The organism is Rathayibacter sp. AY1C6, from assembly GCF_002931535.1.
Classification (GTDB): Bacteria; Actinomycetota; Actinomycetes; order Actinomycetales; family Microbacteriaceae; genus Rathayibacter.
Genome location: NZ_PSWC01000011.1, coordinates 1 through 103,371, shown reverse-complemented (window position 1 = coordinate 103,371; position 103,371 = coordinate 1). Strand labels below are relative to the sequence as shown.

The window sequence follows — 103,371 nt, the reverse complement described above, 5'->3', positions numbered from 1 at the left end:
CGGCGAGAGGGTGGCGGATCGGAGTGCGAGCCTGCGGCCGCCGCGCGGCTACTCGACCACCCGGAGGACACCGGCGGCCGCAGGCTCGCACTCCGATCCGCCACCCTCTCGCCGCACCCTCCGAGGAAAACCGGCGATCCGCGTGTCAGCGGATCGTCGTAGCCGTACGCAGGACGCCCTTGAGAACCCGGCCACCCTCCCCAGCCGACCGCGCCGAGCCGGTCGGGGACCGGCTCGCCACAGACACCGCGAACCGGCGATCCGCGTGTCAGCGGATCGTCGTAGCCGGACGCACGACGCTCTCACCGACCCGGCCACCCTCCCCAGCCGACCGCGCCGAGCCGGTCGGGGACCGGCTCGGAATTCAATACAGACAGTTCGGCCCCAGCAGGCTCTTCAGCTCGCCGAAGAGGTCCGGGGTGATGCGCACGGGGAACGGGACCTCGAACACGCGGGCCGTGTCGCCCTTGATGAGCTTCAGCCGCACCTCGGTCTGGCCGGAGTGGCGGATGAGCACGTCGCTGAGCTGCGAGACCGTGTCGGTGGTCGCGCGCGACTCGGGCATCGAGACGGTGAGCGGTCCCGAGTCGCCGTCCTGGCTCATCTCGGGGGCGAACAGGCTGAACGCGTGCAGGTTCATCCCGTCGTCGCGCATGCTGACGCGGCCTCTGACGACGACGATGGAGTCGTTCGTGAGCGCCGGGGCGAACTCCTGGTACGCCTTCCCCATGAACATGCAGGTGATCTCGCCGCCGAAGTCCTCGACCTGGATCATCCCGTACTGGTTGCCGGAGGCCTTGGCCATGCGGTGCTGGACGCTCGTCACCAGGCCCGCGACGACCACGGTCTCGCCGTCGGCGATCGTCTCCGAGATCAGCAGGTCGGCGATCGTGGTGCTGTAGTGCTTGGCGAGCTCGGTCTCGAGTCCGGCGAGCGGATGGTCGGACACGTAGAGCCCGAGCATGTCGCGCTCGAAGGCGAGCTTGTCGCGCTTGGCCCATTCGGGCCGCTCGGGCACCTGGATCGCGGCCTGCGGCTCGTCCCAGAGGCTGTCGAAGTCGAAGCCGACCTGGCCGTTCGCCTCGTTGCGCTTCTCCCCTACCGCCGCCTCGACGGCGTCCTCGTGCACCTCGACCAGGGCGCGGCGGGTCGAGCCGAGCGAGTCGAAGGCGCCGGCCTTGATGAGCGACTCGATGGTGCGCTTGTTGGTCACCTGCAGCGGCACCTTGCGGAGGAAGTCGTGGAACGTCTCGAAGCGCCCCTTCTCCTCGCGGGCGGCCCGGATGCCCTCGACGACGTTCATGCCGACGTTGCGGACGGCGCCGAGGCCGAAGCGGATGTCGGTGCCGACGGCGGTGAAGAAGCCGATCGACTCGTTGACGTCCGGCGGGAGCACCTTGATCCCCATCCGCCGGCACTCGTTGAGGTAGGCGGCCATCTTGTCCTTGGAGTCGCCGACGCTGGTGAGCAGCGCGGCCATGTACTCCGCGGGGTAGTGCGCCTTGAGGTACGCCGTCCAGTAGGAGACGACGCCGTACGCCGCCGAGTGCGCCTTGTTGAAGGCGTAGTCGGAGAAGGGCAGCAGGATGTCCCAGAGGGTCTTGACGGCCTCCATCGAGTAGCCGTTGGCGATCATGCCGCCCGAGAAGCCCTCGAACTGCTTGTCCAGCTCGGACTTCTTCTTCTTGCCCATCGCGCGCCGCAGCAGGTCGGCCTGCGCGAGCGTGAAGCCCGCGAGCTTCTGCGCGATCGACATGACCTGCTCCTGGTACACGATCAGGCCGTAGGTCCCTCCGAGCACCTCCGAGAGCGGCTCCTCGAGCTCCGGATGGATCGGGGTGATCTCCTGCACGCCGTTCTTCCGCAGCGCGTAGTTGGTGTGGGAGTCGGCGCCCATCGGGCCCGGCCGGTAGAGCGCGAGGACTGCGGAGATGTCCTCGAAGTTGTCGGGCTTCATCAGCCGGAGAAGCCCGCGCATCGGGCCGCCGTCGAGCTGGAAGACGCCGAGCGTGTCGCCACGCGCGAGGAGGTCGTAGGCGGCCTGGTCGTCGAGCTCGAGGTCCTCGAGCACGAGGTCCTGTCCGCGGTTGGCGCGGATGTTGTCGAGGGCGTCGTCGATGATAGTGAGGTTCCGCAGCCCCAGGAAGTCCATCTTGATCAGCCCGAGCGACTCGCACGCGGGGTAGTCGAACTGCGTGACGATCTGGCCGTCCTGCTCCCGCTTCATGATCGGGATGATGTCGAGCAGCGGATCGCTGGACATGATGACGCCGGCCGCGTGCACGCCCCACTGGCGCTTGAGGTTCTCGAGTCCGAGCGCGGTGTCGAAGACCAGCTTGGCCTGCGGGTCCTCGGCGATGACGTTGCGCACGTCGAGCGCTTCCTTGTAGCGCGCGTGGGCGGGGTCGTTGATGCCGCTGAGCGGGATGTCCTTGCCCATGATCGCGGGCGGCATGGCCTTCGTCAGCTTCTCGCCCATCCCGAACGGGAAGCCGAGGACGCGCGAGGCGTCCTTGAGAGCCTGCTTCGCCTTGATGGTGCCGTAGGTGACGATCTGCGCGACGCGCTCGTCGCCGTACTTCTCGGTGACGTAGCGGATGACCTCGCCGCGGCGACGGTCGTCGAAGTCGACGTCGAAGTCGGGCATGGAGACGCGGTCGGGGTTGAGGAAGCGCTCGAAGATCAGGCCGTGCCGCAGCGGATCGAGGTCGGTGATCTTCATCGCGTAGGCCGCCATCGAGCCGGCACCGGAGCCGCGGCCGGGACCGACGCGGATCCCGTTGCGCTTGGACCAGTTGATGAAGTCGGCGACGACGAGGAAGTAGCCGGGGAAGCCCATCTGCAGGATGACGCGGGTCTCGTAGTCCGCCCGGTCGCGCACCTCCTGGGAGATGCCGTCCGGGTAGCGCTCGCGCAGTCCGGCCTCGACCTCCTTCACGAACCAGGTGTCCTCCGTCTCGCCCTCCGGCACCGGGAAGCGGGGCATGTAGTTCGCCGAGGTGTCGAACTGGACGTCGCAGCGCTCCGCGATGAGGAGCGTGTTGTCGCAGGCCTCGGGGTGGTCGCGGAAGACCTGGCGCATCTCGCGCGGCGACTTGAGGTAGAACTCGTCCGCGTCGAACTTGAAGCGCTTGGGGTCGTCGAGGGTGGTTCCGGACTGCACGCAGAGCAGCGCCGCGTGCGAGGTCGCGTCGTGCGCATGCGTGTAGTGCAGGTCGTTGGTGGCGACCAACGGGAGGTCGAGGTCCTTCGCGAGCCGGATGACGTCGCCGATCACCCGCCGCTCGATGTCGAGGCCGTGATCCATGATCTCGGCGAAGAAGTTCTCCTTGCCGAAGATGTCGCGGTAGTCGGCGGCCGCCTGGCGGGCCTCCTCGTACTGGCCGAGGCGCAGGCGCGTCTGGACCTCGCCGCTCGGGCAGCCCGTGGTGCCGATCAGGCCCTCGGAGTACTGCGAGAGGATCTCGCGGTCCATGCGCGGCTTGAAGTAGTAGCCCTCGATCGACGCGCGCGAGGAGAGGCGGAAGAGGTTGTGCATGCCCGTCGTGGTCGAGCTGAGCAGCGTCATGTGGGTGTACGCGCCGGAGCCGGACACGTCGTCCCCTCCGCCGTCGCCCCAGCGGATGCGGGTCTTGTCGGAGCGGTGCGTCCCCGGGGTGAGGTAGGCCTCGGTGCCGATGATCGGCTTGATCCCCGCCGCCGTCGCGGTGCGCCAGAAGTCGAAGGCGCCGAACACGTTCCCGTGGTCGGTCACGGCGATGGCCGGCATGCCCTCCTCGACCGCCGCGTCGATCAGCGGCTTCACCCGCGCTGCACCGTCGAGCATCGAGTACTCGCTGTGCACGTGGAGGTGGACGAAGGAATCGTTACTCGGCAAGGATGCGCCTCCGGCGGACTGCGGGCAGGGGAGGGATGGCCGGCGACCCGGGAGGGCCCGTGGACACGGCGGGAAGAAGTCTAACCGCGCCGGACGCGGGTCCGGCCGGGAGAGCGCGGATCACTCCCCGCGCAGCACCTCGAGGGCGTGCACCAGGTCGTCGGGGTACGACGCCTCGAACTGCACCCACTCCCCCGAGCCCGGGTGGGTGAAGCCGAGCCGGACCGCGTCGAGCCACTGGCGGGTGAGGCCGAGCCGCTTCGAGAGGGTCGGATCGGCGCCGTACATCGCGTCGCCGACGCACGGGTGGCGCTGGGCGGCCATGTGCACGCGGATCTGGTGGGTGCGGCCGGTCTCGAGGTGGATCTCGAGGAGGGAGGCGAACGGGAAGGCCTCGATCGTCTCGTAGTGGGTCACCGAGGGCTTGCCGTCGGCGCGGACCGCGAACTTCCAGTCCGAGGACGGGTGGCGGCCGAGCGGGGCGTCGATCGTCCCGGCGAGCGGGTCGGGGTGGCCCTGCACGACCGCGTGGTAGACCTTCTCGACCGTGCGGTCGTGGAACGCGCGCTTGAGGTGCGTGTAGGCGCGCTCGGACTTCGCGACGACCATGAGGCCGCTCGTGCCGGCGTCGAGCCGGTGCACGATGCCCGCGCGCTCGGCCGCACCGGAGGTCGACACGGTGAAGCCCGCGGCGGCGAGGGCGCCGAGCACCGTCGGTCCCTCCCAGCCCACGGCGGGGTGCGCGGCCACTCCGACGGGCTTGTCGATCACCACGATGTCGTCGTCGTCGTGCACGATGCCGAGGCCGGGGACCGCCATCGGCACGATCCGCGGCTCCTCGCGCGGACTCCACTCGACGCTCAGCCAGGTGCCTGCGTGCACGCGGTCGCTCTTGTCGAGGACCCGTCCGTCGGCGCTCACTCCGCCCGCCTCGGCGACCTCGGCCGCGAAGGTGCGCGAGAAGCCGAGCAGCTTCGCGACGGCCGCGTCCACGCGGAGGCCGTCGAGCCCGTCCGGGACCGGCAGCTCTCGGGACTGCGCCATCAGCGTCCGCCGGGGCGGTCGGCGTCGCGGGCCGCCTCCTCGACGGAGGAGGCCGCTGCGGGGGCGCCCGCTCCGGGGGCGGCGGGAGCGCCGTTCTCGGACACGACCTGGTCCTGCTCGTCGCGGCCCGCGCGCTCACGGGTGCCGTCGAGGCCTACGCCCCGCACGCTCAGGAGGACGAACAGCGCCATCGCCGTGCAGATCGCGATGTCGGCGACGTTGTAGATCGCCGGGAGCAGCCACGGCGTGAAGAGGAAGTCGACGACGTGTCCGAGCCCGAAGGAGGGCTCTCGGAACAGCCGGTCGAAGAGGTTGCCGAGGGTGCCGCCGAGCAGCAGGCCGAAGAAGACGCCCCACGCGGTGGAGCGGATCCGGCGCGAGAACCAGATCACGGCGACGACGACGCACGCCGCGATGATCGAGAAGATCCAGGTCGACCCGCTCGCGAGGGAGAAGGCGGCACCCGGGTTCTTCACGTAGTGCAGGATCAGGACGTCGCCGAGGACATGGACGTCCTCGCCCAGGGTCAGGTTCGTCGTGACCAGGAGCTTCGCGGTCTGATCGATCGCGAAGACCGCGAGCGCGACGAGGCCGAGGGTGACGAGCACCCTCGGCCTGACGTCCGCTGCGGCGGGACTACGCCCCAAAGCCCGACAGCGAGGACTCCGTCGACGCCGGCTGGGTGTCGAGGTCGCGGAGCTGGCCCTCGATGTAGCTCTTCAGCTTCTGGCGGTACTCGCGCTCGAAGGTGCGGAGCTCGTCGATGCGGTGCTCGACCGTCGCGCGCTCCTCCTCGAGCTTCGCGACCTGCTGGCGCTGCTTGGCCTCGGCCTCGGCGACGATGCGGGCGGCCGTGGCACGGCCCTCGGCGACGAGAGCGTCGCGCTTCTCGGCACCCTCGCGCACGTGCTCCTCGTGGAGGCGGCGGGCGAGCTGCAGGAGTCCGCTGGAGCTCTCGGCCTCGTCGACCGGAGCCGACTGCGAGGAGCTGACGGGAGCGACGACCGGTGCGGGAGCCGGGGTGGGCTCGGGCTCGGGCTCGGGCTGCGGCTCCGGCTCCGGTGCCTCGTCGACCACCGGGGCGGGAGCAGGAGTGCTCTCGCGCGGGGCGTCGGGGACTCGGGCGTCCGAGGGGCGGCTGTCGCCGGAGGAGAGGCGCTGACGAAGCTCCTCGTTCTCCTGGTTCAGGCGGCGGAGCTCCACGACGACCTCGTCGAGGAAGTCGTCGACCTCGTCCTGGTCGTATCCCTCACGGAACTTGGTCGGCTGGAACCGCTTGTTGACAACGTCTTCGGGAGTGAGCGCCATGGCTTTCCACCTTCGATTTCAAGTAGGTACACGTTTAACAACGCGCGACTAAAGCTAGCAACTTCAGGCGCACGGCGCAGTGCTGACACCGCGGGGAACGTCCGGACGTGCCAACGATACAGGGACGGTCAGGCGCGCTGGAGCCACGTGGCGATGTACATGCCCACGATGACGCAGAGCATGGTGAGGCTCCAGCCGAAATCGAGCGCGATCGGACCGATCGAGACCGGCTTGATCAGGCGTCGGAAGAAGCCGATCGGCGGGTCCGTGACGGTGTAGACGCCCTCCGCGGCGACGAGGCCGGCACCGCGGGGGCGCCAGTCGCGTCGGATCACGCGGACGAGGTCGAGCACGAACCGCGCCCACATCGCGAAGAAGTAGAGCAGCAGCACGAAGTACAGGACGCTCCCGAGGAGCGAGACGACGGAGGTCACCGGGGGCCAGGGCTCCCCGGGATCAGGACTTCGCGAAGAACGACGCGTCGGCGTCGCTCTCGGCGGAGGCGGAGTCGCCGGCGACGGTGATGTGCGACGGCGAGAGCAGGAAGACCTTGCTCGTCACGCGCTCGATGCGGCCGTAGAGGCCCTGCGAGAGTCCGCTCGCGAAGTCGATGAGGCGGCGGGCGTCCGCATCGCTCATCTGCGAGAGGTTGATGATCACGGGGATGCCGTCGCGGAAGTTCTCCGCGATGACCTGCGCGTCGCGGTACTGCTTCGGGTGGACGGTGAGGATCTCGTTCATCTCGGCGGGTGCCGTCGCCTTCGGGGTCTGGGGGGTGGGCTTGCGGAGCGGGGTGACCGTCGCGCGGGGCTGCTGCACCGGCTCGACGGGAGGGACGGGCTGCACCGGGGAGACCGGTGCGCGGTGGACCGTCGCCGGGGCCGCCTCGACGGGCTCTGCGCGCTCGTACTCGACCTCTTCGTCGGCGAGTCCGAGGTAGACCATCGTCTTCTTCAGCGGGTTGGCCATGGGGTGTCCTCCGTGTCGTGTGTGCTCCCACAGGTGGGTCACCACGAGGTTAGGTGCGGGCGGGGCGTTCTCCGGTGATTGCCGATCCGATTCGCAGGTGTGTCGCACCCTCCGCGATCGCCTCGGCGAAGTCGTTCGACATGCCCGCCGAGATCGCCGTGGCGGAGGGCTCGACGGCGCGCACGCGGTCGGAGATCGACCGGAGCCGGGCGAAAGCCGGACGGGGCTCCTCGTCCAGCGGAGCGACCGCCATCACGCCGCGCAGCGTGAGGCCGGGCGCCCCGGCGAGAGCCTCGGCGAGGGGCTCGACGTCGGCGGGCGACGCTCCCCCGCGGTCGGGATCCTCGGTGAGGTTGACCTGCAGGAACACGTCGAGCGGCTCCTCCCCCGCCTCCAGCAGCGGGACGAGCGCGAGCCGGTCGACGGAGTGGACCGCGTCGGCGTAGCGGCGCACCTGGCGCGCCTTCTTGCTCTGGAGCTGCCCGATGAAGTGCCAGCGCGCAGCGGTCCCCGCCAGCTCGGCCGACTTCTCCTGCGCCTCCTGGTGCCGGTTCTCGCCGAAGTCGACGACGCCCAGCTCGAGGAGGTCGCGGAGCAGCGACACGGGGTGGAACTTGGTCACCACGATGGTCGTGACCGAGGACGCCTCGCGACCGGCCGAGCGGGTCGCGTCGGCGACCCGCTCGGAGACCTCGGCCCAGCGCGCGGCCAGCTCCGGATCCGGCACGACTACTTGAGGAAGTCGGGGATGTCCAGGTCGCTGTCGTCGTCGTCGAAGGACGGGTCGGCGACAGGGGCCGGGGCGGCGACGGGGGTGCTCGACCAGATCGAGCCGGCCGCAGGCGCCGCGGCGGGAGCCGGGACGGGCTCAACGGCCGACTCGCTCGCCGAGCTCTGCTGCTGGCGCGGCTGGGCGATCGCGGCCTGAGCGGTCCCGCCCGGCTCTCCGCCGTCGAAGCCCGCGGCGATGACGGTGACGCGCACCTCGTCGCCGAGCGTGTCGTCGATCACGGCACCGAAGATGATGTTCGCCTCGGCGTGCACCGCCTCCTGGACGAGGCGCGCCGCGTCGTTGATCTCGAAGATGCCGAGGTTCGAGCCGCCCTGGATCGAGAGGAGCACGCCGTGCGCGCCGTCGATGCTGGCCTCGAGCAGCGGTGAGGCGACGGCCAGCTCGGCCGCCTTGATCGCGCGATCGGCGCCGCGCGACGAGCCGATGCCCATCAGCGCCGAGCCCGCGCCCTGCATGACCGACTTCACGTCGGCGAAGTCGAGGTTGATCAGGCCGGGCGTGGTGATCAGGTCGGTGATGCCCTGGACGCCGGCGAGGAGCACCTGGTCGGCGGTCGCGAAGGCCTCGAGCATCGAGATGCCGCGGTCGCTGATCTCGAGCAGGCGGTCGTTCGGAACGACGATGAGCGTGTCGACCTCGTTCTTCAGCGTCGCGACGCCGGCCTCGGCCTGCGTCTGCCGACGGCGTCCCTCGAACCCGAAGGGCTTGGTCACGACGCCGATGGTGAGGGCGCCGATCGACTTGGCGATCCGCGCCACGACGGGCGCGCCGCCGGTGCCGGTGCCGCCGCCCTCGCCCGCGGTGACGAAGACCATGTCGGCCCCCGCGAGGACCTCCTCGATCTCCTCGGCGTGGTCCTCGGCGGCGCGGCGGCCGACCTCGGGGTCGGCGCCGGCGCCGAGTCCGCGGGTCAGCTCGCGGCCCACGTCGAGCTTGACGTCGGCGTCGCTGAGCAGGAGCGCCTGGGCGTCCGTGTTGATCGCGATGAATTCGACACCGCGCAGGCCGAGCTCGATCATGCGGTTGACGGCGTTGACGCCGCCTCCGCCGATGCCGACGACCTTGATCACGGCGAGGTAGTTCTGGTTTGAAGTCACGTCTCCGGCCTCCGGGCTGAACCTTAAACCTGTAGTTGAGGCTTAAAGTTATGCTGAGTATGCATTTGGGGTTCGGCTCCGACGGTAGGCGGAGTCCGGTCGCGCTCCCAGCAGACACGCCCGCAACGCTCGAAAGAACGCGCGGATCCGCCGCCGGTCAAGGCCGGGGCGCCACGACGGCGGCCTGGGGCGAGGACACGTCGTAGGTGCCGACGACGGCGGGGTCGGTCGCGGCCATCAGCTTCTCGAGCACGACGGCCTTGAGCGCCGACTCGTCCGACCCGCCCCAGACGACTTCCGTGCCGTTCTGCAGGGTGAGCGAGACGTCGTCGCCGGTCGTGGCCGTGGCAGCCGTCACCTGCGGAGCGAGCGACGCGGGCAGGGAGCGCAGCACCCGCGCGGTCGCGCGGAAGCCGGCTCCCGAGGCGTCGCCGGACGCGGTGGTGAGGACCGGGTAGCCGGGCTGCGCCGAGTCCGCCGTCTCGATGACGACTCCGGCCGCGTCCACGAGCTCGAAGCGGCCCCCCGCCGCGATCACGCCGAGGGGCGTGCGCTCGACGATCGACACCACGAGGGTGCTCGGCGGCCGGGTCTGCACCGAGTAGCTCTGGATGAGCGGGGACGCGCCCAGCACGCGGCCGACCTCGTCCCGGTCCACCAGGGTGAGCGGGACGCCGAGCTGGTCGTCGAGCTCGCTCTGCAGGGCGGCGGCGTCGACGCGCTGGGTGCCCGAGATCTCGATCGTGCGCACGGCCATGAGCGGCGAGAAGGCCGCGACTCCGACGATGAGGGCGAGGGCGACGAGCGACCCGGCCACGACCAGGGCGATCAGGCGGCGCCGACGCGCGCGCTTCGTGAAGCGGCGGACCTCCCCCCGCTCGTAGCGCCTCCGCTCGCGGGCGGCCCGGGAGACGGCCCGGTTCTCGGCTCCGGGCAGGCGCAGGCCCGAGAGGGTGCGGCGGACCGCGCCCGCGCGCGACGGAGTGCGCTCGGCCGGCTCCGGGTCCACGCGGATCGCGGAGACGATCCGGATCGGCTCGGTGTCCGGCTCCGGCTCGCCGCCGCGCGTGGGGACGCTCCGACCGGGCGCCGGAGGGCGTCCGCCGTCGGGCCGCTTCACGGCCGCTCCCCCGCTTCGGGCGCGAGGACCGCGGTCATCGTGCGACCGGCGCGGCCTCGCTCGCGCCGAGCGACTCGAGCACCTGCGGGATGATCCGGTAGACGTCGCCGCAGCCGAGGGTGATGACGAAGTCGCCCTCGCGCGCGATGCCGGCCGTGAGGCGGGCCGCCTCCGCCCAGTCCGGGACGAACGAGACGTGCGACGGGTCGGCGAACTTCTCGCTGACCAGCGCTCCGGTCACTCCGGGCTCCGGATCCTCGCGCGCCCCGTAGACGTCGAGGACGATCGTCTCGTCGGCGTAGCGCTCGAGCGTCTCGGCGAACTCGCGGGCGAAGAGGCGGGTGCGGCTGTAGAGGTGCGGCTGGTGCACGGCGATGATGCGGCCCTCGCCGACCACGGTGCGCGCGGCGGAAAGGGCGGCGGCCACCTCGGTGGGGTGGTGGGCGTAGTCGTCGTAGACGCTGACTCCGCGGACCGCTCCGTGCAGCTCGAAACGGCGCTCCGTGCCTCCGAACGCCGACACGGCCTCGAGCGAGGCGGCCGGATCGAAGCCCAGGCCCACCAGCACTGCGAACGCGCCGGCCGCGTTGATCGCGTTGTGACGGCCGGGGATGCGGAGGCGGGCCGAGTAGCGCCTGCCCTCGTACTCGACCGAGAAGCCGACGGGGCCGACGAGGTCGAGGTCGACGACGCGGACGTCCGCCCCCTCGGCCTCGCCGAAGGTCAGCACCCGTCCGCCGACCAGCCACTCGGTGACGCGGACGGCGCCGGGGTCGTCGGAGGAGATGACGACGAGCTCGCTCGCGGAGGAGGCGAAGGTGACGAAGGCCTCCTCGAACGCCTCCAGCGATCCGTAGTGGTCGAGGTGGTCCGGGTCGACGTTCGTGATGAGGGCGACCGCGGTGTCGTAGAGGAGGAAGCTGCCGTCCGACTCGTCGGCCTCGACGACGAAGACCTCGCCGGAGCCGGCGGCGGAGGAGGTGCCGAGGCTCTCGATGATGCCGCCGTTGACGAAGCTGGGGTCGGCGTCGACGCCGAGCAGACCGGTGACGATCATGCCGGTCGACGTGGTCTTGCCGTGCGCTCCGGCCACCGCGACCAGGCGCTTGCCGCGCACCAGCCAGGCGAGGGCCTGCGAGCGGTGCAGCACGGGCAGGCCGCGCTCCTTCGCGAGCAGGTACTCCGGATTGTCGGGCCACAGGGCGGAGGTGACGACGACCGCCTCGGCGTCCCCGAGGTTCGCCGCGTCATGGCCGATGGCGACCGGGACGCCGAGCTCCCGCAGCTGCTCGATGGGGTGGGACTCGCGGACGTCCGACCCGGTGACCCGGTGCCCGGCGTGGTGGAACAGCCGGGCGATCCCGCTCATCCCGGAGCCGCCGATGCCGATGAAGTGGACCGAGCCGAGCTCGTCGGGGACGGTGATGCCGAGGTCGGGCTTGATCACGGGGCTCTCGCTTTCGGGTGGGTCGCGGCGGGCGGGAGGGGCCTCCCGCGGTGCGCCGGATCAGTGTAGACGGTGGGCGGGAGTGCTCTCCCGAGCCGCGCGGAGCGGGCTCAGCGCGGCTCGGAGAGGGTCGACTCGATCAGGTCGACGAGCCGCCCGGAGCCGTCGCGGACTCCCACGCGGGCGGCCCGGCGCGCCATCTCGTCGCGACGGGCGGTGTCGCCCAGGAGCGGTACGAGCTCCCGCTGGACCCAGCCGGGGAGGAAGGCGGCGTCCTCGACGAGGACCGCTCCCCCGGCGTCGACGACGCCGCGCGCGTTGTAGCGCTGCTCGCCGTTGCCGACCGGGTACGGGACGTAGACCGCGGGCAGGCCGAGGGCTGTCAGCTCGCTGACCGTCGCTGCCCCCGCGCGGGAGACGGCCACGTCCGCGGCGGACAGCGCGAGGTCCATCCGGTCGCAGTAGGCGAGGAGGTGGTAGCCGGCCACCCCCGGGTCCGTGATCTCGGCGCGGTCGCCCGTGATGTGGAGGACCTGGAAGCCGGTGGCGACGAGATCCCGGGCGGCGGCGTGCACCGTCGCGTTGATCCGTCGAGCGCCGAGGGAGCCGCCGGTCACCAGGAGGGTCTGCCGGGACGGGTCGAGGCCCAGCGCCGCCATCGCGTCGTCGCGGCGCGCGGCCCGGTCGAGCTCGGCGATCTCGCGGCGCAGCGGCATGCCGACGACCCGCGCGTGCGGCAGGGGCGTGCCCTCGAAGGCCACGCCGACCGAGCGGGTCGCGCGCGCGCCGAGGCGGTTGGCGAGCCCGGGGCGCGCGTTGGCCTCGTGGACGGTGAAGGGGACGCCGGCGCGGCGCGCCGCCAGGTAGGCGGGTGCTGCCGCGTACCCGCCGAAGCCGACCACCGCGTCGATCCGCCGGTCGCGGATCGTCCGGACGATGCCGGCGATGGTCGCACGGAAGGCTCCGGGGAACCGCAGCGCCGCCGCGTTCGGACGGCGCGGGAACGGCAGCCGCGGGATCACCGAGAGCTCGTAGCCGCGGAGGGGGACGAGGCGGGCCTCGAGCCCCTCGGCGGTGCCGAGCACGAGCACCTCGTCGTCCGGGTTCCGCCTGCGGATCTCATCGGCCGTCGCGAGCAGCGGAGTGACGTGGCCGGCGGTGCCGCCGCCGGCGAGGAGGTAGCGGGTCACTCCGCCGCCGCCTTCCTGCGGCGCAGCACGCCCGCGCCGGGCAGGGGCGCGGTCTGGGTGCGGGCGAAGGAGAGGACGACGCCGATGGCGAGGAGCGAGCTGAGCAGGGCGGTGCCTCCGGAGGAGATCAGCGGCAGCGGGACTCCCAGCACCGGGAGCACCCCCAGGACCACGCCGATGTTGACGAACGCCTGGCCGATCAGCCAGACCATGATCGCGCCGGTGCTGATCCGCACGAACGGATCGGAGGACGCGTGGATGACGCGGAAGAAGGCGACCGCGAGGACCACGAACAGCGCCAGGACGACGATCGCTCCGATCAGCCCGAGCTCCTCGCCGATGATGGCGAAGATGTAGTCGTTGTCCGCGGCGGGCAGCCAGGACCACTTGGCCTTGGAGTTGCCGAGGCCCACGCCGAAGATCCCGCCGGAGGCCATCGCCCAGGTGCCGTGCACCGGCTGCCAGCACGAGTTCTGGTACTCCTCGACGTTGGAGCAGTCGCCGAGGAAGGACATGATCCGGGTGAGGCGGTTGTCGCTGGAGACGGCGAACAGCACCGCTCCGATCGCACCGACCACCACGATCGGCACGAGGACCTTCATCTGGACGTTCGCGTAGAAGAGTGCGGCGAGGACGATGCCCGCCATGATCACGACCGTGCCCAGGTCGCCTCCGATGAGGACCAGTCCGATCGCCGCGCCGCCGACGATCAGGACGGGGATGAGCGCGTCCTTCCAGTCCTTCGGCGACCGGTAGCGGCGGGCGAGCAGGAGCCCCAGCCAGAGGGCGAGCGCGAGCTTGATGATCTCGGAGGGCTGCATGCTGAAGGCGCCGAGGCGGATCCAGTTGCGGTTCCCGCCGACGGAGTCGCCGAGCGGTGTGAAGAGCACGAGGCACTGGAGGACGCAGCCGGCGATGAGCAGGATCGGCGTCACGCGCTTCCACACGCCGAGGGGCAGCCGCGAGACCACCAGCATCATCGGGATCCCGAGGAGGGCGAACCCGCCCTGGCGCAGGAAGCCCCCGAAGGAGTCGTCGCTCGACACGTAGGAGGTGACCGACGAGGAGGAGAGCACCATCGTCAGTCCGAACAGCACCAGGAAGAGCGTGGTCCCGAAGAGGAGGTAGAAGTTCGGCGAGTGGGAGGCGAAGACCTTCGACAGGACGATCCGCGCGGAGCGGGCCCCGCTCCGGTCCTTCCCGCGCTGCTCAGTGCGCGAGCGGCCCGCGGGGCGGCTCGTCGTCGGAGCGGTCATCGGCTCCCCCTCCCAGGTGTGTCGCCACGGCGGCCGCGAAGGAGCGGCCCCGAGCCGCGTAGTCGAGGAACTGGTCCATCGAGGCCGCGGCGGGTGCGAGCAGGACGACGTCCCCCGAGCGGGCGAGCGTCGCGGCCGCCTCGACGGCCGCCTGCATCACCGCACCAGTGTCGTCCGGCACCGCCTCGCTCACGGGGAGGGCGGGCGCGTGTCGTCGGAATGCCGCGAGCAGCGCCGAGCGGTCGGCGCCGATCACCACGGCGCCCCGCAGGCGGCCGACGTGCGCGGCCACGAGGGCGTCCACGTCGACGCCCTTGAGCAGGCCGCCGACGACCCAGACGACCGACGGGTACGCGCGCAGCGAGGCGTCGGCGGCGTGCGGGTTCGTGGCCTTGGAGTCGTTCACCCAGGTCACCCCGTCGTGCTCGGCGACGACCTGGATGCGGTGGGCGTCGAGCTCGAAGGACGCCAGCGCGGTGCGGACGGCCGTGACCTCGATCCCGCACGCTCGGGAGAGCGCTGCCGCGGCGAGCACGTTCTGGACGATGTGCGGAGCGGCGAGGTTCCGAGCGGCGAGCTCGTCCACGGTGGTGATCTCGAGGGCACTGGTGCGGCGGTCCTCGAGGAAGGCGCGGTCGCAGAGGATGCCGTCGACGATCCCGAAGTCGCTCGGGCCGGGCACGCCGAGGCCGAACCCGATCGCCCGGGCGCCCTCCACCACCTCGGCGTCGAGCACCATCTGCTCGGTCGCCGCGTCGGCGCGGTTGTACACGCAGGCGACGCGGGTGCCGGCGTAGACCTTGCCCTTGGCCGCACGGTAGGCGTCGAACGAGCCGTGCCAGTCGAGGTGGTCGTCGGCGATGTTGAGGCATGCGCTCGCGATCGGCTCGATCGCGCCCAGGTAGTGCAGCTGGTAGCTCGAGAGCTCCACGACGAGGACGTCGAAGCCCTGCGGGTCGCGGACCGCGTCGAGCACGGGCACGCCGATGTTGCCGCAGGGGGCGGCGCGGAGGCCGCCGGCCACGAGCATCGTCGCCGTGAGCTGGACGGTCGTGGTCTTGCCGTTGGTGCCGGTGACGGCCACCCAGTCCGCCGGAGTGCCGTCGGCGCGCACGACCTTGTCGCGGACACGCCAGGCGAGCTCGACGTCGCCCCACACGGGGATCCCGGACTCCGCCGCCCACACGAGGATCGGGTGCGTCGGCCGGAAGCCGGGCGACACCACGACCAGCTCCGGTGCGAACGCGTGCAGCTCCTCCGGAGCGGAGTCGAGGCGGTCGGCCCGGTGCAGGCGGGCGCCGATCACCTCGAGCAGGCGCTCGCGCTCCTCATCGGCGCGGTCGGCGAGGACCAGCACCTCGGAGCCGAGCTCGGTCAGGGTGTCGGCCACCGAGAACCCGGTGACGCCCAGGCCCAGCACGGCGACGCGCAGGCCGCGCCAGTCCGAGTGCCAGCTGCGGAGGGAGTCGGGACGGGCGGGATCGGTCATGCCAGCGACAGCCATTCCAGGTAGAAGAGCCCGACTCCGGCGGCGACGAAGATGCCGGCGATGATCCAGAACCGGACCACGACGGTGATCTCGGCCCAGCCCTTGAGCTCGAAGTGGTGGTGGAGCGGGCTCATCAGGAAGATGCGCTTGCCCCGGGTCAGCTTGAAGTAGATCCGCTGGAGGATGACCGAGCCGGTCACGATGACGAACAGGCCGCCGATGAGGATGACCAGCAGCTCGGTGCGGGTGAGGATCGCCAGGGCCGCGAGCGCGCCGCCGAGGCCGAGCGAGCCGGTGTCGCCCATGAAGATCTGCGCCGGCGAGGTGTTCCACCAGAGGAAGCCCACCAGGGCACCGGAGACGGCCGCCGCGATGATGGCCAGGTCGAACGGGTCGCTCACCTGGTAGCACTTGTCGACGACCTCGGGGTTGAGGTGCTGGTCGAAGCACCACTGGTTCGACTGCCAGAACCCGATGATGACGTAGGAGCCGATCGCGAGGATCGAGGACCCGGTGGCGAGTCCGTCGAGCCCGTCGGCGACGTTCACGCCGTTCGACGTGCTGGTGACGATGATGCAGATCCACAGCACGAACAGGCCGATGCCGATCCAGCCGAGGGAGGCGAAGTCGAACGGCAGGTCGCGGATGAACGAGATCGAGGTGGACGCGGGGGTGAGCCCGTTGGAGTCGCGGACCATGATCGCGATCACCGCGAAGGCCGCGGCGACGATGACCTGGCCGGCGATCTTCGCCCAGCCGCCGAGGCCGAGGCTGCGCTGGTTGCGGGTCTTCAGGAAGTCGTCGACGAAGCCGACGAGTCCGAGCCCGACCATCATGAAGAGCACCAGCAGGGCCGACGGCGCGATCGCCCGGTTGCCGAACAGCATCCCGAGGAAGTAGCCGACCACGGTGCCGATGATGATGACGATGCCGCCCATCGTCGCCGTGCCGTGCTTGACGTGGTGCGACTTCGGTCCGTCCTCGCGGATGAACTGGCCCCACTGCAGGCGGTGGAAGAGGCGGATGAACAGGGGCGTCATCAGGAGCGTGAAGGCTCCGGAGAACGCGCCGGACAGGAGGAGTGCCCTCATCGGTGACGCTCCCCGAGACGGTCGGCGAGGAAGCGCAGCCCCGCGGAGTTGGACGACTTGACCAGCACGGTGTCGCCGGGTCGCAGGTAGTCCTCGAGGAGGTCGAACGCCTCGTCGGAGGTCTCCGCGAAGACGGACTCGCCGCTCCACGATCCCTCGCGCTCGGCCGCGACGTGGATCCGGCGGGCGCCTCGGCCCACCACCACGATCTGGGAGATGTTGAGGCGGACGGCCAGCAGGCCCACGCGCTCGTGCTCCTCGTCGGCCCACTCGCCGAGCTCGCTCATCTCTCCCAGGACGGCGACGGTGCGCCCCCCGGGCTTCGCGATCTGGGCGAGGGTGCGCAGGGCGGCCGCGGTGGAGTCGGGACTCGCGTTGTACGCGTCGTTGATGACGCGGACGTCCTCGCCGCCCAGGACCTCCATGCGGCCGCGCTCGGCGAGGGTGACGGTCGCGAGAGCCTCGACGATCGCGGGCAGCGCCACTCCGACAGAGAGCGCGGCGGCGGTCGCCGCGAGGGCGTTCATCACGTGGTGCTCGCCGAGGACGCGCAGCAGGAGCTCGGCGCGAGCGGCCTCGCGGCCCTCCCCCGCCGAGACCTCGATGGCGAAGCGGGTGCCGTCGGCGGTCGCGTCGATGTCGACGGCGCGGACGTCCGCGCTCTCGCCGCGGCCGAACCAGAGGACCCGGGCGGCGGTGCGGCCCGCCATCGAGGCGACCCGGCCGTCGTCGGCGTTCAGCACGGCGACGTCGTCGGCGGTGAGGTCGGCGACCATCTCGGTCTTGGCCTCGAGCGTGCGCTCGATCCCGCCGAACTCGCCGGCGTGCGCGAGGCCCACGGCGAGGACGACGCCGACGTCGGGCCTGGCCATCCGGACGAGGCGGCGGATCTCGCCGACCGCGCTCGCGCCCATCTCGGCGACGAGGAAGCGCGTCGACTCGGACACCTGGAGCATCGTGATCGGCGCGCCGACCTCGTTGTTGAAGGATCCGCGCGGAGCGACCGTCTCGCCGACCCGCTCGAGGACGGTGCGGAGGAGGTTCTTGGTCGTCGTCTTGCCGTTCGAGCCGGTGACGCCGATGACGGTGAGCCCGCCCTTCGCGCGGACGCGCCGGACGACCTCGGTCGCCAGCGCTCCGAGCGCCTCGACGGAGTCGTCGACGAGGACCTGCGGCACGTCGAGGTCGAGCGGGCGCTCCACGATGAGGAGCGCGGCACCGCGCTCGAGAGCGGCGGGAGCGAAGAGGTGGCCGTCGGTGTGCTCGCCGCGCTTGGCGACGAAGATCCCGCCGGGCGCGATCTCGCGGGAGTCGGTCTCGGTCGCTCCGTCGATCACGGTGGCGGCCGTGGCGGACGAGCCGGCCAGGTGGAGGCGTCCGGAGACGGCCTCGGCGATCTCGGTGAGGGTGAGGGCGATCATCTACAGCCAGCCCGCCTCGCGCAGCGCGTGACGGACGTCGTCTCTGGCCGAATACGGCATGTGCACTCCTGCGATCTCCTGGTGGTCTTCGTGGCCGGGCCCGGCGTAGAGGATCGAGTCCCCTTCGCGCGCGAGGGCGACGGCGGCGCGCACGGCGGCGCGCGGGTCGGCGATCTCGTGGATCTCCCGGTCGGGCACGGCGGCCCGGGCGCCCTGGAGGAGCGCGGCGCGGATGGCGGCCGGATCCTCCCAGCGCGGGTGGAAGTCGGTGACGACCACGACGTCGGCGAGGCGGGCGGCGATGGCGCCCATGTCGCTCCGCTTGGTCGTGTCGCGGTCCCCGTCCGCCCCGAACACCATGAACAGGCGGCCGGGCGTGATGGTCCGCAGCGCCTCGAGCGCGTTCTGGAACGCGTCGGGGGTGTGGCCGTAGTCGACGTAGACGCGCGGTCCGCGCTCCCCCGAGACGAGCTCGGCGCGGCCCGGGATGTAGACGTCGAGACGGCTGTCCTCGAGCGCGTGCGCGACGGCGTCCAGGTCGAAGCCCGACTCCACCAGCATCACGATCGCCAGCGCGGCGTTGGAGGCCATGTACCAGCCGATCAGCGAGACGGTGACGACGACGGAGCGGTTCTCGGGCCCCTCCAGGCGGAAGGTGGTGCTGTCGGGCGTCGCGTCCAGCACCGTCATCGACCAGTCGGCGGGCGTCGTCGGGGCGACTCCGACGACCGGCGAGCCGGCGAGCGTCGCGACGGGGATGCGGCTGCGCTCGGCGAGCTCGCGCCCCCAGGCGCTGTCGACCGTGACGACGCCGCGGCGTGCGCGCTCCGGCTCGAAGAGGTCGGCCTTGGCCTCGAAGTACTCGCGCAGATCGGAGTAGTCGTCGAGGTGGTCGTGGCTGAGGTTCGTGAAGCCGACGACGTCGAAGACGAGGCCGTCGATCCGGTGCCGCGTGAGCGCCTGCGCCGACACCTCGATGGAGACCGCGCGGACGGCGGACTCGCGCATCCGCGCGAGCAGGCCGTGCAGCTCGCTCGCCTCGGGAGTGGTCAGCGAGCTCACCACGGCGACGTCGCCGATCCGGCGCTCGGCGGTGGAGCTGAGGCCGGAGACGACTCCGAGCCGGCGCAGCAGCGCGTCGAGGATGTAGACGACGCTCGTCTTGCCGTTGGTCCCCGTCACGCCGAAGAGCGTCGGGACGTCCTCGCGGGTGCGGTGGATCCACGCGGCGACGTCGCCGAGGGCGGCCCGCGGGTCGGGGGTCACCAGCACGGGCAGGCCGCTGTCGGCGGCGAGCTCCGCTCCGGCCGGGTCGGTCAGCACGGCGACGGCTCCGGACGCCGCGGCGGCCGACGCGAAGGCCGCGCCATGGGCACGGCGTCCTGCGACACCGACGTAGAGGTCTCCGGACTCGACCTGGTTCGAGTCCAGCGTGACTCCGCTCACCTCGACGCCCTCGAGGCCGCGGACCGGGCCGAGGGAGAACTCGGCCACGAGCTGCGAGAGGCTCCGCGGCACGGGGTGCTCGGGGCGGAGGGAGGACTGCGGGCGAGGGTCGTGCACTGCCCGCTCTTTCTCTCGTTCTGGTGCTTGGATCGTGGTCCCGGCGGGGCTCACCACGTCGTCGGGTACTCGACGGGCGGCACCGTGGACGGCTCCACCCGGTTGGTCTTGAGCACCTGGGTCATGACCTGCTGGAAGACGGGAGCCGTCGCCTGGGACGTGTTCATCTTAACCGGATCGGCGATGGTGACCGTCACGACGTACTCCGGGTCCTCCGCCGGCGCGAGCCCGGCGAGCGAGACGGTGTAGCTCTTCGAGTAGCCGCCCTTCCCGTCGGGCTGCTGCGCGGTACCGGTCTTGGTGGCGATGTTGTAGCCGTCGACATGGATGTCGTTCGCCAGCCAGCCCTCGTTGTAGTGGGTCTGCAGCATGTCGACGACCTGCTTCGCGGCCGAGCTCGACACCACCTGGGTGCCCGTCGCATCGGGGACGTCCACGACGGAGCCGTCGGCCGTGGTGCAGCCGTCGATCAGCTGCGACGGGAGCCGCACTCCGCCGTTGCCGAGCGTCTGGTAGATGCTCGCGACCTGCACCGCGGTCGCCGAGACGCCCTGGCCGAACATCGTCGTGTAGTTCGTCTGGTTGTCCCAGTCCTGGTAGTCGGCGAGCAGGCCGCCCTCCTCGCCGGGGAAGCCGCTCGTGGTGGGCGTGCCGAGACCGAACTTCTGCAGGTAGTCGTATCGGGACTGGGCCGACAGGCGGGAGCCGAGCATCGAGATGCCGACGTTCGACGAGTCCTTGAGGATGCCGGTCAGCGTGTAGTTCGTCGGGGTGTGCGCGAAGTCGTCGCTGAACGAGGCGCCGTCCTTCTCGAAGGAGTCCGGGACGACGACCTGGGTCGTCGGGCCCGCCTGGCCCTGGTCGATCAGCATCGCGGCGGTCATCGGCTTGAAGGTCGAGCCCGGCTCGAACGGCGCGCGGAAGGCGCGCGAGCTGCGGTCTGCGGAGGCGCTCGCCTCGACGTTGTTGGGGTCGACGGTCGGCGTCTCGGCCACGGCGAGCAGCTTGCCGGTCTTGACCTCCTGCACCACGACGATCCCGTAGCTGCCGCCGACCTCGGCGACGCGCTGCGAGAGGACCTGCTGGGAGTAGTACTGGAGGTCGGAGTCGATGGTGAGCTTCAGCGTCCCGCCGTCGACGGCCGGGGTCTCCGAGACGGTGCTGCCCGGGATCCGGACGTAGTCGGCGCTGCGCTCGTAGCTCTCGGACCCGTTCTGCCCCGCGAGGCAAGTGTTCTCCGCGTACTCCATGCCCTCCTGGGCCGCTCCGTCCGCCCCGACGTAGCCGACGAGGTTGCCGGCCACCGCGCCGTTGGGGTAGCTGCGTCCCTGCTGGGTCTCGAAGTAGGTCCACGGGATGTCGAGCGCGACGAGCTTCTGGTAGGCCTCGAGGTCGAGCCCCTCCGAGAGGATCAGGTAGTTGGCCTTCGCGTCCTTCGCGAGCGCGGCGTCCACCGCTCCGGTGATCTGCTCGACCGACTGCCCGGTGATCGCGCCGATCTCGGAGGCGGCCTGCTGCACGCTGACCATGACCTTCTGGTCCTCGCCCAGCTCGCGCGGGAACTCGGCCACGTTCTTCGGCGAGGTCGTCAGCCGGTAGCGCGTGGTGGTGTCCGCGAGCACCGTCCCGGAGCGGTCCACGATGGGGCCGCGCTGGCCGTAGGTGACGACGCTGTTCGACTGGTTCTGGGCGGCCGCATCGGTGAGCTCGTTCGCCCGCACGATCTGGATGTCCACCAGCTTGCCGATGAAGAGTCCGACGACGGCGACGATGATGACGAACGTGACGGCCGTGCGGCGTCTGCTCGAGCGGTGGTGTCTCACTGCGGCGGTGTCCTTCTTGCTCCGGGCGGGCGGGCCGCCGTTCGTCGGGTCCGGATGGTCGTCGTGCGCCCCGCGGGGCGGGTGCCCGCACGGAGGCGGACCGCGACGCCGTGCGTCAGTGCGTGATGGGCGCGGGCAGCTCGCCCTGCAACGGTACGGCCGCGCCGTCGACAGCCGGGGAGGACGCGCTCGCGCCGGGCTGGAGAGCCGGGACGAGGGCGTTGGGTACGAGCGGCGCGGAGGCGGTGCCCGCGACTTCGCTCGACGCGGCGGAGGAGGGGTCGCCCAGCACGGCGCCGTCCGAGAGGCGGAGGTAGACCGGCGCGGTATTGGCGACCATTCCCAGGCCCTGCGCGGCGGTGGCGAGGTTCTGCGGCGAGCTCAGCGTGTCGACGGCGTCCTGCTTCTCCGCGTTGCTGCGGGTGAGCGACTTCTGCTCGGTCTGCAGCGCCGAGATCTGGTAGGCCCCCTGCGAGAGGCCGACGCTCACCAGGAGCTGGACGACGATGATCGCGAAGAGGCCGGCGACGGCGACGATCCCGTAGACGAGCTTCGGGCGCGACTGCGCCTGACCGGCCGGGACGGCCTCGATGCGGGGGCGGGGCGCCTCCTCCTCGGGGCGTGCTCGGCGGGCGGTGTCGATGACGGCGGGGTCGATGACGGCGGGGTCGATGACGGCGGTGGCGCTCATGCGGTGCTCCTGATCCTCTCGGCCGCGCGCAGACGCACGGGTGTCGCTCGGGGGTTGCGGGCCTTCTCGTCGTCGGAGGCGAGCTCGGCTCCGCGGATGACGAGTCGGAACTCGGGTCGGTGCTCCGGCAGCTCCATCGGGAGGCCGGCCGGGGCGGTGGAGGAGGACGCGGCCTGGAGCGCGCGCTTGACGATCCGGTCCTCGAGCGACTGGTACGCCTCGACGACGATCCGCCCGCCCTCGTTGATCCGGCCCAGCGCGGCGGGGATCGCCCGCTCGAGGACGGACAGCTCCTGGTTGACCTCGATCCGCAGCGCCTGGAAGACGCGCTTGGCGGGGTGGCCGTTCCGCTGGATCGCGACCGGGGTCGCCGCCTGGATGATCTCGACGAGACGGCCGGAGCGCTCCAGCGGAGCGTCGCGGCGGGCCTCCACGATCTTCTTGGCGTAGCGCGCGGCGAGGCGCTCCTCGCCGTACTCGTGGAAGATGCGGCGCAGGGCGGTCTCGTCGTAGTCGGCGAGGATGCTCGCCGCCGTGAGCGGGGCGGTCGAGTCCATCCGCATGTCGAGTGGCGCCTCCTTGGAGTAGGAGAACCCGCGCTCGGTCTCGTCGAGCTGGAGCGAGGAGACGCCGAGGTCGAAGAGCGCACCGTCGATCGTGTCGATGCCCAGCTCGTCGAGCACGTCGGGCAGCTCGTCGTAGACGGCGTGCACGAGGTCGATCCTGGAGGCGTGGGCGGAGAGCCGCTCCCCCGCGAGCTGCAGCGCCTCGGGGTCGCGGTCCAGGCCCACGAGGTGCAGGCCGGGGAAGCGCTCGAGCAGCGCGAGCGAGTGCCCGCCCATGCCGAGCGTCGCGTCGACGACGACCGCCCCGTCGCGCTCCAGCGCCGGAGCCAGGAGCTCGACGCAGCGCTCGAGCAGCACCGGGAGGTGCCGCTCCTCGGTCGGGCGCGGAGCGCCCTTCGGAGTGTTCTCTGCCATGGCGGTCCCGCCGTTCCCGTTCCTGTCGTCCGATCCCCATCCACCTCGCGTCCGGACACCGGGGAAGGTGCGTCCGGGCGCCGAGTGGCTGGGAGTCGCGCGACAGGACCTAGAACAGGCCGGGGATCACCTCCTCCTGGGTGTCGGAGAACACGGACTCCTGCTCCTCCAGGTAGGTCTCCCAGGCGCCCTGCGCCCAGATCTCGGCGCGGTTGCCCGCTCCGATGACGGTGAGGTCGCGGTCGAGGCCCGCGTACGCACGCAGCGGAGCCGGGAGAGTCACGCGGTTCTGCTTGTCCGGCGTCTCGGCGCTCGCGCCCGAGAGGAACACCCGGAGGAAGTCCCGTGCCTGCTTGCTGGTCACCGGCGCCTGCCGGATCTTCTCGTGCATCACCTCGAACTCGGCCTGGCTGAACACGTACAGGCACCGCTCCTGGCCGCGCGTGACGACGACTCCGGAGGAGAGCTCGTCGCGGAACTTGGCGGGGAGGATCACGCGGCCCTTCTCGTCGAGTTTGGGGGAATAGGTGCCGAGGAACACGGACTGCCCCCCACTTCTTCCGGCCAAGGATGGTGTGTCCTCCACAGTACTCCACTTCCCCCCACTCACAACCCCGGCGCGGCGCGGGGCGCGCCGGAGAGGCCCCGGTCATCCGCGTGTTTCCGCGGAATCGCGACAGTGGGGCGAAGTGGAGGGGGAAGGTCGCTGGAGGGAGGCCGCGGGCACGAAAAAAGGGCCGATCCGTGAGGATCGACCCTGTGGTGGAGCGGAGGGGGGCTAGCCGCGCCCGTCTCCGCGGTTGTCCCATCTGTCGTTCAGTCGGTCCATGAAGCCGGACCCCTGGCGGTTGCCCGAGCGGGGCTTCGACGGACGGCCGACGTCGGGCAGGCCGGGCTCGGCGGCGCCGCCGGCGGCCGGGCGCATGGCCACGATCACGCCGCCGAGCATGAAGGCGAACCCGAGGATGCCGACGAGGGGCTGGCGCACGACCACGCCCGCGACGAGCACGGCGAGACCGAGGATGCCGAGCAGGATGCCGAGCACGAGGGCCCGGTAGTTGGTGCCGCCGCGCCCCTTGCCGACCGCCGCCACGAAATCGGCGTCGTTCTGGTAGAGGTTCCGCTCCATCTCATCGAGGAGCCGTTGCTCGTGTTCCGAAAGCGGCATCGTGACCCCTTCAGGGTGGGGCGTCGACCCTTTCGGGGATCGGCACCGGAATAGGCGGCGTCTGGGCTCGACCGGTCGGGCGGCGCTTCAGTGTAGACCGAGCCCGACGCAGGCACCAGGCACCTTCGGTGCATAGGCTGGTCGGGTGAACCACAGCTCTCGACTGGTCGATCGCGTCCAGCTCCGAATCGATGAATTCCTCACCGGGCGCACGCCAATTCTGCGCTCCATAGGAGAGGACGTCTCCGCCCTCGGCGACCTTTCGCGGGACTTTCTCAGCGGGGGCAAGCGGTTCCGCGCGCGCTTCTGCGAGGCGGGCTGGAACGCGGTGTCGAGCACCTCGAGCGAGGCCCATCCGAGCGGCTCCGATCCGATCGCGAGGGTGGGCGCCGGGCTGGAGCTGTTCCACGCCGCCGCCCTCGTCCACGACGACGTGATCGACAACTCCGACACCCGCCGCGGCGCTCCCGCGGCCCACCGGCGCTTCTCCTCCTTCCACGCCGACGGCGGCTGGACCGGCGACCGCGACGAGTTCGGCCGCTCCTCCGCGATCCTCCTCGGCGACCTCCTCCTGGTCTGGTCGGACGAGATCTTCGCCGCGGCGGAGTGGTCGCTCGGGGATCGAGTCGCAGCCGAGCGCGCGCGCGCGGAGTTCAACCTGATGCGCACCGAGGTCACGCTGGGCCAGTACCTCGACATCCTCGAGGAGAGCGCATGGGTGCAGCACCCCGAGCACGAGCACCTGCAGCGGGCGGAGCGGGTGGTGGTGTACAAGAGCGCGAAGTACAGCATCGAGGCGCCGCTGGTGATCGGCGGCTCCCTCGCCGGCGGCGACGACGCGCAGCTGGACGCCCTGCGCCGCTTCGGGCTCCCGGTCGGGATCGCCTTCCAGCTGCGCGACGACGTCCTCGGAGTCTTCGGCGACCCGGCGGTGACGGGCAAGCCGGCCGGCGACGATCTGCGGGAGGGCAAGCGCACCGTGCTGCTCGGCCTCGCCCGAAGCGCGTGCTCGCCGGACGAGCGGGCCGAGCTCGACGCGGTCGTGGGCCGGAGCGACGCCGACGCGGCGTCCATCGCGCGGGCGCAGGAGATCATCGCGGGCAGCGGCGCCCTCGAGCGGCTCGAGGAGCGCATCGACCAGGAGGTGGCCGCGGCGATCGCGGTCCTCCCCGACGCGCCGCTCCGCACGGAGGGCGTGAGGGAGCTGCGCGAGCTGGCCGCCCAGGTCACGGTCCGCACCTCCTAGGAGCGGACCGGCGGGATCAGGCCAGGGCCTGGGCGACCCGCCGGACCTCGGCCTTGCGCCCGGCGCGGAGGGCGACGATCGGGCTCGTGCCCAGGCTCTCCTCGACCGTCAGCATCCAGTCGACCGCCTCGTCGTCGGTGAAGCCGGAGTCGGCGAGCAGGATCGCGGTGCCGCGGATCTCGCTCATCGGCTCCCCGTCGCGGAGGAAGAGGGCGGGGACCTTCAGCACGCCGTCGCGGCGGGTGCCGAGCAGGTGGCGCTCCTCGAGGAGGCGGCGGACCCGGCCGGCGCCGAGCCCGGTCAGCTCCACGAGGTCGGGGACGGTCAGCCACTCGAGCTCGGAATCGGTCGAGGTGGCGGGGGAAGCGGACGAGTCGGTCACGCGTCAAGACTGCCACGAGCCCGGAGGGCCGCCAACTGCGGGCGTCCGGAGAAGGAGTCGGGCCCGTCCTGCGCCGCCCGGGCGTCGCTCACCGGTTCCCCCGGGGGTCTTGCCTAGACTCATCGCGTGACCACCAGCCAGCTCGACCCTCTCCTCGGCCGTCTCGTCGACGGCCGGTACGAGGTGCGCTCGAGGATCGCCCGCGGCGGCATGGCGACGGTCTACCTCGCGCACGATCAGCGCCTCGAGCGCCGCGTGGCGATGAAGGTCATGCACGGCCACCTCTCCGACGACGCGACGTTCAAGAACCGCTTCGTCCAGGAGGCGCGCTCCGCCGCCCGTCTCGCCCACCCGAACGTGGTCAGCGTCTTCGACCAGGGCCAGGACTCGGACATGGCCTACCTGGTGATGGAGTACCTCCCCGGGATCACCCTGCGCGACCTGCTGAAGGAGCGCGGCCGGCTGACCGCCCAGCAGGTCGTCGACATCATGCACTCCGTGCTCTCGGGTCTCGCCGCCGCGCACCGCGCCGGGATCCTCCACCGTGACCTCAAGCCCGAGAACGTGCTCCTCGCCGACGACGGCCGGATCAAGATCGGCGACTTCGGCCTCGCGCGCGCCGCCTCCGCCAACACCGCCTCCGGCCAGGCCCTCCTCGGCACGATCGCCTACCTCTCCCCCGAGCTGGTCACGCGGGGCACCGCCGACACCCGCAGCGACATCTACGCCATCGGGATCATGATCTACGAGATGCTCACCGGAGAGCAGCCCTTCACGGGCGAGCAGCCGATGCAGATCGCGTACCAGCACGCGAACGACTCCGTCCCGTACCCCAGCGCGACGGTCGCCTCCGTCCCCACCTCGCTCGACGAGCTCGTCCTCTGGGCGACCGAGCGCGACCCGGACATGCGGCCCCGCGACGCCGGCGTCATGCTCGCGCAGCTGCTCGAGGCCGAGCGACTCATGGGCATCACACCGAGCGACCGCCGCGGCGACACGCAGGCGGTCACCCCGCTCCCGGCGCCCGTCGCCGATCCGGCGCCCGCGACGGCCGTCTTCGATCCGGCGGAGCCCGGGCAGACCTCGGTCTTCGACCCGGCGCCGGCGCCCGGAGCGGTGCTCGTGGTCGACGAGGACGACGACACCGTCGCCCGGCTCGCGAGCAGGCGCCGCGTCCGACGGCGTCGCGGCGTCCTGCTCACGGTGGTCGTGCTCCTCCTGGCGCTCATCGGCGGCGGGACGGCCTGGTGGTTCGGCGAGGGACCCGGCGCGATCGTGTCGATCCCGGACGTCGTCAGCCAGTCGCAGCAGGACGCGACGGCCCAGCTGCAGGCGCAGGGCTTCGAGGTGCAGCCGCAGGAGACGCCCGACCTCACCGTGCCCGCGGGGACGGTGGTGAGCTCCGATCCGCCCGGCGGGCAGGGGGTGCACAAGGGCTCCGTCATCACGCTGACCGTCTCGAGCGGGCCGCGCCAGCTGCCGGTCCCGTCTCTCGCCGGCCTCTCGGAGGCCGACGCTGCCGCCGCGGTGACAGGCGGCTCCTTCACCGTCGGCGACGTCTCGAAGATCTTCGACGCCGACGTCGACGCCGGTGTGGTCGTCTCCGCCTCGCTGCCGGACGGATCGGCGCTGCCCGAGACGATGTCCGAGACCAGCACCATCGCGATGGTGGTGAGCCTCGGACCGATCCCGAACGTCGTCGGCCTCTCGATCGACGACGCGACGGCGAAGGCGGAGGCGGCCGGTCTCGCCCTCGACCGCAGCGGCGAGGACTGGAGCGACACCGTGGCCGCGGGCGTCGTCCTCACGCAGGCGAACCCGGAGGCGCCCGCCGTGACCGGCGACACCGTCTCGGTCGTCGTGTCGAAGGGGCCCGAGCCCGTCGCCGTGCCGAACGTCGTGGGGATGAACCGCGACGAGGCGAAGGCGGCCCTCGAGGCGGCGGACCTGTCGTGGAGCTACTCCCTGACGACGCTCGGCCCGCTGATCGACGCGGCGCCGAACGAGCTGACCAAGGTCACGAACCAGTCCAACAAGGCCGGCGATCTCGTGCAGCGCGGCACGACGATCCAGCTGTCGATCACCATCACGACCTGACGCCGCCGGTCGAGCCCCTCGGCGGGGACTCGACCGGCGGTCGGGGTCGGATCAGATCGCGCGGCCCCGGAGCTCCTCCGCCACGAGGAACGCGAGCTCGAGCGACTGCATGTGGTTGAGGCGCGGGTCGCAGACCGACTCGTACCGGGTGGCGAGCGTCGCCTCGTCGATGTGCTCCGAGCCGCCGAGGCACTCGGTGACGTCGTCGCCTGTGAGCTCGACGTGGATGCCGCCCGGGTGCGTCCCCGCGGCGCGGTGCGCCTCGAAGAAGCCCTTGACCTCGTCGACCACGTCGTCGAAGCGACGGGTCTTGTAGCCGGTCGGCGTCGTCAGCCCGTTGCCGTGCATCGGATCGGTCACCCACAGCGGCAGGGCGTCGCTCCGCTTGACGGCCTCGAGCAGCGGCGGGAGGGCGTCGCGAATCCTCCCGGCACCCATGCGGGTGATGAAGGTGAGGCGACCGGGCTCCCGCTCGGGGTCGAGCTTGTCGATCAGCTCGAGCATCGTCTCGGGCGTGGTCGACGGGCCGAGCTTCACGCCGATCGGGTTGCGCACCCGCGACAGGAAGTCGACGTGAGCGCCGTCGAGCTCGCGGGTGCGCTCGCCGATCCAGATGAAGTGGCTGGAGGTGTTGTACGGCGTGCCGGTCCGCGAGTCGATGCGCGTCATGGGGCGCTCGTAGTCCATCAGCAGGCCCTCGTGGCCGGTGTAGAACTCGGTGCGCTTCATGCCCTCGAAGTCGGCCCCGCACGCCACCATGAACTTGACCGCGCGGTCGATCTCGCGGGCCAGCTGCTCATAGCGCTGGTTCTGCGGGTTCTCGGTGAAGCCCTTGTTCCAGTAGTGGACGAGGCGCAGGTCGGCGAATCCGCCCTGCGTGAAGGCGCGGATGAGGTTCAGCGTCGAGGCGGCGGTGTGGTAGCCCTGCACGATGCGGCGCGGGTCCGCGGCGCGCGACTCCGGGGTGAAGTCGTAGCCGTTGACGATGTCGCCGCGGTAGGCGGGCAGGGTCACGTCGCCGCGGGTCTCGAGGTCGCTCGAGCGCGGCTTCGCGAACTGGCCGGCCATCCGGCCCATCTTGATGACGGGCATGCTCGCGCCGTAGGTCAGGACGACGGCCATCTGCAGCACGGTCTTGACGCGGTTCCGGATCTGCTCGGCGGTCGCTCCGGCGAAGGTCTCGGCGCAGTCGCCGCCCTGCAGGAGGAACGCCTCGCCGCGGGCCGCGGCTCCAAGACGCTCGCGCAGCTGGTCCACCTCGCCGGCGAACACCAGCGGAGGGAGCGCGGCCACCTCGGCGGACGCCGCTCGCACGGCCTCCGAATCGGGCCACTGCGGCTGCTGCTTGATCTCGAGCTCGCGCCAATAGTCCAGGCCGGCGACCACGGAGGGGGCGGCGAGGACGTACGGTTCGTTCGGATCGATGACCACGAGGGTGTTCCCGGTTCTGACGGGCGCCAGCGGCGCGCGGAGGGCCGCCGTCCGGACGGACGGCAGCGGTTGACGAGCTTATCGCCTGGCAGAGCGCTCGGCCGGGAGGGGGCCCCGGCGTCGAGCGCGCGCTCAGCGGGTGAGGGCCGCGCGCTTCTCCTTGACCGAGGTCGCGTAGACGTCGAGGTACTCCTGGCCGCTCAGGGCGAGGAGCTCGTACATGATCTCGTCGGTGATCGAGCGGAGGATGAACCGGTCGCCCTCCATGCCCTCGAAGCGGCTGAAGTCGAGCGGCTCCCCGAAGACGATGCCGATGCGGCCCAGCTTCGGCAGGCGCTTCCCGATGGGCATGATGCGCGCGGTGTCGATCATGGCGACCGGGATGACGGGCACGCGGGCCTCGAGGACCATGCGCGCGACACCGGTGCGGCCGCGGTACATGCGGCCGTCGGGGCTGCGCGTGCCCTCGGGATAGATGCCCAGGGCGTGGCCGCCCGCGAGGACGCGAAGGCCCGTGTTGAGCGAGGCCTCCGACGCCTTGCCACCGGAGCGGTCGATGGGCAGCATCCCCGTGGCGGTGAAGAACGTCCGCGTCGCCCAGCCCTTGAGGCCCTTGCCGGTGAAGTAGTCGCTCTTGGCGAGGAAGACCATGTTCCGCTCGATCACCAGCGGGAGGATCACGGAGTCGATGAAGGAGAGGTGGTTGCTCGCGAGGATCACGCCGCCGTTCTGCGGCACCTTGTCGGCGCCGACCACCCACGGCCGGAAGATCGTCTTCAGGAGCGGGCCCGCGACGATGTGCTTCATGAACCAGTAGAACATCGGGCTCCTCGGCGGTGCGGCGGATCGGGTGCGGCGGGTGCCGCTAGAGGGAGCTCGCGTGCAGGCGCGCCAGGTCGGCGGCCCCCACGACTCCGGCGTCGTTGACGAGCTCCGCGATGCGGAACTCGGGCTCGGGGTGGTAGCCCCGGGCGGGGAGGTTGTCGAGGTAGGCCTGGCGGATGGGGTCCAGCAGGAGGTCGCCCGCCTGCGCCACTCCGCCGCCGATGACGAACATCTGCGGGTCGAGGACGGCGCTCAGGCTGGCCGCCGCCTCGCCCAGCCAGTGGCCGAGCTGGCGCAGCGCCGCGAGGGCGCCGAGGTCTCCGGCGGTGATCAGCTCGGAGATGAGGTGGCCGTTCAGCTCGCCGCCGTTGCGGGCGCGGGCGTCGGCGATGCCCTGGCCGATCCCGCCCGCGTCGGCCAGCTCGCCGGCGAAGCGCTGGAGCGCGCGGCCCGAGCCGTACTGCTCGATGCAGCCGCGGGCGCCGCAGCCGCAGGGCAGGCCTCCGGGGACGACGCGCATGTGCCCGATCTCGGCCGCGGCGCCGAAGCCGCCGCGCAGGAGCCGGTCGTTGATGACGATCGCGCCACCCACTCCGGTGCCGATGGTGAGCATCAGCATGTCGCTGACGAGGCGGCCCGAGCCGTAGCGGAACTCGGCCCAGCCGGCGGCGTTCGCATCGTTCTCGATGATGATCGGCAGGTCGATGCGGGCCGAGAGCTTCTCGCGGAAGGGCTCGTTGCGCCAGTTGATGTTCGGGGCGTAGTAGACGATCGACTGCGAGGCGTCGATGAAGCCGGCGGCCGCGACTCCGACCGCGGAGACGTCTCCCGGGAGCAGGCCGGAGCGCAGATGCTCGACCATCTCGACCACGACGTCGACGATCAGCTCGGGGTGCCCGGCGGGCGTGGGCCGACGGTCCTCGCGGAGGATCCCCCCGAACTCGTCGACCAGGGCTCCGGCGATCTTCGTGCCGCCGATGTCGATCCCGATCGCGTGCACGCGAACCGCCTTCCCGTCGCCACCGGCGCGGCAGCGTCGGCGGGCCGCCCTGAGCGGCGGCCAGGACGAGTGTAGTGACCGCGAGCGCTCCGATGCGGCTCAGCGGCGAGACCCGGCGACGCGTGTCGGCCCTCCTCGCGGAGCCACCCCTGGATCGTTACCCTGAACGGATCCACAGCTTGCGCCGCGCCGGTAGGGTGGAGACGACGTTCATTCAGGTACCGAAGGAGTTGCCGTGGACCAGTTCGATTCCCCCCTGGTGGTTCCGGCCGATCCCCAGGCCAACACGACCGCCCTCCTGCTGGACCGCGTCCGCGAGACGCCCGATCGCCCGCTCTTCGCGCTGCCCGACGGCGACGGATGGCGCGATGTGACGGCGCAGGAGTTCCTCGACCAGGTCACGGCCCTCGCGAAGGGCTTCGTCGCCGCCGGCCTCGAGCCGGGCGAGAAGGTCGGGCTGATCTGCAAGACGCGCTACGAGTGGACGCTGATCGACTTCGCCGTCTGGTTCGCCGGCGGGATCCTCGTCCCGGTGTACGAGACCTCCTCCCCCGCGCAGGTGCAGTGGAACCTCGCCGACTCCGGCGCGCACGCCGTGATCGTCGAGACCCCCGAGCACTTCGCCCGCTTCGACGAGATCCGCGCCGACCTTCCCGAGGTCCGACTCGCCTGGCAGATCGGGCTGGGCGATCTGGACAAGCTCGTCGCGCGCGGCGTCGACGTGCCGGACGCCGAGATCGAGCGCCGCCGCTCGCTGGCGACCGGCACCGACATCGCGACGATCATCTACACCTCCGGCTCCACCGGCCGCCCCAAGGGCTGCATCATCCGGCACTCGAACTTCGTCGAGCTCAGCCGCAACTCGGCGGTCGCCCTGACGGAGCTGATCCACCAGCCCGGCGCGTCGACGCTGCTGTTCATCACCACGGCGCACGTGTTCGCCCGCTTCATCGCGATCCTCTGCGTGCACGGCGGGGTGAAGGTGGGGCACCAGGCCGACACCAGGCAGCTGCTCCCCTCACTCGCGTCCTTCAAGCCGACGTTCCTCCTGGCCGTGCCGCGCGTGTTCGAGAAGGTCTACAACTCCGCCGAGCAGAAGGCCGAGGCCGGGGGGAAGGGGAAGATCTTCCGCCGCGCGGCCGACGTCGCCGTCGCCCACTCGATGGCGCTCGAGGCGGGCTCGGTGCCGCTCGCGCTGAAGCTGCAGTTCCTCCTCTTCGACCGGCTCGTCTACTCGAAGCTGCGCACCGCCATGGGCGGGAACGTCCGCTTCGCCGTGTCCGGCTCGGCGCCGCTGGGAGACCGGCTCGGGCACTTCTTCCACAGCCTCGGCATCAAGATCCTCGAGGGCTACGGCCTCACGGAGACGACGGCGCCCGCCACCGTCAACCGCACCGAGCGGTTCAAGATCGGCTCGGTGGGCCCGGCGATGCCCGGGGTCTCGATCCGGATCGCGGGCGACGGCGAGATCCAGGTGCGCGGCATCGACGTCTTCGGCGGCTACTGGAACAACGAGGCGGCGACGGCCGAGTCTTTCGACGGCGAGTGGTTCCGCACGGGCGACCTCGGGACCCTGGACGAGGACGGGTACCTGCGCGTCACCGGGCGGAAGAAGGAGATCATCGTCACCGCCGGCGGCAAGAACGTCGCTCCGGCGGCGCTGGAGGATCCGATCCGCGCGAACCCGCTGGTCGGCCAGGTCGTCGTCGTCGGCGATCAGCGCCCGTTCATCGCCGCTCTTGTCACGCTCGACTCCGAGATGCTGCCGACGTGGCTCGCGAACAACGGGCAGGACAAGGGCCTCTCACTCGAGGACGCGGCCGTGAACCCGGTCGTTCTGGCCGAGGTGCAGCGGGCCGTCGATGCGGCGAACGAGCGCGTGTCCCGCGCCGAGTCGATCCGGAAGTTCGTGATCCTCCCGACCGAGTTCACGGAGGCGAGCGGTCACCTGACTCCGAAGATGAGCATCAAGCGCAACGTCATCCTCGCCGACTTCGCCGACACCATCGCCGCCGTCTACTCCGCCGCCCCCGCCACCGAGGGCATCTCCCTCCGCTGACCCCGCGCTCTCCCCGCGTCGTGAGCAGGCCTTCCCGATCGCTGCCGCCTCCGAGAAAGCGCGCCCAGCTCTATCCCGTCGGCGGAACGCCCGACGCTCTCCTCGACGCGCCCCTGTCGCGGTGCCGACCGCGCCGGGCCGGGCAGGGACCAGATCCCCTCAACACAGCCGTATCCGGGAAAGCGCGTCCCAGCGCTTTCCCGTCGGCGGGACGCACGACGCTCCACGGAACGCGCCCACCTCGAGCGGCCGACTGCGTGGAGCCGGGCAAGGACCGGCTCCCCACCAACACAGCCGTATCCGGGAAAGCGCGTCCCAGCGCTTTCCCGTCGGCGGAACGCCCGACGCTCCCCAGAACGCGCCCACCTCGAAAAGCCGACCGCGCCGAGCCGGGCAGGGACCGGCTCGGAATCCAACTCAGAACCAGTCGGATTCCCGGACGGCCTTCATGGCGGCGCGGCGGTCGTCCTTGGAGAGGCGGTCGAGGTAGAGGCGTCCGTCGAGGTGGTCGCATTCGTGCTGGAGGGCCTGGGCCATGAGGCCGTCGCCTTCGAGGACGATCTCGTTGCCGTCGAGGTCGGTACCGCGGACCTTCGCGTGCGGGTAGCGGATCGCGGGGTACCAGAGGTTCGGGACGGAGAGGCAGCCCTCGTCGACCGGTTGCGGGTCTCCGCTGAGCTCGATGATCTCGGGGTTGAGGATGTAGCCGATGACGCCGTCGACGTTGTAGCTGAAGGCGCGGAGGTTGACGCCGATCTGGGGGGCTGCGACGCCGGCGCGTCCGGGCGGGCGGACGCTGTCGACGAGGTCCTCGACGAGGCCGCGGACGCCGGCGTCGACCGTCGCGATGGTCGTGGACGGGGTCTTCAGCACCGGGTCCCCGAAGATGCGGATCTGGCGTTCGGTCATGTGGTGCGCTCCCTCAGGGCCTCCTCCGCGCTCAGGAGGGCGTTCTCGACGACTTCGCTCGCTGCGGGGTGCGGCCAGTACTGGCTGCGGGCGAGTCCGCGGATGCCGGTGCCGGCGCTGGCGGCCTGGACGAGCGGCTGAATGAGGATACTGGCCTGCGGCCCGATGATGTGCGCGCCGAGGAGGGTGCCGTCGAGTCCGACGACCAGGAGGCAGGCGCTGGAGTCGTCCTCGAGCGCCCAGCCGAAGGCGGTGGAGCCGTACTCCTGGGTGACGGTGACGACGTCCAGGCCCTGGTCCCGCGCTTCGGCCGCGGTGAGCCCGAAGTGGGCGATCTGCGGGTGGGCGAAGATCGCGCCGGGCACCGGCGAGAGGGTGTCGGAGAGCAGCTCTCCCGGGTGCAGGAGGTTGTGCGCCACGAGGCGCGCCTCGTGGTTGGCGACGTGCTTGAGCTGCCAGCGGGACGACACGTCGCCGAGGGCGAAGAGGCCGGGCACGGGGTGTCCGCCGGAGAGGACGCGCTGCTCGGTGTCGACGCTGATCCGGCCGTCCTCGTGCAGATCGATCCCGACGGAGGCGGCGGCGACCGTGTCGCTGTTGGGGTCGCGGCCGAGCGCGACGAGCAGCAGGTCGGTCTCGACCGTCGTGCCGTCGCTGAGGGCGACGCGGAGCCCGTCAGGGCGGGCGTCGACGCTCTCGGCGCTCACTCCGGTGAGCACCGTGTACCGCTGGGCGGCGATCCCGGTGAACCGGCGCGAGACGTCCTCGTTGAGGGCGCGGAGGAGGCGGTCGCCGCGGACGGCGACGGTCACGGCCGTGCCGAAGGAGGAGAAGACGTGGGCGAACTCGACGGCCACCGCGCCGCCGCCGAGGATCAGCATCCGCTCGGGGAGCTCGTCGAGCCGCATGACGGAGGAGGAGTCCTGGATGCGGGGGTCCGGCTCGTACGCGGCGAGGAGCGGCCTGGGCCGCGAGCCGGCGGCCACGACCACCTGCGGCGCACTGATGCGGGCACCGCTGGCGCTGACGAGGACGTGCGGGCGGTCGCCGTCTCCGAGCGACTCGAAGCCGAAGCTCTCGCGGAGGACGGTCACGTTCGGGGAGCGCTGATCGCGGTACTCGAAACCGCCCTCGCTGATCGCGTCGATCCGGCCGAAGACCCGGTCGCGCACCTCGGCCCACTCGGGGCGGCGCAGGCGGGAGTGGACGCCGATCGGGCCGCCCTGGTCGACGTCGGTGACCACGTCGGCGACATGGACGAACATCTTGGTCGGGATGCAGCCGGCGTTGAGGCAGGTGCCGCCGAACCACTCCCCGTCGTCGAGGATCGCGACCCGCAGGCCGTCGAACTCCGGACCGACGATCGAGTTGCCGGAGCCGGCCCCGATGACGATCAGGTCGAAGGCGTCGGTGGACGCGTCGGGTCCGTCGGTGCGGTCCTGGTGCGCGGCGGACGCCGCCCCGGAAGCCCGGGGCTCAGACACGTCGGACCGGCATGCCCTCGACCACGAGCGCGGCGAGCAGGCGTGCGGCGTCCTTCGTGCCCTCGCGCAGCTGCTCCCACTTCACCACGGATCCGGCGGCGAGCACCGGGTCGTAGGGGATCCGGACGATGTCGCGGACGCGGGAGCGGAAGTGCGACTCGATCTCCTCCAGCTTCACCAGGCTCGTGCCCTGCGTCGCCGTGTTGAGCGCGACGACCGCGTTGCGCACCAGGGCGCCGTAGCCGTTCGCGTCCAGCCAGGTGAGGGTCTCGGAGGCCAGGCGGGCCTCGTCGACGCTGCCGCCCGAGACGATCACCACCGTGTCGGCGCGCTGCAGCGTGGGCCGCATCACCGAGTGCACGATGCCCGTGCCGCAGTCGGTGAGCATGATCGAGTAGAAGCGCTCGACCAGGTCGGCGACCACGTTGTAGTCGTCCTCGTCGAAGGCCTCGGAGAGCTGCGGGTCGGTGTCGGAGGCGAGGACGTCGAGGCGGGTCTCGTCGCGGGAGACCATCGTCGAGAACTCGGTGAACCCGGTCACGCCGGCCGCGCGGTTCACGACGTCGCGGACGGTCGCCCGCGTCTGCTTGGGGACGCGCTCGGCCAGGGTGCCGCGGTCGGGGTTCGCGTCGACCGCGATGATGCGGTCCTCGCGCGCGTCGGCGAGGGCCATGCCCAGGAGCGTCGTGACCGTGGTCTTGCCGACGCCGCCCTTGCGGGTCATGACCGGGACGAAGCGGGTGCCGCCCTCGAACTGCCGGCCGATCCGCTCGTCCATCGCCTTCCACGCCTTCACCTTCGCGGAGTCGCCGAGGTTGACCGTGTGGAAGGTCAGGCCGTAGAGGAAGCGGTGCCAGCCGCCCGTGGGAGCGGGACGGGTCTTGCGGTTGACCTCTAGCAGCCTGTCCGGGGTGAGCATCGACGCCGACTCGGGGACGGCGGCGCTCGGCGCGGACGGGGCGGGAGCGACGCTCGAGGACTCGGCGCGGAGGCGGTCGCGGCGCGTGGGGACGGCGGCGGGCTCCCCCGCGGACTCGGACGCCGCGGGCTTCTCGGCGGACTCCGCTCGGGCGGGGATCCCCGCCGAGACCGGTCCGTTCGCGCCTGACGGGTGAGCGGGAGCCGGTGAGGGGGTCGGAGCAGGACTCGGCTCCGGGGGCACGAGAGCGTGCGAGCGCGAGGGCGGCAGGCCGAGGCGGCCGACGTCGATCGCGTCCTCGTCCTCGACCGGAGCAGGGGCGGTGGAGCGGCGCCGCGGGCCGGGCGGGGTGATCCGCACGCCGTCGGGCAGGAGGGTCGGAGCGGTGTCGCTCGCTCGCGGGGAGTACTGACCCGATTCCCGAGCCGCGTCCATGGCGGTCCGCGGCGTGGGACCGGTGCCGGTGTCGGGCTGTTCGTCGTTGCGCTCATCCATGCGAACGAGCCTCCTTCCGCTCAGGACGAGTGTACCGGCGGGCCCGGATCGCGCCGGGCGGCTTGGTCGGAGCGCGCTCCGACTGCTAGTGCGGCCCGCTTCCGGAGACGGCGCGGACGGCGCGTGCAGCGAACGGTTAGGTTCTGCCGCCCGGAGGAACGTAAAGTAGTCAGCCATGCATGTACTCAGCGTGAGCTCCCTCAAGGGCGGCGTCGGCAAGACCACGGTGACGCTCGGCCTTGCATCCGCGGCGTTCTCGAAGGGCCTGCGAACGCTGGTCGTCGACCTCGATCCCCAGTCCGACGTGTCGACCGGAATGGACATCAACGTCGCCGGCCACCTCAACATCGCCGACGTCCTGACGTCGCCGAAGGAGAAGATCGTCCGCTCGGCGATCGCCCCCTCCGGCTGGACCAAGGAGCACCACGGCACGATCGACGTGCTGATCGGCAGCCCCTCCGCGATCAACTTCGACGGGCCGCACCCCAGCATCCGCGACATCTGGAAGCTCGAGGAGGCCCTCGCGAGCGTCGAGGCCGACTACGACCTCGTGCTGATCGACTGCGCCCCTTCGCTCAACGCCCTGACCCGCACGGCCTGGGCCGCGAGCGACCGCGTCGCCGTCGTCACGGAGCCGGGCCTGTTCTCGGTGGCCGCCGCCGACCGGGCGCTCCGGGCGATCGAGGAGATCCGCCGCGGACTCAGCCCGCGCCTCCAGCCGCTGGGCATAATCGTCAACCGCGCCCGCGTCCAGTCGTTGGAGCACCAGTTCCGGATCAAGGAGCTGCGCGACATGTTCGGGCCGCTCGTCCTCAGCCCGCAGCTCCCGGAGCGCACCTCCCTCCAGCAGGCGCAGGGCGCGGCGAAGCCCGTCCACGTCTGGCCCGGGGAGAGCGCCCAGGAGATGGCGCACAACTTCGACCTGCTGCTCGACCGCGTCATCCGCACCGGACGCATCGGCGAGCAGGTCCCCGCCGCGACCTAGGGCCGGCGGGTCCGCCGGACTTCTCCGGCTCGAGGTCTCGGGACGCGGGCGATGCTCGGTGCCCGAGGAGTGCCAGGGACGGCGCCGGCGGACGCTCGGCGTCGGAGTTCAGCGCGGACTCTCGATGCGCGGGCGGAGCCCATCGTCGGATCCGCAGGGCGGGACACGGACGGAGCCCGTCATCGGACCCGCATGCTAGCGGGCGTGATCGGCGGGGAGCTCGCGTCCGGCGGACGGTTCACGCGGGCGGGGCCCGCCATTCGACCAGCACGGTGAGACTCGGGTGGCGCCCGTTGCTCGCACAGCACGGCTGCAGGCGGGTCCGCTCCTGACCAGTTGAGCGCGCGGAGGAGACCCGGGAGTCCCCGGAGCAGCGGCCGACCCGCGAGGGGTGGGCGGTCAGCCGACGCGGCGGGAGGCGCGGCGCTGGGCGAGCTCGTCGCCCGGGTCGACCGACTGGTGGTCGAGCTCGACGAGGCTCGACTCGACCTCGCGGAGGACCTTGCCGACGGCGATGCCGAAGACGCCCTGGCCGCGGCTGAGCAGGTCGATGACCTCGTCGTTCGAGGTGCAGAGGTAGACGCTCGCGCCGTCGCTCATCAGGGTCGTCTGCGCGAGGTCGTCGACCCCGGACTCGCGGAGCTGGTTGACCGCCGTGCGGATCTGCTGGAGCGAGATCCCGGTGTCGAGCAGGCGCTTGACCAGCTTCAGCACGAGGATGTCGCGGAAGCCGTAGAGGCGCTGCGTTCCGGAGCCGGACGCGCCGCGCACGGTGGGCTCGACGAGCTCGGTCCGCGCCCAGTAGTCGAGCTGCCGGTAGGTGATCCCCGCGGCGCGCGCCGCGACGGCCCCGCGGTAGCCCGCGTCGGCGTCGAGCTCGGGCAGTCCGTCGGTGAACAGGACGAGGTCGCGCTGGCCGCTGACGTCGCGGCTGACTTCTCTCATCCCTGTGCCTCTCGGATCCGGACGCCGGATCCTCCGAACGCGCTCCCTACCGTACCGACCGGCGCAGGCCGAGTAAACGACATCGGCCTCGGCGCCGCGGCGTGTCGCACGGGCCGCCCGACGGCCGGCGGCGCGGCCCTCACGAGCGGGCGATCCGCGAGAGGGCGCTGCGCACCATCGCCCCGCGGATCGTGCCCAGCTGGGTCGCGAGCCCCACCGCGTTCTCGGCAGCGCCGGCGGAGCCGGACGCCTCTCCGCGGCGGGCGCTGGAGGCGACGACGCTCTCGATGAGCGACATCTCGCGCTCGACGGCGACGCGGAGCGGTCGGAGATGGCGGGGCTCGATACCGGATCGGCCGAGGTCGACGAGCGCCTTGAGCGTCGTCACGGCCTCGTCCCCGAACACGTCCCCGCCCCGCACGAGCCCGGCGGCGATGGCCTCCTGGACGAGAGCGGGCGTGGCACCGGACTCGGCCGCGAGGCCCTCGCGGGTCAACCGCGTGGCGGGGCCGAGGAGCGAGGCGCTCGGACCCCCGACACCGGCCGGCAGGGCGGGCTCGCGTCCGGCGTCGATGTCGTCGAGGTATCCGCGGATGACCTTGAGGGGGAGGTAGTGGTCGCGCTGCAGAGCGAGGATCATCCGGAGCCGCTCGACGTCGGAGCCCGAGAACTTGCGGTAGCCGGAGTCGGTGCGGGCCGGCGAGACGAGCCCCTGCTCCTCGAGGAAGCGCAGCTTGGACGGGGTGACGTCCGGGAACTCACTGGTCAGCCTGGCCAGCACCTGCCCGATGCTCAGCAGAGCGGCGGAGCCGGTGGGGAGGGCGCGCGCGGAGGAGCGGCCCACGGCTCACGCGTCCGGAGCGGCGACGAGGTCGGCGCGGGACGCGTAGAAGGTGAGTCGGAACTTGCCGACCTGCACCTCGGAGCCGTCGGTGAGGATCGCGGACTCGATCCGGACCCCGTCGAAGTAGGTGCCGTTCAGGGAGCCGAGGTCGTGGACCTCGAACGCCGTGCCGCGGCGGACGAACTCGGCGTGCCGGCGCGAGACCGTGACGTCGTCGAGGAAGATGCCCGCGTCGGGGTGACGGCCGACCGTCGTGGAGTCGGTGTCGAGGAGGAAGCGGGCGCCGGTGTTCGGTCCGCGGCGCACGACCAGCAGCGCGGATCCCGAGGGCAGAGCCCCGACGGCCTCGGCCTCCTCGCGGGACGCGCGGTTGTCGAGAGCGGCGAGCTGGGCACCGATGTCGTCGGTGAACGTCAGAGTCGTCTCCGTCGACGGCTCACCGGGAACGGAATTGTGCTGGGCGGATGATGCTCCACCGACGGGCTCGACCAAGACGTACCTCCTATCAGGTCAGCGTATCCGAATCGTGACCCTCGTCGGACCCCTGAGCACCTGTGCGGACCCCCAGGACGAGGTCCCGCGTCTGGACGGCGTAGACGATCCCGGCCCACCAGTAGAGGAACGCGCCCCACAGCGCGAAGGCCCAGGCGATGGGGAGCGAGGCGGGCGCGAGGGCCGGGAACGCCTGCCCCAGCATGATCAGCGGGAGCGCGTAGAAGAGGCAGAAGGTCGCGAATTTCCCCAGGTGGTGCACGGGAAGCGGTCCGTAGCCGTTGTTCGCCAGGACGACCGCCAGGACCACGAGCATCAGGTCGCGGGCGAGCAGCACGGCGACCAGCCACCAGGGCACCAGTCCGCGGGCCGCGAGGCCCAGGACGGTGGCGAAGATGTAGAGGCGGTCGGCGGCCGGATCGAGGACGCGGCCGAGGCGCGTCATCTGGTCGAAGCGGCGCGCGATCCAGCCGTCGAGGTAGTCGGTGAGGCTCGAGACCACGAGGGTCAGGAGCGCGAGCGCGTCCTCGCCGAGGACCACGAGCACGAGGAACACCGGCACCAGGGCGAGGCGCACCAAGCTGAGGACGTTCGGGACCGTCCAGATCCGGTCCTCACCGGTGCGCGCCATGCGCCCAGCCTAGGCGGGGCGCACGGCGGCGTGGTCAGCGCTTGTCGCGCCAGACCCGCTCGAACGGCAGGCGCCAGGCGTGCGGCGCGATCAGCTGGTGGATGGCGTTCGGCCCCCAGGAGCCGGGCGCGTAGAGACGGACGGGCGGCGGATCCTGCAGGAGCGGCGCGGAGACCTCCCAGAGCCGCTCGATGCCCTCCGCGGTGGTGAACAGCGTGTGGTCTCCGCGCATCGCGTCGAGGATCAGGCGCTCGTAGGCCTCGAGCGCGTCGCCCGCGCGGTCGGTCTCCTGGAGCGCGAACTGCATGCTCAGCTTGTCGAGCCGCATGCCGGGACCGGGGCGCTTCCCGTAGAACGAGAGCGAGACCTTCGAGGCGTCCGCCAGGTCGAAGGTGAGGTGGTCCGGGCCGTGGGCACCGACTCCGGAGCCCTGCGGGAACATGCTCTTCGGGGGCTCGCGGAACGCGATCGAGATGATGCGCTGGCCCTCGGCCATCCGCTTGCCGGTGCGGAGGTAGAACGGCACTCCCGCCCAGCGCCAGTTGTCGATCTCGCACTTCAGCGCGACGAAGGTGTCGGTCTCGGAGTCGGCGGCGACGCCCGGCTCGTCGCGGTAGCCGATGTACTGGCCGCGCACCACGTTCTCGGGGTTCAGCGGACGCATCGAGCGGAAGACCTTGTTCTTCTCCTCGCTGATGGCCTGGGGCTCCAGCGCGGTCGGCGGCTCCATCGCCATGAACGCCAGCACCTGGAAGAGGTGGGTGACGACCATGTCCTTGTAGGCGCCGGTGGACTCGTAGAACTCGGCGCGGCGGTCGAGAGTCAGGCGCTCGGGGATGTCGATCTGGACGTGATCGATGAAGTTGCGGTTCCAGATCGGCTCGAAGAGGCCGTTGGCGAAGCGGAAGGCCAGGATGTTCTGCGCCGGCTCCTTGCCGAGGAAGTGGTCGATCCGGAAGATCTGCTCCTCGCTGAAGGTCTCGTGGAGCTCCGCGTTGAGGACGACCGCGCTCTCGAGGTCGACGCCGAACGGCTTCTCCATGATGATCCGCGAGCGCTCGACCAGCCCGGCCTCGGCGAGCATCCGCACGACGGAGAGCGCGGCCCTGGGCGGGACGCTGAGGTAGTGCAGCCGGCTCACGTCCGGGCCGAGGACCGCCTCGGCGTCGGTCACGGCGGCGGCCAGCGCGGCCGGGCCCGCGGACTGCGGGACGTAGCGGAGCTTGGACGCGAACTCGTCCCACTGCGCCGGCGTCAGGGAGCGGCTCCCGAACTCGTCGTAGGCCAGCTTCGCGAAGGCACGGAACGAGGCGTCGTCGTGCTCCTCGAGCGAGGTGCCGACGATCTGCAGGTCCGGTGCGAGGGAGGAGAGCGCGAGGTGGGCCATCCCCGGGATGAGCTTGCGCCGGGCCAGGTCGCCGACGGCGCCGAACAGCACGACGACATGGGGTGCCGCCTGCTCGGTCTGGACGGCTGGAGCGGGGGGTGCGGTTGTCACGGTCACCCCTCGATCATTCCAGTTCGGATCGTGACGCAGGCGTCATGTGCTCGATACGCACCGCCGCTAAGGTCTCTCCCGTGCATCCGTTCTCCGACGCGTCCGCCGCGACCGCAGCACCCGCCTCCGCCACCGCCCCCTCCTCCGCCGACGGGACGACCGCGCCTCCGCTCGACGAGAGGATCCGCGCCGACGTCCACCTGCTGGGCGAGCTGCTCGGCCAGGTGCTCCGCGAGTCGGGCGAGCCCTCCCTCTACGAGGACGTGGAGCGCCTGCGCGCGCTCACGATCAGCGCCTACGACAGCGGCGACGCCGCCGGGACCGCGGAGGCGGAGGAGTTCGTCGCCTCGCTCACGCTCGAGCGCGCCGAGGAGGTCGCCCGGGCGTTCACCTGCTACTTCCACCTCGTCAACGTGGCGGAGGAGTTCCACCGCGTCCGCGTGCTGCGCCGGCGCGAGGCCGACGCCGGCGCGCAGTCGCCCGAGGACTCGATCCTCGCCTCGATGCGCCGGCTGACCGGGGAGCTCGGGGAGGACGAGGCGTTCGCGCGCCTGTCCCGACTGGAGTTCCGCCCGGTCCTCACGGCGCACCCGACCGAGGCGCGCCGCCGCGCAGTGGCCTCGACCATCCGCCGCATCAGCGACCTGCTCGAGCAGCGCGACGACCCGCGCATGGGCGGCGTCGTGCTGGTGGAGATCCGCCGCAAGCTGCTGGCCGAGGTCGACACGCTGTGGCGCACCGCTCCGCTGCGCGAGTCCAAGCCCACTCCTCTCGACGAGGTGCGCACCGCGATGAGCGTCTTCGACGAGTCGCTGTTCTCGGTGCTCCCCCGCGTCTACCGCCGCCTCGACGACGCTCTGCTCGGCGAGGGCTCGGGCACCCGGGCTCCGGTCGCACCGGCCTTCGTCCGCCTGGGCACCTGGATCGGCGGCGACCGCGACGGCAATCCCTTCGTCACCGCCGAGACGACCCTCGCTGCGGTGGACATCGCCTCCGAGCACGTCCTCATGGGCCTCGAGCGGGTCGCCCGCCGCGTGGGCCGCGCGCTGACCCTCGACGCGTCGACCACTCCCCCGTCGGCCGCCGTCGAGGCGCTCTGGGCCTCCTGCGTCGAGCGGGCTCCCGAGCTCGCCGCCGACATCGCCGAGCGCTCGCCCAACGAGGCGCACCGCCGCGTCCTGCTCTTCGCGGCCGAGCGCCTGGCCGCGACCCGGTCCGAGGGGCCGCTGGCCTACTCCGCCGCCGCCGAGCTGCTGGCCGAGCTGCGCACCCTCCAGGAGTCCCTGGTCGAGGCCGAGGACGTCCGCGCCGCGTACGGCGACCTCCAGGACTTCGTCTGGCAGCTCGAGACCTTCGGCTTCCACCTCGCCGAGATCGAGGTGCGCCAGCACTCGAAGGTGCACCGCGAGACGATCGCCGCGATCCGCGCCGGCGAGGAGCTCGACGAGCGCGGCCTCGAGGTCCTGTCGGTGTTCCGGGCGATCGCGAAGGTCCAGGAGCGCTTCGGCACCGACGCGGCGAGGCGGTACATCGTCTCCTTCACACAGTCGGCCGACGACCTGCGGACGGTCTTCGAACTGGCCGAGGCGGCGACCGACGGCAAGCCGCCGATCATCGACGCGGTCCCGCTCTTCGAGACCTTCGCCGACCTCGACGCCTCGACCGACATCCTCGCCGAGATGATCCGCCTCCCCCAGGTGCAGGCGCGCCTCGCGGCCACCGGCAACCGGCTCGAGGTGATGCTCGGCTACTCCGACTCGTCGAAGGACGTCGGACCGGTCTCGGCGACGCTCGCGCTCTACGACGCGCAGGCGCGCATCGCGCAGTGGGCGGCCGACGAGGGCATCGTGCTCACGCTGTTCCACGGGCGCGGCGGAGCGCTCGGCCGCGGCGGCGGGCCGGCCAACCGGGCCGTCCTCGCGCAGCCGCCCGGATCGGTGGACGGCCGCTTCAAGCTGACGGAGCAGGGCGAGGTCATCTTCGCCCGCTACGGCAACCCGGACATCGCCACCCGGCACATCGAGCAGGTGGCGGGAGCGACGCTGCTCGCCTCCTCCCCCGCGGTCGGCGAGCGCAACGCGGGCGCCGCGGAGCGCTTCGCCGAGGTGGCGGCGACGATGGACCGCGAGTCGCGCCGCCGCTTCTTCGAGCTCGTGAAGGCCGACGGCTTCGCGCCGTGGTTCGCCCGGGTCACCCCGCAGGAGGAGGTGGGCCTGCTCGCCCTCGGCTCGCGTCCGGCCCGCCGCGGCCTCTCCGTCGAGTCGCTCGAGGACCTGCGAGCGATCCCGTGGGTCTTCGCCTGGACCCAGGCCCGCGTCAACCTGACCGGCTGGTTCGGGCTGGGCAGCGCGCTCGAGGCCGTCGGCGACCTCGACCTGCTCCGCGAGGCCTACGCCTCCTGGCCGCTGTTCACGACGATGGTCGACAACGTCGAGATGTCGCTCGCGAAGACCGACGAGGGCATCGCCCGCCGCTACCTCGCCCTCGACTCCCGCGACGACCTCGCCGGACTCGTGCTCGACGAGATGGCGCTCACCCGCCGGTGGGTGCTCTCGATCACCGGCGAGGAGAGCCTGCTCACGGGCCACCGCGTGCTCGGCCGTGCCGTGCGCCTGCGCACCCCGTACGTCAACGCGCTCTCGCTCCTGCAGCTGCGCGCACTGAAGGCGCTCCGCACCGACCCGGGCGGATCCGGGACGGAGCAGAACCAGCGGCTGCTCCTGCTCGCGGTCAACGGAGTCGCGGCGGGGCTGCAGAACACCGGCTGATCCCGGCTCGGAACGACGGAACCCCCGGCGGCCTCACGGCTGCCGGGGGTTCTCGTGCGTCTGCGGGCGCCTCCCGCCTGCGGAGCGGGTCGAGGCGCCGGGCGGATCAGGCCTGCGGGGCGGCGCCGGCCTCCTGAGCGGCCTTCGCCTCCTCGTACTGGCGGCGCACCTCGACCATGTCGAGGCCGCGGACCTGCTCGATCAGGTTGTCGAGCGCGGGGGCGGGCAGGGCGCCGGGCTGAGCCATCAGCGGGATGCCGTCGCGGTACACCACGAGGGTGGGGATGGAGGAGATGCCGTAGCTCGCGGCGAGCTGCTGCTGGTCCTCCGTGTCGACCTTCGCGAAGGTGATGTCGGCGTTCTTCTCGCTCGTGGCCTCGAAGACCGGAGCGAACTGCTTGCACGGGCCGCACCAGTCGGCCCAGAAGTCGATGAGGACGATGCCGTCGGCGATCGTCTGGTCGTGGGAGTCGAGGGTCATCGCAGTCGTAGCCATGGGGGATGCAACCGGGTGCCCCCGCGGCCTATTCCCGGGCGGGATCGAGGAGGTCGAGCAGCGACCTCGGACCGACCACGGCGGCCCCGAGCGCCTCGACGCGGGCGGCCAGTCCACGGTCGGCTGTCACGACGACCGCGGTCTCGAGCGCGCCGACCAGCTCGACGATCGCGTCGTCGCCCGAGCCGTCGGCCGCGTGGACCGTCAGCCGCTCCGTGAGAGCGCCCGCCTCCGGACGGGCGGCGCGCGCCACTCCCTCGAGCACCACGGCGATGCGCGGCCAGACCGTGTCGGCGTCGATCCCCAGGAGACGGCCGGGGACGCCGGCCTCCGCGAGGCGGGCCAGGGAGGCGAGGAGGCGCTCCGCGGCGCCGGCGCGGTCGCGCCACCAGCCGTCGGGGCGTGAGCCGACCACGTTGGCGGCGTCCACGACGAGCACTGGGATCGAGGAGCCGAGCGCGCGCAGGCCCGGCCAGGCCGCCCCGAAGCCCGGGTGCAGCGGCAGGGAGGCGACGTCCTCGGGGGCGACCCAGCGCAGCTCGGTGCTCTCGGCGTCGCTGATGCGGGGAGCGAAGTGCTCGCGGGACTCGGCCAGGACGGTGGAGTAGCTCCACGGTCCGATCACGACGACGCTGGAGAGCACGGGCAGGATCAGGTCGGCGGGGACGCCCGCCTCCTCCTCCGACTCCCGGAGGGCCGCCTCGAAGGCCGTCTCCTCGGGGTGACGGGCGCCGCCGGGCAGCCCCCAGGTGTCCCCGAAGTGGCTCCAGCTGACGCGGTGCTGGAGCAGGACGCGTCCCGACGGATCGCGCAGGAGGAGGCCGGCGGCGCCGAAGCGTCCCCAGAAGCGGCGTCCGTCGCCGATCTCGACCCAGCCGTCGCCGAGCGACGCGTCGAAGGGGTGGCGCGGGAGCACGGCGTCCGCGCCGGGGTCCTCGCTGGTCATGCCCTCCAGCCTCCCACACCGCGCCCGCCGCACCCGACCCCGACGGGCTGGCAGAATCGGACGATGCGCCGCTCGAGACCCCTCCGCCTCGCGACGCTCGCCTGGCTCGCGCTGATCGCCCTGATCACGCTGACGCCCGCGCCCTACCCGGCCGGGGAGCCCAACGCGCTGATCCGCGGGATCATCGCCTTCCTCGCCTCCACGCCGCTCACCGGCTGGTTCGACTTCGACGTGGCGGAGTTCACCGCGAACGTGCTGCTCTTCGTGCCGCTCGGTGCGCTGATCGCCGCGCAGCTGCCGGCGGGGCGCCGCCTGTGGGCCGCCGCCATCGGGCTCGGGGTGTCGGCGGCCGTCGAGACCGCGCAGCTGCTGTGGCTGCCGACCCGCGTCTCCGACGTGCAGGACCTGGTCTCGAACGGCAGCGGCTCTCTGATCGGCGCCCTGCTGACGATCGCGCTGCTCCGCTTCTCCCCCCGCCGCCGCTTTCGGAAGGACCGCACCGCCCATGCCCGCTGAGACCCTCGTCGTCCTCGACCGACCCTCCCTCGACGCCGAGGCGCACTCGCCGGGAGGACCCGCGCACCGCATCGATCCGAGCGGGCGCGGCGATCTGGACGTCACCGACCTCGGCTTCACCCGCGGCGACGGCGTGTTCGAGACGATCAACCTCGTCGACGGACGGCTGCAGGCGCTCGACGCGCACCTGGACCGCTTCGAGCGCTCGGCCCGGATGCTCGACCTGCCCCGGCCGGACCGGGCCGCCTGGCTCGAGGCGATCGGAGCGGCGGTGGCCGCGCACCCGCCCGTAGACGAGGCGATGGTGAAGACGATCCTGACCCGCGGCGTCGAGGGCGGCGGGCGGCCCACCGGCGTCGTCTTCGTGCAGACCAGCCCGGACTTCGGCCCGGCCCGCCGCGACGGCGTGCGCGTGGTGCTCCTGGACCGCGGGCTGCGCTCCGACGTGCAGTCGACGTCCCCCTGGCTGCTCGCCGGCGCGAAGACGCTCTCGTACGCGGTGAACCGTGCGGCCGCGCGGGAGGCCGCCCGGCGCGGTGCCGACGACGCCCTGTTCGTGTCGAGCGACGGCTACCTGCTCGAGGGGCCGACCTCGAACCTCGTGCTGCTGGCGGGCGGGGAGCTCGTGACTCCTCCGCCGAGCCTCGGGCTGCTGCCCGGCACCACGCAGGCCGACCTGTTCGCGCTCGCGCCGGGCCTCGGCCTCGGGACGGCGGTGCGTCCGCTGCGCGCGGGCGATCTGGAGGCGGCGGACGCGGCGTGGCTGGTCTCGAGCGCGCGCAACGCCGCTCCCGTCCGCGCCGTCGACGGGACCGACCGCCGCGTCGACGCCGACCTCTCGGCCCGGATCAACGCCGCGCTGCTCGCCCGCTGAGCGTCCGACCCTCCTCCGTGGGACGCCCCGCGCCGAGCGCGAACGGCGTCCCGGAGGAGAGAGGGCTCAGGAGAGGCCGTCGACGTCCGCGGGGCCGCGGCTGATCAGTCCGCCGCGGACGTGCTCGACGGTGGGGTCGAGCTGGACCGGATCGCGCTCGTCCGCCGCCTCGTCGTTGATCACGGCCGAGACGATGCCGCGCCAGTCGGTGCCCTCGGCCACGGCGTCCTCGGAGCCGACGCGGCGCGTGACGAACACGGCCTCCGACTCCTCGCCCGCGTGCGAGATGACGGCGAGGACGCCGACGGTGCGACCGCCCGGGTGCTCGATCCGCCACTCCTCGTGCCCGGACGGGACGAGCGAGAACTCCAGGCCCGCGTGCGGGAAGCCGGTGGGGCGCAGCTCGGACGGGGATCCGCTCTGCGGAGGCGCGCCGCGGGTGGGGACCCCGGTGCCCTCGCCGCTCGTCGTGCTCATGCCGACGTCGCCACGGGTTCCGCCGGCTCCGGAGCTGTCGTTCGCCGCGACCATGCGGTCGTCGCCGCTCCGCAGCGCGGCGTCCGCTCCGGTGTAGATGCTGTCGTCTCGGTTCATGGGAACCTCCTTGTCGGCGGCCAGTGTAGGACCGCGGGGTGGGTGGCGAGCGGGCGCCGTTCGTAGACTGGGGGGATGCAGATCCCGGTGACCGGTGCCGTGCGGGTGGACGCGTGGCTCTGGGCGGTGCGCATCTACAAGACGCGCTCCGCCGCGACGACCGCTGCCCGGGCCGGCCACATCCGCGTCAACGGCGAGCGGGCCAAGGCGGCGCAGACTGTGCGGGTCGGCGACGAGGTCCGCGCCCGGATCGGCGGCTTCGACCGGGAGCTGATCGTCCGCGGACTCGTGGTCAAGCGGGTCGGTGCGCCGGTGGCCGCCGAGTGCATGGAGGACCGGACGCCCCCGCCGCCACCCCGGGAGTCCGCGCCGGGCGTGATCGTCCGTGACCGCGGAGCGGGCCGCCCGACGAAGCGCGACCGGCGCGACATCGTGCGGCTCCGCGGATTCTGACCGCGCGACCCGGCAGCGGCCTCAGGGGGCGAGCGTGCGCAGGCGCTCCAGGAGCCCCTCCGCCGCCTCGTCGAGGAACCGCTGCTGCAGCTCGTCGCCGACCTGGACGAGGGCGATGTCGGTGAACCCCGCCTCGATGTAGGGCACGAAGCTCTGGGCGAGCTCGTCGAGGTCGGGGCCGCAGGCGATCTGCTCGGCGACGTCCTCCGGGCGCACGAACTGGCTCGCTCCGGCGAAGCCGGCGGGGGTCGGCAGATCGGAGTTGACCGCCCAGCCGCCGGCGAACCAGCGGAACTGCTCGTGGGCCAGCGCCACTCCCTGCTCCTTGTCCGGCGCCCAGCAGATCGGGATCTGGCCGATCGTGCGCGAGGGGGCGGCGTCCGCACCGCGGACCGCGGACCACTGCGAGATCAGCTCGGCGTCGGGCTCGGTCGTGATGAGGTGGTCGCCGATCGGCGCGAAGCGGGCGATCGACTTCTCCCCCGAGACCGCCAGGCCGATCTCGACCGGCGTGTCCGGCAGGTCCCAGATGCGGGCGGAGTCGACGCGGAAGTACTCGCCCTCCCAGGTCACCAGCTCGCCGGTGTGCAGCTCGCGGATGAGGTGGACGGCCTCCTCGAGCATGTCCTGGCGCACGGCGACCGAGGGCCAGCCCTCGCCGACGACGTGCTCGTTGAGGTTCTCGCCCGAGCCGAGGCCGAGCGTGAAGCGGTCGTCGGAGAGGATCGCGAGCGTCGCGGCCTTCTGCGCCACCACGGCCGGGTGGTAGCGGATGGTCGGCGCGGTGACGTAGGTCGTGAGGTCGATGGTCGACGTGGCCTGCGCGACCGCTCCGAGCAGCGTCCAGGCGTAGGAGGCGTGCCCCTGCTCGGTCAGCCACGGCGAGTAGTGGTCGCTCGAGACCGCGAACTCGAAGCCGAGCCTCTCGGCGTCGACCGCGTAGCCCACCAGCTGCTTGGGTCCGCTCTGCTCGGTCATCAGGGTGTATCCGAATCGCACCATGGTCCGTCCTCGTTCCGCTCGTCGTGGGATGCCCGGGGGCACGTCCCATGGTGGGCGGGGCGCCGGATGCGCGCTAACCCCTTGCCCCGGTCGCGAGCGGCGGCTAGCGCGGCGTCAGACGAAGCGGATGCGGTTCTGCACGCGGGTGCGGACCTCGAACGACTCGCCGTACCCGCCGAGCCGCGGGTCGTCCGTGCCGGAGCGCAGCAGCTGCGGCAGCAGCGAGCGGCGGATGACGACGGCGCCCTGGTGCCTGCCGCGCTCGACCTGCTCGAACGGCTGCTCCAGCGCCTCGTCCGGCACGACCACGACGCTCGTCGAGAAGCGGACGCCCAGCTCGCGGCCGAGACGGCGCGCGGCCTTCGCGAGCGAGGCGATCGGCTTCTCGTCCTCGGCGATCCCGGGGCCCTCGAGCTCGCCCTTCCTCAGGCGGACCGGGTCGCCCCAGTCGGCGGAGGTCAGCGCGAGCAGGCCGGCCGGCCCGAGCACGAGGTGGTCGATCTTGAGCCCGCCGTCGCCGACCGCGACGTCGTTCCAGATCGTGTAGGCGATGCCGAGCGCGCCGACGAGCGCGGCCGTCGCCTCCTCGGCCTGAGCCTTCGCGAGCCAGGAGCGGACCTCGCGAGGAGCGGAGCGGACGATCGCCGGGTCGAAGGGGTCCTCGGTCTCGACGCCGCGGCCGAGCCACTCGCGCACCAGGCGCAGGTAGTACTCGCGCGCCGCGCCTCCCGGGTGACCGTAGGAGCGGGCGCGCACGGCCGAGGCGGTCTGCGGGCGCGGTGAGCCGGTGTACGGCGACTGCGGGGAGGACCTCCCGGGGGCGGGAGCGCCTCGGTCGTAGTCGCCGCGGGCGGAGGCGCTGCCGATCCGCTCCCAGGCGAGCTGCACCGCGTGGAACGACGCGGCGTCGCCTCCCGTGTCCGGATGGGTCTCGCGGAGGCGGAGCCGGTACGCCCGGCGGAGCTCGTCGTCGGACGCGGTGGCGGCGACGCCCAGCACCTCGTAGGGGGTGCGGGCGGCGTGGCTGTCGGGCATGTGCTTCCGGGAGGGTCGGGGCGGGGGGTTCCGAGTGTATCGACGCGGGCCGGGCGCCCGGTGGGAGCGCGCACCGCGTCGGCTCGGAACGCGCCGAGCGCCCAGCGGGGGAACGGGCGCCCGGCGGGGGTCAGTGCGCGAGCAGCTCGCGCACCCGCGGGATGACCTGCGTGCCGTAGAGCTCGATGTTGCGCATGATCGCCGGGTGCGGCAGCGTCCCGGCGCTGTACTTGAGGTCGAAGCGGTCGATGCCCAGGGCCTCGACCGTTCGCGCGATCTTCCGGGCGACCGTCTCGGGCGAGCCGAGGTGGATGGCGCCGTCGGGGCCGGCCTCCTCCTCGAAGCGCTCGCGGGTCATCGGGGACCAGCCGCGCTCGCGGCCGATGGCGTCCATCATCGCCTTGTGGTGCGGGAAGTACAGCTCGCGCGCCTCCTCGTCGGTGTCGGCGACGAAGCCGGGCGAGTGCACGGCGACCGGGAGGCGGGGCTGCTCGAGCTGGTCGAGCGCGCGGCCGAAGAGGTCGACGTAGGGGCGGAAGCGGGCCGGCGAGCCGCCGATGATCGCCAGGACGAGCGGGAAGCCGTACCGGGCGGCGCGGACGACCGACTCGGGGCTGCCGCCGACGCCGATCCAGGTGCGGAGGGTGCCGTTGTCGAGGGTCGGGTAGACGCTCTGCTCGGTGAGCGCGGGGCGGGTCGTGCCCTGCCAGGTGACCGGGCCGCCCTGGATCAGGGCGTGGAAGAGGTCGAGCTTCTCCTCGAAGAGGACCTCGTACTGCGCGAGGTCGTAGCCGAAGAGCGGGAAGGACTCGGTGAAGGAGCCGCGGCCGAGGATGACCTCGGCCCGGCCGCCGGAGAGTCCGTCGAGGGTGGCGAAGCGCTGGTAGACGCGCACCGGGTCGTCCGAGGAGAGGACCGTCACGGCGGAGCCGAGGTGGATGCGCTCGGTGCGGGCCGCGATGGCGGCGAGCACGACATCCGGTGCGCTCACGGCGAAGTCGGCGCGGTGGTGCTCGCCGATCCCGAAGAAGTCGATGCCGACCCGGTCGGCCAGGACTCCCTCCTCGACCACGTCGCGGAGGACCTGGCCGTGCGGCAGCGGGGCGCCGTCGGGGCCGGCGGTGACGTCGCCGAACGTGTCGACGCCGAACTTGACTTCATGCATACTCATGGACTTCTGCAACCTCCGGGGGTCGACGGCTATTCCTGCGGGCGGGGTCCGACGTCCCCGGGCAGGAGCGCGTCGGAAGAGACGATCCCCGCCTCGAGCGCCGGCTCGCGGTAGGCGCGCCCGAGCGAGGCGACGGTGTCGTGCGCGTTCAGGCCGCTCGGGTTCGGCAGCACCCAGAGCGGCGCGCCCGCCACGTCCTCCTCCTGCCTGCCCTGCACCGCCCTGCGGCGTCCGAACGCGATCCGGTAGGCGGTGATGCCGACGACCGCGACGGCCCGGGGCCGCACCCGCTCCACGGTGGCGACCAGCCGCTGAGCGCCCTCGCGCAGCTCCTCCGCGGTCAGCTCGTCGGCGCGGGCGGTCGCCCGGGAGGCGAGATTGGTGATGCCGACGCCGCGGGAGACGAGCTCCGCGCGGTCCGCGGCGCTCATCCCCTCGGACACGCGCGGCGCGCGCTCGAGGATCCCGGCCGCGACGAGCGCCGGGTAGAAGCGGTTGCCGGGGTGGGCGAAGTGCGCGCCGGTGGCGGCGGTCCACAGTCCCGGGTTGATGCCGACGAAGAGGAGCCGGACGTCGTCACCCAGCAGGTCCTCGACGGTGCGGTCCTGGAACGCTGCGAGCTCGGCGCGGGTGAACGGCATGCGACCATCCTGCCGCGGCGCAAGTCCTCTCGGCACGGGGTCGCCGGTGCCAGCATGGAGGCATGACGAACGCATCCCAGGACCACCCGATCCAGCACGGCAGCGACGACGCGCAGCTCGACGAGAAGCTGCGCGGCGTGCTGCTGCAGGTCGCCGGCGACGCCGAGCTGCGACCGGAGGAGGACGTCGAGACCCTGCTGCGCCAGCGCCTGCGCGACACGCGGATCTCGATCTCGGACGAGGCGATCCCGGGGCTCGCCAAGCGCATCCCCGGCCTCATGCAGCGCGGGGGCGGCGACGTGAACCCCGGGGCGCACTAGCCCCGAGGGACGGACGCGGGCCGAGCGGCCGCTCGGACCCGCGCCTGCCCGCGCTACTCGGGGACCGCCGGGCCCTTGCGGTGGTGGTCGAACACCAGGCTCGTGCGCGTCGAGGCCACCGCCGGGTTCGCCGAGAGGTTCGAGACCACGAAGTCCCGCACGTCGCTGGAGTCGCGGACCGCGACGTGGATGATGAAGTCCTCCGAGCCGCCGAGGAAGAACACCTGCACCACCTCGGGCAGCGCGCGGATCTCCTCCGCGAAGCGCGTGATCGCCTGGCGCTGGCCGACGCGGATGCTGACGCTGATCAGCGCCTGCAGGGTCAGGCCGAGCGCCGCCGGGTCGAGCTCGGCGGTGAAGCCGGTGATGACGCCGCGCTCGACGAGGCCCCGGACGCGTGCGACGCAGGTCGACGGGGCGATGCCGGCGCGCTCGGCGAGCCGGCTGTTGGGCGTCCGCGCGTCGGCGCGGAGGAGGCGCACCAGGGTCCGATCGACCGGATCCAGGTCGTCGAGGTCGTGCAGATCCTTCGGTGGCATGCGCCCGCTCCCTCACTCCGCCGACGAACCTTCGGCCCGTGCGGTGACTTCCGACCGATCCTGCGGAGTTCCTCCGCTCCGGGCACGATCTTCGCACGATGGGGGCAGAGCCGGTGCAGGATCGGCGCCCACCGCCCGCCCCGCGGGCCGCAGCGAAGGAGCCGCCGTGCGCGTCGGGATCCCCACCGAGATCAAGAACAACGAGAACCGGGTCGCCGCCACTCCGGCCGGCGTCCACGAGCTGGTGCGCCGCGGCCACGAGGTCCTCGTCGAGGCCGGCGCGGGCCTGGGCTCGCGCGTGTCGGACGACGACTTCCGCCGCGCCGGCGCCCTCGTCGTCGACGGGCCCGACGAGGTCTGGGGCGAGTCCGAGCTGGTCCTCAAGGTCAAGGAGCCGATCGAGGCCGAGTACCCGCGGATGCACCGCGACCAGGTGCTCTTCACCTACCTCCACCTCGCCGCCTCCCGCCCGTGCACCGATGCGCTGCTCGCGGCGGGGACGACCTCCATCGCCTACGAGACGGTCCAGCTGGACGACCGGCGGCTGCCGCTGCTCTCGCCGATGAGCGAGGTCGCCGGGCGCCTGTCGATCACGGTCGGCGCCTACCACCTCATGAGTGCCGTCGGCGGACGGGGCACGCTGCTCGGCGGGGTCCCCGGCACTCCGAAGGCGAAGGTCGTCGTGATCGGCGGCGGCACGGCCGGCGAGCACGCCGCGGCGAACGCCCTCGGCATGGGGGCCGACGTCACGATCGTCGACCTCTCGCTCCCCCGCCTCGCGCAGCTCGAGAACCGCTTCCAGGGCGCGATCCAGACCCGCGCCTCCTCGGCCTACGAGATCGCCGCGCAGCTGGCCGACGCCGACCTCGTGATCGGATCCGTCCTCATCCCGGGCGCCAAGGCGCCCAAGCTGGTGACCGACGAGATGGTCGCCACGATGAAGCCGGGCTCGGTCCTGGTCGACATCGCGATCGACCAGGGCGGCTGCTTCGAGGGCTCGCGTCCGACCACGCACGACGACCCGGTGTTCCCCGTGCACCGGAGCGTCTACTACTGCGTCGCGAACATGCCCGGCGCCGTCCCCGAGACCTCGACCCGCGCGCTCACCAACGCGACGCTCCCCTACGCGCTCGCGCTGGCCGACCGCGGGTGGCGGGCCGCCCTGGCCGCCGACCCGGCGCTCGCCCGCGGCCTGAGCACCCACGACGGCCGGGTGACGAACACCGCCGTCGCCGCGGCCTTCGACCTCCCGGCCGTGCCGGTGGAGTCGCTGCTGCTCTAGGCGCCCGCGGGCGCGAGGCCGAGCCCCCCGAGGATCTCGGCGATCTCCTCCTCCGGAGCGCCGCCCACGTCGACCGTGACGTGGAGCTCGTCGTCACCGAGGGGCTCGAGCGCCTCGAACTGCGAGTCGAGCAGCGTGGTCGGCATGAAGTGGCCGACCCGCGAGGCGAGCCGCCCGGCGATCCGGTCCCTCGATCCCGCGAGGTGCGCAAAGACGAGGTCGTCGCGGCGGAGGACGTCGCGGTAGCGGCGGCGCAGGGCCGAGCAGGTCACGACGACCGAGCCGCCCGCGGCGATCCGCTGGTCCACCACGCGGGCGATCTCGGCCAGCCAGGGCGCCCGGTCCTCGTCGGTCAGCGGGATGCCGGCGTGCATCTTGTCGACATTCGCCTGCGGGTGCAGGTCGTCCCCCTCGAGGAACTCCCAGCCCAGGCGGCGCGCCAGGAGCGACGCGACGGTCGACTTGCCGCTGCCGGAGACGCCCATGACGACGACGGCGCGGACGGGGACGGTGGGAAGAGCGGTCATCAGATACCTCCTACGAAGAGACCGATCAGGAGGACCCCGGCGAGCCCGGTCACCGAGACCAGGCACTCCATCACGGTCCAGGTCTTGAGCGTCTGGCCGATGCTGAGCCCGAGGTACTCCTTCACCAGCCAGAACCCGGCGTCGTTGACGTGCGACAGGAACACCGAGCCGGCGCCGATCGCGAGCACCATGAGGGCGACCATCGGCCCGTCCATGGTCTCGGTCAGCGGCTGGAGGATCCCTGCGGCGGTCACGGTGGCGACGGTCGCGGAGCCGGTGGCGACGCGGATCACGACGGCCACGAGCCAGGCGAGCAGCAGCGCCGAGGCGCCGCTCCCCTCCGCGAGCTGGGCGACCACCCCGCCGATCCCGGTGTCGACGAGGACCTGCTTGAAACCGCCGCCCGCGCCGACGATGAGCAGGATGCCCGCGATCGGCGGCAGCGAGCTCGAGAGCGAGGCCTGCAGCTCGGTGCGGTTCATCCGGCCGCCGCGTCCGAGCAGGACCAGACCGGCCAGGAGCGCGATCCCCAGCGCGATGGTCGGTGTGCCGAGGAAGTCGAGGGCGCCCTTCCAGGCGTCCGTGGATCCGGGGGCCGCGATGTCGGCGATCGCCTTGCCCAGCATCAGCACGACCGGCAGCAGGATGCTCGCGACGGCGGCGGCGAAGCCCGGGCGGTGCTCGCGCGTCTCGCCCGCGCCCTCGCCGAAGAGCGGCGGCGTCTCCACCGGCGCCCAGCGGGCGGCGACCCGGCCGAAGAGCGGGCCGGCGACGACGACGGTGGGGATCGCGACCAGGACGCCGAACGCGAGGGTCACGCCGAGGTTCGCGCCGAGCGCGTCGATCGCGACCAGCGGTCCGGGGTGGGGCGGGACGAGGCCGTGCATCACCGAGAGGCCGGCGAGCGTCGGGATCGCCACCTTCATCAGCGGCAGACCGCTCCGGCGGGCGACCAGGATCACGACCGGGATCAGCAGCACGAGCCCGACCTCGAAGAACATCGGCAGCCCGATCAGCGCGCCGACGAAGCCCATCATCCAGGGCAGCGCACGAGTGCTCGAGCGGGCGATGAGGGTGTCCACGATGCGGTCCGCGCCGCCCGAGTCGGCGAGGAGCTTGCCGTACATCGCGCCGAGGCCGATGAGGATGCCGACGCCGCCCATGGTGTTGCCGAACCCCAGCGCGAAGCTGGCGACCGCGTCCGCCGCCGCCAGCCCCGCGATCAGGCCCGTGGTCAGCGCTCCGATCAGCAGGGAGACGAAGGGGTGCAGCTTCAGCCAGGTGATCAGCACGACGATCACGGCGATGCCGACGACGGCGGCGAGGATCAGCTGCCCCTGCCCGGCGGTGGTGGCGGGGGCGTCCCCGGCGGCGGCGCGGAGGGCGGGGAGGAGGGTCGGTGTCATGAGCGTCCTTGATCGAGCCGACGGCCAGCGGCCGGCTTTTGTCCGACATAACCTGCGTGTGTCCCGATCATGCCCGAAGATCGGCCGGGGCGCGACTCCGGCGATGGCAGGATGACCGCATGCCCGCGCCGACGCCCTCGCTGCACCACTCGGTGCTGGACGAGCTCGGCTCGCAGATCGTGCGCGGCGAGCTCGCGCCGGGCACCACCTTCAGCGCCGACGAGCGTGCGGAACGGCGCGGGGTCTCCCGCTCGGTGATGCGGGAGGCGGTGCGCGTCCTCGAGACGCTCGGGCTCGTGACGTCCCGCCGCCGCGCGGGGACGCGGGTCCAGCCTCCGGAGTGCTGGAACGCCCTGGACACGCGGGTCGTCGCGTGGGGACTGGACGGCCCGGACCGGCGGCGCCAGTTGCACCAGCTCAGCGAGCTCCGACTCGGGGTGGAGCCGCTCGCCGCCCGGCTCGCCGCGGCGAACGCGACCGAGGAGCAGCGGCGGGCGCTCACGGAGGCGGGCGACGCCCTCTCCACCCACTCCCGCGCAGCCGACCAGTCCGCCTACCTCGCCGCCGACACCGCCTTCCACCGCTCCCTCCTGGCCGCGTCCGGCAACCGGATGCTCGCGCAGCTGGGCGATCTGGTCGCCGAGGTCCTCGCCGGCCGCACCCGCAATGCGCTCATGCCGCGCGAGGCCGACTCCACCGCGGTGCGGCTGCACCGGGCGGTGGCCGCCGCCGTCGCCTCGGGCGACGCGGACGCTGCGGAGGCCGCGATGCGGGCGATCGTCGAGGAGTCGGACCGGGCGGTGCAGGAGAGCTGACGGGGTTGCACGCCCGCAGCGCCGCGCGCACAGTGGAGCGCATGGTCGAGGGATACACGTCCGCGCAGGTGCGCGCCGCCGAGGCTCCGCACCTGGCCCGGCGGGAGCCGCTGATGCAGCGCGCCGCCGACGGCCTCGCCCGCGAGCTGCGTCTCGTGCTCGCCGGGCGCTCCGACCGCTCCCGTCCGGCCTCGGTGCTCGTCCTGGTCGGTCCGGGCGACAACGGCGGTGACGCGCTCTACGCGGCCGCCGAGCTCTCCTCCTCCGGAACCGACGTCGTCCTCGTCCTCACGGCCGAGCGGGTGCACCGCCGGGGCCTCGCCGTGGCGCTCGACGAGGGCTGCGGGCAGGTGCCGGCCGACGACGCGCCCGGCCTCGCCGCGGCGGTGGCGCGGGCGGATGTCCTGGTCGACGGGATCCTCGGCATCGGAGCGACGGAGCCCGCGCTGCGGGGACGGCCGCGCGTCGTCGTCGAGGCGGTGCTCGACGCGCTGGAGCGGCGGGCCGAGCGCCCGGTGGTCGTCGCGGTCGACCTGCCGAGCGGAATCCATCCCGACGACGGGTCGGTCCCCGATCCCACCGTGCTGCGCGCCGATGTGACGGTCGCCTTCGGCGCGATCAAGGCCGGTCTGCTGCTGCCTCCGGGCGACTCCTACGCGGGCCGTCTGCGCCTGGTCGACATCGGCCTCGGCCCGGACCTGGCCGGAGTGGAGCCCGCGGTCCGCGAGTGAGCGAGCGGCTCAGGAGGGAGCGAGGAGGTGCGCCTTCTCGGGGTGCTGCTCGAACCACTGCCCGACGTACCAGCACATCGGCACGACGCTCCGCCCGCCGGCGGCCTCGATGTCGGCGACGGCGAAGGAGACCAGCTCCCCGGCGAGCCCACGGCCGCGGAAGGGCGGGGTCGTGAAGGAGCGGACGAGGGAGACGCTGCCGGGCGCCTCGCGGTAGTCGAGGACGCCCACCAGGGCGCCGTCGAGGTGGAGCTCGTAGCGCGACGCGTCGTCCGCCCGGCGGAAGTCCTTGGCCATGCCTCCAGAGTAGGACGGCCCGGACGGATCAGGCCTCGTCGCCGAGCATCTCGCCGTCGACGTAGAGCCAGCGACCGTCCTCGCGCAGGAAGCGGCTGCGCTCGTGCACGAGGCCGGGGCCGGCGGGCGAGCGGTAGGAGGCGCGGAACTCGACCAGGCCCTCCTCGTCGCCCTCCCCGCCGAACGAGGTGTCGACGATCTGGAGCCGGCGCCACTGCACGTCGGGATCGAGGTCGATGCGGCGCGGCCGGGTCGAGGGGTGCCAGCTCGCGAGCAGGTAGGGAGCGCTGCCGAGGACGTTCGCGCTGTAGCGGCTGCGCATCAGGCGCTCCGCCGTCGGCGAGGGCTCCTCGCCGATGTGGGCGGGGCGGCAGCAGTCGGCGTAGTGGCGGCGGCTTCCGCAGGGGCAGGAGTCGGCGGGGTGCATCCGGCCAGTGTGGCAGGCGATGCGGCGCCCCCGGCCCGGCGCGGCTCCGGCGAGCGCCGCGACTCCCCGGGCCGTCCAGGTGTGCATCCCCTCCACATCCGCTCCGCCGCCTTGAGGGTGCCGCCGGATCCCGGCAACGTGGCCCCCTCATCGACCACGGACGGAAGGAACGACCCGATGCTCACGCTCACCGACAACGCCAGCACCGTCGTCAAGACCATCACCGGGCAGACCGAGACCCCCGTCGAGGGAGGCCTGCGCATCAGCGGCACCGATCTCGACGCCCGCAACTTCGCTGTCGCGGTCGCCGCGGCCCCCGAGACGACGGACGCCGTCGTGGAGCAGGACGGCGCGCGCGTGTTCCTCGACGTCGCCGCCTCCGTCGCTCTCGGCGACAAGGTCCTCGACGCGCAGGTGGACGAGGGCGGCTCCGTCAGCTTCGGGATCGCTCCCCAGGACTGACCCCGTCGACATCGGAGGCCGCCCCCACCGCAGTGCGGGAGGGCGGCCTCCGTCGTCCCAGGATCAGGAGAGGATGTCGCGGGTGGTGAAGCGGCCGATCGCGAGGGACCCGAACACGGCGACGTAGGCGAGCTGGAGCAGCGCGTTCTCGCCGAAGGAGCTCCACGCGATCGGGTCGCGCAGGAGGTCGGCGAAGTCGAACCACCGGTCGGTCAGCAGGAACGGGTGGAGGGCGTCCAGCTGCGAGAGCGAGCCGACGATCTGCGCCGCGATGGAGACGACGACGGTGGCCGCCATGGCGCCGACCGGCACATCGGTCAGCGTCGAGATGAAGAGGCCGATCGCCGAGAGCCCGACCAGCGAGAGCGCCGCGTACACGGCGATCGCCAGGGCCCGGCCGATCGCGTCGGCGAGCGGGACGGTGCTGCCGGAGAGCAGCGTCACCGGTCCCGCCGGGAAGAGCGCCAGGCCGATCAGGATCCCGACCACCATGACGGTGAGTGCTGCGGCGAGGCAGAAGGCGAGGGAGGCGGCGAACTTCACCGCGAGCAGCCGCACGCGGCCGACGGGGCTGACCAGCAGGTAGCGCAGCGTCCCGAGCGAGGCCTCGCCCGCGATCGCGTCGCCGGCGACGACCCCGACCGTGAGCGGGAGGAACAGCGGGACGGCGACCGTGATGGCCGCGAAGCCGGTGAAGAGGCCGTTGCCGGCGATCGCGCCCACGAAGGAGGGCCCGCCTCCGTCGCCGCCCGAGAGCCGCACCGCGACGGCGAGCAGGATCGGGATGGCGGCCAGGGCCGCGAGCAGCGCCCAGGTGCGGCGCCGGCGGAAGAGCAGGGCGAGCTCGGAGGCGAGCAGGGACCCGATCCCCGCGCGGCGGACGGTCGCGTCAGCGCTCGACATCGAAGCCCTCCCCGGTCAGCTCGACGAAGCGCTCCTCGAGCGAGGGGCGGCGGACGGCGAACCCGCGGACGCGGACGTCGGCCCGCACGAGGTCGGCCACCAGCGTCTCGGCCGCGAGCCCGGGCGGCAGAGCGGCGACGACCAGCGGCGGATCGGCGGGGTGCGGGCCCGGCGCGGTGCGCGGCTCCAGACCCCGGGTGTGCAGAGCCACGATCGCGCGCTCGCGGTCGGGCGTCAGCAGCTCGACCGAGGCGGCGTCCCCGCGCAGCTCGTCGAGCCCGCCCTGGGCGACGAGGCGCCCGGTGCGCATGATGGCGGCGTGGGTGCAGAGCTGCTCGATCTCGGCCAGGAGGTGGCTGGAGACGAGGACGGTCGTGCCGTCCTGGTTCAGTCCGCGCACGAGAGCGCGGACCTCGCGGGTGCCCTGCGGGTCGAGGCCGTTCGTGGGCTCGTCCAGCACGATCAGGTCGCGCGGCGAGAGCAGGGCGACCGCGATGCCGAGCCGCTGCTTCATGCCCAGGGAGTAGGAGCCGACCTTCTTGCGCGCCGCGGCCGAGAGGCCGACGCGGGCGAGGGCCTCCTTCGCGCGGGTGTCGCGGGTGCGGGACGAGGTGCCCGCCTCCGCGGCGTCGAAGCGCCGGAGGTTGGCCGCTCCGGAGAGGAACGGGTAGAAGCCCGGCCCCTCGACCAGCGCCCCCACCCGGGGCAGGACCTCGGCCGCGCGCCGGGGCATGGCCTGCCCGAGGACGGTGATGCTGCCCGCGGTCGGCGCGGCGAGGGCGAGCAGCATCCGGATCGTCGTGGTCTTGCCCGAGCCGTTCGGGCCGAGGAAGCCGAAGACGGCGCCGCGGGGAACGGCGAGGTCGAGACCGGAGACCGCCTCCTGGCGCCCGAAGCGCTTGGTGAGGCCCCGCGTCTCGACTGCGAGCTCGCCCGCCGTCACCGAGCGGAGGCCGCGTCGCGGAGCGTCTCGGCCGGGACCGCGCCGGCGAGGACGCGTCCGTCGTCGGTGACGAGAACGGTCAGCAGGGCGGAGGAGAGGACGCGGCCGCCGTCGACCGGCGTGGTGACCGCGTCGAGCGAGGAGAGCGCGTCGGCGTCACCGGCGGGCAGCTCGACGACGCTCGTCCAGCCGGACCCCGTGGTGACGACGTCGGAGTGCTCGGCCGTGCCCGCGGCGGGCGCGTCGGAGGCGTCCGCCTCGTCGTCGACCGGAGCGGCCTGCTCCGTCACCTCGGCGCCGGCCGGGGGCGTGAAGGAGAAGAGGGACGCATCGGGCGTCGAGAAGTCGATGCTCGTGTACGCGACGCTGAACGCGGGCGCGGTGCCCCCGCGGGCGGTCACGGCCACTCCGAGCGGGAGACCCGTCTCGCCGTCGACCGAGACGGTCACGGAGCCCACGAGGGTGCCGCCGTCGCGGGGCGTGAGCACGAGCTCGTACGCGTCGCGCCCGGCGACGCTGACGTCCGAACCGACCGCGACCGTGGTCGTCGGGTCGATCGCGGCGAGCAGCTGCTCGGCGGCGGACGACGGCGTGACGACCTGATCGCCCGGCGAGGCCTCGGGGGCTCCGCCCGCGGGAGGCACGAGGTGGGTGGCGGTGTTCGCGCTCGAGTCGTAGATCCAGACTCCGTCGGTCGTCGAGGCGACGACGTCGCGCTCGGCGAGCCGGTCGAGCACCTGGAGGCGCACGCCCTTCTCGGCGTCGACGTACACGCGCGCCTGGTGCGAGCCGGTGGCGAGCTCGACGAGGGAGTCGGCGGGGTCGGCGGACGCCGAGCCGGCGGAGCCGCCGAGCGCCGAGAGGTCGGGCAGGCCGAGGTCCGAGGTCTGCTGGATCTCGCCGGAGAACGCCGTGGCGTCGCTCTCGGCGACGAAGGCGAGGAGGTCGGCGGCGGACTTCTCGGGGAGGTCCCCCGCGGCGCTCGCCGAGAGGGGGAGGGCGACGGCCGCGGCGACGACGACCGCGGGGACGACGGCGACGGGCGTCCAGCGCTTCCAGTCAATGCTCATGCCGGGAACGCTACGCCTCGAACCTCCGCGGCGGGCCTGGAACGTCCCGGTCCACAGCCTTCCGGAAGGGGGTGCGGTCCGAGACCGCGGCCGGGATGATCAGGGCATGGACCTCCCGTTCGCGCTCCCCGTCGCCCCGATGCTCGCCAAGGCCGTTCCTGCGGTGCCGGAGCAGACCGCCGTCGCTGGCGGATACTCCTACGAGCCGAAGTGGGACGGGTTCCGCGCGATCGTCTCGGTCTCCGGCGGGGAGTGCGAGATCGGGAGCCGCGGCTCCAAGCCGCTGACCCGGTACTTCCCCGAGCTCGTCGAGGCCTTCCTCCGGCTGCTCCCCGACGGCTGCGTGCTCGACGGCGAGATCGTCCTGGCGACCGGCGAGCCGGGAGCGCAGCGGCTCGACTGGGACCTGCTCTCGCAGCGCATCCATCCGGCCGCGAGCCGCGTGAGGATGCTGGCGGAGACCACCCCGGCAATGCTCGTCGCCTTCGACCTGCTCGCCGTGGACGGGCGCAGCATGCTCGAGGAGCCGTACTCGGCGCGGCGGGAGGCGCTCGCCGCGGTGATGGCCGGCGTCCCGCATCCGCTGCACCTCGGCCGCGCCACCGACGACGAGGCCCTGGCGCGCGACTGGCTGGAGCGCTTCGAGGGCGCAGGACTGGACGGCGTCGTGGCGAAGCCCCTGGCCGCGCCCTACTCCCCCGGGAAGCGCGCCGTGCTCAAGGTCAAGCACCACCGCACGGCCGACGTGATCGCGATCGGGTACCGCGAGCACGCCTCCAAGCCGCGCGTGGGCTCGATCCTGCTCGGCCTGCACGGCGACGACGGAGAGGTCCGCCAGGTCGGCGGGGCCTCGGCCTTCAGCGACGAGCGTCGCGTGCAGCTGCTGGAGGAGCTCGCACCCGCGGTCGAGCGCGACGCGGAGGGAGCACCGGTGCGCGGCGAGGGCGAGCGGAGCCGGTTCTCGATCGGCCGCGACACCTCCTTCGTGCGCCTGCGTCCCGAGCTCGTGCTCGAGGTCCGCTACGACCAGCGCGAGGGCGACCGCTTCCGGCACACCGTGCAGTTCGAGCGCTGGCGCCCGGACCGCGACGCCGCCTCCTGCACCATGGAGCAGCTGGAGCAGCCGACCGCGTACGACCTCGGCGACGTCCTCGGCTAGGCCTTCTTCGCGCGGCTGGGCTGCACGCGGGGCGGCTCGCCCGGCATCTTGGGGAAGTCGGGCGGGAACGGCAGCTCGCCGAGGCCGGCGGCGACATCGCGCTCCCACCAGCCGAGCAGGGCGTCGAGGCGGCCGGGGGCGTCGTGCATCCGGGCCCACGGATCACCGCGCTCGGCGAGGCGCGCCGGGACCGTGCGGATCGTGAAGGCCCGCGGGTCGACGCCGTCGAGCTCGTCCCAGTCCAGCGGAGTGGAGACGGGAGCGTGCGCGAGCGACCGCGGGCTGTAGGCACCGGCGATCGTCCGGTCGCGGTTGGCCTGGTTGAAGTCGACGAAGATCCGCTCGCCGCGCTCCTCCTTCCACCACGCCGTCGTGACCTGCCCGGGCATCCGCCGCTCCAGCTCGCGCGCCGCGGCGATCACCGCGTGGCGGACGTCGAGGAACTCGTGCTCGGCGACGATCGGCGCGAAGACGTGCAGGCCACGGTTGCCGGACGTCTTCACGAACGGGTCGAGGCCGGCCTCCCGCAGGACCTCCCGCAGCGCGTGCGCGGCGACGACCGCGTCGGCGACGTCGGTGCCGGGCTGCGGGTCGAGGTCGATCCGGAGCTGGTCGGGCAGGTCGGGCGCATCGGCGCGGGACGCCCACGGGTGGAAGACGACGGTGTTCATCTGCGCCGCCCAGACGGCGGCCGCGGGCTCGTCGATCACGAGCTCCGGATGCACCCGCCCGCTCGGGTACGTCACCGGGACGGACCGGACGTACTCGGGCGCGCCCTTGGGCGGGTTCTTCGAGAAGAACTGCTCGCCCTCGATCCCGGAGGAGAAGCGCTGCAGCGAGACGGGGCGGCCGCCGTTCGCCGCGACGAACGGCTCGCCGACGGCGATCAGGTACTCCGCGACCTCGCGCTTGGTGATGCCCGGCTCCGGGAAGAGCACTCGCTCAGGGCTCGAGATCCGCACCTCCCGGTCGCCGTGCGGTCCGGGGACGGTGAGGACGACGGCGTCGCTGCTGGGCATCTGCTGAGGCTAGCCCGCGGCGCCGCCCGGCGACAGGGGTCCGCCGGGGCGCCGCCGCAGCCGGATCGGGCCCTTCGCCCGCGAGGGGTCGACGACCTGTCCGCCCTGCACGATGTCGATCTCGCCCCGGTCGACCAGGCGGCGCGCGGCCCGGCGCACGGGCTCCATCAGCGGCCGCCACTCCTCGCCGCCGACCCGGCGCGCGACCTCGGACGGGCACGCCGTCGACGCCGCCGCTCGCGCGAGCAGGACGGTGCGGATCTCCTCCTCGAGGCGCGCCTCCTCCGGTCCGACTCCGCGACGGCGGCAGGCGTCCGAGCAGTAGCGGACGTCCTCCCAGTCGCGCGCCCACTTCGCGCGCCACTCGATCTCGCGACCGCAGGAGGCGCAGGTCTTGCTCTCGGGATGCGCGGTGGACGTGCGCTGACGGTGGGCCATGCCCTCGAGTGTGCGCGCAGACCGCGGCCGCGGGAACGGGTTGCGCTGAGGGCGAGCGACGGGTGCGCGGACGCCGGCGCCGACGACGCGCACCCGATCCGGCGTGATCGGGAACAGGGAGCGGCGGATCGGCGTTCCCCGAGGTGGCGGCGTCATACTCCGCAATGGGGCGGCCCTCCCCCGGCCTGGGCGCCAGTCTGGAGGAGCCGTGCTGCGGCGCGACGGCGGGCCACCACCCCGTGCCGCACCCTCGATCGATCAGGAGTCTCCGATGAGCCGCGAGAACCTCGCCACCACCCCGGACCGCGAGCCGGAGCACCGCGCCTTCGCCGGACTCTCCCCGGAGGACTTCAAGCTCGCGTTCCGCAACCACGCCGCCGGAGTCGCGCTGATCACCGCCGACCCGGGCACCGGCCCGGTCGCCCTGACCGCGACCTCCGTCTTCTCGGTGAGCGCCGAGCCGCCGCTGTTCGTCTTCTCGCTCTCGTCCGCCTCGTCCAGCTCTCCGGCCATCCAGGCGTCCGAGACGCTGGTCGTGCACCTGCTCGGGGCGGAGCAGCTCGACCTGGCGCGTCTGGGCTCGACCAGCGGCATCGACCGCTTCGCCGACACGTCGCTCTGGTCGCGGCTGCCCACGGGCGAGCCGTTCTTCCCGGGCGCCGCCGCCTGGATCCGCGGCACGGTGATCAACCGAATGGAGGCGGGATCGTCGACGATCGTCGCCGTGCACGCCCTCGAGGCCCACGTGCCCGAGGACTCCGAGACCACGGCGCCGCTCGTCTACCACAACCGCACCTGGCACCACCTCGGCGAGCACTCGCGCCTGAGCTGAGCTCCGCGCGCGATCCGAAGAAGGCGCTTCAGGCCTCCGACCCGGTCGCCACCGTCCGGCCCGGCGTGCTCGACCACTGCGACCAGGAGCCCGGGTAGAGCGCCGGCGCGAAGCCCGCGAGCGTGAGCGCGACGACGTCGACCGCGGCCGAGACGCCGCTGCCGCAGTACACGCCGACGGGGGCGTCCTCCCGCACGCCGAGCGCCTCGAATCCCGCGCGCAGGTCGGAGGCGGGCCGGAACCGCCCCTCGGAGTCGAGCGCCGCGGACGCCGGAGCGTTCCGAGCGCCGGGGATGCGGCCCGCCCGCGGGTCGATCGGCTCGACCTCGCCGCGGTACCGCTCAGGGGCTCGGGCGTCGAGCAGGACGCCCGCCGAGGGCAGCGCCGCCGCCTCGTCGATGTCCAGCACCGGGAGCCGACCGTAGGCCAGCTCGACGTCGCCCCGCTCGCGCGGGACGTCGCCCGTCTCGAGCTCCCGCCCCGAGCGGATCCAGCCGGCGAGCGACCCGTCGAGCAGGCGGACGTCCTCCACTCCCGTCGCCCGCAGCAGCCACCAGGCCCGCGCGGCCGGGACGCTCTGCGCGTCGTCGTACACGACGACGGACCGGCCCCGGCGGAGCCCCCAGCCGCGCGCCGCCTCCTGCAGCACCTCGATCGGAGGCAGCGGGTGGCGCCCCTCCTCCGGCTCGCCGTGGGCGGCCAGCTCGTGATCGAGGTCGACGTGCACCGCGCCGGGCAGGTGGCCCGCGAGGTACTCCGGGCGGCCGTCGGGCCGGTCGAGGCGCCAGCGCACGTCGAGGACGAGCGGCGGCTCGGTGGAGGCCATGAGCTCGGCGAGCTCGTCAGGGGTGACCAGCAGGCTCTCGCGGCTGGAGGGGGTCGTCGGGGTCATGGCGTCCTTCCGATCCGCGTCGTCGGCGGAGTCCTGCCCCAGCATGCCGGGTCGCCCGGCGGCGCGGGAGCGGCCGGTGCACCGACCGGCCCCGACCGCCACAGAGGAGGAAAGGAGAGACTCGGAACTCCCGCCCTCTCGATGGGCACGGGTCAGTTCCGGCGGGGTGCGCCTGGAAGATCCTGACAGGGGACGCCGTCCCCGTCCCCATCCAGGTTGCCGGCGTTGGCGTAGGTCTGGAACCAGGCGTTCGCTTCTGCCCAGTTCGAGAATGACCGGCACGTCCTGATCGGCCCATTCGGTCGCGGACCCGGCGCCGGCGCCGCGGCCTGCGTGCTCGCCCAGAGTGCGCGGCCCTGCGGCGAGTAGATCACCAGGTTGCCGTCGTTCTGCATGACCATCCAGGAGCCCGGGCTGCCCGCCGTGCCGGACTGCCAGCGCGCTCCGCCGGAGCCCGCGTAGACCACGGCGTTGCCGTCGGACTGCATCTCGAGCCGGTTGCCGCCTCCGGACGTGCCGGCCGCCCAGCGGGCCGAGCCGCGCGAGTAGACGACGAGGTTGCCGTCGCCCTGCATGACCGCCTCGCTCCCTCCGTCGGAGGAGCGCAGCATCTGTCCGGACGCGAGCCGGCTCCCGGAGGAGAGGGTGTCCCGGACGGCGGGCGCGGGCGGCGCCGGAGGAGTGTCGCTCGCCCACAGCGCGCGGCCCGAGGCGGAGTAGACGACCAGGTTGCCGTCGTTCTGCATCTGCAGGCGGGATCCCGGGTTGCCCGCCGTACCCGAGGCCCACAGGGGTCGGCCCGAGGCGGAGGTGACCACGGCGTTGCCGTCGGACTGCATCGAGAGCGTCTCGCCCTCGCCCTGGGTGCCGGCGCCCCAGCGGACGTCCCCCCGCGAGTAGACCGCGAGATTGCCGTCGCCCTGCAGGGAGGCGCGCGACCGGCCGTCCGGCGAGGTGAGCTGCTGTCCCCGGCTGAGCCGCGAGCCGGAGGAGAGGACGTCGCGGATCTCAGGCGCGCGCGAGGTCGAGCTCGCCCAGAGCGGCCGTCCGGAGGCGGCGGTGATCACCAGGTTGCCGTCGTTCTGCATCCGCATCCGCGCGCCCGGGTTCCCGGGCGTTCCCGCCTGCCAGCGCACGCCGGACCCGGGGGCCGAGACCACCGCGTTCCCGTCGGTCTGCATCGCGAGGCGGTTGCCCGCTCCGGAGGTGGCGGAGCTCCAGCGCGGCGATCCGTCCACGTAGACGACAAAATTGCCGTCGCTCTGCATCGCGGCGCGCGAGCGGCCGTCGGAGGCGGTCAGCTGCTGTCCCGGAGAGAGCTCGCGCCCGCTGTCGAGGACGTCGGCGATCGGCTCCGGCTCGGGCTCCTGCTCGTCGGCCGAGGACCAGGCCGCGTCCCCGTTCGGGCGGACGAGCACGAGCTGCCCGTCGTCCTGGATGAGGGCGAGCGCGCCGGTCTCTCCCGCGGTCCCGGACGCCCAGACGGGCGTGCCGGAGCCGGTCACGACGACGAGGTTGCCGTCCTCCTGCATCCGCACCGTGGTCGCTCCGGAGCCCTGGGTCCTGGTGCTCCAAACGGGGCGGCGCCCGGCGTCGTAGATCACGGCGTTGCCGTCCGCCTGCATCTCGAAGCTCGCGGAGTCTCCGTTCGAGAAGATGCGCTCCCCCGCGTCGAGCGAGTCGCCGCCGAGGAGGGCGTACGTGTAGGTCTGCGATCCGCGCGCCTCTGCGGGCGGAGTCTCCCCCGGGACGAAGGCGGTCGGAGTCTCGGCGACGGTCTGCGTCGCGAGGGCGGACGGCGCCAGAGCGGCGGAACCGCCCGCGGCGAGCAGGCAGGCGAGGGCCATCGCCGCGAGGCGATGAGGAGGTCGTGGCACGGAGAGCCCTTTCGGAGGCGGCGGCGGCGGAAGCCGGGGTCGAGCGGAGCCTGGCACGCGCTCGCCACGGCCGTCCATCGGGGCCGCGCGGAACTACTCAGCCGGAGCGGGCGATCCGCGCCGGCTGCGCGGGCGCCGCCTCCGGACCACGGAGCCTCCGGCCGGCTCGCGCGCCCCGGTCGGGGTTGTCGGCGATCGACGCGGATCGACGGAGGACGTGCTCCCACGGCCGGAGCGCACCCCGCGCGGGCGCCCCGGGAGGCGGCTCGGACCTCCCGCGGCACGGAGGAGGTCCCCGTTCCTCCTAAAATCGGAGGCATGTCGAAAGTGTTGAGCAGTCTGCCCGTGGGCGAGCGTGTCGGAATCGCATTCTCGGGAGGCCTCGACACATCCGTCGCCGTCGCCTGGATGCGCGAGAAGGGCGCGGTGCCCTGCACGTACACGGCCGACATCGGCCAGTACGACGAGCCCGACATCGAGAGCGTCCCGTCCCGCGCGGCCCAGTACGGCGCCGAGATCTCGCGCCTCGTCGACGCGAAGAGCGCGCTGGTCGAGGAGGGGCTCGTCGCCCTGCAGTGCGGCGCCTTCCACATCCGCTCCGGCGGCAAGACCTACTTCAACACCACCCCCCTCGGCCGCGCCGTGACCGGCACCCTCCTCGTCCGCGCCATGCGCGAGGACGGCGTCGACATCTGGGGCGACGGCTCGACCTACAAGGGCAACGACATCGAGCGGTTCTACCGCTACGGCCTGCTCGCCAACCCCCGCCTGCGCATCTACAAGCCCTGGCTCGACGTGCAGTTCGTCAACGAGCTCGGCGGCCGCACCGAGATGTCGGAGTGGCTGGTCGCCCGCGGCTTCCCCTACCGCGACGCCACCGAGAAGGCCTACTCGACCGACGCCAACATCTGGGGCGCCACCCACGAGGCCAAGCGCCTCGAGGAGCTCTCCAGCGGCCTCGAGCTCGTCGAGCCGATCATGGGGGTCGCGTCGTGGCGCGACGAGGTCGAGATCGCCTCCGAGGTCGTCTCGGTGCGCTTCGAGGCCGGCCGTCCCGTCGCGCTGAACGGCGTCGAGTTCTCGGACGCCGTCGCGCTCGTGCTCGAGGCGAACGCGATCGGCGGACGCCACGGGCTCGGCGTCTCGGACCAGATCGAGAACCGGATCATCGAGGCCAAGAGCCGCGGCATCTACGAGGCCCCCGGCATGGCGCTGCTGCACATCGCCTACGAGCGCCTGCTGAACGCGATCCACAACGAGGACACCGTCGCCCAGTACCACTCGGAGGGCCGCCGTCTCGGCCGCCTGATGTACGAGGGCCGCTGGCTCGACCCGCAGTCGCTGATGCTGCGCGAGTCCATCCAGCGCTGGGTCGGCTCGGCCGTCTCCGGGGAGGTCACCCTGCGACTGCGCCGCGGCGACGACTACACGATCCTCGACACGACCGGCCCCGCGCTGAGCTACCACCCCGACAAGCTCTCGATGGAGCGGGTCGGCGACGCCGCCTTCGGCCCCGAGGACCGCATCGGGCAGCTCACGATGCGCAACCTCGACATCGCCGACTCCCGCTCGCGGCTCGAGCAGTACGCGGCCGCCGGCCTCGTCGGCGGTCCGACCGCCGAGCTCGTCGGCGAGCTCGAGATCGGCGAGGCCGACGCGATCACCGAGGGCGGCGGGTCCGCAGCGGCCGATGCGCTCGGACGCGCCACCGACCTGGCCTCGGAGGGTGCGGCGTTCGACGCCGGCACCGACTGACCCCGCCCGTCCGACGCCCCCGCGCGCATCCGTCCCACCGGGACGCGAGGCGCACGGGGGCGTCGTGCTGTGCGGGCCGACCCGGCGCGCCGGGTGCGAGGGCGGGCCCGGCGCGAGAGCGGTGCTCCGGCGTTCGTCGCGACGGCCGTCAGGGCGCGGAGGATCGGACGAGCGCGAGCGCGGCGTCCACGGTGGCGAGCGACTGCGCCGGATCGACGCGGGCCAGCACGAGCGCGGCCACCAGGAGCGACACGAGGACGTCCGCCTGAGCCGACGCCCACGCCTGCGCGTGGGGCCAGCGGGCCAGCGCTCCGGCGCGCAGTGCGCCCAGCAGCTCGGCCCGGTAGTCGGCGATCACCTCGCGCACGGCGTCGTCGCGCGCGATCGGCGCGCCCGCGGCGTTGAGCAGCAGGCAGCCGCTCCTCGCGGAGAGCGTGCGGGAGTCGGCGAGCGCCGCCCGCAGCCCGGTGAAGTACTCCTCGAGCGCGGTCGGCGACGCCCCTCGCGGATCGACGAGCGGGGCGAGCCGGGGCCGCACCACCTCGTCGAGGTAGCTCTGCACGGCAGTGTCGAAGAGCCCGCGCTTGCTGCCGAAGGCGTGGTAGAGGCTGGAGCGGCGCAGTCCGGTCGCGGACTCCAGGTCCGGGAGCGACGCCTCCTCGAAGCCGCTCTCCCAGAAGACGGCGCGGGCGGCGCGGACGACCTGCTCGGTGTCGAAGCCCTGCGTGCGACCCACGGTGCTCCTCCTGAGGGGTGACAGCTGCGGCGCCGCACTGGCGCGGACCGCTCGCTCCAGTATATTGTGGACTGGTCGTTACACAATCGGTGCGGAGCCCTCCGCATCACGACCATCGCCTGGAGGCCCGCCGTGATCGTTCTCGGACTGGTGCTCGCCGCTCTCGCCGCGGCGCTGCACGTCTACATCTTCGTGCTCGAGTCGGTCCTCTGGACGACCTCGCGCGCCCGATCGACGTTCGGCACGACCGCCGGCGAGGCGGAGGCGACGAAGGAAATGGCCTACAACCAGGGCTTCTACAACCTCTTCCTCGCCGTCGTCACCGTGGCGGGCATCGTCGCCGTCGCGATCGGCGCCACCGCCGTCGGCGCGGCCCTCGTGTTCGTCGGCGCCGGATCGATGGTCGCCGCAGCACTCGTCCTGCTCCTCTCCGCTCCGACCAAGCGCCGCGCCGCGCTGACCCAGATGACCCCGGGTCTGCTCGCGGTGATCGCTCTCGCCGTCGGCCTCGCACTCTGATCCCCTCCGCTCCACCACCACGAAAGGTCCTATGAGCACCGTCACCAGCACCCAGATCCAGCTCGTCCGCCGCCCCGACGGCTGGCCCGTCGCCGAGGACTTCCGGACCGCGACCGTCGAGTACGGCGATCCGGCCGCGGGCGAGATCCGCGTCGAGAACGCCTTCCTCTCGGTCGACCCCTACATGCGCGGCCGCATGAACGACGTGAAGAGCTACACCCCGCCCTTCGCCCTCGGCGAGACCATGACCGGCGGTGCCGTCGGCCGGGTGACCGTCTCCGACGACCCCGCGTTCCCCGTCGGCAGCGCGGTCCTGCACCAGCTCGGCTGGCGCGACGTCGTGCAGGCCGAATCGTCGCAGTTCCGCGTCGTCCCCGAGATCCCCGGAGTGCCGCTCTCGCTCCGCCTCGGCATCCTCGGGATGACCGGACTCACCGCGTACGTCGGGCTCACCGCCATCGCGGGCATGAAGGAGGGCGACACCGTCTTCGTCTCGGGCGCCGCGGGAGCCGTCGGCTCGGCCGCCGGCCAGATCGCGCGCCTCCTCGGAGCCGAGCGGGTCGTCGGATCCGCGGGTTCGGCCGAGAAGGTCGCCCTGCTGACCGAGAAGTACGGCTACGACGCCGCCTTCGACTACCACTCCGGCCCGGTCCGCGAGCAGCTGGCCGAGGCCGCGCCCGACGGGATCGACGTGTACTTCGACAACGTCGGCGGCGACCACCTCGAGGCGGCCCTCGACGCCTTCCGCGACGGCGGCCGCGCGGCGCTCTGCGGAGCGATCGCCGGCTACAACAGCACCGAGAAGACGCCCGGCCCCGACAACATGGCGAACATCATCACCCGAGGTCTCACGCTGCGCGGATTCACGCTGTCCGGCTACCTCGACCACGCGCCGGAGTTCAACCGGCTGATGGCCGGCTGGTTCGCCGACGGAGAGATCGCCTACGACGAGACCGTCGTCGACGGCATCGACCACGCCGTGGACGCGTTCCTCTTGATGATGCGCGGCGGCAACACCGGGAAGATGGTCGTCCGCGTCTAGCGCCGACCCCGGTGCGGCGGGCGCGAGGAGGGGGCACCTCCGGACGCCCGCCGCACCCGTCCTGCGCCTCCCTGTCCGGGATCTCCGAGCATGCTCGCGGATCCGCGGGGCCGTTCGGTCCGGGCGGTGGCAGACTGCGGACATGAGCACGTTCTCGCACCGGACCGGCGCCTCCGCGCTGGCAGCAGCAGCACTCGTCCTCGTCCTCTCCGGCTGCGCGGGCAGCGGCGGAGCCCCGTCCGCGCGGACGTCGCTGCCGACGCCGACCAGGACCCCGACGTCTTCGCCGACTCCCGCTCCGACGCCGACTCCCACCGTGACCGTGACGGTCACGGCGACCCCCGAGCCCTCGTCGACCGGTTCTCCCGCCGCGGATCCGGCGGCGGCGCGCTGCACGGGCTCCGACCTGACGATGGAGTACCGCCCCGACCCCGACGCGTCGGGTGCCGGGAACAGCGCCTTCGACCTCGTGCTCACCAGCACCTCCTCCTCGGACTGCGCTCTCGCGGGCATCCCCGGCGTCTACGCGACCGACGCCGACGGGAACCGGATCAGCGCGGTCGCTGACGCGTCCGGCCCGAACCCCGATGCTCCCGTGATCCTCGTCCCCGGCGCCCGGGCGGACGTCCGGGTCGCCTGGCACTCCCCCGGCGCCTACGGCTGCGCGGTCGGGACCTCCGCGTACCTCGTCGCCGAGGTCCTCGACGCCCCGGACGGCGCGGTCCGCGCCCCCGCCGAGCTCCAGGTGTGCACCGACGGCACCGTGATGATGGACGCGTCCGCCTACACGCTGCTCTGAGCCCTCGCCGAGCGCGCACGCCTCCTGCGCGGCCCGCTCACCGGGCGCGACCCCTTGACCGGGCGCGGCGCAGCCGGGACCCTCGCACTACACGTCCCCACCCCACCCCGGAGGTCACCATGAAGGTCGGCTCACTCGTTCTCCGTCTCGCCGTCGGCGGGCTCTTCGTCGGACACGGTCTGCAGAAGCTGCGGGGCTCGTTCGACGGCCCCGGCCTCGACGGCACCGAGCAGATGATGTCGAGCCTGGAGATGCACCCGGCCCGGCGCAACGCCGTCGCCGCAGCGGTGACCGAGACGGCCGGAGGCGCCGCTCTCGCCCTCGGCGCCGCGACTCCGCTCGCCGCCGCCGGACTCGTCGCCACGATGGTCACCGCCGTGCGCAAGGTGCACTGGAGCAACGGCCTGTGGAACGCGGGCGGCGGGTGGGAGTACAACGCCGTCCTCGTCGCGGCGACGGCCGCGATCGTCGCGGACGGCCCCGGCGCGCTCTCGTTCGACGCCCTGATCGGCAAGCGCAAGTGGGGAGCCGGCTGGGCGCTGTTCGCCCTGATCGGCGGAGCGGCTGCGTCGACCGCCCTGATCGAGGCCGGCCGACGCGCCTCGCCGGTCGGAGCGGGCACCTCCGGCTCCGACGACGGCGGGTCGGACGACGACGGCGCCGACTCGACCGCCTCGTAGCCCCGCTCCCCGCACTGTGCGGGCGCGGTAGCGTCGGAGGCGTGATCGAGACACGCGCCTCCGACCCCGACCGCCCCGAGACCGACGCGCTCGCCCTCTGGCTCGCGGCGGTCGAGCGCCTCGACGCTCAGGACGACCCGGACGGCGTCGTCGAGCGGATGCGCGTCCTCGCAGCCCGCTATCCGGGACACGACGGAGTCGCCGCTTTCGAGCTGGGCGGCGCCCTCGACAGCGCGGGACACGAGGCGGAGGCGGCGGTCGAGTACGAGCGCGCCCTCGCAGCCGGCCTGGATGACGAGCGGCGGGCGCGGTTGACGATCCAGTACGCCTCGACCCTCCGGAACCTCGGCCGCACCGATGAGGCGATCGACCTCCTCGCCGGCGCCGCTGCGCACCCCGCGGTGGGCTCCGCGCGGGAGGTGTTCCTCGCGCTCGCCCTGCACAGCGCGGGGCGCGTCGACGAGGCCCTGCGGATCGCGCTGGAGGCGCTGGCTCCGGTGCTCCCCCGGTACCAGCGCTCCGTCCGCGCCTACGCCGCCGCCCTCACCGACCCCGAGCAGTAGCGCGGACGGCTCCTCCGCCCGGAGGCTCGGCGCGGCGAGCGCCGAGGCCTCCGGGGCGACGGCGCCGACTCAGTCCTCGAGCAGGATCGCGTCGATCTGCCCCATCGCCTGGCGGAGTCCCTCCTCCATGCCCATCTGGACCATCTGCTCGAGCTGCTCGACCGACTCGAAACGGCTGCTGAGGACCATCCGCGTGCGCCCCGGCTCGATCTCGTCGAGGGTGACCGTGGCCCGGGTGATCCCCAGCGCGTCGACCGGGTCGCTGCGCTCGTCGGCGAAGCCGTCCTCGAACTCGAACCGCGTCGGCTCCTCCACCCGGGTCACGCGCCACCAGCCGCGCGCCTGCTCGCCGTCCGGTCCCGTCATGACGTAGGCGCTCCGTCCGCCCTCGACCGGCTCGTGCCGCTCGAAGGTCGCCGGCCAGGTCGGCGGCCCCCACCAGCGCTCGAGGCGGCGCGGATCCGTCCAGAGGAGCCAGACGCGCTCGATCCCCGCGTCGAACTCGGCGGTCACCGTCAGGGTCAGTTCCTCGATGTCCTTCACGGACTGCAGCACGCTCATCGCGCCTCTCCCTCCAGCAGATCCCGCGCGCCGGTCGGCTCGCGGGTGTCACTCCTCGTCGAGGAGGTCCGACATGCGGTCGATCCTCCCCGCCCACAGCTGCTCGTAGGCGTCGAGCAGGCGCGACGCCCGCCGCACTGCGGCGACCTCGCCCTGCACCAGCTGCTCCCGCCCCCTCCTCCGCTTGCGGACGAGTGCCGCCCGCTCGAGGACGGCCACGTGCTTCTGCACCGCCGCGAACGACATCTCGTAGCGCGCCGCGAGTGCGGAGACGGACTGCTCGCCGACCAGCACCCGGGCGACGATGTCGCGGCGGGTGCTGTCGGCCAGCGCCCGGAAGAGCAGGTCGATGTCGGCGTCCATTCGTACAACCATGTGGTTGCACATTAGGGCCATCCCCTCCCCCGCGCAAGAGCATCCGTCTCCGGGGCGAGCGCACCGACCGGCGCCCGACCTCAGGCGCTCGCGGCATCGAGGGCCTCGGCAGCGGCCGCGAGCACCCAGTCCGGCAGGGGGCGGGCCGCGAACAGCGAGGCGTAGAGCCGGGCCATCGAGTCGTCGGGGTCGAGCCGCAGCGCCTCGTCGAGGTGGAGCCCCGCGAGGCTCGAGACTCCCCTCGCCCACCAGCACCACGCGAGAACGGTGAGCACGGAGGAGCGCGCCTCCTCCGGCGCCAGCGCGGCGGCGCGGGCGAGGAGCCCGGTCGCCCGCGCCAGACGGCCGCGCTCCGGAGCACGCCCGCTGCCGAGCAGCAGGGCCGACAGCTCGAGGTCGTGGTCGTCGTCCGTTCCGGCGCGGGCGTCGCCCACCGCGCCGGGCGGCACTCCCACTCCTGCCTGCGGGCTCCGCGCGATCTGCACGGTCACCCGGTCGCGGAGGGGCGGCGACTGCAGGGTCCGCACGATCAGTCCTTCGCGGCGGACGTCCCGCGGTCCACTGAGCCAGCGCTCGACGAGCCGTTCCGTGTCGCCGACCAGGGGCGGCCGGCGGAGCACCTCCGCGACGAGCGCGCGATCCTCCTCGGCGACCGGCGGCAGCACGGAGAGCGCGTCCATGTCCAGTGGCTCGTCGGCCACCGCTCGGGCGAGGACGCCGGTCTCGCTCCGCTCGATCTCGAGGAGCGGACGTGGCCTGCGGCACTCCTCGGCGTCCGTGTAGCGCCCCCATCCGTCGGCGGCGATGCAGGCCACGGCGATGATGTCCAGGCGCGTGCGCTCCAGGCGCCGGAGCACCGCGTGGCCGAGGTCGAGATGCGGGATCCCCCGCTCCTCGGCGTAGCCCGCACGGGTGCAGACCACCACCAGCACACCGGTGGCCCGCGGCATCGTCTCCATCATGGCCGCGCAGCCGCCCGCCAGCGCCTCCGCCTCCATCCCGCGCAGCGTCTCCGGGAGCGGGATCCGGAAGCCTCCCCCGGCGCGCGTGCCGAGGAACGGCACCACCACGACGGACTCCTCCGGTCGGATGCCGATGATGGAGGGGACGGCCGCCAGGAGGTCCTGGATCGCGCTCGCCCGCAGGACTTCGGGATCGCGGCGGCGGGACGGAGGAGCAGGGGTTCGCTGTGTGGATGTCATGTCCGACACCCTGCTCGCGTCGCCGGCGGCGCGAGATCCCGCCGGCCCGGACCGGGGAGAACCGGAGCGGATCGGCGCCTGTGGAGGAGCGCTCGGGGCCGGCGGCTCAGCCGGCCGCGGGAGCCCGCAGCACCTTCGCCATCGGCCGTCCCTTCGCGATCTCGTCGATCAGCTTGTCGAGGTACCGGATGCGCTGCATCAGCGGATCCTCGATCGTCTCGACCCGCACGCCGCAGATCACCCCCGTGATCGCCGAGGCCTGCGGAGGCAGGCGCGCCGCCGCGAAGAACTCCTCGAAGGTCGTCCTGCTCTCGAGGTGCCGGGCCAGCTCCTCGTCCGAGAAGCCTGTGAGCCAGCGGACCGCCTCGTCGACCTCCTCCCTCGTCCGGCCCTTGCGCTCCGCCTTCGCCACGTAGAGGGGGTGCACGTCGGCGAACGCCACAGAGAAGATCCTGCTCATGGCCGGGAAGCGTACTCGCGCGACGCCGGGCGCGGCAGAGGGGCCCGCCCCGCTATCCTCCCCAATGGCCCTCGCGCCTCCATACCGCAGCCCACAGAGAGAACCACCGTGAGCCTCCTCCGCACCAAGTCCGTCGAGCAGTCGATCGCCGACACCGATGAGCCCGAGTACAAGCTCAAGAAGTCGCTGACCGCGCTCGATCTCACGGTCTTCGGCGTCGGAGTCGTCATCGGCGCCGGCATCTTCACCCTCACCGGCCGCGCCGCCCACGACATCGCCGGACCGGCGATCGTCCTGAGCTTCGTCGTCGCCGCCTTCGCCTGCGCCCTCGCGGCCATGTGCTACGCCGAGTTCGCCTCCACGGTCCCGGTGTCGGGCTCCGCCTACACCTTCTCCTACGCCTCCCTCGGCGAGCTCTTCGCCTGGATCATCGGCTGGGACCTGATCCTCGAGCTGTTCCTCGGAGCGAGCGTGGTCGCGCAGGGGTGGAGCGCGTACCTCGGGTCGCTGCTGCAGCAGCTGGGAGTGACTCTCCCGCCGGCGCTCACCTACGGCGGCGTGGTCGACGTGCCGGCGATCCTGCTCGTCCTCGTGCTCGGCGCGCTGATGACCTTCGGGATCAAGGAATCGCTGCGCGTCAACCTGGTGCTCGTCGCGATCAAGCTGTTCATCGTCCTGTTCGTCATCATCGCGGGCCTGCAGTTCGTCAACACAGCCAACTACACGCCGTTCGTCCCCGCCGCCGAGCCCTCGCAGTCCGCGTCCGGTCTGACCCAGCCGCTGCTCCAGTTCCTCTCGGGCATCGAGCCGGCCACGTTCGGGGTCGGCGGCATCATCGCCGGCGCCTCCCTGGTGTTCTTCGCCTACATCGGGTTCGACGTCGTCGCGACGACCGCGGAGGAGACCCGCCGCCCCCAGCGCGACCTGCCCATCGGCATCATCGCGTCGCTGATCATCTGCACGGTCCTGTACTGCGCCGTCGCCCTCGTCGTGACCGGCATGGTCCCCTACCGCGAGCTCGACCCGTCGGCCGCGCTCGCCAACGCGTTCGCCTACCACGGGCAGACCTGGATGGCGACGGTCATCTCGGCCGGCGCCGTCGCCGGTCTGACCACCGTCGTGCTGACGCTGCTGATCGGAGCGACGCGCATCATCTTCGCGATGGCGCGCGACGGACTCCTCCCCCGGCGCCTGGCCACCGTCCACCCGCGCCTGCGCACGCCGTGGTTCACCTCCGTGGTCGTGACCATCGTCGTCGCGCTGCTCGCCGGGCTCACTCCGATCGGCGTGCTCGAGGAGATGGTCAACATCGGCACGCTCTCGGCGTTCGTGCTGGTCTCGGTCGGCGTCGTGGTGCTGCGCCGCAAGCGGCCCGACCTGAAGCGCGGCTTCCGGGTCCCGCTGAACCCGTGGCTCCCGCTCCTCTCCGCCCTGATCTGCACCTACCTGATGCTCAACCTCTCGATCGAGACCTGGCTGCGCTTCCTGATCTGGCTGGCCGTGGGCTTCGCGATCTACTTCGCCTACTCGCGCAGCCACGCGAAGATCGGCACGAAGCCCTAGGGGGCCAGGCCCACCTTCGGCCTGGCCCAGGAGCGTCCGCGCGTGTCCTTGAGGATGTCGTACTCCACCTCGACGTGCGGCTCGATCGCGCTGTACTTGTCGTTCGGGGCGCCGATCACGAGCTGGAAGCCGAGACCGCGCCACGCACCGATCGCCCGCTTGGTGAAGTGGGCGTCGGCCTTGATCAGCGCCTCGTCCATGAAGACCGGGGCGTACCGGGGGCGGTCGGCTCCCGCGTCGCCGAGCTGGTAGCGCAGCGCCGCTCCGACGATGAAGGCGATCAGCTCCTGCGACTCCCCGCCGGACTTCTCGCCGATGTGGTCGTACAGCGCCACGTGCGCTCGGGTGACGGCGTCCACGCGCTCGGCGCTGACCCGGACGTGGTTGCGGACGTCGACGAGGTCGCCGAAGTCGGGCGCGGTGCGCCGCAGCCGCTGGATGAGCCGGGACATCCGCCGGTAGACCTGCTCGCGCTCCTCCTCCGCGGACACGGCCTGGATCTGCGCGCGCACCTCGCGGAGCTCGCGGCGGAAGCGACGGCGCACCTCCGACTGGTTCTCGCGCGTCGTGATCTGCAGGCGGTGGCCGTCGTCGTAGAACGGCAGATCCTGCATGATCACGTTGATCGGCTCGATCCGCTCGCGGATCTCTCGCAGCGAGCGGCCGAGCGTGGAGTCGAAGCTCGTGAGGTCGTTGCCGGAGAGCGTGAGCAGGCTGTCGCGCCACTCGGCCTCGAGCCGGTGCAGGCCGCTGGTCTCGAGGGCGTCGAGCAGCCGCTCGAAGTCGCCCGCGGACGCCTCGGGGTCCGCGAGCAGGTTGGGGTTCGGCCAGCGGTCGAGGAAGCCGGCCATGATCCGGCCGGCGCTCTCGCGCTGCTGCTCGTGCGCCTCGGCCGCGGAGCGGCGGTCCTCCGCCAGTCGCTGCGCTGCCGTGGCGAGCGCTGCGTCGAAGCGGACCAGGACGTCCGAGGCGCTGCCGGACGCCGCGGCCTCGGTCAGCGTGAACCGGGCGTCCAGGAAGGCGCGCTGGTCGTCGTCGAGCTCGCGTCCTGCGCGCTCCGCCGCATCGAGAACCGCCTGGCTCGCGTCGACGTCGTCGACCACGACGGCCCACTCCGCCTCGATCCGCTCGCGCTCCACACCGGCGCGGGCGATCTCCTGGCGGAGGCGCTCGAGGCGGCCGCGCAGCCCGTCGATCTGCTCCTGCAGCCCGGCGAGCTCGGGGTTCGCCTCCGCAGCCTCGGCGCCGACCGCCTCCCAGCGCTCCTGCTCGGCGAGCAGCGACTCGACGTCGACCGTCTCCCAGCTCACCAGCGCGAGGCGGGCGTGACGCGTCATCCGGTCGTCGAGTGCATCGAGGGATTCCTCCGCCGCCGACGCCGCCGAGACCGCCGCCGCGCTGCGGGCCCGGGCCGCCTCGACCAGGGCGTTCAGCTCGCGGAGTCGACGGGAGTTGGAGAAGCCGAGGACGTTCGCGGCGCCGTGGCCGCCGTGCGCACCGCGCTGCCCCTGCGAGAGCTGACCGGTGAGGGTCAGGGCGAGCCGGTGGCGTCCGAGCTCCGCAGCGCTGTCGACGCACACGTAGCCGAAGCGGTCCTCGAGCCGGTCCTGCAGCCAGCCGGTGAAGGCGGTGGCGCGGTAGTCGAGGCGCCCGGGGAGCGTCTGCGGGTCGAGGCCCCGCACCTCCTCGAGCCCGGTCTCCACGCCCTCGTAGCGGAGCCGGACCGGGAGCCGGAGGGAGTCGATGGCGCGGCGGAAGCGGTCGAGGTGGGCGGAGTCGATCATCAGCGTCGTCGCGAAGCCGCCGAGGGCGAGCGTGAACGCCTCGCGCCAGGGCTCGAACTCGGCACGCACCTCGACCAGCTCGCCGACGAAGGGCAGGTCGTCGGCGGTGAGGCCGGCTGCCTCCGCGATCCGCTCCCGCGCCTCGTGCAGAGGCCGGGGGATGCTGTCCCGACGGTCCGAGGCCGAGCGCTGCTCCGCCTCGAGCTCGGCGAGCTCGCGCGCCGCGGCCTTCCGCTCGGCGACCGCGTCCGACCAGGCCGCACGGGTGCTGCGCTTGGCGTCGGCCGCGCTCGCCGCCCGGGCGAGCACCGCCTCGAACCGCTCGCGGGTGGTCTCCGGCTCGCCGAGAGCGTGCAGGTCCTCCTCGAGCCGGGCGCGGTTCTCGCGCGCCGCGCCCAGCCGCCGCTCCACCTCGCGGAGCTCGCGCTGGGCCGTCTCGAGGCGGTCGCCGCCGGAGGCCCGCAGCACCTCGGCGAGCCCGTCCCGCTCCGACTCCGCCGCCTCGGCGAGGGCTCGCTTCTCGCGGAGCACGGCGTCGACGGCGCGGGTGCGCTCGCGCAGCTCGGCCTCGACGTCGCGCAGCAGGCCGAGGCGCTGCTCAGCGCGCCACAGAGCCGCCGGCGACACCGGGGCATCGAACTCCCCGAGTGCGTCGATGAGGCGCACGCGCTCCGCGGACGCGGCGATGCGCAGGCGCAGGCCCCGCAACGGCTCGAGTGCCGCGACCTGCTGGCGCGCGGTGAGCATCCGCTGCCGGGTGCTCTCGAGCTCGTCGAAGTGGGCGACGACCGCGTCGGCGGAGGCCAGGGTCTCGGGCTCCTCGAGCACGAGCCGCTTGTAGAGGTCGTCGACGGTCGTGATCTGCTGACCGGCCTGGATGCGGGCGAGCAGGCTCATCGCCTTCGATCCGGCTCCCGCCGCTCCGATGCCGAGCACCGCGTGCAGACGCGCCGAGAACTCGCGATCGGTGCCGAGCGGATCCAGGCCCGCCGCGCGCAGCGACGCGTCGGAGAAGCGGTGCGCCGCCGCCCGGTCGAGCGCGGCGACGTCGACCGGGCCCTCGGCGCTCGCGCGGATCCGCACGGTCTCCTCGAGCACCCGGGAGCCGGCCGGGACGTACCAGGCGCGGACCGCGCTGAAGCGCGAGCCGTCGTGGTCGACCCAGGTCATCGCGACGGCGGTCCAGGTGTCGACTCCGTCGCCGCGCAGGACGCGCATGGTCGTGCCCTCGTCCGTGCGCGACTCGTCGAGCTTGCCGCGCGCGTAGGAGAGGATGTTGCGCTGGTCCTCGCCGCGCGGACGGCCCGTCACTCCGCCGTTCGAGGCGCCGTTGAACGGCGTGGTGTGCGGCATCATCAGGGCGATGTAGGCGTCCATCAGCGTGGACTTGCCGGAGCCGGAGCCGCCGCAGAGCAGTGTGGCCCCCGGCGAGAAGCGGACCCGGTGCGCGCCGTCGTAGCCGCCCCAGTTGACCAGCTGCAGGTCCTCGGCGAGCCACTGCTGACCGCGGGAGGCGGCGGGGATCAGGCCGAAGAGGGTGTCGAGCATCGTCATCGGGGGTCGTCCTCCGGGTCGGGGGTGTCGTCGTCGGTCGGCTCGTCGTCCAGCGGCTCGTCGTCCGCGACATCGGCTCCGGGCAGGACGCCGTCCGTGGGCGGGTCCGCGTCCTCGTCGAGGCCGTCGCCCTCGAGCGCGTCGTCGTCCGCCTGCTCCGCGTCGTCCGAGCCGGGCTCCTCGGCGAGCGCCGCGTCTGCGACCACCGAGGAAGCGGCCTCGCCCGCCCGCCCGCGCAGCCAGTCGCTCAGCTCCCGCAGCTTCGGCGCGCTCAGCACGATCTCCACGATCGGGCTGATCCGGTACCGCCCTGCGGACTCCTCGTCGACGATGCCGTCGCGGCCGAGCCGCTCCAGCGCCTTGCGGACCATGCGCTGCCGGCGGGCGGTGTCGCGCTCGGCGTCGGCGAAGTAGCTGAGCACCGTCTGCTCGACCTCCTCGACGTCCACGCGCGCCGACGCCTCGCCGGCCGCCGACTCCCGCTGATGGACCGTGCGCAGGTGCACCAGCACCAGCGTCTCGGCGCGGGTGTAGGGGAGGTCGCGCAGCAGCACCGGCATCTCCACCCCGTCGGAGCGCACCTGCTGCTTGTAGGCGACCCCGCGCTCGTGGTCGACGACGAGCCGCACGAACAGGTCGTTCAGCCGCGACTCGATCAGCTGCCGGTGCTCCTGGAGCACGGCCCACTGCTCGCGGTGGCGGTCGGCGAGGAGGAAGCGGCGCTGCAGCACGTGCACGAGCACCCGGCGCACCTCGGTGTCGAGGACGCCGCGGTCGCCGGGGAAGAGCTCGTCGGGGTCCTCCTCCATCGACACGGGCGCGATGAACGGATCGGCGGCGGGCCCGTCGGTCGCCAGGGTGTCACTCATCGTCGGTCTCCTCCTCGGTGCGGGCGGTCACGGATCCGAAGGCGAAGCGGCGCACGGTCCCGTCGGGTCGGCGCGTGCTCACGACGGAGTAGCCCTCGCGGTCGACGAGGCCCGTCCGGTGCGCGATCTCGAGCAGCCCGAGCAGGTCGACGGGCCGTCGCGTGTCCTCCGGAGCCGCGCTGAACGCGTCCGCCAGATCGAACTCGTCGCCGAGCTCCGCCACGTAGGCCTCCAGCTCCGCGTAGCGGGGACCGCCCCAGGCCCGGCTGTCGTCGCCGACGAACTCGGCGTCGCCGTCGTCTCCGGCCAGGGGCGCCGGCCCGCCGGCCGGGCGCACGTCTCCCAGGGTCTGGCGCAGGTGGCCGATCCCGGCGACGGGCAGGTGCCGCAGCGGCGTGACCGGCGCGTCCGGCGAGATCCCGCCCGTCCACTCCTGGAGCCCCGCCATCACGTCGCGCAGCAGCTCGTCCACCTGGCGGTCGCGAGCGGGGTCGTGGGTGCGGACCTGGCCCGTGATGACGTGGGACGCGCGACGCTGCGCGGTCAGGACCTCCTGCACGCCCAGCTCCACCCGGCGGCCGATCGCGGCCAGCTCCCCGCGCTGGGCCGGGTCCATCAGGCGGGAGAACGGCTGCACGAGCACCGTGTGGAGCTGGTCGGCGAGCGCGTCGATCCGCTCGGGGTCGCCCAGGAGGCGGAGGGCTCCGGCGAACGCACGGCCCTCGCTGGTCGCCTGCATCACGTGCTGCCCGCGCTCGAGGTACTCCCGCAGCACCTCGCCGGTCGGGCGGACGTCGCGGCGCAGATCCGCGACCACGTCGCGCTGCATCGCCTTGATCGACTCCGCCACCCGCGCGAAGTCGGCCGGCAGCTCGCGGGCGAGGTGCACCACGTTCTCGGCCTCCTCCAGGAGCTGCTCGTCGTCGGCCGGCTCGAGACCGGCGCCCTCCTCGAGGGCGGCGATCTCGACGTCCAGGCGCGCCCGCTCCTCGCGGAGCCGCGAGAGCCGGGCCTCCGGGTCGGGCTCGACGTCCGCGGCCAGTCGCTCGACCGCCTCCAGCAGGGTGCGCACCCGCGAGTTCGAGACGCGCGTGCGGCCACCTCCGGTGCGCCCGGTGATCTCGAGGGCGCTCACGGCGTGGGCGCTCAGCCGGTAGACCTCGGCCTCGCCCTCGATCTGCGGCACGAGCCAGCCGACGCGGACCCAGTAGCGGCACACCTCGCGCGCCGTGCCGCTCGGCAGAGCGCGCTCGCCCTCGTCGTACCCGGCCGAGCGCAGCTCCTCGAGCAGCTCCCCCACCTCGGCGTGCGCGTCGGCGACCGCCACGGCCTGCCGGTCGACGGTGAACACGAGCGACAGGGCGGCGACGACGAACGGCGCGTAGCGGCCGTGGAGGAGATCGAGGGTCGGCGTCCGGAAGGCGCCGAGGGAGCGCAGGTAGGCGGCCTCGGCGCGGGAGTTCGACATCGCCCTCAAGGATAGGCGGCGGGCCGCCATCGCGCGGACGGGGCGCCAGGGGCCCTCCCGCTCGCGGACCCGACCTCCTCGGCCCGGCTCGATCCTCCGAGCGGCAGGCGGCAGCCGCTCCTCGCCGTTCCGCCGGGGTCGCGATCGCATCGACGCGAGAATCACCAGACGCCGTCACCGGCCGACAGCCGCCACCCCGCCCGCCGAGCTCTGCGGCACCGGTCCGCACCTCCACAAGGAGAACCCGGTGACCGCGGAGGCGTGCTCCCCCGACTCCGTCGCCGCCGGCCCCCACTCCTGCAGCTCGGTGCACCCGTCCGCCACTGCGGCCTTCCGCACCGACTCGGTCGGCGGAGCGGAGTTCTTCAGCACCAGCAGAGGCGTGCGTCCTGCCGCGATCATCCGGGTGACGTCCTGCTCGGTGAAGACCCGCGCCTGGCCGGAGTAGCCGCCGTCGGTGAGCACGCTCGCGCCGGTCGCCGTGATGATCGGCGCCGAGATCGCCCAGGAGTCGGTGAGGAACAGGGGCGCCCCGTCCACCCCGCCGCCGGCGGCACGAGCGGCGGCGACCAGGCCGGTCTCGTCGGCGGTCATCGAGTCGTGCCCGCCGACCGCGTCCGGCGACGAGACCGCGAACGGAGCCGAGGTCTCGGCCCGCTGCGGGAAGCGCAGGCCGACGAGCGCGTCGCCGCCCGACCCGTCGAGGGACGCGTCGAGCACCTGCAGGCTGAACGCGACCGGCCCGGCCAGGATCACGACCGCTGCCGCGAGCGCGACGGGACGACGCCGGGCCGCTTCCCTCCGGCTCCCGACCGCTCGCTCCACCGCACCGCCCCTCCGTCGCCGCGCCGCCACCGCGACCACGACGAGCCCTGCTCCGGCGAGCGCCGCGAACGGCAGGCCCAGCACCGCGGGCAGCTGCCCGCCCACGGCGAGCGCCGCGCTCCACGCCGTCTGCGCGACGAGGAGGAGCGGCAGCACCAGCCGCGCGACGACCCGGGTCGACGCGAGCAGCCGCACCGCCTCCGCCCAGCCCAGCGCCGCGAGGAGCGCCAGCTGCACTCCGATCGCCGCGACGTAGGCGGTGTGCGGCACCGTCGCCACCGAGAGCACCGCCGCCGCCGTCGCCAGCCACACCGCGGTCAGGACCAGGAGGGCGAACGGACCGCGGGTGCTCCCCCGCCGCGGCCGCCAGCGCACCGCCCCCAGGATCAGCCCCGCGAGCGCCGCGGGGTACAGCCAGCCCACCTGGGTCGCGTACTGCGCGAGCAGAAGCTTCACCGGCGACGATCCCGCCGCTCCGCCCATCGCCGCGACGTGGGCGGACGCGACGACGGCGCCGGGCACCGCGCCCGAGATCAGCCGGTCGAGCCCGTTGAATCCGAACACCATCGCGAACACGTCGTTCCCCGTCGACCCGTCGATGTACGGCCGGCCGCCCGCGGGCACCGCCTGGATCGCGACCGTCCACGCCACGGAGGCACCCACCGCGACGGCCAGGAGCCCGCCCGCCCAGGCGAGGGCTCGGCGCCACCCGTGCACCCCGACGAGAGTCGCCACCACGAGCGCCGGCAGGACGAACCAGGCCTGCATCATCTTCGCCTGGAAGCCGATCCCGATGGACAGCCCGGTCATCAGGAGCGGCCACCACCGCCCGGTCAGCACCGCTCGCTGCCACCACACCAGCGCCACAGCGAGTGCCGCCGTGAGCAGCCCGTCCTCCATCGGGTGCCCGAACATCGACACGAGGATCGGCGTGCTCGCCGCCGCTGCCGCCGCGACCAGCCCGAGCCCCCGGCCGCCCCACCGGAGCCCGACGACCGAGCACGCCGCGACCGTGATCAGCCCCTCGATCAGCTGCGGCAGCGCGATCGACGACGTCGACATGCCGAACAGCCGGATGCTCAGCGCCTGCGGCACCGCGAACCCCGCCAGCTTGTCCAGCGTCACCGTGGCGGCGGGATCGAAGGCTCCGAACGCCAGCGCGTGCCACGACTCCGACATCGACCGTGCCGCCGCCTCGTAGAAGACGGCGTCTCCGCCCCGGGCGAGATTCCAGCCGGTGAGGACCGTCGAACCGCACAGGATCGCGAGGAGGGTGAGCCGCGCCCACCAGGGTTCGCGCCACCAGCGGGCGAGCGGAGCGGAGTGGGTCACGTCCACCGACGCTAGGGAGCCGGCCTGCCGCCGCCCTTGCGGGCGGTCGGGGAGACGCCGTGCATGCCGCTCCGGCTTCTCAGTCCGGACGCCGCCGGCACGGCCGACGACCAGGAAGGGTGCCGCGCCGCCCCGGTGACCCTCTAGGGTGCGGACATGCCCCGCTCCATGGCCGACCTCTCCTTCCGCCGCGCCCAGTGGGAGCAGCGCTATGCACCGCACGTGGCTCCCGTGAACCGCTGGGTCGACGAGCTGCGGAACCCCTACGGACGCGGCTGGCTGCCCTACGTCGCTCCCCTGCACGGCGGAGTGGAGGCGCGCGTCCTCAGCGTCCTCCGCGATCCCGGCCCCGCCACCCAGGACGGCGTCGGAAGCGGCTTCCTCTGCACCGAGAACGACGACCCGACGGCGGAGCTCATGGCCGGGCTGATGGACGAGGTGGGCCTCGCCCCCGCCGACCTGCTGCCGTGGAACGCCTACCCCTGGTACATCAACCAGGCGCCGAACGCCGAGCAGCTCGACGCCGGCGTCGAGACCGTCCTGCATCTGCTCGCGCTCGCCCCAGGCGTCGAGGTGGTCCTCCTGCAGGGCGGCGACGCCGATCACGGCTGGCGGCGCCTCCTCAGGCGGCACCCGGCGATCGAGCGCGAGCGCGGCCTCACGGTGATCCGCACCTTCCACCCGTCGCGACAGGCGCTCTGGGCACGAGATCCCGCCGAGCGGGAGGCGCGCTCCGCCCGACGTCGCGAGGCCTTCGCCGAGGTCGCCGCAGCGCTCCGGTGAGCGGCCCGCAGCCTCACGACGAGGCCCGGAAACGACGGAAGCCCTGACGACGACCAGTGGTCTCATCAGGGCTTTCCGTCGGGCTGACAGGATTTGAACCTGCGACCCCTTGACCCCCAGTCAAGTGCGCTACCAAGCTGCGCCACAGCCCGTGGCAGACCGGGCCGAGGCCCGGGCAACTCGACTACCTTAGCGGATGCCGACGCCGGAAGTGAAAACGAGCGGGCCCCGTAGACTCGCTGCGCGGAACGCGTCGGCACGGGTCGACGCGCCGTCGGCAGCTCGGGAGGCGTCAGCAGTGGATGCGCGGCAGAAGCGATCACAGGTGGCCCTGCACCGGGCCATCATCGAACTCGCGACCGGCCGCGACGTCGCCACCCTCACCGTCTCCGAGATCACGGATCTCGCCGGCGTGAACCGCTCCACCTTCTACGCCCACGCCTCCTCCGCCGCAGAACTGCTCTGCGCCGCCCTGCGGGACGAGCTCGACGCGATCCGCGAGGGCTACCTGCAGCAGCTCCGGAGCGGCGCCGCGACCGACGCGAGCATCCGCGAGGGCACCTCCCGCGTCCTCGGCCACCTGGACGGCCACCGCGACCTCTACCTCCGCGCCTTCGACGCCCCCGGCGGCGACTCGGGCCTCCGCGCGATGCTCGCGGGGCACTTCCGTACCGCCGTCTCCGCGACGCTCGACACCGGGATCCTCGACGTCCCGGCCGCGGACGCACCGCTCGGGTTCCTCGAGAACGCGACGGCCTCGTTCCTCGCGGCGGGCTCCGTCGGCCTGATGGAGCAGTGGCTCCGCCTGCCCGCGCCCCGCGATCCCGGCAGCTACCTCGCCGCCTACCGACGGCTCCTGCCGCCGTGGTGGCCCTTCGCCACCGGCGACTGATCGGCCTCCCGGCCCTGCCGACGCCCGATCGGAGAGACGACCGCCCGGTTCGAGGGAGGCCGCTGGGCCTTCGGCAGCACCGCGCCGCCCGTCACTCCCGCTCGCGACGAGGCCGACCCGCTCGATCGAGCCGCATCGGAGCGGCATCCGCCCCTCGACTCGACGACCGCTCCTCCCGGAGACGCGGACGGCCCGCGGGAGGAGCTCCCACGGGCCGGACACGGTGCGGCTGCGCTCAGCGCGCGCGCTTCTCGCGGACGCGCATGTTGACGTTCACCGGCGACCCCTGGAAGCCGTAGATCTCGCGCAGGCGGCGCGCGATGTAGCGGCGGTAGCCCGGGTCGAGGAACCCCGTCGTGAAGAGGACGAATGTCGGCGGGCGGGACGAGGCCTGCGTGCCGAAGAGCACGCGGGGCTGCTTGCCTCCGCGGAGGGGGTGCGGGTGCGCCGCGGTGAGCTCGGCGAGGAACGCGTTGAACTTGCCCGTCGGGATGCGCGTGTCCCACGACTCGAGGGCGAGCTCGAGCGCCGGCACGAGCTTCTCGAGGTGGCGGCCGGTGCGGGCCGAGATGTTGACGCGGGGCGCCCACGCCACGTGGGCGAGGTCGGTCTCGATCTCGCGCTCGAGGTAGCGGCGGCGCTCGTCGTCGAGGAGGTCCCACTTGTTGAAGGCGAGCACGAGCGCCCGGCCCGACTCCAGCACCAGGTCGATGATGCGGACGTCCTGCTCCGAGATCGGCTGCGAGACGTCGAGGACGACGACGGCGACCTCGGCCTTCTCGAGCGCGGTCGAGGTGCGCAGCGACGCGTAGAAGTCGGCGCCCTGCTGGAGGTGCACGCGGCGGCGGATGCCCGCGGTGTCGACGAAGCGCCAGACCTTGCCGGCGATCTCGACCTGCTCGTCGACCGGGTCGCGCGTGGTGCCGGCGAGCTCGTTGACGACGACCCGCTCCTCCCCCGCCGCCTTGTTGAGCAGGCTGGACTTGCCGACGTTCGGGCGGCCGAGGATCGCGACGCGGCGCGGTCCGCCGACCTCGCGCTTGGCGACGGCCGACTCCAGAGGGAGCTTCTCGAGCACCGCGTCGAGAAGGTCGGCGACGCCGCGGCCGTGGACGGCCGAGACGGGGCGGGGCTCGCCCAGGCCGAGCGACCACAGCGAGGCGGCGTTCGGCTCCTGGCGGGCGTCGTCCACCTTGTTCGCGGCGAGGAAGACCGGCTTCTTCGTCTTGCGCAGCAGCTTCACGACGTGCTCGTCGGTCGCGGTCGCGCCGACGTTCGCGTCGACGACGAAGATGACGGCGTCGGCGAGGTCGATGGCGATCTCGGCCTGCATGGCGACGGAGGCGTCGATGCCGCGGGCGTCGGGCTCCCAGCCGCCGGTGTCGACGATGGTGAACGCCCGGTCGATCCACTCCGCCTTGTAGGACACGCGGTCGCGCGTGACGCCCGGGGTGTCCTCGACGACGGCCTCGCGGCGGCCGAGGATGCGGTTCACCAGCGCGGACTTGCCGACGTTGGGGCGGCCCACGATCGCCACGACCGGGAGGGCGGGGAGGTAGCGGACCTCGTCCGAGTCCTCCCCGGCGAACTCGAGGAGGTCGAGGTCCTCCTCGTCGAGGTCGTAGTCCTCGAGTCCGCTGCGGAGCGCCTGCGCGCGTGAGGAGGCGAGCTGCTCGTCGAGGTCGCCGAGGCGCTCGACGAGGTCGTCGTCTCCGAAGTTCAGCTCGTCGTCACCGACGTGCGTGTCCTGTGCCATGACCGGCCCTTGCTCTCGAAGTTCGGACCTCGGCGACGACCGCGTCGACGGTCTGCTCGAAGTCGAGATGAGTGGAGTCGAGAAGAGTGACTCCTTCTGCGGCGTTCATGAAGTCGACCACCTGCGAGTCGGCGCGGTCCCTCGACCGCAGCGCCTGACCCGTCGCCTCGGCGGATTCCGTGGTGACCTCGCGCGAACGCCTGGCCATTCTAGCCTCTTCGCTCGCCGTCAGCAGGATCCGGACCGGAGCGGTCGGTGCGACGACCGTCGTGATGTCGCGGCCCTCGACGATGATGCCCTCCCGACGCGTCTCGCCGATGATCCTCCGGAACAGCAGTGTGATCCTCCGACGGACCTCGGGGACCTTCGCCACGGCCGAGACGCGCGCGGTCACCCGGGGCTCGCGGATGGCGGTGGTCACCTCGGTCGGACCGACCCACACCGAGTACGACTCGGGGTCGGTGCCGATGGAGTAGTCGAAGCCGTCGAGCGCGTCGACGATCGCGTCCTGGTCCTCGAAGTCGAGGCCGCGGTCGAGCCCGTGCCAGGCGAGCGCGCGGTAGGCCGCTCCCGTGTCGAGGAACTCGAAGTCGAGGCGGCGGGCGGCAGCCCTCGACACGCTGGACTTGCCGCTGCCGGCCGGGCCGTCGATGGCGACCACGACGGCCTCGCCGAAGTCGCCCTGCTCGGCGGCCTCGGAGCGCGCCTCGCGCTCGGGAGCCGCGCCCCCGTCCTCCGGGATGCTCTGCTGTGCCCGGCGGGCGGGCGTCATCCTGTTCAGGCCGCCCTCCTGCCTGTTCTGCTCGGTGCTCATCCGGCGATCCTCCAGCCGCGTATGGTCAGTTCTTCGGTCAGCGGCGCGACCGCTTCGGGCACCACCGAGATCTCGGCGAGACCCACTCGGCGCCCCTGCGCGTGCTCGAGGCGCACGTCCTCGAGATTGACGCCCGCCTCGCCGATCTCCACCAGGAGCCGCGCGAGGGTTCCGGGAGAGTCGTCGACGAGGACGATCAGGGTCGAGAAGCGCTGGTCCTGGCCGTGCTTGCCGGGCAGGCGCGCCACTCCGGCGTTGCCCGCGGCCAGGTGCTCGGCGAGCACGCGGCGCGAGCCGGGCGCCTCGAGGTCGCGGAGAGCGTCGGCGACCGCGGCGACGTCGTCGCGGAAGGCGTCGAGCACCGCGACGACGTGCTCGCGGTTCGCGGCCAGGATCTGCATCCAGAGCTCGGGGGCCGAGGCCGCCAGGCGCGAGACGTCGCGGACGCCCTGCCCGGCGAGGCGGAGCGCCGCGTTCGGGGCGTCGAGGAGGCGCTGGCCGAGCAGTGACGAGATCACCTGCGGGGCGTGCGAGACGAGGCCGACCGAGAGGTCGTGCTCCTCCGGGTCCATCTCGACGATGGTGCCGCCGAGGTCGAGAGCGAGGCCCTCCACCCTTGCGAGCGCGTCGGGCGCGGTCTCGCCGTCGCGGCAGATCACCCAGGGTCTGCCGACGAAGAGGTCTCCCCGCGCGGCGACCGGTCCGCCGCGCTCGCGGCCGGCCATCGGGTGCGAGCCGATGTAGCGGGCGAGGTCGACGCCGCGGGAGCGCAGCTCGCGCAGCGGCTGGGTCTTGACGCTCGCCACGTCGGTGACGACGGCTCCGGGGTGCGCCGCGAGCTCGCGCTCGACGACGCTCGCTGTGACGTCAGGGGGGACGCAGACGACGACGACGGAGGGCCGGTCGTCGGCGGAGGCGGCGCGGCCGGCCCCGTAGTCGATGGCGAGGGAGAGGCTCGCGGGCGAGGCGTCGTCGAGGACGACGTCGATCCCGCGGGAGGCGAGGCCGAGGCCGATGGAGGCGCCGAGCAGTCCGGAGCCGACCACCCGCACCGTCCCGGTCGTCCGCATCGCGGGCGGCGCGGGGTGCAGGAGCTCGTTCACCCCGACAGCCTAGCGATCGGCGCGGCGCTGCTTGTCGGCGCCGGACCGGCGCGGAGGACCGTCGCTCCGCCCGCCGCCGGCGGAGGAGCCGCCGCGATCGGACGACCGTCCCGCCGAGCCGCCGCGGTCGGACGACCGTCCCGCCGATCCGCCGCGATCCGAGGATCGCCCGGCCGAGCCGCGCTCCGCCGGGGCGACGCGCTCGCCGCTGTCAGGCCGGGGCCGCCGCGCACCCGCGCTCACCTTCTTCGAGGGGACCGCGGGAGCGGCCGCCACCGCCTCGCCGCCCTGCCGCGCGATCGTGAGCAGCGCGCCCAGCTCCTCCCGGGTCAGGTCGCGCAGATCGCCCGAGCGCAGGGTGCCCAGGTGCAGCGGCCCGAACTGGCGCCGGACGAGCTCGATCACCGGGTGGCCGACAGCCGCCATCATCCGGCGGACGACCCGGTTGCGACCCGAGTGCAGGGTGATCTCGACGAGCGAGGCGTTCGAGCGGCCCTCCGGCCGGCCGAGGAGACGCGCCTTGTCGGCGGCCACCGGTCCGTCGTCGAGCTCGATCCCGGAGGTCAGCGTCGCGATCGTCTGCGGGAGGACCTGCCCGTGCACCTTCGCGATGTAGGTCTTCGTCACTCCGAACGACGGGTGCGCGAGGACGTGGGCGAGCTCGCCGTCGTTGGTCAGCACCAGCAGTCCCGAGGTCTCGGCGTCGAGGCGCCCGACGTTGAACAGCCGCTCCTCGAAGTTCTTCGTGTAGAGGCTGAGGTCGGTGCGTCCGTTCTCGTCCGCCAGCGAGCTGACGACGCCGATCGGCTTGTTGAGCATGACGTAGCGGCGCGAGGTGTCCAGCTGCACCGCGACCCCGTCGACCTCGATCCGGTCGGTCGCCGGATCGATGCGGCGGCCGAGCTCGTCCGCCACCTCGCCGTTGACGCGGATCCGCCGCGCCACGATCATCTCCTCGACCACTCGTCGGGAGGCGACCCCCGCTGCCGCGAGGACCTTCTGCAGTCGTTCGCCGTCGGGGCCGCTGTCAGGCGCGCTCATCGAATCCGTCTCTTCCGTCGCTCAGTAGGGGGGAGATCTTCGGCAGCTCGTCGAGCGAGGTGAGGCCGAGGTGCACGAGCAGCTGCTCGGTGGTGCCGTAGAGGACCGCGCCCGTCTCGGGGTCGTGGCCGACCTCCGCGATGAGGCCGCGGCCGAGGAGGGTGCGCGCGACGGAGTCGACGTTGACCGCGCGGATCTGCGCGACCTGACCGCGCGAGACCGGCTGCTTGTAGGCGATCACGGCGAGCGTCTCGAGCGCCGCCTGCGAGAGCCGCGTCGGGTTCTGCGTCAGGACGAAGTCCTTGACCACCGGGTCGTACTCGCGGCGCACGTAGATCCGCCAGCCGGCACCGACCTCGCGCAGCTCGAAGCCCCGGCGGATCGCCCCGTCGGCGCCGTCGTAGTCGGCGACCAGGCGCTCGATCGACTGGCGGACCACGGCGATCGGCCTCGACAGCGCGGTCGCGAGGGAGGCGAGCGGCTGCGGCTCGTCCGCGACCATCAGGATCGCCTCGATCGCCCGGTCGATCTCGAACGCGACGGTCCCGGGGCCGGCGTCAGGAGTCATAGTCGGCTCCGAGCGCGGCGAGGCTCGCATCGCTCCACTGCTCGGCGACCCAGCGCAGCGTGAGCTCGCCGAGCGGCTCCGGCTGGTCGAACGAGATCGCGGCGTGCCGGTAGAGCTCGAGCACGGCCAGGAAGCGCGCGACGATCACGCCCTTCTCGTCGGCGTCCGCGATCAGCTCGCCGAAGGTGGCCCTCCCGCGGGCGCACAGCATCGCCACGACGTGCGCGGCCTGCTCCCGGATGCTGATCTGCGGGGCGTGCAGGTGGTCCAGGCCCACCGTCGGCAGCTCGCGCGGAGCGAGGGCGACGGTCGCGAGGGCGGCGAAGTCGGCGGGCGACAGGGTCCAGACGAGCTCCGGCTTCGCGGACCGGTACTCCTCCTCCAGAGGCACGTCCCGCACGTGGCGGGCGGTCTCGATCGCGATCCGCTCGGCGAACCACGACGACACCTGCTTGAAGGCGCGGTACTGCAGGAGCCGGGCGAACAGCAGGTCTCGCGCCTCCAGCAGCGCCGCGTCCTCGGCGTCGACGAGCTCGCCCTGGGGCAGGAGTCCGGCGATCTTCAGGTCGAGGAGCGTCGCGGCGACGACGAGGAACTCCGACGCGCGATCCAGCCCCTCGAGCGAGTCGATCCCGTGCAGGTACGAGAGGAACTCGTCCGTCACGGCGCTCAGCGCGATCTCGGTGATGTCGACCTGCTGCTTCGCGATGAGGCTCAGCAGGAGGTCGAACGGACCCTCGAAGTTGGTCAGCGCGAGGTGGAACCCGGGGGGAGCGGCGCGCTCCTCGAGGAGGACCTCAGGCGACCGCGCCACGCGAGATCAGCTCCCTGGCGAGCTTGCGGTACGCCTTCGCGGCGTTGTGCTCGGGCGCGAACTGGGTGATCGGGACGCCGGACACGCTGGCGTCCGGGAACTTCACCGTGCGGCCGATCACCGTCTCGAGCACGCTGTCGCCGAAGGCGTCGACCACCCGGTCGAGCACCTCCCGCGAGTGCAGGGTGCGGGAGTCGTACATCGTGGGCAGGATGCCGTCGAGCTCGATCACCGGGTTGAGCCGGTCGCGGACCTTGTCGATCGTCTCGATCAGCAGGGCGACGCCGCGCAGCGCGAAGAACTCGCACTCGAGCGGGATGAGGACGCCGTGGCTCGCGGTGAGCGCGTTGACCGTGAGCAGGCCCAGCGAGGGCTGGCAGTCGATCAGGATGACGTCGTAGTCCGCGCTCACCTTGCGGAGCACCCGGGCGAGGATCTGCTCGCGCGCGACCTCGTTGACGAGGTGGACCTCGGCGGCGGAGAGGTCGATGTTGGCCGGGATGACGTCCAGGCCCGGCACGCGGGTCCTCCGGATCGCCTCGGCCGGGTCCTTCACGGTGCCGAGGAGCAGGTCGTAGATCGTGATGGCGTCGTAGGTGGTGACCCCGAGGCCGGCCGAGAGGGCGCCCTGCGGGTCGAAGTCGATGGCCAGCACGCGGCGGCCGTACTCGGCGAGGGTCGCGCCCAGGTTGATGGTCGTCGTCGTCTTGCCGACGCCGCCCTTCTGGTTGCAGAGCGAGATGATCCGGGCGGGGCCGTGACCGGTGAGCTCCACCGGCAGCGGGAAGTCGCGCAGGGGGCGGCCGGTCGGGCCGAGCGTCGGGGCTTCGAGACCGGTGAGCTCGGCCTTGTCGTCCGTCTTGCGTGTCACCTGCGTCGTCCTCGCTTCCGTGGCGGCGTGCGCTCCCGCGCGGCCTCCGACGAGTGTACCGGCGCCCCGCTCCCCGGCCGCCGCGCCCCGCCGCGCGGGTCCGCGGCTCTAGCGCCGCGCTCGCGGGTGCGCGGACGTGTAGACGTCCCGGAGCGTGTCCGCCGTCACCAGCGTGTAGATCTGCGTCGTCGCCACCGAGGCGTGCCCGAGGAGCTCCTGCACCACGCGGACGTCGGCGCCGCCCGCGAGCAGGTGGGTCGCGAAGGAGTGCCGGAAGGTGTGCGGCGAGATCTCCCGGTCCAGCCCAGCCTTCTCGGCGACGGCGCGGATGACCAGCCAGGCGCTCTGCCGCGACAGGCGGCTCCCGCGGACCCCCAGGAAGAGCGCCGGCGTCGCGCGCCCCCTCCGCGAGAGCTCGGGCCGCGCACGCACGAGGTACTCGTCGACCGCCTCGCGGGCGAAGCGGCCGAGCGGCACCATCCGCTGCTTGGACCCCTTGCCCGTCAGCCGCACCACCTCCGCGGCGACCACGTCGTCGACGTTCAGGTCCACCGCCTCCGAGATGCGCGCGCCCGTCGCGTAGAGCAGCTCCAGCAGGGCCCGGTCCCGCAGGTCCGCGAGCTCCTCGCCGCGCGCAGCGTCGAGCAGCGCCGCCATCTGCTCGACCGTGACCGCCTTCGGCAGGGTCATCGGGATCTTCGGCGGCAGCACGTCCCGGGCCACGTCGTCCGCGACGACCCCCTCCTCGAGGGCGAAGCGGTGCAGCCCTCGGACGCTCGAGAGGATCCGTGCGCGCGAGCTCGCCGCGAGCGGCCGCTCCGGGCGTGCGGCCAGCCAGGAGGAGAACTCCCCCACGTCGACGCGTCCGAGCTGCGCCAGATCGACGGTCCCGCGCTCCTCGAGCCAGCCGAGGTAGAGCTCCAGGTCGCGCCGGTAGGCCGCGAGCGTGTGCGCCGAGAGCCCGCGCTCCACGCTCGCCTGCCGGAGGTACGCCTCGGCGCAGGCGCGGGGGCTCACCCCCGGGGGTGGCGGACCCGCGGGTGGCGCGTCCACGGCGAGGACGCGTCGCCCAGCCCGTCCCAGTCGCGCGAGCGGAACGCGTGCGCCGCGAGCACCGCGATCGTCAGCGAGGGGTTCTGCACCCGGCGGGCGAGGACCGCCTCGACCGCCTCGTCCAGCGGCACCCACCGCAGCTCCATGTCGGCCTCCTCCGCCTCGCGGTCGAAGGCGGAGCCGGTGGACGAGAGCCCGCGGGCCAGGTAGATCCGGATGACCTCGTCGCTGCCGCCCGGCGAGGTGGCGAACTCCGAGAGCAGGTCCCAGCGCTCGGCCTGCAGGTCCGTCTCCTCGCCCAGCTCCCGCTGAGCGGCGACCAGCGGATCCTCGCCCTCGACGTCGAGCAGGCCGGCCGGGATCTCCCACTCGCGGGTGCGGACCGGGTGCCGGTACTGCTTGATCAGGGCGACGCGGTCCTCGTCGTCGAGGGCCAGCACCGCGACGGCTCCCGTGTGATCGAGGAACTCCCGGCGCAGCTCGCCGCCGCCGTAGCGGAACGTCTCCGCGCGGACGCCCCAGACCATCCCGTCGAAGACGCGCTCACTGGTCAGGACCTCCGGCTCGACGAGCTCGTCCGACAGCGGCTCACTCATCGGCGCCCGCCTCCGATGCCGGGAAGAGGCGCGAGGCCTCCTGGCGCTCGAGGGCGGCGGTCACGAGGCCGCGGAAGAGCGGGTGCGCGGCGTTCGGGCGCGAGCGGAGCTCCGGGTGCGCCTGCGTGCCCACGTAGTAGGGGTGCTTCTCGCGGGGCAGCTCGACGTACTCCACGAGGTGGCCGTCGGGCGAGAGGCCGGAGAACCAGAGCCCCGCCTCGGCGATCCGGTCGCGGTAGCGGTTGTTGACCTCGTAGCGGTGCCGGTGGCGCTCGGCCGCCTCAGGTGCGCCGTACACCTCGGCGACGATCGAGCCCTCGGCTAGCTCGGCCGTGTAGAGGCCGAGGCGCATCGTGCCGCCCATGTCCCCGGACGCGAGGATCTCGACCTGCTCGGCCATCGTCGCGATGACGGGGAACTCCGTCTCCGGGTCGAACTCCGACGACGAGGCCCCCTCGAGGCCGGCCTCGTTGCGGGCGTACTCGATGACCATGCACTGCAGGCCGAGGCAGAGCCCGAGGGTCGGTATCCCGTTCTCCCGCGCGAAGCGCAGCGCGCCGAGCTTGCCCTCGATGCCGCGGATGCCGAAGCCGCCGGGCACGCAGATGCCGTCGAGCTCGGAGAGCGTTTTGGCCGCAGCCTCGGGGTCCTCGAGCCCGTCGGAGGCGATCCAGCGGATGGCGACCTTCGTCTGCTGCGCGAAGCCGCCGGCTCGCAGAGCCTCCGTCACGGAGAGGTAGGCGTCGGGCAGGTCGATGTACTTCCCGACCAGGCCGATGGTGACCTCGTGCTTGGGCTCGTGCACGGCCTCGAGCAGTCGCGACCAGCCGTCCCAGACGACCTCGCCGGCCGGGAGGCCCAGCTGGTCGATGATGTAAGCGTCGAGGCCCTGCTCGTTGAGCATCTGCGGGATCTCGTAGATCGACGCGACGTCCTTGGCGTTGACCACGGCCTGCTCGTCGACGTCGCACATCAGCGCGATCTTGCGCTTGTTCGACTCCGACACGGGCCGGTCGCTCCGCAGCACCAGCGCGTCCGGCTGGATGCCGATCGAGCGCAGCGCCGCGACGGAGTGCTGGGTGGGCTTGGTCTTCTGCTCGCCGGAGGCGCCCATGAAGGGCACCAGCGAGACGTGCACGAAGAAGACGTTGCGGCGGCCGAGCTCGTGGCGGACCTGGCGGGCCGACTCGATGAACGGCTGGCTCTCGATGTCGCCGACGGTGCCGCCGATCTCGGTGATGATGACGTCCGGCTGCGGGTCGTCCTCCGACTGGAGGCGCATGCGCCGCTTGATCTCGTCCGTGATGTGCGGGATGACCTGGACCGTGTCGCCGAGGTACTCGCCGGCGCGCTCGCGCGCGATGACCCGCGAGTAGATCTGGCCGGTCGTGACGTTCGCGGCCTGGTTCAGGTTGATGTCGAGGAAGCGCTCGTAGTGGCCGATGTCGAGATCGGTCTCGGCGCCGTCGTCGGTCACGAAGACCTCGCCGTGCTGGAACGGGTTCATCGTCCCCGGGTCCACGTTGAGGTACGGGTCGAGCTTCTGCATGACGACGCGCAGCCCGCGCGCGGTCAGCAGGTTGCCCAGGCTCGCGGCCGTGAGTCCCTTGCCGAGCGAGGAGACGACACCGCCGGTGACGAAGATGTGCTTCGTGATCTTCGAGGGGGCGTCCTGCCCGGCCGTCGAAGCGTTCCGGGTCGAGGACCCGGAGGAGCCCTCGGGATCCGAGGGAGAAGAAGAGGAAAGGCCCGCGTTCGTAAAGTCCACCACGGGGTTCCACCGTAACAGCAGAACGGCGGCGGCGGACCGCCCGGGACGGATCGATGTCGTCCCGGGCCGCTCGCGATCAGCCCCGTCGGCTCGATTCGAGGAGCTCCCGCGCATGAGCGAGAGCGTTGGCGGAGTCGGTGAGCCCCGAGAGCAGGCGCGCCATCTCGGACACCCGCTCCTCGGAGTCGAGCTGCGTCACGGCGCTCGAGGTCACCGCGCCGTCCGAGCCCTTCTCGACGCGGAGGTGGTTCGTGGCGAATGCGGCGACCTGCGCGAGGTGGGTCACCACGATGACCTGCGACGTCTCGGCGAGCCGCGCGAGCCGTCGGCCGATCTCGATCGCCGCTGCTCCGCCGACCCCCGCGTCGACCTCGTCGAAGACGAACGTCGGCACCGGGTCGTTGGCGGCGACCACGACCTCGATCGCGAGCATCACCCTCGAGAGCTCGCCGCCCGAGGCTCCGCGGGCGAGGGGCCGGGGTGCGGCCCCGGTGTGCGGCTGGAGCAGCATCTCGACGGAGTCGCGCCCGTGGACGCTCGGCTCCCCCGCGGCCGTCACCTTCACGTGCAGGCGCGCATCCGCCATGGCCAGCGCGGTGAGCTCGTCGCTGACCCGCTCCCCCAGCTCGGCGGCCGCCGCGGTCCGCAGCTCGGTCAGCCGGGTCGCGAGGCGGTCGACGAGGTCCGCGTCGGCCGCGGTGTCGGCCTCGAGAGCCGCGATCCTCTCGTCGTCGCCGTCGAGCTCGAGCAGGCGGAGTCCGGAGGAGTCCACCAGGTCGAGCACGTCGTCCAGCGTCGGTCCGTAGGTGCGGGCGAGCAGGGACAGCTCCGCCCGCCGGTTCTCGATCAGCTCCAGGTCGTGCGCGCCGTCGAGGTCGAGCTCCGCCAGGTAGGAGGAGAGCCCGCCGGCGGCGTCGACGAGGAGCACCGCCGCCTCGCCGAGCGTCTGGACCGTCGGCTGCAGGGCGGCGTCGTGCTCGGCCGCCCGCTCCAGCACGCGCCGCGCCGTCTCGAGGAGCCCGAGCGCGTCCCGCCCGTCCAGCTCCTCGGACGAGATCGCCTCGCGGGCCTCGCCGGCGGCGAGCCGGAGCTGCTCGATGCTCCCGAGCCGGGCGGACTGCGCCGCGAGCTCGACGTCCTCCCCGCGCTGGGGGGCGACCACCTCGATCTCGGCGAGGGCCGAGCGGAGCCGTTCGGCTTCGCGGGCGCGCGTCTCCCGGGCCTCGGTGAGCGAGTCGAGCTCCTCCCGGTTGGCCCGCCAGCGCTCGAAGGCGCTCGCGTAGTCGCAGAGGGCGTCGGCGAGACCGGGTCCCCCGAACCGGTCGAGCGCCTCGCGCTGCGCCGCGGCGGAGCGGAGGCGGATCTGGTCCGACTGCCCGTGCACGACGACCAGCTGATCGGCGAGCTCGCTCAGCACGCTGACAGGTGCGCTCCGGCCGCCGACGACGGCTCGCCCGCGTCCCTCCGCCGAGACCGACCGCGCGAGGAGCAGCTCCGGGCCGTCGAGATCACCGCCGGCGTCATGGACGCGCTCGGCGACCGGGCCCTCCTCGGGGACCAGCCAGCGCCCCGACACCCAGGCCTGCTTCGCTCCCGAGCGCACCGCGGACGCGTCCGAGCGCGCGCCCAGCACGAGGCCGAGCGCCGTGACCACCATCGTCTTGCCGGCGCCGGTCTCGCCGGTGACCGCGGTGAAGCCCGGTCCGAGCGGGAGCGTCGCCTCGGCGATCACTCCGAGGTCGCGGATCTGCAGCTCTTCGAGCATCGGGCCTTACTCCGTCTCCGCCGACCCCCGCCATCCGCGGATGGGGAGACCGAACTTGTGCACGAGTCGATCGGTGAAGGGGGCGTCGTGCAGGCGCGCGAAGCGCACGGGCACGGGCGAGCGACGGTAGACGACGCGCGCTCCCGGCGGCAGCTCGTAGGCGCGCCGGCCGTCGGCCCAGAGGACGCCGACGCCGTCGGTCCTCTCCTTGACCTCGACGGCGAGGCTCGACGACGGACCCACGACGAGGGGCCGCGCGAAGAGCGCATGGGCACTGAGCGGAACGAGGAGCATCGCCTCGACGGTCGGCCACACGACGGGGCCGCCTCCGGAGAAGGCGTAAGCGGTGGAACCGGTCGGAGTGGACACGACGATGCCGTCGCAGCCGAAGCTCGACAGCGGCCGTCCGTCGACGCCCACCATGACCTCGAGCATCCGCTCGCGGCTGCCCTTCTCGACGGTGGCCTCGTTGAGCGCCCAGGTCTCGTAGACGACGGCCTCGTCGATCTTGACGCGCACCTGCAGGGTCATCCGCTCCTCGACCGCGTAGTCGCCGTCGAGCGCACGGGCGACGGCGTCGTCGAGATCGTCCCGCTCGCTCTCGGCGAGGAACCCGACGTGACCGAGGTTCACGCCGAGCAGAGGGGCCGTCCCGGACCGGACGATCTCCGCCGCGCGGAGGATAGTCCCGTCCCCGCCGAGCACGAACACGAGCTCGATGGACTCGAGCGGCACGTCGGACCCGAGCACGGCGACGTCGCTCAGATCCGGAGCGACCGCGACGATGTCGCCCTTGTCGTCGGCGCAGAGGACGGGGTGGGCGCCGGAGTTCCGGAGACGCTCGACGACGAGGACCGCCGCATCGAGGGAGTCCGTCCGTCCGGTGTGGGCGACGACGAGGATGTTGCGCTCGTCACGAGGGGACTGCATCGAGGGTGTGTCCTTCTGGTCGGTCGACAGCGGCGGACACGATCGCGTCACCCGGTGGTGAGCGCGGTGACCGCGTCCCTCCATTCTGTCGGAATCGTTCCGCGGTCGCGGTGGAGGTGCGCCAGATACTCGCGATTCCCAGCGCCCCCCGGGAGTGGCGACTCGGCCAGCCCGACGACGCCGAGCCCCAGGTCCCACGCCGACCACAGGACGTCCGAGAGGGCCTCGCGACGCAGCTCCGGATCCCGGACGATCCCCTCCCGCACCCCCAAGCGGCCGACCTCGAACTGCGGCTTCACCAGCACCACGAAGTCAGCGAGCGGATCCACAGAGGCGGCGACCGGAGGCAGAACCATCCGCAGGGAGATGAAGGACACGTCGGACACGACCAGGTCCGGAACGATCTCGGTCCTGGCGGCTTCGGCGAGCCGGGCGGCGGTGAGATCCCGCGCATTGAACCCCTCCACCACGTGGACGCGATCGTCGGACCGGATCCGGGGAGCGAGCTGCGCGTGCCCGACGTCGAGGGCGATCACCGAGGCGGCGCCGCGCTCGAGCAGGACCTGCGAGAACCCGCCCGTCGACGCCCCGACGTCGAGAGCGTTCCGGCCGGCGACTCGCACCGTCGCGAAGGTGTCGAGGGCGGCGAGCAGCTTGTGGGCGGCCCGGCTGACGTAGTGGTCGAGGCCGGCGACCGCGACGTCCTGATCGTCGCGGACGCGGATCGAGGGCTTCAGTGCAGGGACGCCGTCCACCGTCACCAGACCGTCGGCGATCATCCGAGCGGCATGGGTGCGGGACCGGGCGATGCCCCGTTCCGCGAGAGCCGAGTCGAGTCGCGAGTCGTCGGTCATCGGTCGCGGTCCGCGTTCTCGAGACGGATGCGCAGCTGCTCCTGCAGCTGGACGTATCCGGCTGCCCTCTTGTCGAGCGGAGTCTGCTCGATCCGGAGGAGCTCGTCTGACAGGACGTGCTCCTCCACGGGGTCGAAGCCGTTCTGGAGCGGCCTCGATTCCGGGGAGGGCGTCGGGTCGTGCTGAGACATCGCTGCTCCTCGTTACGGAGTCGGGCGACGACGGTCATCGTCGCTCCGGCCGCTCCTGTTCGTCCTCGAACAGAGACCGACCGGTTAAACAGCGATGGCCACCCATTTCTGGGTGGCCATCGTGAATGGTGTCCGGCGGTGTCCTACTCTCCCACAGGGTCCCCCCTGCAGTACCATCGGCGCTGAGAGTCTTAGCTTCCGGGTTCGGAATGTGACCGGGCGTTTCCCTCTCGCTATGGCCGCCGTAACCCTGGCGACACACGCACCCGAGGGCACATGGTCAAATCTGGGTTACACGCCGTGCGTGTATTCAATTGTTCCGCACCTCCCGAAGGAGGATGCGGGGTGCCCGTCTTCTGGGAACCACAAAGTGGACGCGAGCAATCTCTGACCACTCCTACCAGCCTTTACAACGGTATGAGTGTAGTGATTATCAAGTTATCGGCTTATTAGTACCGGTCAGCTCCGACAGTCTTTA

At 72.7% G+C, this 103,371-nt stretch carries 98 protein-coding genes, 1 tRNA gene, 1 rRNA gene and 1 pseudogene; 24 read left to right on the top strand and 77 right to left on the bottom strand.

The genetic code is table 11. The features are described 5' to 3' along the window. Window positions 1-364: 364 nt before the first annotated feature. The 21 genes from dnaE to C5D36_RS08830 form a co-directional block, all read right to left on the bottom strand. Complete coding sequence (gene dnaE, locus C5D36_RS08930; protein WP_374953776.1) at window positions 365-3,826, bottom strand: DNA polymerase III subunit alpha; 3,462 nt, start codon at window positions 3,824-3,826, stop codon at window positions 365-367. Between the two features lie 171 nt (window positions 3,827-3,997). Then, window positions 3,998-4,921 carry an RluA family pseudouridine synthase gene (locus tag C5D36_RS08925; protein WP_104233341.1) on the bottom strand — a complete coding sequence of 308 codons (924 nt, stop codon included), beginning with the start codon at window positions 4,919-4,921 and terminating at the stop codon, window positions 3,998-4,000. Then, window positions 4,921-5,529: a signal peptidase II gene (gene lspA / locus C5D36_RS08920; protein ID WP_104267390.1), complete on the bottom strand. Its 609-nt coding sequence runs from the start codon at window positions 5,527-5,529 to the stop codon at window positions 4,921-4,923. Before lspA ends, C5D36_RS08925 begins: the two co-directional genes overlap by 1 nt. A gap of 28 nt (window positions 5,530-5,557) precedes the next feature. Then, window positions 5,558-6,229, bottom strand: a complete 672-nt coding sequence (locus C5D36_RS08915; RefSeq protein ID WP_104292476.1) for a DivIVA domain-containing protein — start codon at window positions 6,227-6,229, stop codon at window positions 5,558-5,560. 128 nt (window positions 6,230-6,357) lie between these two features. Further along, on the bottom strand, window positions 6,358-6,663 hold the full coding sequence (locus C5D36_RS08910) for a YggT family protein (protein WP_258059242.1): 306 nt from the start codon (window positions 6,661-6,663) through the stop codon (window positions 6,358-6,360). Window positions 6,664-6,685: 22 nt separating this feature from the next. Beyond that, entirely contained in the window at window positions 6,686-7,198 is a 513-nt protein-coding gene (locus C5D36_RS08905; RefSeq protein WP_104292475.1) for a cell division protein SepF, read from the bottom strand. 49 nt (window positions 7,199-7,247) lie between these two features. Beyond that, window positions 7,248-7,925 carry a YggS family pyridoxal phosphate-dependent enzyme gene (locus C5D36_RS08900; protein WP_104222598.1) on the bottom strand — a complete coding sequence of 226 codons (678 nt, stop codon included), beginning with the start codon at window positions 7,923-7,925 and terminating at the stop codon, window positions 7,248-7,250. Between the two features lie 2 nt (window positions 7,926-7,927). Next, window positions 7,928-9,088 carry a cell division protein FtsZ gene (gene ftsZ, locus C5D36_RS08895; RefSeq protein ID WP_104292474.1) on the bottom strand — a complete coding sequence of 387 codons (1,161 nt, stop codon included), beginning with the start codon at window positions 9,086-9,088 and terminating at the stop codon, window positions 7,928-7,930. Between the two features lie 157 nt (window positions 9,089-9,245). Beyond that, a complete protein-coding gene (locus tag C5D36_RS08890) occupies window positions 9,246-10,208 on the bottom strand; it encodes a cell division protein FtsQ/DivIB (protein ID WP_104292473.1) in 963 nt (320 codons plus the stop codon). A 34-nt stretch (window positions 10,209-10,242) separates the two neighbouring features. Beyond that, window positions 10,243-11,655, bottom strand: a complete 1,413-nt coding sequence (gene murC, locus C5D36_RS08885) for a UDP-N-acetylmuramate--L-alanine ligase (RefSeq protein ID WP_104295647.1) — start codon at window positions 11,653-11,655, stop codon at window positions 10,243-10,245. A 110-nt stretch (window positions 11,656-11,765) separates the two neighbouring features. After that, window positions 11,766-12,845 (bottom strand): undecaprenyldiphospho-muramoylpentapeptide beta-N-acetylglucosaminyltransferase, encoded by a 1,080-nt coding sequence (gene murG, locus C5D36_RS08880; protein WP_104295646.1) that lies wholly within the window; start codon window positions 12,843-12,845, stop codon window positions 11,766-11,768. Next, window positions 12,842-14,101, bottom strand: coding sequence for a putative lipid II flippase FtsW (gene ftsW / locus C5D36_RS08875; protein WP_104295645.1), 1,260 nt, complete (start codon window positions 14,099-14,101; stop codon window positions 12,842-12,844). The genes murG and ftsW overlap by 4 nt, the downstream gene beginning before the upstream one ends. Continuing rightward, window positions 14,055-15,590: a UDP-N-acetylmuramoyl-L-alanine--D-glutamate ligase gene (gene murD / locus C5D36_RS08870; protein WP_104225371.1), complete on the bottom strand. Its 1,536-nt coding sequence runs from the start codon at window positions 15,588-15,590 to the stop codon at window positions 14,055-14,057. Before murD ends, ftsW begins: the two co-directional genes overlap by 47 nt. Beyond that, window positions 15,587-16,681, bottom strand: a complete 1,095-nt coding sequence (gene mraY / locus C5D36_RS08865) for a phospho-N-acetylmuramoyl-pentapeptide-transferase (RefSeq protein ID WP_104222591.1) — start codon at window positions 16,679-16,681, stop codon at window positions 15,587-15,589. The genes murD and mraY overlap by 4 nt, the downstream gene beginning before the upstream one ends. Beyond that, on the bottom strand, window positions 16,678-18,102 hold the full coding sequence (gene murF, locus C5D36_RS08860; RefSeq protein ID WP_104222590.1) for a UDP-N-acetylmuramoyl-tripeptide--D-alanyl-D-alanine ligase: 1,425 nt from the start codon (window positions 18,100-18,102) through the stop codon (window positions 16,678-16,680). Before murF ends, mraY begins: the two co-directional genes overlap by 4 nt. Then, on the bottom strand, window positions 18,103-19,665 hold the full coding sequence (locus tag C5D36_RS08855; protein ID WP_104238697.1) for a Mur ligase family protein: 1,563 nt from the start codon (window positions 19,663-19,665) through the stop codon (window positions 18,103-18,105). It lies immediately after the preceding gene. A gap of 50 nt (window positions 19,666-19,715) precedes the next feature. Then, window positions 19,716-21,488: a penicillin-binding protein 2 gene (locus tag C5D36_RS08850; RefSeq protein WP_258062899.1), complete on the bottom strand. Its 1,773-nt coding sequence runs from the start codon at window positions 21,486-21,488 to the stop codon at window positions 19,716-19,718. Between the two features lie 115 nt (window positions 21,489-21,603). Beyond that, a complete protein-coding gene (locus tag C5D36_RS08845) occupies window positions 21,604-22,179 on the bottom strand; it encodes a hypothetical protein (RefSeq protein WP_104295644.1) in 576 nt (191 codons plus the stop codon). Beyond that, window positions 22,176-23,159, bottom strand: coding sequence for a 16S rRNA (cytosine(1402)-N(4))-methyltransferase RsmH (gene rsmH, locus C5D36_RS08840; RefSeq protein WP_104295643.1), 984 nt, complete (start codon window positions 23,157-23,159; stop codon window positions 22,176-22,178). Before rsmH ends, C5D36_RS08845 begins: the two co-directional genes overlap by 4 nt. 109 nt (window positions 23,160-23,268) lie before the next feature. After that, window positions 23,269-23,700, bottom strand: coding sequence for a division/cell wall cluster transcriptional repressor MraZ (mraZ, locus tag C5D36_RS08835; RefSeq protein WP_104295642.1), 432 nt, complete (start codon window positions 23,698-23,700; stop codon window positions 23,269-23,271). A 237-nt stretch (window positions 23,701-23,937) separates the two neighbouring features. Then, window positions 23,938-24,327 carry a DUF3040 domain-containing protein gene (locus tag C5D36_RS08830; RefSeq protein ID WP_104295641.1) on the bottom strand — a complete coding sequence of 130 codons (390 nt, stop codon included), beginning with the start codon at window positions 24,325-24,327 and terminating at the stop codon, window positions 23,938-23,940. A 145-nt stretch (window positions 24,328-24,472) separates the two neighbouring features. On the opposite strand from C5D36_RS08830, the gene C5D36_RS08825 reads away from it, so the two are divergent. Continuing rightward, complete coding sequence (locus tag C5D36_RS08825) at window positions 24,473-25,573, top strand: polyprenyl synthetase family protein (RefSeq protein WP_104295640.1); 1,101 nt, start codon at window positions 24,473-24,475, stop codon at window positions 25,571-25,573. 16 nt (window positions 25,574-25,589) lie between these two features. Here C5D36_RS08825 and C5D36_RS08820 read toward each other — a convergent pair whose 3' ends face one another. Further along, window positions 25,590-25,955, bottom strand: a complete 366-nt coding sequence (locus C5D36_RS08820; RefSeq protein ID WP_104222583.1) for an Rv2175c family DNA-binding protein — start codon at window positions 25,953-25,955, stop codon at window positions 25,590-25,592. Window positions 25,956-26,081: 126 nt separating this feature from the next. Between C5D36_RS08820 and pknB the strand changes: the two genes are divergently transcribed. Further along, window positions 26,082-28,052, top strand: coding sequence for a Stk1 family PASTA domain-containing Ser/Thr kinase (gene pknB / locus C5D36_RS08815; protein ID WP_104250750.1), 1,971 nt, complete (start codon window positions 26,082-26,084; stop codon window positions 28,050-28,052). Between the two features lie 51 nt (window positions 28,053-28,103). Here the strand turns inward: pknB and C5D36_RS08810 are convergent, their stop codons facing one another. From C5D36_RS08810 to C5D36_RS08800, 3 genes are all read right to left on the bottom strand, one after another. Continuing rightward, window positions 28,104-29,438: a class II 3-deoxy-7-phosphoheptulonate synthase gene (locus tag C5D36_RS08810; RefSeq protein ID WP_104295653.1), complete on the bottom strand. Its 1,335-nt coding sequence runs from the start codon at window positions 29,436-29,438 to the stop codon at window positions 28,104-28,106. Between the two features lie 177 nt (window positions 29,439-29,615). Next, window positions 29,616-30,305, bottom strand: a complete 690-nt coding sequence (locus C5D36_RS08805) for a 1-acyl-sn-glycerol-3-phosphate acyltransferase (protein ID WP_104222581.1) — start codon at window positions 30,303-30,305, stop codon at window positions 29,616-29,618. 43 nt (window positions 30,306-30,348) lie between these two features. Further along, entirely contained in the window at window positions 30,349-31,308 is a 960-nt protein-coding gene (locus C5D36_RS08800) for an ROK family glucokinase (RefSeq protein ID WP_104222580.1), read from the bottom strand. A gap of 235 nt (window positions 31,309-31,543) precedes the next feature. Between C5D36_RS08800 and C5D36_RS08795 the strand changes: the two genes are divergently transcribed. Continuing rightward, the gene (locus C5D36_RS08795; RefSeq protein ID WP_104247148.1) at window positions 31,544-33,367 is read left to right on the top strand and encodes a long-chain fatty acid--CoA ligase; all 1,824 of its coding nucleotides are present in this window, start codon (window positions 31,544-31,546) and stop codon (window positions 33,365-33,367) included. 417 nt (window positions 33,368-33,784) lie between these two features. On the opposite strand, the gene def is transcribed toward C5D36_RS08795, so the two are convergent. Genes def through C5D36_RS08780 form a run of 3 tightly spaced genes read right to left on the bottom strand, consistent with a single transcriptional unit; the run spans window position 33,785 to window position 37,174 of the window. Beyond that, complete coding sequence (def, locus tag C5D36_RS08790; protein ID WP_104295639.1) at window positions 33,785-34,276, bottom strand: peptide deformylase; 492 nt, start codon at window positions 34,274-34,276, stop codon at window positions 33,785-33,787. Next, window positions 34,273-35,760: a mycothione reductase gene (locus tag C5D36_RS08785; protein WP_104295638.1), complete on the bottom strand. Its 1,488-nt coding sequence runs from the start codon at window positions 35,758-35,760 to the stop codon at window positions 34,273-34,275. The genes def and C5D36_RS08785 overlap by 4 nt, the downstream gene beginning before the upstream one ends. After that, complete coding sequence (locus tag C5D36_RS08780) at window positions 35,753-37,174, bottom strand: MinD/ParA family protein (RefSeq protein WP_258062898.1); 1,422 nt, start codon at window positions 37,172-37,174, stop codon at window positions 35,753-35,755. The genes C5D36_RS08785 and C5D36_RS08780 overlap by 8 nt, the downstream gene beginning before the upstream one ends. 175 nt (window positions 37,175-37,349) lie before the next feature. On the opposite strand from C5D36_RS08780, the gene C5D36_RS08775 reads away from it, so the two are divergent. Then, window positions 37,350-38,159, top strand: a complete 810-nt coding sequence (locus C5D36_RS08775) for a ParA family protein (protein WP_104222576.1) — start codon at window positions 37,350-37,352, stop codon at window positions 38,157-38,159. A 399-nt stretch (window positions 38,160-38,558) separates the two neighbouring features. Here C5D36_RS08775 and C5D36_RS08770 read toward each other — a convergent pair whose 3' ends face one another. The 5 genes from C5D36_RS08770 to zwf all read right to left on the bottom strand — a co-directional run bounded on the left by C5D36_RS08770 (window position 38,559) and on the right by zwf (window position 42,569). Beyond that, on the bottom strand, window positions 38,559-39,104 hold the full coding sequence (locus C5D36_RS08770; protein ID WP_104222575.1) for a MerR family transcriptional regulator: 546 nt from the start codon (window positions 39,102-39,104) through the stop codon (window positions 38,559-38,561). Window positions 39,105-39,243: 139 nt separating this feature from the next. Then, on the bottom strand, window positions 39,244-39,948 hold the full coding sequence (locus tag C5D36_RS08765) for a MerR family transcriptional regulator (protein WP_104222574.1): 705 nt from the start codon (window positions 39,946-39,948) through the stop codon (window positions 39,244-39,246). Between the two features lie 3 nt (window positions 39,949-39,951). Next, window positions 39,952-40,440 carry an FHA domain-containing protein gene (locus tag C5D36_RS08760; protein WP_104222573.1) on the bottom strand — a complete coding sequence of 163 codons (489 nt, stop codon included), beginning with the start codon at window positions 40,438-40,440 and terminating at the stop codon, window positions 39,952-39,954. A gap of 13 nt (window positions 40,441-40,453) precedes the next feature. Next, complete coding sequence (locus tag C5D36_RS08755; RefSeq protein WP_104295637.1) at window positions 40,454-41,071, bottom strand: CDP-alcohol phosphatidyltransferase family protein; 618 nt, start codon at window positions 41,069-41,071, stop codon at window positions 40,454-40,456. 34 nt (window positions 41,072-41,105) lie between these two features. Beyond that, complete coding sequence (gene zwf / locus C5D36_RS08750) at window positions 41,106-42,569, bottom strand: glucose-6-phosphate dehydrogenase (RefSeq protein ID WP_104225448.1); 1,464 nt, start codon at window positions 42,567-42,569, stop codon at window positions 41,106-41,108. Window positions 42,570-42,613: 44 nt separating this feature from the next. On the opposite strand from zwf, the gene C5D36_RS08745 reads away from it, so the two are divergent. Then, entirely contained in the window at window positions 42,614-45,337 is a 2,724-nt protein-coding gene (locus C5D36_RS08745; RefSeq protein WP_104222571.1) for a phosphoenolpyruvate carboxylase, read from the top strand. A gap of 106 nt (window positions 45,338-45,443) precedes the next feature. Here the strand turns inward: C5D36_RS08745 and trxA are convergent, their stop codons facing one another. Next, window positions 45,444-45,833 (bottom strand): thioredoxin, encoded by a 390-nt coding sequence (gene trxA, locus C5D36_RS08740; protein ID WP_104225382.1) that lies wholly within the window; start codon window positions 45,831-45,833, stop codon window positions 45,444-45,446. 28 nt (window positions 45,834-45,861) lie between these two features. Next, window positions 45,862-46,779: an NUDIX domain-containing protein gene (locus C5D36_RS08735; RefSeq protein WP_104295636.1), complete on the bottom strand. Its 918-nt coding sequence runs from the start codon at window positions 46,777-46,779 to the stop codon at window positions 45,862-45,864. Window positions 46,780-46,842: 63 nt separating this feature from the next. Here C5D36_RS08735 and C5D36_RS08730 point away from each other — a divergent pair, with 63 nt between their 5' ends. After that, complete coding sequence (locus C5D36_RS08730) at window positions 46,843-47,295, top strand: VanZ family protein (RefSeq protein WP_104295635.1); 453 nt, start codon at window positions 46,843-46,845, stop codon at window positions 47,293-47,295. After that, window positions 47,285-48,169 (top strand): aminotransferase class IV, encoded by an 885-nt coding sequence (locus C5D36_RS08725; RefSeq protein ID WP_104295634.1) that lies wholly within the window; start codon window positions 47,285-47,287, stop codon window positions 48,167-48,169. The genes C5D36_RS08730 and C5D36_RS08725 overlap by 11 nt, the downstream gene beginning before the upstream one ends. A gap of 66 nt (window positions 48,170-48,235) precedes the next feature. Here C5D36_RS08725 and C5D36_RS08720 read toward each other — a convergent pair whose 3' ends face one another. After that, window positions 48,236-48,763 (bottom strand): hypothetical protein, encoded by a 528-nt coding sequence (locus C5D36_RS08720; protein ID WP_104295633.1) that lies wholly within the window; start codon window positions 48,761-48,763, stop codon window positions 48,236-48,238. A gap of 75 nt (window positions 48,764-48,838) precedes the next feature. On the opposite strand from C5D36_RS08720, the gene C5D36_RS08715 reads away from it, so the two are divergent. Then, window positions 48,839-49,216 (top strand): RNA-binding S4 domain-containing protein, encoded by a 378-nt coding sequence (locus C5D36_RS08715; protein WP_181072827.1) that lies wholly within the window; start codon window positions 48,839-48,841, stop codon window positions 49,214-49,216. Between the two features lie 21 nt (window positions 49,217-49,237). Here the strand turns inward: C5D36_RS08715 and C5D36_RS08710 are convergent, their stop codons facing one another. From C5D36_RS08710 to C5D36_RS08695, 4 genes are all read right to left on the bottom strand, one after another. Beyond that, the gene (locus C5D36_RS08710; RefSeq protein ID WP_104295632.1) at window positions 49,238-50,218 is read right to left on the bottom strand and encodes a TIGR03557 family F420-dependent LLM class oxidoreductase; all 981 of its coding nucleotides are present in this window, start codon (window positions 50,216-50,218) and stop codon (window positions 49,238-49,240) included. A 114-nt stretch (window positions 50,219-50,332) separates the two neighbouring features. Further along, the gene (locus tag C5D36_RS08705) at window positions 50,333-51,253 is read right to left on the bottom strand and encodes a J domain-containing protein (RefSeq protein WP_104292455.1); all 921 of its coding nucleotides are present in this window, start codon (window positions 51,251-51,253) and stop codon (window positions 50,333-50,335) included. Window positions 51,254-51,383: 130 nt separating this feature from the next. Then, window positions 51,384-52,418 carry an LLM class flavin-dependent oxidoreductase gene (locus C5D36_RS08700; protein WP_104225389.1) on the bottom strand — a complete coding sequence of 345 codons (1,035 nt, stop codon included), beginning with the start codon at window positions 52,416-52,418 and terminating at the stop codon, window positions 51,384-51,386. 35 nt (window positions 52,419-52,453) lie between these two features. After that, window positions 52,454-53,065 carry a mismatch-specific DNA-glycosylase gene (locus tag C5D36_RS08695; protein ID WP_104222562.1) on the bottom strand — a complete coding sequence of 204 codons (612 nt, stop codon included), beginning with the start codon at window positions 53,063-53,065 and terminating at the stop codon, window positions 52,454-52,456. Window positions 53,066-53,127: 62 nt separating this feature from the next. On the opposite strand from C5D36_RS08695, the gene C5D36_RS08690 reads away from it, so the two are divergent. Next, window positions 53,128-53,385, top strand: a complete 258-nt coding sequence (locus C5D36_RS08690) for a hypothetical protein (protein WP_104222561.1) — start codon at window positions 53,128-53,130, stop codon at window positions 53,383-53,385. A 53-nt stretch (window positions 53,386-53,438) separates the two neighbouring features. On the opposite strand, the gene C5D36_RS08685 is transcribed toward C5D36_RS08690, so the two are convergent. Beyond that, window positions 53,439-53,924: an Lrp/AsnC family transcriptional regulator gene (locus C5D36_RS08685; RefSeq protein ID WP_104222560.1), complete on the bottom strand. Its 486-nt coding sequence runs from the start codon at window positions 53,922-53,924 to the stop codon at window positions 53,439-53,441. A 166-nt stretch (window positions 53,925-54,090) separates the two neighbouring features. On the opposite strand from C5D36_RS08685, the gene ald reads away from it, so the two are divergent. Next, window positions 54,091-55,206: an alanine dehydrogenase gene (gene ald, locus C5D36_RS08680; protein WP_104292453.1), complete on the top strand. Its 1,116-nt coding sequence runs from the start codon at window positions 54,091-54,093 to the stop codon at window positions 55,204-55,206. Here ald and C5D36_RS08675 read toward each other — a convergent pair. After that, complete coding sequence (locus tag C5D36_RS08675; protein WP_104225392.1) at window positions 55,203-55,733, bottom strand: gluconokinase; 531 nt, start codon at window positions 55,731-55,733, stop codon at window positions 55,203-55,205. The genes ald and C5D36_RS08675 overlap by 4 nt on opposite strands. Then, window positions 55,733-57,139 carry a GntP family permease gene (locus C5D36_RS08670; RefSeq protein ID WP_104273301.1) on the bottom strand — a complete coding sequence of 469 codons (1,407 nt, stop codon included), beginning with the start codon at window positions 57,137-57,139 and terminating at the stop codon, window positions 55,733-55,735. The genes C5D36_RS08675 and C5D36_RS08670 overlap by 1 nt, the downstream gene beginning before the upstream one ends. A gap of 119 nt (window positions 57,140-57,258) precedes the next feature. Here C5D36_RS08670 and C5D36_RS08665 point away from each other — a divergent pair, with 119 nt between their 5' ends. Next, window positions 57,259-57,954, top strand: a complete 696-nt coding sequence (locus tag C5D36_RS08665; RefSeq protein WP_104225394.1) for a FadR/GntR family transcriptional regulator — start codon at window positions 57,259-57,261, stop codon at window positions 57,952-57,954. Between the two features lie 41 nt (window positions 57,955-57,995). After that, window positions 57,996-58,685 carry an NAD(P)H-hydrate epimerase gene (locus C5D36_RS08660; protein ID WP_104225395.1) on the top strand — a complete coding sequence of 230 codons (690 nt, stop codon included), beginning with the start codon at window positions 57,996-57,998 and terminating at the stop codon, window positions 58,683-58,685. Between the two features lie 9 nt (window positions 58,686-58,694). On the opposite strand, the gene C5D36_RS08655 is transcribed toward C5D36_RS08660, so the two are convergent. Beyond that, complete coding sequence (locus C5D36_RS08655) at window positions 58,695-58,982, bottom strand: GNAT family N-acetyltransferase (RefSeq protein WP_104225396.1); 288 nt, start codon at window positions 58,980-58,982, stop codon at window positions 58,695-58,697. Between the two features lie 28 nt (window positions 58,983-59,010). Then, window positions 59,011-59,409 (bottom strand): YchJ family protein, encoded by a 399-nt coding sequence (locus tag C5D36_RS08650; RefSeq protein WP_104292480.1) that lies wholly within the window; start codon window positions 59,407-59,409, stop codon window positions 59,011-59,013. A 177-nt stretch (window positions 59,410-59,586) separates the two neighbouring features. On the opposite strand from C5D36_RS08650, the gene C5D36_RS08645 reads away from it, so the two are divergent. Next, a complete protein-coding gene (locus C5D36_RS08645) occupies window positions 59,587-59,871 on the top strand; it encodes a hypothetical protein (RefSeq protein ID WP_104222553.1) in 285 nt (94 codons plus the stop codon). A 63-nt stretch (window positions 59,872-59,934) separates the two neighbouring features. Here C5D36_RS08645 and C5D36_RS08640 read toward each other — a convergent pair whose 3' ends face one another. Genes C5D36_RS08640 through C5D36_RS08630 form a run of 3 tightly spaced genes read right to left on the bottom strand, consistent with a single transcriptional unit; the run spans window position 59,935 to window position 62,787 of the window. Next, window positions 59,935-60,774: an ABC transporter permease gene (locus tag C5D36_RS08640; protein ID WP_104255477.1), complete on the bottom strand. Its 840-nt coding sequence runs from the start codon at window positions 60,772-60,774 to the stop codon at window positions 59,935-59,937. Beyond that, entirely contained in the window at window positions 60,761-61,717 is a 957-nt protein-coding gene (locus tag C5D36_RS08635) for an ABC transporter ATP-binding protein (RefSeq protein WP_104295631.1), read from the bottom strand. Before C5D36_RS08635 ends, C5D36_RS08640 begins: the two co-directional genes overlap by 14 nt. Further along, entirely contained in the window at window positions 61,714-62,787 is a 1,074-nt protein-coding gene (locus tag C5D36_RS08630) for a DUF2092 domain-containing protein (RefSeq protein ID WP_104295630.1), read from the bottom strand. Before C5D36_RS08630 ends, C5D36_RS08635 begins: the two co-directional genes overlap by 4 nt. 106 nt (window positions 62,788-62,893) lie before the next feature. On the opposite strand from C5D36_RS08630, the gene C5D36_RS08625 reads away from it, so the two are divergent. Next, window positions 62,894-63,946, top strand: a complete 1,053-nt coding sequence (locus C5D36_RS08625) for an ATP-dependent DNA ligase (protein ID WP_104295629.1) — start codon at window positions 62,894-62,896, stop codon at window positions 63,944-63,946. Here the strand turns inward: C5D36_RS08625 and ligD are convergent. Together ligD and C5D36_RS08615 are read right to left on the bottom strand one after the other, a co-directional pair. Further along, complete coding sequence (gene ligD / locus C5D36_RS08620) at window positions 63,943-64,965, bottom strand: non-homologous end-joining DNA ligase (protein WP_181072825.1); 1,023 nt, start codon at window positions 64,963-64,965, stop codon at window positions 63,943-63,945. The two genes, C5D36_RS08625 and ligD, sit on opposite strands and share 4 nt — an antisense overlap. Before the next feature lie 9 nt (window positions 64,966-64,974). Then, window positions 64,975-65,403, bottom strand: a complete 429-nt coding sequence (locus C5D36_RS08615; RefSeq protein WP_104295628.1) for a DUF2256 and DUF3253 domain-containing protein — start codon at window positions 65,401-65,403, stop codon at window positions 64,975-64,977. Between the two features lie 271 nt (window positions 65,404-65,674). Here C5D36_RS08615 and C5D36_RS08610 point away from each other — a divergent pair, with 271 nt between their 5' ends. Next, window positions 65,675-66,235: a flavin reductase family protein gene (locus tag C5D36_RS08610; RefSeq protein WP_104222547.1), complete on the top strand. Its 561-nt coding sequence runs from the start codon at window positions 65,675-65,677 to the stop codon at window positions 66,233-66,235. 28 nt (window positions 66,236-66,263) lie between these two features. Here the strand turns inward: C5D36_RS08610 and C5D36_RS08605 are convergent, their stop codons facing one another. Next, window positions 66,264-67,127: a sulfurtransferase gene (locus C5D36_RS08605; RefSeq protein ID WP_104295650.1), complete on the bottom strand. Its 864-nt coding sequence runs from the start codon at window positions 67,125-67,127 to the stop codon at window positions 66,264-66,266. Between the two features lie 152 nt (window positions 67,128-67,279). Beyond that, window positions 67,280-68,974: a hypothetical protein gene (locus C5D36_RS08600; protein ID WP_181072823.1), complete on the bottom strand. Its 1,695-nt coding sequence runs from the start codon at window positions 68,972-68,974 to the stop codon at window positions 67,280-67,282. 348 nt (window positions 68,975-69,322) lie between these two features. Here C5D36_RS08600 and argG point away from each other — a divergent pair, with 348 nt between their 5' ends. Beyond that, window positions 69,323-70,759, top strand: coding sequence for an argininosuccinate synthase (gene argG, locus C5D36_RS08595; RefSeq protein ID WP_104222545.1), 1,437 nt, complete (start codon window positions 69,323-69,325; stop codon window positions 70,757-70,759). A 148-nt stretch (window positions 70,760-70,907) separates the two neighbouring features. On the opposite strand, the gene C5D36_RS08590 is transcribed toward argG, so the two are convergent. Continuing rightward, window positions 70,908-71,495, bottom strand: coding sequence for a TetR/AcrR family transcriptional regulator (locus C5D36_RS08590; protein ID WP_104295626.1), 588 nt, complete (start codon window positions 71,493-71,495; stop codon window positions 70,908-70,910). Window positions 71,496-71,627: 132 nt separating this feature from the next. Between C5D36_RS08590 and C5D36_RS08585 the strand changes: the two genes are divergently transcribed. The 5 genes from C5D36_RS08585 to C5D36_RS08565 all read left to right on the top strand — a co-directional run bounded on the left by C5D36_RS08585 (window position 71,628) and on the right by C5D36_RS08565 (window position 75,098). Then, window positions 71,628-72,014, top strand: a complete 387-nt coding sequence (locus C5D36_RS08585) for a DUF1304 domain-containing protein (protein ID WP_104295625.1) — start codon at window positions 71,628-71,630, stop codon at window positions 72,012-72,014. Window positions 72,015-72,045: 31 nt separating this feature from the next. Continuing rightward, a complete protein-coding gene (locus C5D36_RS08580; RefSeq protein WP_104295624.1) occupies window positions 72,046-73,056 on the top strand; it encodes an NADP-dependent oxidoreductase in 1,011 nt (336 codons plus the stop codon). A gap of 142 nt (window positions 73,057-73,198) precedes the next feature. Continuing rightward, entirely contained in the window at window positions 73,199-73,855 is a 657-nt protein-coding gene (locus C5D36_RS08575) for a DUF4232 domain-containing protein (RefSeq protein WP_104295623.1), read from the top strand. Between the two features lie 119 nt (window positions 73,856-73,974). After that, complete coding sequence (locus C5D36_RS08570) at window positions 73,975-74,535, top strand: DoxX family protein (protein WP_104295622.1); 561 nt, start codon at window positions 73,975-73,977, stop codon at window positions 74,533-74,535. A 41-nt stretch (window positions 74,536-74,576) separates the two neighbouring features. Beyond that, complete coding sequence (locus C5D36_RS08565; RefSeq protein WP_258062897.1) at window positions 74,577-75,098, top strand: tetratricopeptide repeat protein; 522 nt, start codon at window positions 74,577-74,579, stop codon at window positions 75,096-75,098. Window positions 75,099-75,167: 69 nt separating this feature from the next. Here the strand turns inward: C5D36_RS08565 and C5D36_RS08560 are convergent, their stop codons facing one another. From C5D36_RS08560 to C5D36_RS08545, 4 genes are all read right to left on the bottom strand, one after another. Continuing rightward, window positions 75,168-75,659 carry an SRPBCC domain-containing protein gene (locus tag C5D36_RS08560; protein ID WP_104295621.1) on the bottom strand — a complete coding sequence of 164 codons (492 nt, stop codon included), beginning with the start codon at window positions 75,657-75,659 and terminating at the stop codon, window positions 75,168-75,170. A 48-nt stretch (window positions 75,660-75,707) separates the two neighbouring features. Beyond that, window positions 75,708-76,034, bottom strand: a complete 327-nt coding sequence (locus C5D36_RS08555; protein ID WP_104222609.1) for a metalloregulator ArsR/SmtB family transcription factor — start codon at window positions 76,032-76,034, stop codon at window positions 75,708-75,710. 80 nt (window positions 76,035-76,114) lie between these two features. After that, window positions 76,115-77,236, bottom strand: coding sequence for a DUF4192 family protein (locus C5D36_RS08550; protein ID WP_104292440.1), 1,122 nt, complete (start codon window positions 77,234-77,236; stop codon window positions 76,115-76,117). 106 nt (window positions 77,237-77,342) lie between these two features. After that, entirely contained in the window at window positions 77,343-77,696 is a 354-nt protein-coding gene (locus C5D36_RS08545) for a DUF2200 domain-containing protein (protein ID WP_104225408.1), read from the bottom strand. A 108-nt stretch (window positions 77,697-77,804) separates the two neighbouring features. On the opposite strand from C5D36_RS08545, the gene C5D36_RS08540 reads away from it, so the two are divergent. After that, window positions 77,805-79,259, top strand: coding sequence for an amino acid permease (locus C5D36_RS08540; RefSeq protein WP_104292439.1), 1,455 nt, complete (start codon window positions 77,805-77,807; stop codon window positions 79,257-79,259). On the opposite strand, the gene C5D36_RS08535 is transcribed toward C5D36_RS08540, so the two are convergent. The 4 genes from C5D36_RS08535 to C5D36_RS08520 form a co-directional block, all read right to left on the bottom strand. Then, window positions 79,256-82,597, bottom strand: a complete 3,342-nt coding sequence (locus C5D36_RS08535; RefSeq protein WP_104292438.1) for an ATP-binding protein — start codon at window positions 82,595-82,597, stop codon at window positions 79,256-79,258. The genes C5D36_RS08540 and C5D36_RS08535 overlap by 4 nt on opposite strands. Beyond that, window positions 82,594-83,466, bottom strand: a complete 873-nt coding sequence (locus C5D36_RS08530) for a DUF4194 domain-containing protein (protein WP_104295620.1) — start codon at window positions 83,464-83,466, stop codon at window positions 82,594-82,596. The genes C5D36_RS08535 and C5D36_RS08530 overlap by 4 nt, the downstream gene beginning before the upstream one ends. Continuing rightward, a complete protein-coding gene (locus C5D36_RS08525) occupies window positions 83,459-84,934 on the bottom strand; it encodes a DUF3375 domain-containing protein (RefSeq protein ID WP_104250726.1) in 1,476 nt (491 codons plus the stop codon). The genes C5D36_RS08530 and C5D36_RS08525 overlap by 8 nt, the downstream gene beginning before the upstream one ends. Before the next feature lie 174 nt (window positions 84,935-85,108). Beyond that, window positions 85,109-87,091 carry a glycosyltransferase family 39 protein gene (locus C5D36_RS08520; protein WP_104292436.1) on the bottom strand — a complete coding sequence of 661 codons (1,983 nt, stop codon included), beginning with the start codon at window positions 87,089-87,091 and terminating at the stop codon, window positions 85,109-85,111. A 156-nt stretch (window positions 87,092-87,247) separates the two neighbouring features. On the opposite strand from C5D36_RS08520, the gene C5D36_RS17155 reads away from it, so the two are divergent. Further along, window positions 87,248-87,874, top strand: a complete 627-nt coding sequence (locus tag C5D36_RS17155; protein ID WP_104295619.1) for a uracil-DNA glycosylase — start codon at window positions 87,248-87,250, stop codon at window positions 87,872-87,874. Between the two features lie 78 nt (window positions 87,875-87,952). On the opposite strand, the gene C5D36_RS08510 is transcribed toward C5D36_RS17155, so the two are convergent. Next, window positions 87,953-88,026 (bottom strand) — tRNA-Pro (locus C5D36_RS08510). A 173-nt stretch (window positions 88,027-88,199) separates the two neighbouring features. Between C5D36_RS08510 and C5D36_RS08505 the strand changes: the two genes are divergently transcribed. Continuing rightward, window positions 88,200-88,766: a TetR/AcrR family transcriptional regulator gene (locus C5D36_RS08505; RefSeq protein WP_104250723.1), complete on the top strand. Its 567-nt coding sequence runs from the start codon at window positions 88,200-88,202 to the stop codon at window positions 88,764-88,766. Between the two features lie 235 nt (window positions 88,767-89,001). On the opposite strand, the gene der is transcribed toward C5D36_RS08505, so the two are convergent. The 15 genes and pseudogenes from der to rrf all read right to left on the bottom strand — a co-directional run bounded on the left by der (window position 89,002) and on the right by rrf (window position 103,140). After that, window positions 89,002-90,522 carry a ribosome biogenesis GTPase Der gene (gene der / locus C5D36_RS08500; RefSeq protein ID WP_104222506.1) on the bottom strand — a complete coding sequence of 507 codons (1,521 nt, stop codon included), beginning with the start codon at window positions 90,520-90,522 and terminating at the stop codon, window positions 89,002-89,004. Then, window positions 90,497-91,336, bottom strand: coding sequence for a (d)CMP kinase (gene cmk, locus C5D36_RS08495; protein ID WP_244230649.1), 840 nt, complete (start codon window positions 91,334-91,336; stop codon window positions 90,497-90,499). Before cmk ends, der begins: the two co-directional genes overlap by 26 nt. Next, window positions 91,333-92,406, bottom strand: coding sequence for a prephenate dehydrogenase (locus C5D36_RS08490; RefSeq protein ID WP_104222605.1), 1,074 nt, complete (start codon window positions 92,404-92,406; stop codon window positions 91,333-91,335). The genes cmk and C5D36_RS08490 overlap by 4 nt, the downstream gene beginning before the upstream one ends. 315 nt (window positions 92,407-92,721) lie before the next feature. Beyond that, a pseudogene (locus tag C5D36_RS08485) lies at window positions 92,722-93,480 on the bottom strand (pseudouridine synthase); the annotation flags it as partial. After that, complete coding sequence (gene scpB, locus C5D36_RS08480; protein WP_104238575.1) at window positions 93,467-94,048, bottom strand: SMC-Scp complex subunit ScpB; 582 nt, start codon at window positions 94,046-94,048, stop codon at window positions 93,467-93,469. The pseudogene C5D36_RS08485 and the gene scpB, both read right to left, overlap by 14 nt. Continuing rightward, window positions 94,038-94,862, bottom strand: a complete 825-nt coding sequence (locus tag C5D36_RS08475) for a ScpA family protein (RefSeq protein WP_104292434.1) — start codon at window positions 94,860-94,862, stop codon at window positions 94,038-94,040. Before C5D36_RS08475 ends, scpB begins: the two co-directional genes overlap by 11 nt. After that, window positions 94,846-95,733, bottom strand: a complete 888-nt coding sequence (locus C5D36_RS08470) for a ParA family protein (protein WP_104222502.1) — start codon at window positions 95,731-95,733, stop codon at window positions 94,846-94,848. The genes C5D36_RS08475 and C5D36_RS08470 overlap by 17 nt, the downstream gene beginning before the upstream one ends. Window positions 95,734-95,841: 108 nt before the next feature. Then, window positions 95,842-96,750 (bottom strand): site-specific tyrosine recombinase XerD, encoded by a 909-nt coding sequence (gene xerD / locus C5D36_RS08465; RefSeq protein ID WP_104292433.1) that lies wholly within the window; start codon window positions 96,748-96,750, stop codon window positions 95,842-95,844. Further along, on the bottom strand, window positions 96,747-97,382 hold the full coding sequence (locus C5D36_RS08460; RefSeq protein WP_104233392.1) for an NUDIX hydrolase: 636 nt from the start codon (window positions 97,380-97,382) through the stop codon (window positions 96,747-96,749). Before C5D36_RS08460 ends, xerD begins: the two co-directional genes overlap by 4 nt. Further along, complete coding sequence (locus C5D36_RS08455; protein ID WP_104295649.1) at window positions 97,375-99,039, bottom strand: CTP synthase; 1,665 nt, start codon at window positions 99,037-99,039, stop codon at window positions 97,375-97,377. Before C5D36_RS08455 ends, C5D36_RS08460 begins: the two co-directional genes overlap by 8 nt. A gap of 190 nt (window positions 99,040-99,229) precedes the next feature. Then, window positions 99,230-100,918, bottom strand: a complete 1,689-nt coding sequence (recN, locus tag C5D36_RS08450; protein WP_104295618.1) for a DNA repair protein RecN — start codon at window positions 100,916-100,918, stop codon at window positions 99,230-99,232. Between the two features lie 6 nt (window positions 100,919-100,924). Then, complete coding sequence (locus C5D36_RS08445; RefSeq protein WP_104222498.1) at window positions 100,925-101,848, bottom strand: NAD kinase; 924 nt, start codon at window positions 101,846-101,848, stop codon at window positions 100,925-100,927. A 47-nt stretch (window positions 101,849-101,895) separates the two neighbouring features. Then, a complete protein-coding gene (locus tag C5D36_RS08440; protein WP_104250717.1) occupies window positions 101,896-102,702 on the bottom strand; it encodes a TlyA family RNA methyltransferase in 807 nt (268 codons plus the stop codon). Then, window positions 102,699-102,893 (bottom strand): hypothetical protein, encoded by a 195-nt coding sequence (locus tag C5D36_RS08435; RefSeq protein WP_104295617.1) that lies wholly within the window; start codon window positions 102,891-102,893, stop codon window positions 102,699-102,701. The genes C5D36_RS08440 and C5D36_RS08435 overlap by 4 nt, the downstream gene beginning before the upstream one ends. Before the next feature lie 130 nt (window positions 102,894-103,023). Next, window positions 103,024-103,140: ribosomal RNA gene (gene rrf / locus C5D36_RS08430) — 5S ribosomal RNA — on the bottom strand. Window positions 103,141-103,371: the final 231 nt, after the last annotated feature.

Bases quoted from the DNA above. Each gene is read 5' to 3' on its own strand.
- C5D36_RS08685 (WP_104222560.1), bottom strand. From the start codon at position 53,924: ATGCCACCGAAGGATCTGCACGACCTCGACGACCTGGATCCGGTCGAT.
- C5D36_RS08925 (WP_104233341.1), bottom strand. From the start codon at position 4,921: ATGGCGCAGTCCCGAGAGCTGCCGGTCCCGGACGGGCTCGACGGCCTC.
- C5D36_RS08675 (WP_104225392.1), bottom strand. From the start codon at position 55,733: ATGACCGCTCTTCCCACCGTCCCCGTCCGCGCCGTCGTCGTCATGGGC.
- C5D36_RS08755 (WP_104295637.1), bottom strand. From the start codon at position 41,071: ATGGCGCGCACCGGTGAGGACCGGATCTGGACGGTCCCGAACGTCCTC.
- C5D36_RS08705 (WP_104292455.1), bottom strand. From the start codon at position 51,253: ATGCCCGACAGCCACGCCGCCCGCACCCCCTACGAGGTGCTGGGCGTC.
- C5D36_RS08460 (WP_104233392.1), bottom strand. From the start codon at position 97,382: ATGAGTGAGCCGCTGTCGGACGAGCTCGTCGAGCCGGAGGTCCTGACC.
- mraY (WP_104222591.1), bottom strand. From the start codon at position 16,681: ATGAGGGCACTCCTCCTGTCCGGCGCGTTCTCCGGAGCCTTCACGCTC.
- C5D36_RS08905 (WP_104292475.1), bottom strand. From the start codon at position 7,198: ATGGCCAACCCGCTGAAGAAGACGATGGTCTACCTCGGACTCGCCGAC.
- C5D36_RS08915 (WP_104292476.1), bottom strand. From the start codon at position 6,229: ATGGCGCTCACTCCCGAAGACGTTGTCAACAAGCGGTTCCAGCCGACC.
- C5D36_RS17155 (WP_104295619.1), top strand. From the start codon at position 87,248: ATGCCCCGCTCCATGGCCGACCTCTCCTTCCGCCGCGCCCAGTGGGAG.
- C5D36_RS08735 (WP_104295636.1), bottom strand. From the start codon at position 46,779: ATGACCAGCGAGGACCCCGGCGCGGACGCCGTGCTCCCGCGCCACCCC.
- C5D36_RS08445 (WP_104222498.1), bottom strand. From the start codon at position 101,848: ATGCAGTCCCCTCGTGACGAGCGCAACATCCTCGTCGTCGCCCACACC.
- C5D36_RS08615 (WP_104295628.1), bottom strand. From the start codon at position 65,403: ATGGCCCACCGTCAGCGCACGTCCACCGCGCATCCCGAGAGCAAGACC.
- C5D36_RS08435 (WP_104295617.1), bottom strand. From the start codon at position 102,893: ATGTCTCAGCACGACCCGACGCCCTCCCCGGAATCGAGGCCGCTCCAG.
- der (WP_104222506.1), bottom strand. From the start codon at position 90,522: ATGGCACAGGACACGCACGTCGGTGACGACGAGCTGAACTTCGGAGAC.
- C5D36_RS08665 (WP_104225394.1), top strand. From the start codon at position 57,259: ATGCCCGCGCCGACGCCCTCGCTGCACCACTCGGTGCTGGACGAGCTC.
- dnaE (WP_374953776.1), bottom strand. From the start codon at position 3,826: ATGCTCGACGGTGCAGCGCGGGTGAAGCCGCTGATCGACGCGGCGGTC.
- C5D36_RS08745 (WP_104222571.1), top strand. From the start codon at position 42,614: ATGTGCTCGATACGCACCGCCGCTAAGGTCTCTCCCGTGCATCCGTTC.
- C5D36_RS08780 (WP_258062898.1), bottom strand. From the start codon at position 37,174: ATGGATGAGCGCAACGACGAACAGCCCGACACCGGCACCGGTCCCACG.
- C5D36_RS08845 (WP_104295644.1), bottom strand. From the start codon at position 22,179: ATGAGCGCCACCGCCGTCATCGACCCCGCCGTCATCGACCCCGCCGTC.
- C5D36_RS08770 (WP_104222575.1), bottom strand. From the start codon at position 39,104: ATGAGAGAAGTCAGCCGCGACGTCAGCGGCCAGCGCGACCTCGTCCTG.
- C5D36_RS08775 (WP_104222576.1), top strand. From the start codon at position 37,350: ATGCATGTACTCAGCGTGAGCTCCCTCAAGGGCGGCGTCGGCAAGACC.
- C5D36_RS08730 (WP_104295635.1), top strand. From the start codon at position 46,843: ATGCGCCGCTCGAGACCCCTCCGCCTCGCGACGCTCGCCTGGCTCGCG.
- rsmH (WP_104295643.1), bottom strand. From the start codon at position 23,159: ATGGCAGAGAACACTCCGAAGGGCGCTCCGCGCCCGACCGAGGAGCGG.
- cmk (WP_244230649.1), bottom strand. From the start codon at position 91,336: ATGAGCACCGAGCAGAACAGGCAGGAGGGCGGCCTGAACAGGATGACG.
- C5D36_RS08600 (WP_181072823.1), bottom strand. From the start codon at position 68,974: ATGGCCCTCGCCTGCCTGCTCGCCGCGGGCGGTTCCGCCGCTCTGGCG.
- C5D36_RS08690 (WP_104222561.1), top strand. From the start codon at position 53,128: ATGACGAACGCATCCCAGGACCACCCGATCCAGCACGGCAGCGACGAC.
- C5D36_RS08555 (WP_104222609.1), bottom strand. From the start codon at position 76,034: ATGGTTGTACGAATGGACGCCGACATCGACCTGCTCTTCCGGGCGCTG.
- C5D36_RS08725 (WP_104295634.1), top strand. From the start codon at position 47,285: ATGCCCGCTGAGACCCTCGTCGTCCTCGACCGACCCTCCCTCGACGCC.
- C5D36_RS08650 (WP_104292480.1), bottom strand. From the start codon at position 59,409: ATGCACCCCGCCGACTCCTGCCCCTGCGGAAGCCGCCGCCACTACGCC.
- C5D36_RS08440 (WP_104250717.1), bottom strand. From the start codon at position 102,702: ATGACCGACGACTCGCGACTCGACTCGGCTCTCGCGGAACGGGGCATC.
- ligD (WP_181072825.1), bottom strand. From the start codon at position 64,965: ATGCCCAGCAGCGACGCCGTCGTCCTCACCGTCCCCGGACCGCACGGC.
- trxA (WP_104225382.1), bottom strand. From the start codon at position 45,833: ATGGCTACGACTGCGATGACCCTCGACTCCCACGACCAGACGATCGCC.
- C5D36_RS08605 (WP_104295650.1), bottom strand. From the start codon at position 67,127: ATGACCCCGACGACCCCCTCCAGCCGCGAGAGCCTGCTGGTCACCCCT.
- C5D36_RS08550 (WP_104292440.1), bottom strand. From the start codon at position 77,236: ATGACATCCACACAGCGAACCCCTGCTCCTCCGTCCCGCCGCCGCGAT.
- murD (WP_104225371.1), bottom strand. From the start codon at position 15,590: ATGACCGATCCCGCCCGTCCCGACTCCCTCCGCAGCTGGCACTCGGAC.
- C5D36_RS08660 (WP_104225395.1), top strand. From the start codon at position 57,996: ATGGTCGAGGGATACACGTCCGCGCAGGTGCGCGCCGCCGAGGCTCCG.
- C5D36_RS08575 (WP_104295623.1), top strand. From the start codon at position 73,199: ATGAGCACGTTCTCGCACCGGACCGGCGCCTCCGCGCTGGCAGCAGCA.
- C5D36_RS08545 (WP_104225408.1), bottom strand. From the start codon at position 77,696: ATGAGCAGGATCTTCTCTGTGGCGTTCGCCGACGTGCACCCCCTCTAC.
- C5D36_RS08710 (WP_104295632.1), bottom strand. From the start codon at position 50,218: ATGGTGCGATTCGGATACACCCTGATGACCGAGCAGAGCGGACCCAAG.
- ftsW (WP_104295645.1), bottom strand. From the start codon at position 14,101: ATGACCGCTCCGACGACGAGCCGCCCCGCGGGCCGCTCGCGCACTGAG.
- C5D36_RS08720 (WP_104295633.1), bottom strand. From the start codon at position 48,763: ATGAACCGAGACGACAGCATCTACACCGGAGCGGACGCCGCGCTGCGG.
- C5D36_RS08715 (WP_181072827.1), top strand. From the start codon at position 48,839: ATGCAGATCCCGGTGACCGGTGCCGTGCGGGTGGACGCGTGGCTCTGG.
- C5D36_RS08530 (WP_104295620.1), bottom strand. From the start codon at position 83,466: ATGAGTGACACCCTGGCGACCGACGGGCCCGCCGCCGATCCGTTCATC.
- C5D36_RS08805 (WP_104222581.1), bottom strand. From the start codon at position 30,305: ATGTTCTACTGGTTCATGAAGCACATCGTCGCGGGCCCGCTCCTGAAG.
- C5D36_RS08700 (WP_104225389.1), bottom strand. From the start codon at position 52,418: ATGCATGAAGTCAAGTTCGGCGTCGACACGTTCGGCGACGTCACCGCC.
- recN (WP_104295618.1), bottom strand. From the start codon at position 100,918: ATGCTCGAAGAGCTGCAGATCCGCGACCTCGGAGTGATCGCCGAGGCG.
- C5D36_RS08560 (WP_104295621.1), bottom strand. From the start codon at position 75,659: ATGAGCGTGCTGCAGTCCGTGAAGGACATCGAGGAACTGACCCTGACG.
- argG (WP_104222545.1), top strand. From the start codon at position 69,323: ATGTCGAAAGTGTTGAGCAGTCTGCCCGTGGGCGAGCGTGTCGGAATC.
- C5D36_RS08525 (WP_104250726.1), bottom strand. From the start codon at position 84,934: ATGTCGAACTCCCGCGCCGAGGCCGCCTACCTGCGCTCCCTCGGCGCC.
- def (WP_104295639.1), bottom strand. From the start codon at position 34,276: ATGACCGAACGCCAGATCCGCATCTTCGGGGACCCGGTGCTGAAGACC.
- C5D36_RS08830 (WP_104295641.1), bottom strand. From the start codon at position 24,327: ATGCCGCTTTCGGAACACGAGCAACGGCTCCTCGATGAGATGGAGCGG.
- C5D36_RS08695 (WP_104222562.1), bottom strand. From the start codon at position 53,065: ATGCCGTTCACCCGCGCCGAGCTCGCAGCGTTCCAGGACCGCACCGTC.
- C5D36_RS08625 (WP_104295629.1), top strand. From the start codon at position 62,894: ATGGACCTCCCGTTCGCGCTCCCCGTCGCCCCGATGCTCGCCAAGGCC.
- C5D36_RS08580 (WP_104295624.1), top strand. From the start codon at position 72,046: ATGAGCACCGTCACCAGCACCCAGATCCAGCTCGTCCGCCGCCCCGAC.
- murF (WP_104222590.1), bottom strand. From the start codon at position 18,102: ATGATCGCCCTCACCCTCACCGAGATCGCCGAGGCCGTCTCCGGACGC.
- C5D36_RS08645 (WP_104222553.1), top strand. From the start codon at position 59,587: ATGCTCACGCTCACCGACAACGCCAGCACCGTCGTCAAGACCATCACC.
- scpB (WP_104238575.1), bottom strand. From the start codon at position 94,048: ATGACTCCTGACGCCGGCCCCGGGACCGTCGCGTTCGAGATCGACCGG.
- C5D36_RS08670 (WP_104273301.1), bottom strand. From the start codon at position 57,139: ATGACACCGACCCTCCTCCCCGCCCTCCGCGCCGCCGCCGGGGACGCC.
- C5D36_RS08630 (WP_104295630.1), bottom strand. From the start codon at position 62,787: ATGAGCATTGACTGGAAGCGCTGGACGCCCGTCGCCGTCGTCCCCGCG.
- C5D36_RS08535 (WP_104292438.1), bottom strand. From the start codon at position 82,597: ATGACGATGCTCGACACCCTCTTCGGCCTGATCCCCGCCGCCTCCCGC.
- C5D36_RS08655 (WP_104225396.1), bottom strand. From the start codon at position 58,982: ATGGCCAAGGACTTCCGCCGGGCGGACGACGCGTCGCGCTACGAGCTC.
- C5D36_RS08570 (WP_104295622.1), top strand. From the start codon at position 73,975: ATGAAGGTCGGCTCACTCGTTCTCCGTCTCGCCGTCGGCGGGCTCTTC.
- C5D36_RS08490 (WP_104222605.1), bottom strand. From the start codon at position 92,406: ATGCGGACGACCGGGACGGTGCGGGTGGTCGGCTCCGGACTGCTCGGC.
- C5D36_RS08610 (WP_104222547.1), top strand. From the start codon at position 65,675: ATGAGCCGCGAGAACCTCGCCACCACCCCGGACCGCGAGCCGGAGCAC.
- C5D36_RS08640 (WP_104255477.1), bottom strand. From the start codon at position 60,774: ATGTCGAGCGCTGACGCGACCGTCCGCCGCGCGGGGATCGGGTCCCTG.